This is a genomic window from Paenibacillus wulumuqiensis (assembly GCF_000971965.1).
Classification (GTDB): Bacteria; Bacillota; Bacilli; order Paenibacillales; family Paenibacillaceae; genus Saccharibacillus; species Saccharibacillus wulumuqiensis.
Genome location: NZ_KQ040793.1, coordinates 336,320 through 451,662, shown reverse-complemented (window position 1 = coordinate 451,662; position 115,343 = coordinate 336,320). Strand labels below are relative to the sequence as shown.

The following is a 115,343-nucleotide window of genomic DNA, read 5'->3' as shown; positions in this document are numbered from 1 at the left end:
CATTACAGGCATCGTGGGCAGCATCGAGCATTCCTCGGATGAGATTCAGAAAATATCTGCCGCTTCCGAGCAGCAGTCGGCTTCCATGCTGGAATTGTCTTCCAGCGCAGCTGCCCTGTCGGAAATGGCGGAAGAGATGAATCGTATCGTCGACCGGTTCAAACTGTAACTAAATAAAGTCATAACCAAAAAGCCTGGATAGCACACAGATTATCTCTGTATGCTGTCTCAGGCTTTTGGTCATGTACTAAATATGGAAATCATCATTCTATTATTTTGGAAATAACTATAGCTGCACTTGTTACAGTTCATTACCAGCCGACTCGTACGATCAGACCTTTCGGATCACCGACTTCCAGATAGGCAGCCTGCTGATTGTAATCATCATACGCAAATCCGTAAGCGAGGCGGTCGATGCTGTGATCATGCCAGAACTTGGCATAATAGTTAGCAGGTGCAGCCTGGTAATACGCGGCTACATTGTTCCAGTTGGACTGGTTCTCATACACATGGCGGTTGATGGCGGAGCAGATTCCCGGCGATTCCTGCAGTCTGCCATTGCACAGCAGAATCTCCTGGGTGCTATAACCGCCGCCATAGCTGCCAAAGTAGTTGGCGTTAGCGCCGCCGGCCTTGAACGAACCGTGTATCGGTGCGACGATCCGGTAAGGAGACTGTATATCCGCCAGAGAGCGGAAGGCAGCCGGCACTTCGCTGCGGTACTTGCTGAAGATGCTGGCGCGAGTCTCGGACTCCAGTTCGCCGACCGTACGATCGTAGTTGCCGGTACGGTTAACGAGGCGATGCTGCAGCGGGAAGCCGAAGCCATCGACACGGGTTGTATTACCGTGATAACCGGTGTTATCTACCGTAAATTCCACAAAATCAAAATACACATCCAGATTCGGATCGGTTGGGTTGTTAATGTCCGGTCCGGCAAATCCATCATTGTAGGTTTTGATGTAGCATGGCGAGCCGACACAGATGAACATGCGTCCGGAATCCATTTTCGGCAGGCTTACCCATTCCGCCTGACTTATTGTACTGTAGATGTTGGCATAGTTGACGCCATTCTTGGTCAGATGTCCGGGAGCATCATTCAGCGCCGCAGAGATCGGCTGCAGCTGTCCGGAGCTGGTCAGATAACTCCACTGCTTGGTCTCCGGGTTAATGCCCAGGATGCCCCAGTAGACGCGGTTATCCGGGTAGGCACCGTTGGTAGCATTCATTACCTTGAAAGTCATTACACCCTTACCGGAGGGGGCAGGGATGGAGGAGGCCGGAATCGAACCGACCGAAGGTGCAGCAGCAGAGACCGAAGACGTGGACAGTGGAGACCATGCGCTTACCATAATCAGAACAGCGAGCAGTACATACTTGAAGACCGAATTCTTCATAAACTACCTCCTTATATTGTGTACGCTTTCAATTGCAGTATTAATTATTACAATATATGGAATTTATTTCAATCGAAAACTATGTGCATTCTTCAGGAAAGCATGTGCATTTTTCAGACGTCGGCCTGATTCGGCTTTTGCAGCATAGGACGAACTGAGAAAATTGAACAAACAGGTGAGCAAGATCATACAGTAAACCACTCCCCTAATTTATGTCCAAAAAAATCTTTATTTTTATATAAGTTTCATTTGCTTTTTCATGTTGAAAGCATTAGAATTTTAAACTTGAGTGTCCAACGTGATTGCTGTCTGGCTTCATTTCATAATCTGGAAATGATAGTAAAGACGGCTTGAAAAACACACTAGATATAGTGTGTCAAGTGAATTATTTTTTTGAGTATTTTTCCCCGGGCTGTGAGTGTGCGAATAAGCCGGATTATACGGAGAATTTAACGGATAACCGCTTTTTTTGGCTGATTCGGATGCTGCTTTCTCACTGTGTAGTCCTATTGACAACACTATATATAGCGTATAATCTTAATCTCACGTTCTATATATTGCGTTACGGCTTGTTTTAAGATGCGGTATATGGGTAATGCTTGTTAAGAGAAACCGAGCTGATGCAGCAGGGCTTTGAGAAGCCTTGCTGCTCCAAGGCTGGCGCAAGTTCATCACCGTTCTTTAGTTATAAAGAACGGTGATGAACACTATATATTGAGTGAGAAGGAGATGTCATCCCACATGCTGATTGCATATGATTCCAAGACAGGCAATGTCAAACGGTTTATCGGAAAATTGAAAAATTCATCGGTGCAGGCTGTACAGATTGATGAGGCGCTGCAGCTGAATGAACCATTCGTACTGGTCACCTACACAACCGGCTTCGGCCAGGTCCCCGAGAAAGTGACTCATTTTCTGGAAAACAACCATGGCCGTCTGCTTGGCGTAGCAGCCAGCGGCAACCGCAACTGGGGCGAGAACTTCGGCAAGAGTGCAGATTTGATATCGGAGCGCTACGGTGTTCCGGTCGTATATAAATTTGAACTATCCGGCACTACAGGAGACGCACAACGATTCGTACAGGAGGTAGAGAAAATTGCGGCATATTGAATTGAACAACCTATTGATGCAGCGTGACGAGAACGGATTTTTCCGTCTGGATAAAGATAAAGAAGCAGTACAGGAATACATGAAGGAAGTGGATCAAAAGAGTATCCATTTCGCGGACACTACGTCCAAAGTACGTTATATGATCGACAATGATTACTACGAAGATATGTACCAGCATTACACTGCACAGGATGTGGAAGAAGTATACGCGATTACACACAGCTATAACTTCCAGTTCCCTTCCTATATGGCAGCTTCCAAGTTCTACAAGGACTACGCGGTCAAAACGAATGACCGTGCGAAGTATCTGGAGCACTATCCGGACCGTGTAGCCGTTGTAGCACTGCATCTCGGACGCGGTAATGCCGAAAATGCCAAGACGCTGGCACGTTCCATGATGGAGCAGCGTCTGCAGCCGGCTACACCGACATTCCTGAATGCCGGCAAGAGTCGCCGTGGAGAGATGGTATCCTGTTTCCTGCTGGAAATGGATGATTCCCTGAACTCGATCAACTATGTACTGAATACCTGTATGCAGCTGTCCAAAATCGGCGGCGGTGTAGCGGTTAACCTGTCCAAGCTTCGCGGACGCGGCGAGCCGATCAAAGGTGTCGAAGGCGCAGCCAAAGGCATCATGCCGGTACTGAAACTGATGGAAGATGCATTCTCCTATGCCGACCAGATGGGTCAGCGCAAAGGCTCCGGCGCAGCATACTACAACATCTTCGGCTGGGATATCCTGGAGTTCCTGGACAGCAAGAAGATCAACGCCGATGAGCGTACCCGTCTGAAAACATTGTCGATCGGTCTGATCGTGCCGAACCGCTTCTACAAGCTGGCAGCCGATAACGAGCTGCTGCACGTATTCGCACCATACAGCGTCTACAAAGCATACGGCAAGCACCTCGACGATATGAACATCGACGAGATGTACGATACCCTGATGGCTGATGATCGTGTCAAAAAGAAACCAATCATGAGCGCACGCGATATGCTGACCAAGATTGCCAGCACCCAACTGGAATCCGGCTATCCTTATATTATGAACAAAAGTAATGCCAACAAGTTCCATGCTCTGAACAACATTGGATCGGTAAAAATGTCCAACCTGTGCACCGAGATCTTCCAGCTGCAGGAGACAACCGAAATTATGGACTATGGCGTGGATGACATTATCCGCCGCGATATCAGCTGTAACCTGGGTTCCCTGAACATCGTGAACGTCATGGAACTGGGCAAAATTCGTGAATCCGTGCATGAAGGCATCATGGGCCTGACTTCCGTCAGCGACATGACCAACATCGCCAACGCACCGGGCGTAGCCAAAGCCAACCGTGAAATGCACTCTGTCGGTCTGGGCGTCATGAACCTGCACGGCTACCTGTCCAAAAACAAAATCGCCTACGAGAGCGACGAAGCGATCGATTTTGTACGTACATTCTTCATGATGATGAACTTCTACTCGCTGGAGAAGAGTATGGAGATTGCACGTGAGACACGCACGACCTTTATGGACTTTGAGAAATCGGACTATGCGAGCGGTGTGTACTTTGACCGTTATCTGGCGACAGACTACCGTCCAACCAAGCCGCGTGTACAGGAGCTGTTCGGCAGCATGTACATCCCGACGCCTGCAGACTGGCAGAACCTCAAAGCCGATGTTATGAAAAATGGTCTCTACCATGCATACCGTCTGGCAATTGCGCCGACAGCAAGCATTTCCTATATCCAGAACGCCACATCCAGCGTAATGCCGATTGTAGAACAGATCGAGACACGTACCTATGCGAACTCGACGACGTACTATCCAATGCCGTACATGCAGCAGGATAACTACTTCTACTACAAATCCGCCTACACCATGGATCAGTTCAAAGTACTGGATCTGATCGCCGAGATTCAGCAGCATGTGGATCAGGGCATCTCGACCGTCCTGCACGTGAGCAGTGACGTAACGACTCGCCAGCTGGCCCGCTACTACCTGTATGCGGCGCACAAAGGCCTGAAGTCCCTGTACTACACGCGTACCAAGCGTCTGACTGTCGAAGAGTGCATCAGCTGTTCCGTATAATATTGTTCTCATCATGGTCTTATCTGCTCATTTCAATGAGTAATCGAATATATGAATACGATGAAATGATATCTGTACCATCTAACCCGCCACTGGCGTAAATATAAATATTGGATCTTTACCTTACAGTATGCAGCAGAGCGCACTACCTCCTCTTCTTGCATACTGTAGTCTTGTTATGACGTAAACAATCGCTGTTTCACTACATAACACAAGGTAAGAGAAAGGGGCACAACACATGAGTGAGCCAATTAAAGCAGTCAACTGGAACCGCCCGGATGACGATTATTCCCTGATGTTCTGGAACCAGAACATTATGCAGTTCTGGACCGATGACGAGATTCCATTGTCCGATGACAAAATGTCCTGGATTCAGCTGAGCGACCTGGAACGCGAGACATATATGAAAGTCCTCGGTGGTCTGACTCTGCTGGATACGATTCAGGGCGGCGTCGGCATGCCGCAAATTCTGGAGCATGTAGACGGCCTGCAGCGCAAAGCTGTCCTGGGCTTCATGGCAATGATGGAGCAGATCCATGCCAAGTCCTACAGCAGCATCTTCACCACGCTGTCTTCCACCGAAGAGATCGACGAGATCTTCAAATGGGTCGAAGAGCATCCGCGCCTGCAGACCAAAGCGGAGACGATTCGCCAGTATTACACCAACATCAATTCACCAAAAGAACTGTTCCTCGCCATGGCAGCTTCCGTTCTGCTGGAGAGCTATCTGTTCTACAGCGGGTTCTTCTATCCCCTGTACCTCGCGGGTCAGGGCAAAATGACCTGCAGCGGCGAGATCATCGACCTGATCCTGCGTGACGAGAGTATCCACGGCGTATACGTGGGCGTACTGGCACAGGAGATCTACAACGAGCTGGATGAATACGAGCAAAAAGATGCCTACGAGACGCTGGAAGGGCTGTTCCGTTATCTGCATGAGAACGAAGAAGGCTACACTGCAGAGATCTACGATCCGATCGGCCTGACGGACGAAGTGAACATCTTCCTGCGTTACAATGCCAACAAAGCCTTTATGAACCTGGGCTTTGATCCGCTGTTCCCGGATGAAGAAGTGAATCCAATCGTCTTCAACGGTATCAGCACACACACCAAGCAGCATGACTTTTTCTCCAAAAAAGGAAACGGTTATGTGCGTGCCATGAACGTCGAGCGTCTGACAGACGACGATTTCAAATTCGATTTCTAAAATTTTTGAATAAAAGAAGCATCTGCAGAGATCAGATGCTCTATACAGAAAGTGTTTGGGACATGAAAAGGGTTATATAGAGAAAAGAAGTAACCCTACAGGTATACCGTTCACATAGAGAAGCACGGATGCCGGTAACGGATGGATTTAAAAGGGGATAAGAGAAGGCTGTCTGGCTGCGTATTATGCAGTGCAGGCAGCCTTCTTACGTTATATTCGGTATGTGCGTATCCATATAGCCTAAGGTCAATGGTGGGCAAACGTATCCTAATCGTTATGACTAAACAGTCATAATGCGCGGTACAGCCCCCATTTACATTAGCTTGGATGTTTTGTAATCGGTCCCGGAAGCGTATACAATGAGTAATACTACCATTACCAATAAGGGAGCGATGAACATGGGAATGACAGGCATCTATTATGTGGAAAAAGACAATTTACAGACGATCCTGACAGGCACGACGAATCAGCCGGATCTGGATATCGATAAAACATGGAGTCTGATCGCGGACATGTTTCCGGATATTCCTTTTGTACCGGTACAGAACCAGTATGCTATCGACAGCCAGCTGACAGAGTTCGGCACGTTCTATCTGCCACCCCATCAGGTCGCCCAGATGGCCGAGTCCATTCCGGTCGTACGACAGCGGGAAGCGCTGGAGCAGCGTATTGACTTTGACCGCTGGAAAGCGAGCAGCCAGCCAGATACGAAGTCTGAAGAGGACGATGCAATGATGATGTTCTTTTTCCCGATGACCGAGGAAGATACGTACGAGGATCTGGTCGAAGGTTATCTGCTGCCGCATCTGGACCAGGTATTCGATCTGTATCTGAGAGCAGCGAGTGAAGGACAGGGTATTATTTTCGCCATTATCTAAAAGGCATGGACCGTCTGGAGAGGAGCCAAGCAATTCATGAAGTCATTAACCACACTGGAGCAGGTGCACGAGCAGATTGCCAGTCACCGTCTGCAGCTGCTTATGCTGAAGACCCATCATTGTAGCGTCTGCGAATCCGTCCAGCCCCAGGCCGCTCGCCTGCTGGAAGACTATCCGCAGATTGCCGGTGCCTATGTGTATATGGAAGACGCGCCGGAGCTGGCCTCCGAGCATCTTATCTTCACCTCTCCGGTGCTGATATTGTTCTACGAAGGCAAGGAAGTATACCGGGCTGCCCGATTTATCCGGTTTACGGAGCTGGAGCAGCAGCTGCAGCGTTATGCATCGCTGTTGGAAGAAGAATGAAAAGAATCGAAGGAGACGGGGAAGAAGCGTTCCATAATCACATACTGTTTATCTCCACGGATAAATGATTCCTCAGTGGGTGCAAGGCCGAATTTGCTGTAAAATCCGGTCTTTTCTGCACGGGCATTACAGTAGATGCGTCTGATGCCGGCTTGTTCGACTTCCTGCAGCACATAGGAGAGCAGGTAACTTCCATATCCCTTTCCCTGCCGGTCCGTAAGCGTAGCAAATTTACGGAACTGGGCTTCATTGTGATCGATAAAAAGAGAAATGACGGATATCAACTGGCCGCCCACCAACAAGCCGTAATGTCTGCCCTGATCATCATCTTTTAATTTTACATAATCCAGCTCACGATCCGGCCACATTACCTGATGGCGGAGCTGCCAGACTTGTTCCAGAGTAACAGGCTGAATCAGCATAGAGTGTCCTCCATAAGTTATATTCCTATTTTGAAAAGGTTGATTGTATCATAAGGCAAATAGAGCATGACTGTAAATTTTAGGATTAAAAATGTGGTATGATGTGAACCGATAAATGCTGTTAAAGTTTGAAAATTGCTTTAGATTATTAATCTGCTATCTACTGTGCCTGCATAAGATCATACGTATCAGTTATAGCCTGCATCTCTCAAAGAGCTGCAGGCTTTTTCGTATGGGTAAGACGAAAACGATCATTTTCATATTACTCTGAATTAATTTCCAGTAAATGATTGACAGACTGTACCAACTGTATTAATAATAGTAGTACAGTTAATACAGTGAAAGGGGGAAGCCCATGTTTGAACTGGATGTACGCAGTCGCAAGCCCATATACGAGCAGCTGATGGACAAAATCAAGGAAATGATCCTGTATGGCATTCTCAAGCCAGATGAGCAGCTGCCTTCGGTACGCACGCTGTCGGGGCAGCTGACGGTCAATCCCAATACGATCCAGAAAGCGTATCGTGAGCTGGAGCGGGAAGGATATATTTATTCCCAGGCAGGCAAAGGAAGCTTTGTCGCGCCATCCCAGCAGCAGCCGGGTGCCGCGCAGCTGGCAGAGATGAAGGAACGGCTGCTCAAGCTGTTTGCCGAAGCGATCTATCTCGGCTTTACCAAATCAGACATTGAAAAGCTGTATCAACAGACCATGGAAGAACAGGAGAGGGGGAAGAGCAGTGATTGAGATTAAGCAGCTAACCAAGATTTTCGAAGACGAACGGGCAGTGGAAGATGTATCCCTAACCGTACATAAAGGCTCCATCTTTGGATTGCTCGGCTCCAACGGTGCGGGCAAAACGACACTACTCAAGACGATGGCCGGAGTGTACCGGGCCGACAAGGGTGAAGTACTGCTGGAAGGGCAGCCCGTATATGAGAACCCGCAGAGCAAGCAGCGGATGATTTTTCTGGCGGATCAGCCTTACTTTTTTGCACAGACCTCGATTCAGCAGATGGCGGTATTTTACCGGGCTATCTATCCACATTGGGATGAACAGCGTTTCCAGCAGATGGCGCAGGCTTTTGCCAGTATTCCGCTCAAGCGCAAGCTGCATCGTCTGTCCAAAGGCATGCAGCGTCAAGCATCCCTGTGGCTGGCACTCAGCTGCAAGCCGGACATCCTCATTCTGGATGAGCCGATTGACGGACTCGATCCGGTCATGCGTAGACAGGTGAAAAACCTGCTGTTCCAGGAAGTGGCCGACCGGGAAATGACGGTTGTCATCTCTTCGCATAACCTGCGGGAGATTGAGGATATGTGTGACCATGTAGGCATCATGCACCAGGGACGTCTATTGATTGAAAAAGAACTGGACGATCTCAAGGCCGCCAGCCATAAAATCCAGATTGCTTTCCGCGATCCGAGACATGAGCAGGCAATCTCCGGGCTGTTGGATATCCTGCACAAGGAAGAGCGCGGCAGCGTAGGGACCTATATTATCAAAGGCACGGTCGAGCGGATTACCGAGGTTGTACAGACGTATCAGCCTTATGTGTTTGACGTACTACCTATGACGCTGGAAGAGATATTTATATACGAAATGGGGGATGCCGGTTATGACGTTCAACCACTACTTCTTTAACCGGGGACTATGGATGCACGCCTGGCGGCAGGGAGGATGGATCGGGGTTATTTACTTGCTGCTGATGATCTTCGCCGGACCGATGCAGCTGTTAATATCGAATTCAGCTTATGAATATCAGAATGATCCTAGAGTTCTGGATTATATGTTCAAGGAAGACGGGGAGATAGCAATTCTATTTGCTTTTATTATGTGCATATTGATGGCTGTTTTCTTGATGAGGTATATACAGTCCAAGCGAGCGGCCGAGATGTTCCATAGCCTGCCTGTACGCAGAGAACAGCTGTTTACAGTATCGCTGGTCTCCGGACTTACGATGCTGATTATTCCGATATGGATTACTGCTCTTATCAGTGGATTAATGGTAGGCAATCTGAATCATGTTGTTTTTACTGTTGATCAGGTAATCGATTGGGCGGTATCTCTGACAGTCATTAGTTTATTCATCTTTACATTTACGCTATTTGTAGGAATGTGTATTGGTCAGTCTATTCTGCAAATCATTGTTACAGTTATATTATTTCTGCTCCCTAGCGGATTGAATTTTCTTTATATCCGGTATTTTTCCAGATATCTTTATGGGTATTACGATGAAGACAGCTCTTCGCAATTTATAACGGGTTGGTCTCCTATTGAAAAATTATTGGATGTATCTGCAAATGGATTTAGTCAGCGAGATGGCTGGATATACTTCATTGTTTCTCTCGTACTGATTGGTCTGAGCTACTTGCTGTATAAGCTGCGTCCAACAGAAAAATCCACCCAGCCGATCGTATTCCGTTACTTTAACCCGTTATTCCGTGTTGGGGTTACACTGTGCAGTGCATTGTTGATCGGGTTATATGGAATAACCTTTTTTGGGAAATGGGATATTGTGTGGTGCATAATCGGCGGAGTAATCGGTTATTTGGCAGCTGAAATGGTGCTGCGCAAAACCCGGCATGTGTTTGATCGCAAATTGTGGATCGGAATGGTCTTTTACGGAGTGATAGTTGCATTGCTTATCTATATCCCGATGTCTCCACTGACTGGATATGAAACAAAAGTGCCTGTACCGAGCGAGGTGACATCTGTTTATATAGGTAACGATATCAGAAATGATCTTCCTGCTTACACTACACATGGAATGGACATCGAGAAACTCAATCCTGATATGCTCTCTTCTGATCCTGATTATATTCAAAGTATTGTTCGTTTACATTCCCAAGTAGTAAAGGATCAACCTGACCCTGGAAATAGAAATGATCGTAACTATTATAATGTGAACGAACAGGTGCAAATAGCCTATGTGTTGAAGGATGGAAGTCGGCTTTTCAGATCCTATATGATACCAAAGAGTGACGAATACCGATCCTATCTTCAGGAAATTCAGCAGTCCGGGGAATACAAAATGGCATTTTATAATCTGAAAGCATTGGGAAAATCCGATAGTGCAATAAAAATCAGAAATCCGGATATTCCAAAACGTCACATATATATTACTCAGCCATCCGAAATCAAGCAGTTGAACCAGTTGATTATAAAAGAAAAACTGGCAGTGAAAAATCCTAAAAATAATCTTATATACGGCAATACGCTAGCTATGGTAATACAAATTTATAAAGGTCCTTATTACAGTAATGAGCATTATTACAGCTGGGACCCTCAATTCAAGCCGACGGAGCAGTGGCTGAAGGAAAAAGGGTACTGGGACCTGCTAGTTACCAAGGTGGAAGACATTTCTGCTATCGTTATTGTTCCAGATGAGCGAACTCAAGAAGAGTTTGCAGTAGTTGACTATGCTGATTTATTCAAAAAATACCGTGGAACTCCACAACAGGTCATAATCAGCAACAAAAACCAGATCAATGAATTGCTGAATCGAAGCGAGACTGAAGGTGAGAATGCGGATCAGAGCTATATACTTAAGCTCAGATTCAAAGATGGAACAGGGGCATATCGTGTTCTGAATAAAGAAAGTATTACCCCCGATATTTACAAGATTCTTCCCAAGTAATATGTACCACTAAATGCATGTGCAATTTAGCAAAACTATAATTTATGAAATAAACACTCCTTAACAGCCTTGCCAATCAATAAAATAAAGTCCAGCACAGCAAAGAAGAGGATGGCATTTACAGCCAGCCTCTTCTTTTGTTTGCGTTGCTTTTGGTATAGCAGTTTGTTTTGTTGCGCTCTTTTCTTGTATCGCGATTATCTCGCCGTCTAACCGTATCCTTATAACCTCCATAAACATGCGGAATAACCGTATCGGTTCTCTCTGATTATTGAACAAACAAAGCGGTTTCTTGCATACCCGGCCTGTATCGTAATGATTATCATATCTATGTAAGCGCTATTATAAAATAGGAAAGAAGGGATGCAATTGAATAAAAAAGTCTACATCCGGCGAATGATGCCACTCTTGCTGCTCGGTCTGATCACCTGTCTGGGAACACTGTTTGGCGCTGTGGGAGCTTCGGCTGCACCGACAACGAATACGATCCAGGACTCCACCCATGGTGTAACGAACAGCTTCGCCACATCAGCTGTCACCCAGGATGTCTATGCACATCGTCCCACCATCTACCTGGCAGGCGATTCCACGGTGCAGAGCTACCGGGAGTCCCAGCGTCCACAGGCAGGCTGGGGACAGATGATTGGCCGATATTTGGATGACTCCATTGTCGTCAGCAATCACGCGATCGGCGGCAGAAGTTCGCGTTCCTTTATCGAGCAGGGGCGGCTGGATACGATTATCGGTCAGCTGCAGCCGGGAGATTATCTGATGATCCAGTTTGGACATAATGATGCCGATCGCAAGCCTGAGCGTTATACGCCTGTAGGAGATTACCGCAATTATCTCAAAGTCTATATTCACGGTGCCCGCAGCAAGGGGGCGACCCCGATTCTGGTCACTCCGGTATCGAGAAGAGACTACAATCCGAATGGCCAGTTCAATGCCAGTTTCCCTGAATATGTGGAAGCGATGAAGCAGGTAGCTGCCGAGACGCAGACACCACTGCTGGATCTGAGCGCTCGCAGCGTTGCCTACTACAATGCGGTAGGCATAGCAGGCACCACGTCCATCTTCCTGCATGTGCAGCCGGGGGTATATCCCTATTTTCCAAATGGGGTCGTGGACAATACCCATTTCCAGGAGTATGGAGCTGTGCAGATTGCCGGATTGGTGGCAGCCGGTCTGCGTGAATTGAACCTGCCGCTGTCCGGGCATTTGCTGGAGACTGCCCGACAGTAAGCACACTGTGATGCCCGAAAAATACAGGATTATTCAAAGGGGACAGACCTGCGGGGCTGTCCTTTTTGCCATGTCTAAAAAGGGATATTGGATGGATAAGGTTGATTCTATAGAAGTCGTTTTAATGGTGCCCTTTTTTTATATCCAACTGCCAAGAAATGAATTGTCACTGCGCTGGGAGATACGCTAGAATATAACTATAATTCGTAATAACAACGAACCTGACCTTATTGATGATCCTATTCGCTTCTGACATGCATTTAACTCCGCTTCTTGAGCTTCTGCTTCGATTTTCTGCCGGTAATTACGATATTCTCCTTCTCTCTCTGTCGTCTATCTATATGGAATTCATTGTCCATGTTAAATGTGTAGTTCTATGTCAGTGTTCCCGGCTGCGGTTTTCCTATATTCCGACGTGCAGGAGCCTGATGCCCATAGTGTATATTATATTGTAAAAGAGGGAAGCCTTTGCGTACAATTCACTGGAATTCCGTTAACCGCCGTCTTGGTCCTGCTGCACTGCTGGGCATTATGATTGTCAGTCTGTGGTTTATGGTAGGGGCTTCGTCCGGGACCAGTGCCGGTCACCAGCAGCCGGTCGTATATCTGGCGGGTGATTCCACGGTGCAGACATATACGGATGCCCAGCGTCCACAGGCAGGCTGGGGGCAGATGATTGGCCGCTATTTTGATCAGGGAGTTACGTTCAGCAATCATGCGATCAGCGGCAGGAGTACGCGCACCTTCATCGAGCAGGGAAGGCTGGATGATATTCTAAGCGAGATTCAGCCGGGGGATTACCTGCTGATCCAGTTCGGTCATAATGATGCCAATCAGGCCAAGCCCGACCGCTATACGCCGGTGGGTGATTACAAGCGTTATCTGCATAAATACGTTCAGGGAGCGCGGGATCATGGCGCTGCGCCGGTACTGATTACACCGATGGGTACACGCACGATAGACAAGACTAGCGGACGTTTCCAACTGAGCTTTCCCGAATATGTGCAGGCGATGAAGCAGGTGGCGGCAGAGACCGGTACACCGCTGCTGGATCTGAGTGCAAGCAGTGTGGCTTATTACAATTCCATCGGAGCCGAAGCGACCAAGCAGCTGTTTTTGTACACAGCTCCCGGACAATACGCTGCCTTTGCGGCAGGGTCGGCGGATGATGTTCATTTTCAGGAATACGGTGCCGACCGGATAGCCCGGCTGGTCGCCGATGGGATAGGAGCGCTGAATCTGCCCTTGTCTGCGCATGTAGTGCAGTAAATGGGGTGAGAGGACTCTATTGACTGTACGGCGCGATATAGTTCCATTGTCCTCATTATGTATGATGGATCTGCCGGTGAGAGTACATTCCATGTACTCTATGCCCGAATTTTATCCATGTATACTGCCAGCCGATGAGGTTGGCAGTTTTTGTTCTGCTTATTAACTGGGATTCATCTAACTACGGGCAGTTCATCTTTCCCCTCATAAATTGTCATATTTTGATTTCGGCTAAATAACTATATTTTGATATTCCAGAAAATATACATAAAAAAATAGGCCATTTTACCGATAATAGTACATATCAATCATATGAAGCGATACAGGATGCCAAAGCAGCAACCATTAGTAAAGGCCTAACTAATAACAGCTGCTGCATGATATCGCCGGTTTGTCATGTATGTTATTTTTTGCGTTTCTCAAAGTGGAGTTGCTGCCTGGTCTCCAATCGAACACTTAACTTGTATTTCAGTCAACCATGCCGGGAGGATGTATATTGAAAATGTTTAAAATGAACAACTGGAGTCTGAGTACCAAGATGCTGTTACCCGTCCTTATTCTCGTTATCGCCCTGATCGTGTTATCTATACTGGCGATCCGGAATATCGATAAAATGGGGGATAAGTTGATTACTTCCCTTTATGAAGAAGCCTACCAGATCAATTATCTGATCCTGAATGCAGACCGTGATTATTATCAGGCGATGATTGCCGAGTTTACATTGACCGGTATTGAGAATCCTGCGGAAATCAAGGTGCAGCAGGACAATTACAATGAAAATGTAAAGCAAACCCACGACCGGGTACAGGAAGCCAAAGCCATCATGGAGCAAAATCGCTCTGTATTCGAGAAATATGCCGATCCCGAGACCAAGAAGAATGTATTCCAGCTGATCGAAGAATTTGATACCAACTACGAAGCATGGAAAAGTGAATTCAACTACGAAGAACGCCGCTATGTGAATTCGACCGATTCGGGAGTGAAGTTTGCAGCTTCCCGTCACAATCTGGATCAGATCGAGAGCATTATGGACCAGTACAGTAAGGATGCGATTGAGGAAAGTGCTGCACTGAGCGGACAGATGAGACTGATTACCATTATTGAGCTGGTATCCATCCTCTTGATTGCCATGCTGCTGATCTTCTTCATTATACGTAATGTGCGCAACCGTACCAAAGATACACTGACCATGATCCACAAAACAGCGAATTTCGATCTGGTCTACGATGACAGCTTTACCCGTTATCTGTCCGAAAAAGATGAATTTGCGGTTATTATCCAGGCACTCGGCGAAGCGAGAAAAGAATTCAGAACAACGTTCAGCCGTGTTATCCAGGAGAGCCGCAGTCTGCAGGATACGATTCAGATGGTGGATGAAGAGATGAACAAGCTGGAAGGCGGCGTACAGGATATCTCTGCGACTACCGAGCAGCTGTCTGCCGGTATGGAAGAGACCGCAGCCTCCACACAGGAGATGAACGCCACTTCGACAGAGATCGAATCGGCCGTCAATTCCGTTGCGAACAAAGCCCAGGAAGGTGCACGTGCAGCCGAAGGATTAACCGTGCGCGCCGCTGATCTGAGCAAGCAGTTCAAGCAGTCGTACAGCACGAGTACAGAAACTTACAATCAGGTGCGGGACAGTCTCGTACAGGCTTTGGAAGAATCCAAGTCCGTACAGCAGATCAACAGTCTGGTCTCCTCCATTATCGATATTGCTTCACAAACGAACCTTTTGTCCCTGAATGCGAGTATTGAAGCAGCCCGGGCAGGAGATGCCGGCCGCGGATTCGCAGTCGTCGCCAGTGAGATCAGCAAACTGGCTGAAGATTCCAAAAAAGCTGCCGATCAGATCAATGAGATTACCCAGGTGGTCGTTGGCTCCGTGAGCAATCTGTCCTCCAACTCCAATGATTTGCTGAACCTGTTCAGCACCAACGTTCGTACCGATTACGAGATGATGCTGTCTTCGGCTGATCAGTATGCTTCCAGCGCACAGGAAATTGATGATATCGCCAATGATCTGAGCGCGACTTCCGAAGAGCTGCTGGCTTCCATTGAGAATGTCGTCAAAGCGATCCAGGAGATCTCGGTAGCCGCCAATGAAGGTGCCGAGGGTACCAGCATGATCGCCGAGAAGACCGATGATATCGTACAGCAGACGGCACGTGTAGCCGAGCAGATGAAGCAGTCCAAGCAGGGTGTCAATGAGCTGGCTGAATCGGTAGCCAAGTTCAAACTGTAATCCCGGCTGTAAACGAAACACCTGATACCGAGTATCAGTCCGGGTTATAAGCGGCACAGTAGAAATCCAGCAAGCTCACCAGCAGATGGATATCCCGTTAAGCTTGCTGCCAGGACCTTTTAACAGAATAAAATGCAGAAAAGGATGTCCCTCTACATAGGGGCATCCTTTTTTCTCAATCTTTTCTCAATAAATATTGAAAATCTACTTGATAATAATAATCATTGTTGATAGAATATAAAAAGAAAGAAGGAACTCGGCAAAGTCCCTTCTTACGATTTGAATATGTGGTTTAAGTATTATTTCTTTTCAAAAGTCTGACAGTCTGTTTCTTGAACTTCAGCAGTTTGTTCTTTGGCAGCTGCGTGACTAACAACAAAAATAGTATCAGCGGTACATTTGTTTTGTTCCGCCCAGTGAGTGCATGCACTTACTTCACACATTACGTCTTGAGCCATGATGATTCACCTCCTGTGCTCATAATATACAACATTTAACAGTCTCTTCGGCAAAAGAGGCTATTTGTGTTTGCTACTTCTATTAGTAGCATTCCCAGTATACAGGATGTACGCTGAGTTTGGCAAATGCTTTTCTTCTTTATATTCCCCGATAAATGGACAAATGAAGCGGATTCGCTTCGTTTTTATAAGAAAATCCCCTGTTTCTCCATAAGAGAGAGCAGGGGATTTTGTTTTGCTGTGATTGCTGCCGGTACTGTCCTTATTTGCGCAGCAGGCTGAGATCAAATTCGGGAACCAGTCCTTCACGGGCAGCGCGGCCAAGTAGCGCTTCGATCGCGCCATAGCCGTCTTCACCGAGATTACGGGTGAACTCGTTTACATACAGATTGATATGTGAATCGGCTACACTGGCATCCATCTCCTGGGCATGCTCCATTACATAGCCGCGGGATGCTTCCGGATGTTCCCAAGCGTATTCGACGGATGAGCGTGCCCATTGGGTAATCTGGGCAATATCCAGCGAACGACGGGCAATAATCGCTCCGAGCGGAATCGGTAGTCCGGTATCTTCTTCCCACCAGCTGCCCATATCCTGCAGCAGGGTCAGGCCGTAATTCTGGTAAGTGAAGCGGGCTTCATGGATGACCAGTCCGGCGTCGATCTGTCCGTCACGTACAGCAGGCATGATCTGGTCAAATGGCATTACAACCACTTCACCGATACCGCCCGGTACGTTCTGTGCGGCCCACAGGCGGAACAGCAGATAAGCGGTAGAGCGTTCGCTCGGTACGGCTACCTTTTTGCCGGTCAGGGCTGCTGCATCGGTCGCTTCCGGATTGGCAGTGAGCACGAGCGGACCACAGCCGCGTCCAAGTGCACCCCCGCAAGGGATGAGTGCGTAATCTTCCAGCACCCAGGGAAGAGCGGCGTAGGAGATTTTGAGTACTTCCGGGCCTTTGCCTTCGGCAGCCCAGTTATTTGTAATATCGATATCGGCATACGTTACATCCAGCTCCGGTGCGCCGGCAATCAGGCCGTGCACCCAGGCATGGAAGACGAATGTATCATTGGGACATGGGGAAAAAGCAATATTCATATTAAAGCACCTCCGGTAATAGGGAACTTGCCAGCGATAGAGACTGCAATGCTTCGGGGATACGCCAGCTGCCGCGGTCACGCGGACCGACCTTGTTGGAGATCGCCCGGATCTCCAGTACCGGTACACCGAGCAGCCGGGCAGCCTCAGCTACGCCGTAGCCTTCCATACCTTCTGCCGCTGCATCGGGGATGCGCTGCAACAGTGAGGCTGTCGTCTCGGCCGATCCGGTTGTTGTCGATACGGTGAGTACAGGTCCGGTATGTACCGTTAGACCTGCATGGCGCATGGCAGCTGTCAGATGTTCATTATACGAACGGTCTGCTGTGATAACCGACGAACCAAAACCCAGTTCATCGACAGAAATGAATCCGTGTTCCGGTGTTCCGGAACCGAGGTCGGCCGCGATTATTCGGCTCGACAGCACAATAGAGCCGGGAATCGCATGCGGTTCGAACCCGCCGCCAATCCCGGCGCTGACCACCAGATCGTACGAATCTCGGGCGAGCAGAAGTGCCGTACGCGCAGCCGCCGAAGCTGGGCCGACACCGGCGAGCTGGACATCAAACCGCTGTCCGGCTGCATCGCCGATTCCTCGCAGTACCGCTTCGCGCTCTGCTTCGACTGCAGTCATGATTAGTATTCTGGTGGATGATGTATTGTTAAGGCGTGAAGCCTCCATATCAGCGTACCTCCTTCAACCCATGCGAACTCTTACGAGCAAGCTTATCTTCTAACGTTACTCCTGTTACGGAATATTGTAAAGTAAGTGAATTTAACAGAAAGCTGGCGCAATTCGAAACAGGAAGATGAGCTGTGATTTCTGTAAAAGATGCACAGCTATGGTGGGTTTGAAAAGTAAACAATTGTTCTTGAATATTTTCCATGCAGGATAAAGATGGATCGTGAACGGTCGACAACTCCGAAGCGGCAAGTCATATAAATAAAGTAACATATATACCGATTGACGATGTACGTGCATACTTTCACCGGAAACGGGTAATAGGTTTCAAAATATCCAATTACACAGATAGAGGTGAAGTGGCATCATGAAGATGGATGGTCAGGAGAATATTGTGATTCATGTGGATGGACAATCGGTCGTGGCACAGCCGGGTATGACCATTGTTCAGGCAGTCAATACGGCACCCGATCTATATATCCCGCAGATCTGCTACAATGAGCAGCTCGGACCGATCAATACCTGTGATACATGCATGGTGGAAGTGAATGGAGAGCTGGTGCGCTCCTGCAGCACAGTGATTACGCCAGGAATGAACATATCCACCCAGACCCCGCTCGTCAAGGAAGCCCAGCAGGAATCCATGTCCCGAATACTCCGCAATCATGAACTCTACTGCACGGTCTGCGATAACAATAACGGTAATTGCGTGGTACATAACACCACGGAAAAGCTGGGCATTGAGCATCAGACCTATCCTTTCCGCAACAAACCCTATGAGATCGACAACACCAACCCGTTCTATCGCTATGACCCGGACCAGTGCATTCTGTGCGGCCGCTGCGTAGAGGCCTGTCAGGATCTGCAGGTCAATGAGACGCTGTCGATTGACTGGAGCCGTGAGCAGCCGCGCGTCGTCTGGGATGATGATGTGCCGATTGATCAATCCTCCTGTGTCTCCTGCGGGCACTGTGTAACCGTCTGTCCGTGCAATGCATTGATGGAATCATCCATGCTCGGGGAAGCCGGATTCATGACCAATATCGACAGCAAGCTGATGGAGCCGCTGATCGATCTGACCAAGGCGGTGGAGCCGGGCTACTCCGGCATTTTCCAGATTTCCGAGATCGAGGCGTCCATGCGCAATTCACGTATCGAGAAGACCAAGACGGTATGTACGTACTGCGGGGTCGGATGCAGCTTTGAAGTGTGGACCAAGGACCGTCATATTCTCAAAATCGAACCATCCATCGATGCGCCGGTCAACGGCGTCTCCACCTGTATCAAGGGTAAATGGGGCTGGGACTTTGTCAATAGTGAGGAGCGTCTGACCCGTCCGTTGATCCGCCAGGGTGACCGATTCGTGGAATCGACGTGGGATGAGGCGCTGGCATTGATCGCCGAGAAACTGGGCGGCATCAAGGCACAGCATGGTTCCGACTCGATCGCCTATATCGCGTCTTCCAAATGCTCCAATGAAGAAAATTATATTTTTCAGAAATTTGCCCGTTCGATCATGGGCACTAATAACGTCGATAACTGCTCCCGCTACTGTCAGTCGCCAGCCACTTCCGGGCTGATGCGTACGGTCGGCATGGGCGGAGACAGCGGAACAATGGTAGATATCCAGCAGTCCGAGCTGGTGATCATCGTCGGCGCGAATCCGGCGGAATCCCATCCGGTACTGGCAACCCGGGTCAAGCGTGCGCACAAGCTGCACGGCCAGAAATTGATCGTGTCCGATATTCGCAAAAATGAAATGGCAGAGCGTGCAGACCTGCATCTGCATCCAAAGCCGGGATCGGATCTGGTATGGCTGTCGGCAGTGACCAAATACATTATCGACCAGGGCTGGGAAGCAAGCAGCTTCCTCGATACCCGGGTAGAAGGATACGAAGAATACCGTGAATCGCTGGCACCGTACACGCTCGATTATGCGGAGCAGGTATCCGGTCTGACCCGTGAACAGCTGATCCGGACAGCCGAGATGATCCATGAGTCCGGTTCGGTCTGCATCCTGTGGGCGATGGGTGTGACCCAGCATCGCGGCGGTACGGATACATCGACAGCGATCTGCAATCTGCTGCTGGCTACCGGCAACTTTGGTCGTCCGGGTACGGGCGCTTATCCGCTGCGCGGTCATAACAATGTGCAGGGAGCCTGCGATTTTGGTACAATGCCAAGCTATTTCCCTGGTTATGAAAAGGTGACGGATGAAGCGGTCCGCAGCCGCTATGAACAGGCATGGGGGGTACAGCTGCCGGCAGAGCCCGGGCTGGATAACCATGAGATGGTGGATGCGATCGAAGAGGGTGCGCTCAAAGCCATGTATCTGTTTGGAGAGGAAATGGCATTTGTCGATTCCAACTCCAACTTTGTGGAAGAGATGTTCGGCAAACTGGAATTTTTCGTGGTACAGGATATTTTCTTCTCCCGCACAGCCCAGTTTGCGGATGTGGTCCTGCCGGCTTCGCCGAGTCTGGAGAAGGATGGAACCTTTACCAATACCGAACGCCGCATCCAGCGCTTCCATCAGGTATTCGAGCCGATGGGAGAATCCAGACCGGACTGGAGAATTATCCAGGATGTGGCCAATGCACTGGGAGCGAACTGGAACTACACTCATCCAGGCGAGATTATGGAGGAAGCGGCCAGTCTGGCGCCGCTGTTTGCCGGTGTCCGTTATGATCGTCTCGAAGGCTGGAACAGTCAGGTATGGCCGGTACAGCCGGACGGCAGCAGTACCGAACTGCTGTACACGGAAGAATTTGCTTTCCCAAGCGGCAAGGCGCGCCTGTTCCCTGTCAGCTGGACCCTGCCGTATGAACCGGAAGCCGAATACGATCTGCATCTGAACAACGGCCGTCTGCTGGAGCATTTCCATGAAGGCAATATGACGTACCAGTCTCAAAATATTCGTCACAAGGTACCATCCACCTGGCTGGAAGTATCGCCGGAGCTGGCTGCCGAGCGCGGCATCGAGACCGGAGCCAAAGTGCGGCTCGTCTCCCCGTATGGGCAGGCCAAGCTGTCGGTCGTCGTAACGGATCGGGTCAAAGGCAAAGAGCTGTACCTGCCGATGAATACCCAGCATGCCGGCGAAGCGATCAACCGGCTGACCAGCAGCCATACCGACAAGATCACCCATACGCCAAGCTACAAGGAAATCAGCGTACGGATGGAAGTGCTGGAAGACCGCGGCGTATCACCGCTGCCGCAGGTGAATCACCGGTTCGCCCAGCGTCGTCCGCAGATCAGCGTCCGGGTCGAGGACAAGTGGAAGCGTCAGGATTACGAGCCGATTGCGGATACTATTCGGAAGGAGCGTGCCCAGTATGGCCAGAGCCATTAACCGGATTGAACGCCATGAACCGACAGAAGCAGAAGTACAGGCAGAGTCGCTGACCCAGATTATCAAGGCGCTCAGCGACAACAAGGAAGCGATCCTCAAAACGCTCGATATTATCAAGGAGCTGGATCAGGCGGGAATGCTCGATATTGCCGGTGCGTTACTTAAAAACCGGACAGAGGTAGGCGTACACGGAGTGAATCTGATCAACTCGCTGAATATTCCGCCGCTGATCCGCAATGCCTTTACCCTGAGTCAGATGGTCGGCAAAATCGACCCGCTGGAGATGGATCGACTGCTGAATGCACTCGGTAACGGATTAAGCCATCTTGGTGAAATGGACCCTGCCCATCAGAAATACGGCGATCACCGGGATAACGAACCGCCGGGCATGCTGCATCTGCTCAAAACGATGCGTGATCCGGATGTACGCACGACGATGGCCTTTGGTCTGCAGTTTCTCAAATCGATGGGCGGCGAGCTGAACAAGCCAAAGCCTGATCCGTCCGAAGTCTTCTCCGATCCAAAGCGCAAAGAGAGCGAGACGCATAAGGAAGTATAAGAGGACGGATGGAAGAGGGTAAAGCGGATAAAATAAATTGAAGTAGATAAAACGTATAAAGTGGATAAACTGGATTGAAGTAGATAAAACAGGTACAGCGGCATGAAGCATGAAGATTTAAAAAGCTGTAGTTGTCAGCCGATGCTGAGAGCTGCAGCTTTTTGCGGTTTTTCATTTGCCGTTTTTAGACTATGATGTTTTAAGCTTGCTGTTTTAAGATTTAAAGCGGATGGTTTTGTTTTGGATCTTTGTTTTTTTTCTCTATGTAATTTTGAGATTTATGGTATTCATGCATTCTCATTTTATGATTTTTGGCAGGATGGCCATAGTGGATATAAACTTTCAATTTCCCGAACGAACCAGGAGGTTATGCGAATAAGAGCGCAACATTTTAAACATCCAGCCATGGTATAACTAAGTCAGAAGCAATCATATGCGCAGGACGAGGAGGATATGAATATGCAGCATGCAGACAATCCGGTGATATACTACACCCGGCTTGATGATAAAAAATGGAATCTCCCGGTTGCCGCAACAGCAGACGGATTATGCTATGTCGGTTCACCGGGACAGCCGCTGGAAGATCTGGTATTGTGGGCGAACAGTCGGTTTCCCGGGTATTTGCTGGTGGAAGACGAGCAGCAGATGGAAGCATACACGGTGTCATTGATGGATTATTTGCGTGGAGAGCGTGCAGGATTTGAAAAAATCAAACATGACCTGCGTGGAACACCATTTCAGATGGCGGTATGGGAAGCATTAAGCCGTATTCCGTATGGTCAGACGCTATCGTATTCGGCAGTTGCGGAAATGGCTGGCAGACCTGCAGCTATCCGGGCAGTAGGAGCCGCGATTGGGGCTAACCCGGTGTTGATCACCATTCCCTGTCACCGGGTCATAGGCAAAAATGGCGCCCTGACCGGCTACCGCGGAGGCATGGAGATGAAGCAGGCACTGCTGCAGCTGGAGCAGTCTCTGGGAGAACAGGCAGCTGCGCATCACACTGTCTCTGCAGATAAATCATTATTATCTCTGGAAGCCCAAAAGACTTCTCTGTAATTGCGATTTGTATATGTTATTTTCACCATGAGAATAACATGTGGCAAGGTGCGCAGGAAGATGAATGACTGAAATAAAGGAAATAGTCGAAATAAAAACCCATGCAGATGATATGCATGGGTTTGGTTGTTCTTAACCGGTAGTTAAATGAAGTGTGGTTATTCTCTTAATATACTTTGCTTGCATGATACTGGGCAGCATCCTTGGCAAATGGTACCGGCTTGCTGCTTTGTTGAAGTGAAGCGTCTACGGTTGCGTCAACAGTGACCCATTTACCGTTCAGATAGACTTCATTCCAGGCATGGTATTCCTTGACGGCAGATGTAGTGCCCATTACCAGCTTGGCAGGGATGCCCTGGCTGCGCAGCATCGCTGCATTCAGGGAAGCGTAGTCGTAGCAGATTCCTTTGCGGGAAGACAATGTCTGCTGTGGATTGGGTACATAGGTAGTTGGCAATGCGCCAGCGAGCTGATAATCATATTTGATATTGGCGGTGATGTAGTTGTAGATAGCCTGAGCCTTTTGCTGATCGGTTGCGGCATTCTGGGTCAGCTTGGCTGCAAGTGATGTCACCGCAGGGCTGTTTTTCCAATCGATGTTCTGAGTGGAAGCGAGATAGACGCTGTTCTCATTGCTCAGCTTCACCTGCAGGGAGTCCGAAAATACTTTTTTGTAATTGTTACCGGCAGTATTCTCCAACACGCTTACTTGATACGTACCGCTGCCCAGCTGCAGTGGCAGGGAAGTATCTGCACGCGAAGAACTCAGATTATACGTATAGCTGGTATCGTTTTTGGTAATCATAACTTTGGTGCGTGTGTTGGACGGAGTTTCATAATGAACAGCGACATAGCCCTGATCTGCGTTGGAAGCGTCCAGCCAGCTGGAATTCTCGGCTGCAAATACAGACACCGGAGCTGTTGCAAGCAGCGATAGAGTTGTCAAGCAAGTTAGCAAAAGTTTCTTCATAACGACAAATCCTTTCAGAGGCTATTAGCCAATCCGAACAAGGGTTGCAATAACACCTTGTTATCCGTCGTTTGACTAAACCATTATATTCTATAAAGTGTAATATTTTACAATTAAATGATACAAAAAGAGCTTTTCCGTTCGGTAGCTGGCTGCCAACCCCTGTGGGTAAGGCCCTATAGCTTTGCGTCCCTGTCTTTAAACAGGTTTGCCGTTATCGTGTAAAAGCTCTAAAATAAGCAAGTTACATATTAACAAATATTCAATTGATGAATAATCATGTATTTTATGGGTAAACTTAAATGTTACTTGTTAGTTATAATACTATAGTATCACAATGATAATTCGACGAAAAGCGTCAAACTACAATGTACGCGAAATGAATAAATTGCCATTAATTTGCATTATTGTCGACGCGTATCGCATGTACAATCAAGCGATGTGTCGGGTTAATGAGCGGATCGCAGGTTACCAGCGTCAGTTCCTGAGAATGATGATCGCTTTCCAGCACTGAGACTTCGGTAGGTTCCACAATACGAATCCGGTCTACCTGGTAGTTGTACTGCTGACCGGAAGACTCGATCTGCATCTGGTCTCCGACTTTAACTTCATTCAGACGGTTAAACAGGCGGCCGACTTTATGGGCACGATGAGCAGCAACAGCAAAGTTTCCTTTTTGCCCCAGCTGATCGGTCTCGGAGATATGGACAGCGGCGCTGCGCATATTTTCACGAGTGGCCCCTTCCACAACCGGCAGTTCCACGTCGATTACCGGGATACGTATGACCCCCAGAATCTGTCCATTTACCGGTGTTTCTGACTTGCTATTTATATTATCGGCAGCAGCACCCTCATTTAGTAGAGCATTTACCTCAGAATAGCCGATTTTTAAATTTTTTGTCGTATCCTGATGAGAAACGGCAGCCTGCTGCTCTGCCTGACTGAGCAGACGTTCCTGCTGCCAGTCGTCATACCACTCATTGGCCTGTGGATACACGATCACCAGAATGCCTAGAATAATCAGTGCATACGCCCACTTTTTCATATAGATGTTAATCCTCCTGCAGCTTGGATTTGTCGAAATTACTCTTTGTATCCCAAGGATAACATTCTATATCAGATATAAAAAGGATAAATTCCCTCTACTTATTAATAACCATATATTGTAATTTGATAAGCTAAAATCAGGAATTATTTGGAATTTTATTTTGTTGAATATATTGCATTTTGGAATTTGTAATGGATGCCTTGAAACCGGCATTAGAGAGACTCACTACTGCAGGAAGATGATATAATACCATAAGACATAACATTATGATGTTTGATGAAAAAGGCATATGCAATTGAAATCAGCCCAATCGCAGCCGATCATTGGACGGACAGACAATCAGGTACATCGATTCAGTCAACACAGATACAAGACCAATCTAAACACGCTGCAGGCGGAATGGAGATGGATGTATGAAGACTGGGAATAATGATGACAGTGCAAAGCAGATGCCAGAACAGTGGAAATGGTTCACGGACAGTCGGTTCGGGATGTTTATTCATTTTGGACCATATGCGCAGTATGGGCGCGGAGAGCAGGTGCTTTTTCGCGAGCATCTGGACCATCAGGAATATGCAAAGCGCGCGTGTGCCTGGAACCCGGAGCATTTTAATGCCCGATTATGGGCGCAGACGGCGCGCCGGGCCGGGATGAAATATGCCTGTATGACTACCCGGCATCATGACGGGTTCTGTCTGTGGGATTCAAAGTATACGGACTACTCGGCAGCTGCCCAGGCATGCGGACGGGATCTGGTGCGTGAATTTGTGGAAGCGTTCCGGGCGGAGGGACTGCGTGTCGGACTGTATTATTCGTGGATGGACTGGCGGATTCCGGCGTTCTTTGACGGGCCGGGTCTTGATCCTGAGGGCTGGCAGGATATGAAGAAATATATGCATAATCAGGTGGAAGAACTGCTGACCCGGTATGGTCAGATCGATCACTTTTTCTTTGACGGGGTGTGGCCGCGGACGGCGGAAGAGCTGGGCAGTGTGGAGCTGGTACGACGGATGAAGGAGCTGCAGCCGGCGATTCGGAAGTGCTCGGTGACTTTGGCACACCGGAGCACCAGATTGTAGCCGATCCGAACAGGCTGTGGGAATCGAATCAGGTAACAACCTGGCGGCTGTGGGGCTACGCATCCGGAGAGCGCTGGCGCCCGGCGGATGTACTGCTGGATATGCTGTGCGAATGCGCGGAGAAAGGTGGGAGCCGCGGCGGTAATCTGCTGCTCAATGTTGGTCCCCAGCCGGATGGCCAGCTGCCGCCGGAATTTGTGCAGCGTGCTCTGGCCATTGGGCAGTGGTTGGAGGTGCATGGAGAGGCGATATACGGATCGGATGGAGGCAATATGACCGAGTTCATCACCCGGGGAAGACAGACGACGAGCGGGAACAATCTGTATCTGATCATTCGCTTCTGGGATGGCGAACCGGTACTGCGGCTGGCTGATCTGGTATCACGGGTAAACCGGGTAACCCTGCTGACGACCGGACAAGAGCTGGAATTTGAACAGCAGGAGGGCGTGCTGTGGATCAAAGGACTGCCCAAAGAGCGGCCGACTGCCCTTTTCCCGGTTATACGGGTGGAATGTGATGGGGTGCCGGAGAGTAATGTGTGGGGCAAGCAGCGATTATGGGAAGGCGCCCCGTCGCGGATCGCCGACTGGGCGAGGACGAGAGGTACGTCGGTGTATACGAATGAGAAATAGATTGAAAAATTAAAATCGTATCATAGAAAATGATTACTATGGATAGTAATCGTAATATTGAGTCAGCTTCTGTATAAAGAATAATATTCATCATTGATATGACGTATATACATCATTTACATTGATAAATAATCCAAAAAGTATTCAAAACTCATTCCTGTTGATGTATACTGGAATTAGAAATAAGCAAGGAGCCGTGCTGGTAACACGACTCCTTGGTACAATCACTGCGTAAAGAGCAGTCGGCTTTCATGTAGGATTAACGAATAGACCGTATCCCTAGCGCGGGCGGTCTATTTCTTTTTCATGTAGGTAAGAAGCGCCAGAATGAACATGCCAAACAACAGCATCAAACTGAGAGTGTCCTTGACCTCCATGGGCTTCACCTCCCTTCAGGAGGAGATTAGCCGACCGCCCTTATTGCCATAAATTGTACTCTGATAGTATAGCATGAAACGATTTAAAATACGTAAAAAAGTTATGCGTGTTATAATTTGGGAACAAACCTATAAAAAGCGGATAAGATAGTTACCAGCCCTGTACGGGTAACTATCTTATCCGCTTTTTATATATCCAGTTTACGTTTGATTCCCAATCAATAGTTGATCTACCCATTAGCGCAAGAACAAAGAATGACTAAAAGTTGAAAATGGGTTCGAGTGAAGTAACCTAAAAGGCAGACTGCTGGAATTATCGCAGCTTTCTGCCTTTTAGAATCTTAAAACAATTAAAACTTATATGAATCGGTACGGAGTCTGCAATAATCTATCCATCTGAAGGAGGCTCCATATTATACGATGGAAGCAATATACAAATACTTGATGAATATTAATCTGAAAGCCTACACCTTCGCCTTAAACCCCTGGATAAATTCGACAGCCTGGCGGATATCCTGCTCCGGCTGATTGCCAACCTCGCGTTCGATCGTCAGATAGCCGGTGTAACCGATATCCTGCAGCGCAGCGAAATATGCTTTGAAATCGACGCTGCCTTCACCGAGCGCAACTTCCTGGAACCCGATACTGCCATCTTCAAAGGCGGCGATCTGCTCATGATTCAGATTGCCATATACATCATGTGGATTGACTTCGCGGGTGCGGATACCGTCTTTGACATGGGTATGCACGATATAGTCGCGCAGCGTATACACGCCCTGCACTGGATCATCACCGGTGACCATTACCATATTGGCCGGGTCAAAATTCACAGCGACGCCCTTGCTGTCGAGAGAATCGAGGAACTGCTTGAGCCTAGCAGCCGGTTCCGGGCCGGTCTCGATCGCAAAGTAGCCGCCTAATTCCGAAGCGAATGCTGCCAGTTCATTGCAGGCTTTTTGCATGATGGCATATTCCGGGGCAGAGGTATCCTCGGGCACGATGCCGATATGAGTCGTTACAATCGGGGTTCCGAGTTCCAGCGCCAGGGTGAGAATCTTTTTGGATTTTTCGATTTTCCAGATGTTATCCTGCTCGCTCTGGAAGCCGTTGCCGCCAAAGTCTGCACATAACGCAGATACTTCCAGTCCAAGTCCAGCCAGATATTCCTTGAGATCGAGGCGGCGATCAATACCGAGATTATCCGGGTCCATAACGCCTTCGGTTGCCCAGATCTGTACGCCATCTGCACCGACTTCTTTGGCTTTGAGCAGATTCTCACGTAGTTCAAGTTTGAATGCATCGGCGATGACACCGATTTTGCCAAGTTCTGTTGCCATGGAATCACTTCCTTTACAGTTTTGGTAGAAGAAAAATAAGGCTGCCAATAGACAGACCCAAAGGCATGCTGTGCCGTACTAGGCGATCCCTCTCTTTTCGTCACTTATACCTCGTCCCAGATCCGCTGTACATTTTCCATTCCGATGCGGGCGCCGGTCATGCCATCTTCCATACCTTCAAATTCAACCGAAATATAGCCGTCGTAACCGGACGCCTTGATAATATGCAGGATCTTCCACATATCGAGATCGCCCTGTCCGATAATGGCACCGCGCAGATAGACGCCGCTTGTACTGGTGAACCAGCCAGCCCCCGGATTGCGGTGGGAGGGACGCAGGTAAAAGTCCTTGATGTGCACCATGGAGGCATACGGCAGATTTTTCTGCACTGCAGCTACCGGATTCTCGTCCGCACATACAAAATTACCCACATCCAGCGTCGTGCGATAGTTGGGACGGTCAACCGCCTGAATCAGTGCCTGCACCCGGTCAGCGTGCTGGATCAGAAATCCGTGATTCTCGACGCTGGTAGTAATCTCATATTTGGCGGCATAGTCGGCGATCCGGCGGCAGGCATCTGCGAGCCGGTCCAGATGGCGGTTAAAGTTGGCGATGGACACATCCGGTGAAGAGGCCACATCATGGCGCATCAGCTTCACACCGAGCCGGGCCGCGATGTCGACTTCGCTCATGACCCGTTCGATTTCCTTTTCATAGGCACCCTGGTCATCGGTCAGAAAATTGGCACCGATTGCATAATTGGACAGCTCAATCCCCTGTTGGCGGGCACGTTCGGCGATTTGCAGTGTCAGCTCCGGATGGTCGGACAGACTGTAGCTGAGTGGCACAATCTCCACATGCTGGCCGCCCAGTTCAGCCGTATAATCGATCACATCGAGCACGGTCATTGCCCCGGAGCTGAGCGCTCCATGCAGGCTGTACGTACTGAGTCCCAGCTTCACAGGATCACCTCCCGGCGCAGACGGGCCGATTCATAAATGGCTGTCAGCATGCGCATCATCTGTACGCCGTCTTCGACCGGACTGATCGGCTGGCTGCCGGTACGCACACACTCGACGAAATGACGAATCTCATTCTCGAATGCTCCTTCAAAATAAAAGCCGGGATGGTCGGTCTGCGGCTGGATATTGAGCACGGTGTTGTACTTTTCCGTCGTAATGGAGACGGCAGGATCGACCTCGAATCCGCCCTTGCTGCCGTACAGGCGGATCATGCCTTCATTTTCCTTGGCATGGAGACTGAAGCTGACATCCACCATCAGGGAAGCGCCGTTTTTGAAGCGGATCATGACGTTGGCCATATCTTCTACATCGTTCTTGGTCGCGTCGTAGTCGGCTGCTTTGTAGTGGGACAGATGCTGGATATGGGCGCGGTTGCCGAGCTTGTAATACGTATTGCCGCTGACCGATACGGGTTCGGGACGTCCCATCAGATACCAGCACAGATCAATGACATGTACGCCGATATCGATCACCGGGCCGCCGCCGGAGCGTTCGATATCGCTGAACCAGCCGCCGGGATTACCGAAGCGACGGATATAGGAAGCCTTGGCATAATAGATATCTCCAAAGTCACCCTGATCGCTGAAATGCTTGAGCATCTGGGCATTATCGTCATAGCGGCGAACGAATCCGACCATGAGCAGCTTGCCGGATTCCCGTACAGCGGCTTCGATCTGATGTGCTTCTTCCATGGTGCGGCAGAGCGGTTTCTCGACGAGTACATGCTTGCCGGCCTTGAGGGCGGCGATACTGATCTCGGCATGTGTATTGTTCCAGGTGCAGATGCTGACGGCATCGATCTCCGGATTGGCGAGCAGTTCATTATAGTCACTGTAGGCACGGGCGCCTGCATAATGGGCAGCGACCGTTTTGGCTCGTTCTTCATTTTTATCGCAGACGCCGAGAATGCTCACGCCCTCATGATTTGCATAAGGCTTCAGATGATACTCCGAGATGCTTCCGGTTCCAATGACACCAATACCAATTGTCGTTTTCATGTGCAGTATCTCTCCTGTTCAGCGGAAGTTATGTAGATTGAACCGATTATATAATCCGGCTGCAGGAGAGGTCATGAATGGATTTGCGGTTTATTTGGACAATTGTGCTATCCATGATCTTTACGGTATAGTTAAAATTGGAAAAGAAGCCTACATATACTGTTATTTCAATGGAAATCATTCGACGACGTATGGAGAACTGGCGTATCATCTGCTGTCAGACTCGTACGGTATCAAAGGAGGATGGCCCGTGAACTGGCCGGTGGATCTGCAGGAACCGATGAGTATGCCCGACCCCTATTTTCCGATCAAGCTGAACTTCTGCAAGTCTTATGAGTACGGGCAGGTGATGTTTCCGCATCACTGGCATCGTCATATGGAATTTCTGTATTTTGAGAGCGGCGAAGCGATCATTGAGTGCAATGCCGAGCCGGTGCATGTACGGGCCGGTGATCTGATTGTGCTGAACAGCAATGATCTGCATCAGGGGACGAGTCTGTCCAATCATCTGATCTATTATGCGCTGATCGCCGATCTGAATTCGCTGCAGAGTCCTTCGCAGGATGCGGTGGAGACCCGGTTCATCACGCCGATGAGCCAGAACCGGCTGCTGTTCCGCAGTCATATTAGCGGGGATGAGCGGCTGCAGCGGTGCATGTCGGAGATTGTGGAGGAATTCCGCAGCCGGGAGATTGGACATGAATTATCGGTAAAATCGTACATGTATCAGCTGCTGTCTCTGCTGGTACGCGGTTATGTCGCGGATATCTCGGACTGGAAGCATACCGAGCACCGGATGAAGAATCTGGAGCGATTCACTCCGATTCTGCAGTATATTGAAGAGCATTACGCTGAAGAGATTACGATCGATCGGCTCGCCGGATTGGCAGGGCTCAGCCGGTTTCATTTCAGCCGTCTATTCCATGAGCTGACGAACCGGACGGTGACCGAATATATTAACCGGGTGCGGATCAATCGGGCGGAGTATCTGCTGCTCAATACGAGCATGACTGTCTCGGAAGTGGCGATGGCTGCGGGGTATAACGATATTTCCTATTTTAGTCGTACATTCAAAAAATACCGTGATTTTGCACCATCCGAGACACGTATGCTGCTCTCCTGATCGCCATCCAGTGCGCGAGTCTCGCAGTAGAACCAGGAGCAACATGGAACAGAATAGTGACTGGTTTGAAGAATTGTGCTAATTTCACGGCAACTCGGGAATAAGGGAGATTGGAAAGCATGTTAAGTATGTTGTTATGGGGCGGTATGATTTTGCTGGCGCTCGCGGTATTGTTGAGCAGCCAGATCATGGGCGGAGGATATGCCCGTTGGTCGATGGATGAAGAAGCCGCAGAGACCTACCGGAACCGCAAAAAAGTACGTATGCGCTGGGCGCTTCGCTGTATACTGGTGGCGATAATTTTATTTGCTGCAGCACTGGTTGTGTATAATCTGTAAATGAAGCGGCGCTGATAAAAGGACTGGAGATTGCGCCGTTCCATATTCTGGCGCACAGCAGCGGCTCATTGATGGATCGATCGCATGAATGGCATATGCAGCATGCGGCTGAACTGGCGGAATATTGTCCGCTGTTTATGCCGACCGAATACCGGGTCATGGATATTGAAAACGATCCGGACAGCGAGCAGGAACTGATTCGCTGGTGGACAGAGATGACCGAGGATGGGCATGAAGGAATCGTGCTCAAACCGGAATATATGACGATGTATGATGGAGACCGGCTCATCCAGCCGGCGATCAAGGTCAGAGGTCGCAAGTATCTGCATATGATCTATGGTATGGATTATCTGCAGCCGGAGCATTTGAAAAGATTAAAGCAGCGCAAAACGCGTAAAAAAGAACGCCATGCATTGATGGAATTTGCGCTTAGTCTGGAGTCGGTTGAACGCTTCGTGCGCCGTGAGCCGCTGGAGCGTATGCATGAATGTGTGCTCGCTGCACTGAGTCTGGAATCGGACGCTATCGATCCGCGACTGTAGATATACCAGCAAACGAACATTTATACAAAGGAGTGTGAACAACATGGCATTTCAAGTGATAGAAGGTGTACGCATCTGGGGTGAACCTGATCCTGGAGCATTGAGCCAGGCGGTGACCTGCTCGCGGACCGGTAATGTGGTGCAGACGCTGCTGATGGCGGATCATCACAAAGGCTACAGCCAGCCGATCGGCGGTGTAGTTGCTTACAGCGGTCAGATCTCGCCGTCAGGCGTTGGCTATGATATCGGCTGCGGCAACAAGGCGGTGCGCACCAATCTGATGGCAGCGGATATTCGTCCGCAGATCAAGGCGGTGATGGATCGGATCGCAGCCAGCATTTCTTTTGGCGTCGGCCGGGTGAATCAGCAGCGGGTCGATCATGAACTGTTCGACGATCCGGACTGGGATGTGTATCTGTCCGCAGCAGGCCGCGAAGGGCATGACAAAATGAAACGGCTGGCCCGTGAGCAGCTCGGTACGGTCGGCAGCGGTAATCATTATGTCGATCTGTTTGAAGAGCAGGAGACCGGCAGACTGTGGATCGGGAACCACTTTGGCAGCCGGGGGTTCGGTCACAAGACAGCCAGCGGATTCCTCAATCTGGCGGCAGGTCGGGAATTCCTCGGCAAGGCACCGGGAGAACATATGGATCAGCCGCCGGTACTGCTGGATCTGAACGATGAGCTGGGGGATATGTATTACCGGGCGATGAAGCTGGCCGGGCGGTATGCGTATGCCGGCCGGGATTATGTGATTGACGAAGTGCTGAGACTGCTCGGTGCCGAGGCGGATTTTGAAGTGCATAATCATCATAATTTTGCCTGGAAAGAGCAGCATAACGGGCAGGAGACGATTGTGGTACGCAAGGGCGCCACACCATCTGCACCGGGACAGCTTGGCTTTATCGGCGGCAGCATGGGTGATATTTCAGTGATTGTGCAGGGCAAGGACAGTGCAGAGAATGCGGAAGCCTTTTACAGTACGGTGCATGGCGCCGGCCGGGTCATGAGCCGTACCCAGGCTGCCGGTAAAATGAACTGGAAAACCCGTACACGCTCCGGCGGACAGATTACACGCGAACAGATGAAGCGGGCCGTATCCAGCTTTGGTGTGGAGCTGCGCGGGGCGGATACGGACGAGAGCCCATTTGTATACCGCAAGCTGCAGACCGTCCTGGATGCGCACAGCGAGACACTCGATGTACTGCATGTACTCAAGCCGATTGGCGTATGTATGGCGGGTGCCGATGAATTTGATCCTTATAAAGACTGAATACACTTTACAATAGTAATAAATGGAACAGATAAATATATTATTTTGGATATGGAAAGAGCAGAGCGTTATCTCGCTGTGCTCTTTTCTGTCTATCTGGAGGAAGCAGAAGAGCGGAATAGCAGCATTTCGAGTTATTAATATCTTAAATAAGCTTAATATTTTATTTTTAATCGTAATTACGTTATTTTTATATGGATAAAACCAGATTAATCCATTAATATAATATTCAGGTTTAGGGGATAGAAGTCTATTTTTTTATTTTTTGCCTAGTCAATCGGCTGTACACATGCGATACTTAAAATTGACAAAAGTAAAAAGGAAATCATATACTATTTCTAATTCTAAATTATGGATATAATTACTATTAGAACAATTTAATGCCATACATATTTAGCAAGTCTATTGTATATCCATACCTCCTAGCCTGTTTCAATATATTGATTGAATTTGAATTTAAAGCGCTTCAATTTTTAGAATCCATACCATATCCATGTATTTAGAAGATCAAGGATTAGCAAAGAAAGGGATGGGGTTTTTGATTAGAAAATCGTTTTATATGTTATGGGGGACACAGACCGTATCGAATATCGCGGATATTGTGTATACACTCAGTCTGGTGACACTGGTATTTACAGAGAGCGGTTCGCTGCTGACGACGATCTTTATTCCATTGTTCCGGATGCTCTCCAAAATGATCAGCGGGCTGATCGCTCCGCTGGTCATGTCTAGGAGCCGACTCACTTCCATTCTGATCGGGTCACAGCTGGGGCAGTTTTTGATCTTCACAGGGCTAATCTTTTATTTGTGGACGAGTGTTGAACCGTCGTATCCGATTATTTTCATGGCGGTGTTTGGGATGTCCTTTCTGGATGGATGGACCGATCCTGCGCGTAATGCATTGATCCCGAGGCTGGCGACCGGTGACGGTCTGATGCGGGCCAATGGACTGATGTCGGTAAGCGACCAGATCGTCAAGTGCTCCGGCTGGGCACTCAGCGGTGTAATCGTTGCTGTGATCGGGGCGATTCCGACGATGTGGATTGCGTCGGTCAGTTACTTTCTGGCGATGTTTTTTACAGCATTTATCCGTGATCCGTATGCGGCCGGGTTAAAGCAGGCTCACTCCGCAGCTTCTACAGCATCCGGGGCAGAGGGGGAAACACGCAAGCCAACTTATGGGCAGCAGCTCGCCGAAGGATGGAAAATCCTGGCTACCAACCGGCGTATCCGTACGCTGGCGATTGTCGATAATATCGATACGCTGGGCGGAGCAGCCTGGCTGGGTGCATTTATTCTCGCCTTTGTCGTGCAGGTGCTGCATCAGGATGCAAGCTGGTGGGGCTTTATGAACACGGTGTTCTTTATCGGATCGATTGCCGGCGGTGTATTTATTGTAGCCCGCGTCAAAAAACTGCAAAAGAATGCCTATCTGCTCATGCTGCTCAGTCTGCTTGCCTATGTGATCATTACGTTCTTCTTTGCCTTTAATACAATTCCGATGCTGGCGCTGATTCTGTTCGCGGTATCAGGGTTACCTGTACAGATTGCAGGCATTATCCGCCGCACACTGATCCAGCAAAATCTGACGCCGGAAGAGACGCCGAGCGCCATGTCTGCCCTGAGTGTGCTGAGTAACTTCACATTCGCGATTGCGATGCTGCTGCTGGGCTGGATTGCCGATCGTTTTGGGATGCGGGATATGTATGTAGTGGCGGGACTGATGACCACTGCGGCTGTTGTGCTGGGATTTGCCTATCGTGCGGTGTTCCGGGAGGAAGTGGCAGGGGGCTATGCGGCGGAAGAGAATGTTGTGGTGAACAAAGCCTGAGATGTGCCAATGTAAATGTACTGATTGAGCAGTATTTACTTTCATAACTAAAGGTATAAAAAAAGAACATACACTAAAAAGAACATAGACCAAAAAGAAGCAGCGGCTTTCGCCGACCTGCTTCTTTTTGGCATAGTCTTCTATAGTTATCTTCTACCGTCATCTTATACGAATGAGCCGTGTATTCCACCACTTGCTTCTATACACCGGAGTAGGCCATAAAGCCGCCGTCCACAGGTACGACAATACCGGTAACGAATCCGGAAGTATGCGGGTCGGCCAGCCAGAGCAGGGTGCCGAGCAGGTCCTGCGGTACGCCGAATCGCCGCATGGGGGTGTGGGCAAGAATTTTCTCCGAACGGGCAGTCAGTGAGCCGTCGTCGTTTTTAAGCAGCTTTTCATTTTGTGCGGTCAAGAAGAAACCGGGGGCGATCGCGTTGACCCGGATGCCGGCATCGGCAAAGTGAACAGCCAGCCACTGGGTGAAATTGTTGATCGCTGCTTTGGCTGCGCTGTAGGCCGGTACTTTGGTCATTGGAGCGAAAGCGCTCATGGATGAAATATTGATCACTGTTGCACCCGGGCGGTCGATCATGTTGCGCGAGAATACCTGGGTGGGGATCAGGGTGCCGGTCATATTCAGATCGAGTACCTGCCGGAACCCGTCAATCTTGATATCGTAAAAGGTCTTTTTCAGCTCGTCGTCCAGATCGGCTTCCCGGAATCTCTCCTCGGAAGTGTTGGCATCCGGGTGGTTGCCGCCTGCTCCATTGATCAGAATATCGCATGGTCCGAGCTGGGTAGTTACCGTGGTCTCAGCGAGAATGACACTGTCTTCGCGGGTCACATCGCAGCCGACCGCTATTGCCTGTACGCCAAGGCTGCGAATCTCCTCGGCCAGCTGTTCCCCTTTCTCCACGGTACGATTCAGGATGGCAATATGGCAGCCCTGATGGGCAAGTTCCAGTGCCATCGCCCGGCAGAGCACGCCAGCACCGCCGGTAATGACGGCGACTTTTCCATGCAGGCCTTCATGCAGCGGCAGAGGCTGGGTACTCGACTCGGCAGGCGGCTCATGCTCCTTGGCTTCTACCGTACGGATCACTTCGCGCAGTGTCTTGTCTACCAGCGAGTTGCCGGTGGAGGGAGCTGCCGGAGCAGCTGGCGGCTGGGGAACATCGGAAAAAGACTGCAATCGCGTATTATCCGCAGACCTGGCAGCCTCAGAAACCGGAATGCGGGAAGCCGCCTCTGTAGAGGCAGACTCCCTGACGTTATCCGAAGCGGCAGAGGGATCGGCTGTGGCCATTTTATCATGATGCTCATTCATCGCTGATCCCTTCCTTTCGGTTCGCCGCTGCAGCCAGAGGGCGATTCTGGCGATACTGGAGGGAATCCCATAATCCCCACAAATACATAATTCCAAGCGCACGGTCATACAGGCCATAGCCGGGACGGCACTGCTCTCCCCAGAGATGACGTCCATGATCCGGACGGCAGTACCCGGTAAATCCTTCTTCATGATAAGCCTGCACGATCCCGGCGATATCGACCGTGCCATCTATAGTACGGTGCGATGTCTCCTGGAAGTCGCCGTTTTCTTCCACTTTGACATTACGGATATGTGTAAATGGAATCCGGTCTGCAAACTCATGGATCATGGAGATGATATCATTGTCCGGATTCGCGCCGAGTGATCCGCTGCACAGCGTAACGCCGTGCGCCTTGCTGTCATACATGCCCAGGAAGCGGCGGATATTGTCCTGACTGCGGATAATGCGCGGCAGGCCGAAGATCGACCATGGTGGATCATCCGGGTGAATCGCCATCTGGATACCATTGGCCTCGGCCACAGGAATAATCTCGTCCAGAAAATACTGCACATTCCTCCACAGATCCTCTTCCGTAAATCCCTGATACGCCTCAAACAGCTCGGTCAGATGGGAGAGGCGCTCCGGCTCCCAGCCGGGCATAGTCAGCGCGGAATTGGACTGAATCTGCATCACCAGCTCAAACGGGTCCATATTCTCAATCCGGCTGTTTTCATAAAATAGGGAGTTGGAGCCATCCGGCAGCGGATGGTGCAGATCCGTGCGCAGCCAGTCAAAAATCGGCATAAAGTTATAGCAGATCACTTTGACACCGGCTTCACCCAGATGTTCAATCGTCTGCTTGTAGTTGGCGATATAGCGGTCACGGCTGGGAAGTCCCAGCTTGATGTCCTCATGGATGTTGACGCTCTCCACGACTTCGATATGTAAGCCGTAACGCTCGCTGAGTGCCTTCATCTCCTGCACCCGTTCCCGTGGCCAGACTTCGCCCACGGGAAGATCATGCAGTGCCCAGACGATACCTTCCACGCCTGGAATCTGACGTATCTGGTCCAATGTAACGGTGTCATTATTCTCACCGAACCAGCGAAATACCATTCTCATACGGTTCACACTCCATCTATATGATATGATGCTGCGCATGGATGCCTTGGCCGGTTGTGTGCTTTATTTATACACCTGCCTCCAGCGGTTGACGCATCTGGAGATGAGTTTTGCGGTAATGACTCGGAGAAATGCCCGACCAGCGCTTGAACTGGCGGCTGAAATGGGCGATATCCCGGTAGCCAAGCGTAGTCGCGATATCCTGAATGGACATTTGCGGATCGGCCAGCAGCAGCTTGGACTTGTGCAGTACCAGATTCGACAGATAGCTGCGCGGCGAGATGGCAAACACCTGATGGAAAATACGATTGCAGTGCGAAGGGCTGATGCCCAGCTCGGCTGCAATATCGTCGATGCCATAATGCGAATCCGGACGCTCGGCGATCTGGCTTGGGTTGCGGTTCACAATGCCCTGCAGCCGGGCGGCAATCTGATGCGCCAGCTCCATATGAGCATAGGTGGACGGCGACACCTGTGCCGCTTCATTTAATAAAATCTCCCACAACACGCTGAACAGCTCAAACGAAGCGGCCTGCAGACGAATCCGACGGGTAATCATATGCTGGCTCTCATGCTCGGCAGCCTGCACGAGCTTCATGATGCACGGCTGCACCTGCTGCGCCGCCATGCTGTCCTTGCGGAAGACAAGCTGGTGCAGACGTTCCAGCAGCGACAGGAACACCCGATCATTCATCTCGAAATGAATGCATACATAGACCAGCGACTGATCGCCGACACTGCGGCTCGTATGCGGAATCCCCGGCGGCAGAATAACGACATCGCCGGCCTGCTGGGTATAGCTGTGTGTACCCGCTTTCATTTGCTGGGTCCCCTGCAGAACATAATTGATCTCATACTGGTCATGCTTATGGCTCGGGCATTCCCAGTCCCGGCTAACCTCCCGCAGATGGATACCCAGCAGATTGACCGTCGTCTGTACGTCCGGGCAGATGGTCTCAGACAGGCTGATTCCCCATTCCGGTGATATAAAGGAAGTAGACATCGATAACCTCCAATCTCACATTTTATGCTTGATAGAGTTCTGTTGTAAAAGGCCTGGATAGTTGTACAGTATCGTAATAAATAGATATGGGTAATTTTGCTAGTCTTATTATTCCCAGCATACATGGATATCGTTAAAAATGAAAGGGTTTTCATTAATAACGTTAAAATGAATATGCGTGAATCTCCGATCGGTTGGAAGCTCTTTGCGATACTCTCTAAAGAGTTATCGCAAAACCTCTGGTATAATGGGTATAATTACGATAAATATCTACAAGTATCTACAGAAAGGCTGTCTGGCATGGCAAAATACCCGCAATGGTCCTACTCACAGTCCAGGGCCAATATGTTTGATGAATGTCTTCGTAAATATTACTTTCACTATTACGGTTCCCATAACGGCTGGAATGAAAAGCTCGGTTCGGAAGAGCAGGTGCAGGCCTACCGGCTGAAGCAGCTGCGCAATTTCTATCTGCTGTTTGGCGATCTGGCGCACCGGATGTGCGAATCGGCGCTGCGGCAGTGGGACGAATCCAAAAGTTCGCCGCGGCCCGAGTTCCTGGATACTACGATGCGCAAGCTGCTCAACGACGCGTATATACAGTCACGCGACCTGGAAGGCTGGATGCGCAATCCCAAGCATCATATGATGCTGTCCGAAATCTATTATGGCGACGATACCCTTAACAGCCGCATTGCTACCATCAAGCAGCGGCAGGAAGAGTGCGTGCGTCACCTTTATCATAACAAGACCTGGCAGGAGATTACCGGCAGCCGGGTGAATATTCTGGAAATCGAGAAATGGGATACGATGATTCTGTTCGACACCAAAGTGTATGTCAAAATGGACTTATTGTATCGCAAAGAAGATGGCACAGTTGTCATTGTGGACTGGAAAACCGGCCGCGAAGATGACTTCTCCGACCAGCTGTACCTGTACGCTTCGTATGTTCAGGAAAAATACAATATGCCCCTGGAAAATATCCAGATCCGGGTGGAATATCTGGTTACGGGAGAGCATCAGGAATACAGCGTTACCCGTGAAGATATCGTCAAAGTCGAACAAAACATCGGCAGGTACATCGAGGAGATGCGCTCCTGTCTGGATGATGATTATTATAACCGGCCCAAGCCGGAGTCTTATTTCACCGCAATGCCATCTCCGCGCAAATGCAAGGAGTGCAACTTCCGTGAAATCTGCAAAGACCGGGCAGTCTGAATATTTGACTGTTAGTCTGCCGAAGCAAGCTGACGGGTTTATCAGCCTATCGCAGCAGCTGACAGGGTCTGCAATGACAAGCAGCTGACCGTGCACTACGTTCAGGACATATTAATCAAAGGAGGATTGGTTCGTGGATATCTCATCTGCACCAGGCATGTCCTTACTAGCGCATGTATACAAGCATACCCCGCAAGGGATTGCAGTCTTCTCGCCTCAGGGTGAATGTCTGCAGGTCAATCCCGCTTTTTGCCGGTTACTGGATTATGAAGAGGACGAGCTGAAGCAGTTTTTGAATATACAGAAGCTGGCGGACAGCTGGCTGTATCAGCAGCAGAACGACATATTGGAGCGGCGTCTGATGCGGCGCGACCAGAATACGATCTGGTTATCCCTGCAAGTGTCGCGCTATCCGGATGTACCGGAGCAGGATATGGAGTATCTGGTGCTCTATGCCAGTGAAATTGCCGATCGGGAAGAGGAAGACCTGTATACGATGGTCGCTCGCAATTCATCCAGTATGATATCGGTCAGCTTGCCGGACGGTACGATCAACTACGTATCGCCTTCGATCAAAAAAGTGCTCGGCTACGAGCCGTATGAAGTTATGAATTCCAAGCGGATGGAGTATTACCATGAGCAGGACGCCCAGGATATGCTCAAGCCGGGCCATATGTATAATGACAGCAAAACATTTATTCGCCGGGCCAGACATAAAGAAGGGCATTATCTGTGGATCGAGGTCTTTACCCAGACGATGCATAATGCAAGCGGCGAAGTGGAGCGAATTCTCAGTATTGCGCAGGATGTAACCAAGCGCAAAGCCCAGGAAGATATTATCTCCCGTGCCCACAAACTGGCCCAGATCGGTGCCTGGGATTGGGATATGGTCAATAATCGGATTCATTTCTCCAGAGACATCCGGCGGATCTTTGGCAATGTAATGAAACCGGTGGAGCTGAATACCGATTCGTATATGTCCACCATTCATCCGGACGATGCCGAACGGGTCATGAAATGTATTCTGGATGCGGTTCGTGACGGTACCAGTGGAGAAGCCCTTTACCGGATTGTACTGCCCGGTGATATACAAAAAGTCGTGCAGGCTTACTGGGAAGTGATTACCGACAAAGTCAGCGGCCAGCCGCTGCAAATTATCGGCATCGTGCAGGACGTAACCGCCGGCCATCAGATGAGTGAGCAGCTCCGGCAGAGTGAGCATAATTACCGTCTGATCACGGAAAATTCACTCGATATGATTTCCCGGCATTATGATGATCAGGAATTCACGTTCCGTTATGTATCACCGGCCAGCATGATTATTCTCGGTTATGAACCCGAAGAGCTGATCGGTCGTTCATGCTATGAACTCCTGCACCCGGAAGATGTCGACAAGGCACGCTGCTTCCTCGAAGAAATCAAAGGCAAAGGCAGCCAGCATGATACGATCATCTTCCGCTATCGGCACAAAAAGGGCCATTATATCTGGTTCGAGACGGTCAGCCGGTACGCCTATAACGAGCAGGAAGGCAGCTACGGTTACACCTCTGTCTCCCGTGATATTACGGAGCGCAAATATCTGGAAATGGTGCTGCGTGACAGTGAATATCGCTACCGTTCCTTATTTGAGAACAATCCATCGGGCGTATGTGCAATGGATCTCAAAGGACATTTCCTGTCGGTCAACAGTAGTCTGGAGGAGATTACCGGCTTCTCCCGTCATGAATTGATCGGACGCCGGATTTTCAGCTTCTTCTCGGCGGAGGACCTGGACAAAATCACTCATCACGCCCGGATGGCGGCGCGCGGTGTTCCGCAGACGTACGAGATTTCGGTGCCGCGCAAAGACGGTTCCTTTTTCCCGGCGGACGTTATCAATGTGCCGATTATGGCGGATACCGAGGTTATCGGATTGTACGGTATTATTACCGAGACAACCAAGCTCAAGCAGTATATCAGCCAGATCGAGAAGCTGGGCAATGAACGTGCGCTCATCCTCGATTCGGTCTCGGAAGGCATATTCAGTGTGGATGCGGAAGGTCACGGCATTTTCATCAACCGGGCCGGTGCGGAAATGCTGGGGCTGACGATGCATCAGCAGGAAGGGCAGGGTCTTTATAATGCTCATGGCTGGAATCAGGCGCTCTATGATGTGGACATCCTGAATGAACAATCGGCGATTATCCAGGCGATCAAGCAGGGGTCCCCTCATCAGGCACAGGAGACAATTTTTTGGAAAAACGACGGTTCGAGCTTCCTTGCCACTTATCGGGTGACACCGGTGTACGAGCAGGGCGAATATCGCGGGACGGTTATCGTCTTCCGGGATATTACGGATGAGAAGGAGATTCTGCGTGCCAAGGAATCCGCCGAAAAGGCAGACCGGGCCAAATCGGAATTCCTGTCCGTGATGAGCCATGAGCTGCGTACACCGATGAACGGTATTATGGGCATGACCGGTCTGTTGGCCGATACGGAGCTGGATGAGCAGCAGCGCAGCTATCTGGAAATTGTAATGAACAGCAGTGAAACGCTGCTGCAGCTGCTCAATGAAATACTGGACTTCAGCAAGGCCGAAGCCGGCATGCTGACACTGGAACCAGAACCGTTCGAGGCATCGAGAGTACTCGATTCTGTTGCAGATCTGTTCCTGATGAGAGCTTCCGAGAAGGGGACCGAACTCACTGTCGAGATTGCTCCCGAAGTACCGGAAGTGCTGGTCGGCGATTCCGGACGAATTCGCCAGATTCTGATCAATCTGGTAGGGAATGCAGTGAAATTCACCGAGCAGGGACAGATCAAGGTATCGGTTCGTGCGCTGGAGCGCTCTGAGGGACAAAGTGATAATCCCGAGGAAATCTGGCTTGAATTTGCTGTACAGGATACCGGTATTGGCATTGCTCTTCATCAGCAGCATCTGCTGTTCCAGCCGTTCTCCCAGCTGCATCCGGTCTGGAACCGCAAGTATGGCGGCACCGGGCTTGGATTATCCATTTGCAAAAAGCTGGTGGAGCTGATGGATGGCAGCATCGGCGTCATCAGCGAGGAGAACCAGGGTGCGATGTTCCGATTCGTACTCAAGCTGGGCAGCGTCACCGCCGATCAGCAGGAGAAATCGGATGAACAGCAGTCGGTGAGTATTCATGCCGGCGGTCAGACTGCCAGGGCAGCTGTCGCCAGTATGGCGGCGGATATGCCGGAGCTGCGCATATTGATTGCCGAAGATCATCCGTCCAATCAGCGGGTTCTGCTATCCATGCTGCAGCGGGAAGGCTATACGGCAGATCTGGTCATGAACGGGGAAGAGGCGGTACAGGCCTGCATGACTAGGACGTATGATCTGATCTTTATGGATGTACAGATGCCGGGCATGAACGGACTGGAAGCTTCCGAAGTAATCCGGAATCATTTTACGGATGAACAGACCCCTCTGATTATTGGAGTAACAGCATTTGCCCGTCATGAAGACAGAGAGCGCTGCCTGGCTGCAGGCATGCATAATTTTGTCAGCAAACCGATTATGGGTTCCGAGCTGCAGCGGGTGCTGCAGGAGAGTGCGGCCATTATCCGCTTGCGGCGCCCGGTCAGTGATCCGCAGCTGTAAGGATCAGAGACGGAATCTAATGTGGCAGCAAACGGATGGATAAGAGATAAAAAGAGGAGCACCCCGCGATCATTCGGGTGCTCCTCTTTTTGTATGTCTTTTTTGGCGTTATAACGTTACGAAGTTATACCGGATCGACCTGTACCATGGATTGTTTGCCGCTGACCTGAATGCCGGTCTGTGGTTTGCCGACTTCCTTGAGATCGCGGAGCAGGTCTTCGATAATCGATTTGGCTTTGGCGGCTTCCTTGCTGCCCTGGGTTTTGACGACGAGCAGGACAGCATTGCCGGATTGCAGGATGCGCAGTGCCTGATTTTTCTTGGTTTCATAATCATGATCTTCGATATTGGCAGTAAGACGAATTTCTTTGACCTTGGCCGGGCGGTCGCTTTTGGCAGCCTGCTGTTTGTTCTGTTTGGCGGCTCCGGCAGCGATCAGCTGACAGGGCGGCGGGCTGCTGAATAGCGAATTGCATACCAAATCGACCTTTAGCTGCTTAGCCATCTGCAGCGCTTCGTTCGTCGGCATAATCCCGAGATCTTCACCGTTCAGGCCGGTCAGATGCACTTCGGATGCTTTGATCTTTTCATTTTTTATCATGGATGATTCCTCCAGCTTGTCTATTGATCTTGCCTTATTATCAGCTGCACCAGCTATCAGGCTGTATTGTACCATATTCGCTCTCCCGCAAGGCACAGCAAGCAGTACGGATAGCTAAATATTATACATCCATATTTACATAAAATTACAGTGTTATTTTACAAATGGTTGGCAAGCTGGGATAATGGAAAGGAATTCCGAATACGAAAGGGGATTAATCATGAAAAGGAAATTATGGATTACGCTTCCACTGGTACTGTTGTTAATCGTACTGTCCGGTTGTCAGGCGGTTGGGAATCTGGATATCAAAAATGCCATGATCCGCAATCTGGATGTCAAATCAATGGAATCCAGTCAGACGCTGTCGGTTCAGTTGACACCTTCCAGTACAGCCAGTGCAGATGACATCAAGATGGCTACCATCCTGAATTCGCTGCAGCTGAATATTGACAGTGCCAAACTTCAGGCAGACGGCAAGATCTCCGTAAAAGGTGCCGTACAATACAGCGGACAACAACTGCCATATCACCTCTATCTGGATGACAAAGGAATGACCATCGATCTGCAGGGCGCCAAACAGCCAATATACATATCTTTTGCCCTTAATGATTCGATGACCGGCTTGTCCGGGCTGAGCGGCAGCTTTGCCACCACTTCCCTCCAGGGAGAAGAACAGGAATTTGCCAAACAGATTATCTCTTTCCTGTACACTCATCTGCCGAACCCATCCGATATCTCGGTGAGTTCCGTACAGCAGGAGGTATATGGTGAGAATCTTGATCTGACCCAGCTGCATGTAGAGCTGACAGGACAGGAATTAATCACACTCGTTAAACCGTTTCTGAGCAGCATCTCGCAGGATGAGCAGGGAATGCGTCAGCTGATCGGTACCTTCTATGACTTTATGGCCTCTACTCTCAAAAAAGCCGGTGACCAATCATCGCTGGATTCGATGGGCAGCAGAGAGAAATTTGTAAATAACGGATACAAGGAAATCAGCAAAATGCTCACACTCGCTCTCAAAGAATATGACAGCCAGCTGGCTGAGCTGCAGGAATCGCCTGAATTCAATACCGTATTCGGTCCGAATACCCGTGTCAGCACCGATGTGTATTTTGACAAGGACATGTATATCCGCAAGCAGTCCATGGAGTTGACGATTGCACTGCCGGATACGGAATATACACCATTTAGCTCGATCCGTATTACGACAGCAAGTGAATCGTGGAATATCAACGGTAACGTTACTGCCGATCCGGTAGATACTGCAGGCGGCGTACTGCAGGTGTCCGAGAAGACTACGCCAGGTACGTTCCTGCGTAACTTTGAAGAGACATCTCCACTGTACATGCTGCTGAACAACATGAATGGCATTACCGAGAAAACGGCTTATTTCGGAGACTATGGCGACCATGACGATATTATTACCCGCAACCGTGTAACCCTGGTTCCGGCCAAGGATCTGGCTGAAGCGCTGGATGCCAAAATGGAATGGAATGCCTCCGCCAAGCAGCTCACCCTGACCGACGATATTACTGGCGCGGTAACTGTACTGAAGCTGAACTCCAACCAGGCGGTAGTGGATGGACAGACCCAGACACTGTCTTCCAAAGTGATTAATGTCAAAGGCAAGGTCTATGTACCCCTGCGTTCGGTAGCTGGAATCCTGGGTGCAACCGTGACTTCCGAAGGAAATGGCTTTACTGTACACCGTAAATAAGTTCACATTTATGCAAAACCATATAATAATAAAGAAAAGGACCATATCCCTGGGCGGATTGGTCCTTTTTCTTATATGAATTTTTACATAAAAATGCATATTACATGTCGAAAAAAGTCATATGAAAAGCATCGTAAAGAAAATAAGGAGGAAATAGCGAATAAAAACACCTGATATTCGGCCATATTCCGTCATTTAAAGGCAAAAAACGTAAAAAAAGATAAATGAGCAATTCGCATCATCTCAATTTGAGTAGATGGATGTAGAATTTATCCATAAATACTTTTTATTAGAAATATATAGGGATCGCAGTAAGAATTGTCCTCTATTGATGGGCAGAGACTTCTACATAGTTCTCTCCAGTGCACCTAACAACTGTGAAACCCGTATTTTCTGGAAACTTTGCATGGAAGGAGGAGACTGCCCTGCTTGAAGGCGAAAAAGCAGGGATTCAAAAAAAGTAAAAATAAATTGGAAAATTATAAAATAATATGTAATCAAGTGAGTCAACAATCTAAAATATGGTTATTTAACCGTCAGGGAAATATTCATTCATTTTTTGGGGAGAAATGGATGTAGACAGTATCATCAATCTTCAGACTCAGACGGTTCTATGGGAGTGGAACTGTAATTGGTACTCGATGATGTATTGCTCTTCTACAGAAAGCTATCCCATCCGCTTTACCACAAATATAAAGAACGATTGAATTCAAAAGGAGAGATTTAAAATGGGATTGCTTACTTTTAAAAATGGAATGGTACTGGCTGGCGCATTGTTTCTGGGGACTGTCTTTCAAGGTGGAACAGTGCATGCATTGCAATACGGTGGGGATATCGTACCAACACTAAGCAGCAGTGTTGGCAGCAATGGTACAGCCAAAGCCAGTGTAGAAGAAACAGGCTATGAAGCCTGGAGAGCTTTTGACAATAACGAAACCGACGACAGCTACTGGAGAGCACCGGCAGGCGGCATGTCCAGCCTGTCTTACGAACTGACCCAGAAGCAGGTTGTCAATAAATATACAGTACAGGCAGATACGTATGATGCAGCAGACGCACCGAAAAAATGGCAGTTCGCCGGCAAAATCGGCAGCAACTGGCTCGTGATCGATGAGCAGTCCAATCAAAGCGGCTGGGCACCAGGTGAGAAACGTACCTTTGAAGTGGATAATGATGTTGCTTACTCCGGTTATGCACTGTTCATCACCGGCAACAACGGCAGCAAATGGGTAGGAATCAATGACCTGGAACTGGCACAGTTTGATGGAAATACCAATATAATCCCGGCAATGAGTGCTCCATCACCGACGCCCGGTAACACAACTATGGCAGCCGGCGATACAGCTACGGCATCGGTCAATGCAGAGTCCGCCTGGAAAGCGTTTGATCATACGCTGAGCAGTGACAGTGTCTGGACATCCGATTCACAGCGTTATGTGGATGCATCCCTGACCTATACGTTCTCCAGCCCAAAAGTGATCAAAGGTTATGCAATAGCGGTAACCAGCAAACCGACGGCTCCGGTATCCTGGATGCTCGTAGGCTCCAATGATGGCAAAGAGTGGGAAGAAGTCATTCATGAAGTGAAATCCTCCATGCGTTGGGAGCCAGGCCAAAAGAAAATCTACGCTGTAGACAACGATAGTGCTTACAAAGCATACAAACTGATCATTAACCGCAATTCCGGTCCTACTCAGGTTGTGGTAAATGAATTTGAATTGTATCAATAAAAAGTGAAGGTAGAGGTAGAGAACTGTGGCAGTCAGTGTGCCGTTCCCTCTATAATATAAAGTGCGAAAATGGAAATACGGAATATGAGATGCTACAAGTACGTTTGTAAGAAGGAGCAGCCTATGCAGAGGCTGCTCCTTTTTTGGTTGCGCACCAGTCGGTGACTTGTCGGGGAGTGGTATGGGTTTATTTTAGAAGGAGACGCCCTGTCTGCCAGTTTTATGGGTAATGATACGATAGCTTGTGCTCACCGATGGAATTATGAGAATATAGGATGGAATAAGAGCGCTATCATAGACAGGAGGAAATACAATGACCAAGATTATGCCACTGGCCCAGCGCGGAATTTCAAATAGCCGTCTGGCCCTGGGATGTATGCCTTTTGGAGGCGGCTGGGATCGGACGCCATTTACCGATGAGCATGTTAAGGAAGCGGAAGCTGCGGTGGATGCTGCACTGTCGATCGGCATTACCATGTTCGATCATGCGGATATTTATACAAAAGGTAAGGCCGAGCAGGTATTCGGCCGTGTGCTGCATAACCGTCCGGAACTGCGTGAACAGATCGTTATCCAGTCCAAATGCGGGATTCAGCTGCAGGACGATGAACTGCCTGGCCGCTTTAATTTCTCGCGGGAACATATTCTGAATTCGGTCGATGGCAGTCTGGAGCGCCTGGGCACCGAGTATCTGGATGTACTGCTGCTGCATCGCCCGGATCCGCTGGTGGAACCGGAAGAGGTCGCTGAAGCTTTTGCTGCGCTCAAGGCTTCCGGTAAAGTACGCTATTTTGGCGTATCCAATATGAGTGCTGCACAGATCGCTTTCCTGCAGCAGGCGATACCGGATTCCTTTGCAGTGAATCAGCTGGAGATGAGTCTGGGACATCTGCACTTTGTCGATCAGGTTGTACATGTGAATCAGGCGGCCGGCACGTCAGTCAACTTTGCAGAGGGACTGATGGAGTACTGCCGCACACAGCATATTCAGCTTCAGGCGTGGGGGCCGCTCGCACAGGGCAAATTCTCCGGTCGCAATGTGGACAAAGAACCCGAGCATATCCAGGCGACTGCCCGGCTCGTACAGCAGCTGGCGGATGAGAAGGAGACAACTCCCGAAGCGATTGTGCTCGGCTGGCTGATGCGCCATCCGGCGATGATTCAGCCGATTATCGGTACGGCCAATCCGCAGCGGATTCAAGCCTGTCAGGATGCCGAACGCCAATCCGAGCTGATGACCCGGGAAGAATGGTATAGTCTGTATGTAAGCGCAAGAGGAGAAGTCCTGCCTTAAAAATCAAAATTCAGGTTTCGAGAGCAGGCCATAACTACGGCCTGTTCTTTTTTATGACAAGAATACTTAAAAAAGTAAATGGATGTCCCGTTTGAAGATGTGGATATGGAAGTAGAAAAAAATGAGATTAAAGGCAAAGCTTACATAAGAAGTGAGCAAAATGCAAAAGAATAAGGAAAGCCTGGTCAGATAGCCAAATTTTGAAATATTTTAATTAGGTATATAAATAGAACATACGATCTTATGTTGGAATAAATAGCATAAATTATTACAATAAAATATCTTTTGTAACAAAATTGTAATAAAATAAAACGCTTACTATTTTCCTACTACCAAAGTTTATGAAAATAAAAAAGGAACAATAGACCATGATTATAAGTTAGCAAATACCCTTATGTTATAAGGGTTTAGATAATTACTTTTACTTAAAATACCATAAATGTAAGATGAGAATCTAAGCTGTACTAGGACTTTCGGCATTTATGCATTTAACGAAAAAAATAATTTATCTTAGTAATTGGAAAATTTATCATGTAAATTATTCGATTAGAGTATATAATATGTTACAAATCAATAAAGTTATTCAAAACGAATAACAATTGGGTAAAGGTAACAATGAGCAAATTTGCTTGTCGATCAATTACCGGCCCTGCTACTTGTTCAATAACCGATTCATCCAATGGTTGTTGTATGAAGAGATGGATATACGTTTTCCCGTAAACGGTTCAGGTCTGACAGCGGATGTAAATGTTCGCAGCGGATAGAGAGTGGACAGGAGGAGAAAACAAATGGTAACTGCGGATGGCAAAACTAAGTTAGTGAATAAACGGTTAATTCGTGCGCAGCAATCGGATGGTTCCCCAACCCTTACTGCCGGAGAGCCGGATCACACGATTAATACTGCTGCATGCAGGTATCCATCCTGTGCATTATCGGAGACAGAGGCATATCAGGTTATCTCTTTCATTGAGCATCATCAACTGCGTCTGCTCCATTACAGAGAGCAGCGTGATCAGCTCAAGCAGTACAGCGAACAGCTGCTGCGCGAAATACCGACAGCTTCTTGTCTGCATTAAGGCATCAGCGGACATCATATATATACAGCCTGATAACAGAGCTGTTCATTAATAAATAATAGATGATTTATAAATACACAGATATCGAAATAACTAATCACCAAAGGGGGTGCAGGCATGAGTGCAACAGCTGGAATCTGGGACATGGCCGGACGGCATAACAGCGAGGAGCTGCAGCAGCAGGGCAATCGTATGATGCAGAGTATGGAGAAATATCCTGCTGATGCTTCGGTAGTATGGCAGGGAGAACATCTTTTCCTCGGCTGCCATGACCAGTGGGTGACACCGGAAGCGGTGAATCAGCAGGTGCCCTATTATGATGCGGTTCGGCGGATGGCGATCACGGGCGATGTCATTATCGACAATCGTGAAGAGCTGTTCGGCCAGCTGGGATTGAATGCTTCCATGATCGATATGCCGGATATTATGCTGCTGCTGCATGCCTACGATAAATGGGGCGAGCAGATGCCGCGTTATCTGAACGGTGACTTCGCTTTTGCGATCTGGGACGAATCCAGACAGCAGCTGTTTCTGGCCAGAGACTGGTCAGGTAACCGGACGCTCTACTATTACCAGACCGCAGAAAAATTCATGTTTGCCAGCACGATGGAAGCCCTGTTCCAGACCGGTGATGTGAGCAAGAAATTGTCCACTCCGTGGATGGCGGAATTCCTGACTACAGTCGCCATGGAAGAATCAACCGATATCCAGGCGACCGTGTACGAGCAGATCAAGCAGCTGCCTCCGGCACATGCGATGGTGCTGTCTGCGGACAAATCATCCATTTACCAGTACGGAACCCTGCTGCCGGATGAACTGCTGCGGCTCAAGTCGGATGGCGAGTATGTGGAAGCATTCCGCGACGTATTTGAACGGGTTATTCGGGCCAAGGTTCGTACCCGTCACGGCATAGCAGCTACACTGAGCGGTGGACTCGATTCCGGCAGCGTCGTCAGCTATGCAGCGAAAATTCTGTCCGGTCAGAACAAGCCGATTCATACATACAGCTTTGTGCCCATTCCCGGCTTCAAAGACTGGACCTCCTCACGGCTCATGGCCAATGAACGGCCATATATCGAAGAGACCGTGAGACATGTCAGCAAAATCCATCCTGTGCATGATACGTACATGAATTTTGCCGACCGCAGTCCGCTCAGTGAAGTGGAACACTGGCTTTCCCTAATGGAGATGCCTTACAAGTACTTTGAGAATTCCTTCTGGATTCGCGGTATTTTCGAACAGGCGCAGAAGCAGGGAGCGGGTGTACTGCTCACCGGAGCACGTGGGAACTTTACAATCTCCTGGGGGCCGGCGATTGAATACTATGGCGAGATGCTCAAGAAATTCCAGTGGATTCGCCTGTATCAGGAAATGAAGCTGTACAGCCAGAATGCCGGCATACGGCGCAAGAAGATCATTCAGCAGATTCAGCAGTCCGCTTTTCCCAAGCTGAGCCGCAGTACCCGTGATCTGGGACGGCCGGATGCGCTGAAATGGATTAATCCGGAGCTGGCTGAGCGAACCGGGATGGCGGAGCGAGTACGACGAGCCGAGCTCGATCTGGTTGGCAGCGATACGATGAGCGACCAGGATATCCGTCTTGGCAAGTTCTCCAACCTGGCGACAGCCAACAAGGATGGTGCAGTTACCTCCAAGATCTCAATGGGCTACGGCGTCTGGGAACGCGACCCAACCAACGATCCGCGGATTATCAAGTTCTGTCTGTCGGTTCCATATAACCAGTATGTACAAAATGGAATGGACCGCGCGCTCATCCGGCGTGCAACAGCCGGAGACCTGCCGGACAAGATCAGGCTCAACCAGAAAGTACGCGGTCTGCAGCCTGCCGACTGGGTACAGCGTATGCTGCCGATGTGGCCTGCCTTTACGAGCGAGATCCGCGAGATCTGCCAGGACCCGGCAGCTGCGCAGTGGATGAACACCGGCAATATTATGGAAGCTCTGAAGGAAGTGGGAGATTCACCAACCGCTGAAGCGGCATTTAATCCGGCTACACGCTTGCTGATGCGCAGTCTCATTATGGGACGCTTTATCCGCAGCTTAGCATAGCAAGGTATACCCTATAAAGGAGGTGAATAATGAACATGACAAAAATGGAATGGCAAGCTCCGGAAATGCAGGTCCTGGATGTGAATGAGACTGCAGCTGGTAAAGGCTGGAGAGTCATTGACTGGGTTACTTACGATGATGCTGATCTGTACAACCCGGGCAGCTAATTGTCGCATGTTAAAGGGGTAAGTTGCACGACCAATCTATCCAAAACATTTGAGGAGGAAATACTCATGAACCAAGAAAAAATGCAATGGCAAGCTCCAATGTTGGAAGTTTTGGATGTCAATGAAACAGCAGCTGGTAAAGGCTGGAAAGTCATTGACTGGGTTACTTACGATGATGCTGACCTGTACAACCCAGGTAGCTAATCCATTTCCATTAAAGTGACAGGCTCACCCCTGAATCCAAAACATTTGAGGAGGAAATAATAATGAACCAGGAAAAAATGCAATGGCAAGCACCATCCTTGGAAGTTTTGGACGTGCATCAAACAGCAGCTGGTAAAGGTTGGAGAGTCATCGACTGGGTTACTTACGACGATGCGGACCTGTACAACCCGAGCTGATTTCCATATCTTATCCATAGCAAATTATTCTATTTAACGAGTAAGGAGGAACACAGGATGAACAACGAAAAAATGCAATGGCAAGCTCCAGCGCTGGAAGTTTTGGAAATGAACGAAACTGCGGCAGGTAAAGGCTGGAAAGCAATTGACTGGGTCACTTATGATGACGCAGACCTGTACAATCCAGGCAGCTAATTGATTTAGTGCCAGGTAAAGGCTGAAAGGTCATCGACGGAGTCGAATATAAATGATGCAGATTTGCGTAAGTCTTGCTGATTGTTTTTGGTAAGCAACCTGTGTTGCTTCGTAAGACCAGCAATAATGTAATTCTCAAAGTGACCCTTATACCTCAAAAATGTATAAGGGTCCATTTTCTTCAACAGGATTTTGACATGACGGAATCACCGGTGTGCATTAAGTTCCTGAAGCGATACGCGAAGGAACCTATCGGGAGGTTATTACTATTAACACGATCCAACAAACCGTATACCAAGCCTTTGGTCTGCGAATTAAAAGCGAAATTTCCTTGCCTGAGCTACAGCAAGTTAATAATACAAATAGATCAGCTGATGTGACCGTCCGCTTTGCGGATTTATCCCAATGGGCGGAAGCAATCTCTACCCGTGAAACGAACTTTACGATGCAGCCTCCAGGCTTTATGTTTCAGATGCCGGATACCGGCATATTCTGTATTCATGAAGGCAGCAGTATCGTGATCGATCCATCTCCTCAGGTCAGTGAAGCCAAGCTGCGCCTGTTCGTACTGGGCACCTGCATGGGCATTCTGCTGATGCAGCGTGACATTTTCCCGCTGCATGGCAGTGCGCTGCTGATCGAAGGTCAAGCGTATGCTTTTGTCGGTCATTCGGGAGCGGGCAAGTCGACGCTTGCGGCTACATTTATGCAGGCCGGCTATCCGCTGATCACCGATGATGTGATTGCCGTGAATTATGAGAATGGAGTACCGCATGTGTATCCGGCCTACCCGCAACAGAAGCTGTGGCAGGAGAGTTTGAATCATTTCGGAATGTCATCGGATCAGTATTCGACCCTGCATGATGAATACGATAAATTCGCGATCCCGGTCGGCGACCGCTTTTACAATCAACCAGTGCCGCTCGCTGGCGTATTTGAACTGGTGAAGACCGATGCACCGGAAGCGAGCATTACGGAACTGAACCGGCTGGAACGGCTTCATATTATGCTGGCCCATACGTTCCGCGGTGCGATCGTGCCGCGCCTGGGGCTGAAGCAGCGTCATTTCTCCCAGATCGCCGCACTGGCAGGGGAACTGGACGCGTACCAGATCCAGCGCTCCACGACTGCTTTTACCGCACCGGCTATTATGGACAAGGTATTGGACATTATCCGTTCCAAAAATCACGCCGCATCCCGCTCCGGCAGCAATGGCTGAAGGCAGAGAGAGGAATGGGCCAAGGAGATAAAAAGCCTACCCTATATCGAGATACCCATGTCTGACCATATACCAGCTTACGAGCGAAAGGGGAACCATTAATGTCTAAAAACCTGATCAATGCCGAACAGAAAATTACCCAGAATTCCAACTATATCGCCAGCGATATGAATGGAGAAAAAGTCATGCTGGATATCGAATCCGGCAAATATTACAATCTGGGCGCTATTGGAGGCCGAATCTGGGATATCAGCGAAAATCCTGTTACCGTCGATGAGATTGTAGCTGTACTGGTGCAGGAATACGAAGTTGAACCGGAAGTATGCAAGCAGCAGGTGAGCACATTTGTAGAAAAAATGCTGCAGGAAGGGCTGGTTGAGGTCAATGGCGCAGCCGTTCGCTAAATTGTCCAAAGTAGCCAAACTGCGCAGCTATCCGGCTTCGATGCGCAAGCTGATGCTGGAAGCCCTGTTCTACCTGGCCTGGGGGCGTATCATGAAGATGCGTCCTTTTGCCAAGGTATCGCCTTCTCTCGGTGATTACATGCAGGAGACCTCGTATGAGTCGGACCGGGATGCCCATCGTGAGGCGGTACAGATCTCCAAAGCGCTGCATCTGGTTAGTCCGCATGTATTCTGGGAAACGGAATGTCTCGTTATGGCCTTTGCCGCGATGAAAATGCTTGAACGCCGCAAGCTGCCGAGCACGCTCTATCTGGGCATGCGTCGTGACGCCAAAGGCAGCAATGCCGCCCATGCGTGGCTGAGAAGCGGGCGCTTTTACTTAACCGGCGCCAAGGAAATCGAGCAGTATACGGTTGTCGGACGATTTGCCAAGCAATTTAACTGATTATTACGAATACGGAATAAAGGAGTAAGCCATGAATAAGGAATGGGGCCTTGATCTACGGAACTTCCCTGTCGAATTGAAACTGATGTTGGGTTCAATGAAGGATAAGCCTGCTGACCTGTTACTGGCTGGCATGGGGCCAGCGCTGGACTGGCAGGAGTTCAGTTCGCTGTCCATGCATCACCGGGTCTATCCGACCATCCATGCGCATCTGTCCCGGCAGAGCGAGCTGCTGCCCAAGGAAACGATGCAGTGGCTGAATCACAGATATCATCATAATACATTTACCATGCTGCAGCTGAGCGGCCAGATGCAAAAGGTCAGCCAGAAGCTCTCGGATGAGAAGATCCCGGCTCTGCAGCTCAAAGGACCGGTACTGGCCCAGCTGCTGTATGGTGATCTGTCCCGCCGCACGTCCAAGGATCTGGATGTGCTCGTACCTATGGACCGGATCGAAGAGGCGGAGCAGGCGCTGCTGGAGCTTGGTTATACGAAGACCCAGGCAGTGGACCGTGCGCTGGATAAGTGGAAATGGCGCTATAATCATGAATCATACACCCATGAACGCACCGGGGTGGAGATTGAGCTGCACTGGCGGCTGAACGGGGATGCCGGCGCCGAGCAGAGCTTCGATGATCTGTGGGCACGCAGACAGACGCTGACGTTTGGCGGAACGGCGGTGCATATGCTTGGCAAGGAAGATCTGCTGATCTACCTCGCTGTTCATGGAGCACGTCATGCCTGGTTCCGGCTGCGCTGGCTGGCCGATATGGACAAGCTGGTCCAGATGGATATCGATTGGGAGCTGCTGAGCCGTCTTGTTCGCCAGTACAAATGCAGTCATATTATCGGACAGGCCTTCCTGCTGTCGGCTTCCCTGCTGGAGACACCGGTGACGCCACAGATGGAAGCGCTGATGAATCGGCCGCGGGCGAAGGATCTTGCCCAGCGGGTCATCGTCTTCATCCGGGAGAAGGTAAGCCTATGCCCGGAACCCGAGACCGAGCAGCTTGCCCAGAAATACCGTTCCTACCAGTATGCACTGCGTACGAACGGACAGAAAGCACTGTTCTGGTGGCGCAAGATGACACCGGATGCCTGGGATATGCAGACACTGCCGCTGCCTAAGCCGCTGCATTTCATGTATTATCCGCTGCACCCGTTTCTGCTGCTATACCGTCGTAACCAGCGCCGCAGTGCCCTGCAGCGGGAGGTGGGACAGTGAATGAGCTTCGCAGTTATGTAAATGAACTCCGTCAATATGGCGGCAAACGGATCTATTTCTATATCGGGCTTATGCTGGTCATCAGTCTGCTCGATATGGTCACTCTGTATATGCTGGTACCGCTGCTTAGCCTGATTGGTGTATTCGGCGGTGGTGGCAGCAGTACGCTGCCGATGGCCGGACTGTTCGAACCGCTCAAGCAAATGCCGGTCACCACGACGCTAATTATCATTTTGTCCGTCTACAGTCTGCTGACGATTATGCAGGGACTGATGCAGCGCAAGCAGGCCATTATGGGCGCCGAGATCCAGCAGGGATTTATCAAAAACCTGCGTCTGCGTGTGTATCGCTCGATTATGCGCTCCAACTGGTCATTTTTCCTGCGCAAGCGCAAAGCGGATCTCAGCCATATGCTGACTACCGAACTGGCCCGGGTCAGCCAGGGTACCAATCTGGTGCTGATGCTGTCCACTTCGCTGCTGTTTACCGTGATTCAGATCGGATTCGCCATGGTACTGTCATTCAAAATGACGCTGCTGGTGATGATCGGCGGCGGATTGCTGGCGCTGTATTCGCGCAAATTTGTTCGCAGATCCAAATCCTACGGGGACAAAATGACCCAGCTGTCGCAGGACTATTTCTCCGGGATTCAGGAGAACCTGAATGGCATCAAAGATATCAAAAGCAATATGCTGGAAGCATCGCATTTTGACTGGTTCCGCAAAATGGCCAACAAGCTGGAGTATAACCTGATTCAGCAGATTCGCCTGAATTCGGCAACACAGCTCATCTACAAGCTGATCTCTGTCGTATTTATCGTGGGCTTTATCGTATTGTCTGCGCAGGTATTCAAGCTGCAGCCGGAGCGTTCGGTGCTGATCGTGCTGATCTTTGCCCGGTTATGGCCGAGATTCAGCGGGATTCAGTCGTATCTGGAATACATAGGTGCACTGCTGCCTGCATTCCGCGCATTGTCCAAGCTGCAGGCCGAATGTGAACAGGCCGAGGAATCGTATCGTCCGGTCGGCTACGGTCAGGGACCGGTCCAGCCGCTGCAGCAGGGAATCCGCTGTGAGCAGGTATCGTTCCGCTACAGCGAAGAGCATGGCAATGCCCTTCAAAATATTAATTTGTTCATTCCGGCAGGTCAGATGACCGCTGTCGCCGGCCGTTCGGGAGCAGGCAAGAGTACGCTGATCGATATGCTGATGGGACTGATGGAGCCGCAGGAAGGCCAGGTTACGGTAGATGGAGAGGTGCTGACCGGAGAACGTCTATTGTCCTGGCGCAATTCGATCGGTTATGTCGCTCAGGAGCCGTTTCTGTTCCACAGCAGTATCCGCGAGAATCTGCTGCTCGTGAAGCCGGATGCGAGCGAGGACGAGCTGTGGGAAGCATTGTCCTTTGCCGCCTGCGAGGAGTTTGTTCGGCAGCTCCCGGGTGGGCTGGATACGGTCATTGGGGACCGGGGAGTCCGCCTGTCCGGAGGAGAGCGTCAGCGTATCGTGCTGGCCCGTGCCATTCTGCGCAAGCCGGAAGTGCTCATTTTGGATGAAGCGACCAGCTCGCTGGATACCGAGAATGAAGCCAAGGTGCAGCTCGCTCTCGAGAAGCTCAAAGGCAAGATCACACTGATCGTTATCGCTCACCGTCTGTCCACGATCCGCAACGCCGATCAGGTCATCGTCATGGATCACGGTCAGATCGTACAGCAGGGTGGATTCAACCAGCTGTCCAACGAGACCAAAGGCACGTTCCACCAGCTGCTGGCGTATCAGACGGCTGCCCAGTAATACCGCCTGGAAGTGCAGGTGCAGCATGGGCTATAGTCATAGTTGAATACCCATCGTAATAGCAAAAAGGAACAGATGACTGCCTATGCAGTGTAATCTGTTCCTTTTTTTTGACTGCATATAAACATGTACATGCATATAACCATGTAAATTAAAAATGATATAGAAGCGATCGCTTGGCTTTTCCTTGCGATATCCGGTATAACCCGTCTACGCTTTTCATCCTTATTTCAGATCCAGCCAGTCTACTTCTTCACGGGACAGGGTAATGCGGGCTCCTTCATCACAGGACAGCAGCTCCTCACGATTCTGTGCGCCGATCAATGCACATGTCGGAAATGGCTGATTGAGCACATAGGCGAGCGCGATCTGGATGGGAGTCGTCTGCTTCTGTCCGGCCAGCTGCTCCGCCCGGTGTAGGCGCTCCCAGTTGTCATCGCTGTAGAACACACGTACCAGATCTTCATTGTCCCGTACTTCCGGGGTGAAGCGTCCGGTAAAGAAGCCCCTGGCCTGGGAAGACCAGGACAGCAGCGGCAGCTGCGTCTGTTCATGCCAGTCCAGCATCTGACGATCAGCGGAGACGCAGCCTGGCCAGAATGGTTCATTGGCTTTGGCCAGACTAAGGTTCGGACTGCTGAAGCTGAAGCCGGTGAGTCCATGGGAAGCTGCGTAATCATTCGCTTCCTGCAGACGCTGCCAGGTCCAGTTGGAAGCTCCAATCGCTCTGACCCGCCCGGCTTCCAAATGTTCGTTAAGCGCTTCCAGAATAGTGCCTACAGCAATGGATGGATCATCACGATGCAGGGCATACAGCTCCACAGAGTCGGTCTGCAGCCGTTCCAGGCTGGTCAGCAGATCGCTGCGAATTGCTTCGGCATTCACACGAGGTCCATTCTGGTCATGATGCGCACCCTTAGTCAGTATCACGATGGATTCCCGGTTGCCGCGCTCCTGCATGTATTTGCCCAGCACTTCCTCACTCTCACCACCGCAGTAAATATGGGCAGTATCGATCGTGCTGCCGCCAATCGACAGAAAAGCATCCAGATTGCCTGCCGCTTTCTCGTACGTATCATGTCTGAAGTAGTCGGTACCTTTGATCAGCCGGGAGACCGGTTTGCGGGCGCCTTCAATTTGGATATATTCCACTTGGTATCGCTTCCTTTCGCAGAGCAGATTTCTTTACTTGTATATTGTGATTATAATGAATTCAAAAACGCTTGGAAATGATAATATATTGAATAAGGTTAACACAATATTGTCATTAGGGAAGGTGGGCAAGATGAGACAGACCGTACTGCTTACCCTGCAGGAACAGCCGTATTTTTGTCTGCCGGAGTCGATCGGGCACTACCAGCAGCAGCCGGAACATACCGTCCTGAGGGAAGAGGGAGCGCTGAATAACTTCAATATTCATTATGTAGCTGCAGGGAAAGGATATGTGGAGGTTGAAGGAACGGTACATGAGCTGCGCAGCGGCCAGGCGGTGCTGTATTTTCCGCATCAGCGTCAGCGATATTACAGCAGTGAAGATGATCCGTGGGATGTGCGCTGGGTTCATTTCTATGGGGAACGTCTGCATGACTATATGATCGAGCGGGGATTTCACCGGCATCTGCTGTGGACGCTGCGTCAACGGGAGGCATGGGAGATGGCGCATCTGGCTCTGTTGGAAGAGGCAGAGCAGCACCGGATGCTGCACCCGGCACTGTTATCCACCCTGACTTATGCCGTACTGGCGGAATTTGTCCATCAGGCAGTGCCGCTGAAGAACCGACGGGCCGGCCAGGCGGAGAACCGGATATTAAGCCTGCTGCCGCAGATGCAGCAGGAAGCCTGTGAACCTTTTCTGCTGCAGGACTGGGCGGACCGGGCAGGTGTGAGTGTGCATTATTTCTGCCGTCTGTTCAAAAGTGTAGTCGAGATGACGCCGCTGGAATTCGTCACCCGTTCACGATTGCAGATGGCCAAGCAGTGGCTGCTGGAGCGACCGGACCGCCATATCGGCCAGATCGCTGAGGATGCGGGCTATCCGAGTGTAAGCTATTTTAACCGGCAGTTCCTGACCCGGGAAAAGATGACCCCGACCGAGTACCGCAGACTGTACTGGAGCTGAAGCTGCTTCTGGTCGATCAGCCATCATCGATCCTTTTATATGGCTGTGAATGGGAGCAGCTTCAGCAGTCATTGGATTAGCGCGATACATCCATGCTTGGCATGCCTGCCAGTTCCAGCGTCTCCATGATCAGCATGACGGATTCCTCGACAGACAGGAACTCGGTGTTAATAACCAGCTCCGGCTGCTCCGGTACCTCATAGGGAGCACTGACCCCGGTAAATTCGGGAATCTCGCCGCTGCGGGCCCGGCGATAGAGTCCCTTGGGATCACGCTGTTCACACACTTCCAGTGAGCAGTTGACATAGATCTCGCAAAAGTCCTGCGGCTGGAACATCTCCCGGACCATTTGCCGGTCGGGCGCATGAGGAGAGATCAGGGCGGCGATAACGATCTGTCCGCTATCAAGCAGCAGACGGGCGACTTCTCCGATCCGGCGCAGATTCTCCCGGCGATCCTGCGGAGCAAAGCCAAGGTCTCGATTCAGCCCCTGGCGCATTCGGTCTCCGTCCAGTACATAACCGAGCTGTCCACGCAGGAACAACTCCTGCTCCAGTGCAAAAGCGAGTGTCGACTTGCCTGATCCGGGCAATCCGGTCAGCCACAATACCCGTCCTCTTTGTCGATAATGCCGTTCGCGATCGGCACGTGTAACAGAAGGATAGCCTGCTGTTACATGACGCTGTGATTCTGTCATAATTATGCTCCTTTATTCACCAGATGGATTTACTTTATCATAACAGCAATGCTTCCTGATTGTCTCTAGGCGATGTCTGCGGATACAGGGAGGAATGATGATGCCAACAAATAAAATCACCCCATCCACAGCGAATGTTCTTTCGCTGTGGATGGGGTGATGGGTTGATCTATGCTGATTGCTGTATTCTGGGAGCCATTACAGCGGCTTAGCGTCTGTCATTCCAGAAGTTCAGGGGACGTACCTGCTTGTCCAGTATTTTGAACTGGTAGCCTTCTGCCTTGAGCTCCTTGAGTACGGATGGCAGTACTTTGAGGGTGGCCGGCTGATCATGCATCAGTATAACCGGGTCCATGCCGCGGCGTTCAGCGGATTTCACTTCGCTCATGACGTTGTTGTAGACCTTCTGGTGGTCTTTTTTGTATTTCCAGTCGAGGGAATCCACATTCCAGTCCCACAGATGGAAACCGCCAGTGCTCAGCATAATATCCCGGTAGGATTTTTTGAGATACGGTTTGCTGCCATAAGGAGTACGGACGAGGCTGGTGTACTTGCCGGTTACCTTGTGCAGGCTCTCATTTGCACCTTTCATTTCCTTGTAGGCGCTGTATGGAGAGCTGTAGAACTTGCTCACCACATGAGTGACACCATGCAGTCCAAGGCCGTTGCCTTCTTTGACAATTCGCTTGGTCGCTGCAGGAAAACGTTCCATATGCGGTCCAAGCATAAAGAAAGTCGCTTTGGCATTGTACTGATCGAGAATATCAAGCAGCTGCATCGTATGTGCGGTCGGTCCATCGTCAAAGGTCAGATAGATCACTTTGGACGAATGCGATTTGTTCTTGCTGATGCCTTCCGACTTGGCAGCAGTTGCTGTCTGGGGAATCAGCAGTACGGCGATGAGTAGAACGAGTAACCATTTTTGCTTATGTAACATGAATAAGACGCTCCTTACCTGCAATTTTCTGTATCCATCATAACAAGACTGGAAGCTATGAATCTTCCGTAAATGGATACTATTGCATAACATTTTTGTTACATTAATCGCCAGGAAACTACAAAAACGTCAAATTGCGAATATTGAAAATTAAAGAACCAGGACTAAAGACAGAGAGATAAGCAGCTGGTCGTATATGCCCTGGTATACTATACAGACGATTGTAATATATAGACGCTTACATAAAATAAACCGAAGAAGCCTGGAAGAGATAGACTCTTTTCCAGGCTTCTTCGGTCATAGATAGTATTCTTACTGCTGCATGAGTGCAGACCAGCCGGCATAATCATGCACGGCAATTCCGGCAAACGATTCATGCGTGCCAGCCTGCTTGATCACTGTGGCAAGCTGGTTGTTCAGATAGGCAGCGCCTTCTTCGTGGAAAGTAATATTATCACCTTCCGCCGAAGGATTGGTCTCTACCCCTACATAGACAGGTGTGCCGACAGCATCACCTTCGGCGAGCTGGGCTTCGGCGACATCCAGAATTCCGGAGGCGGTATCACGGTAAGCCATGATTGTAATGGAATCGTACTGCTGCATCATCCAGCTGCTGAGCGTCGCAGATTCGTCTGCGGTCAGCAGGGTATGCAGCCAGAACGGGATATCGGCAGAAGCGGGGATATGCAGTGCGCGTGCAGCCTGTACGACCTGCTGCACACTTTGCTGCCAGCCGGCGATAACACTGGTCTGGTCACTGCGCCATTCGGGCAGCAGATAAGGCTCGATATCGATGTGGATACCGCTAAACTTCTTATCTGCAGAGGCAGTATTCTGATACGTGGCAATCCAGTCAAGCGTGGCCTGAAGTTCATGACGCCGGGAATCCAGCGCCCAGGAGGGAGCTCCATCCAGTGCCTGCACGGCAATTCCCTGGGCGGAAGCGGCAGAGATAAAGCGGTGATAGTAATCAGCATCCAGATCGGCATTGACCTGCAGGTAGATCAGATTCACGTTCTGGGCTGCTGCAAAAGATAAAATACTGGCGGTAGAATCCACAATCAGCTGTGTATTCCACAGCCAGGTCGCTTTCTGGGCCGATTGGGCATGAGCGGATGTCATCGGGAATCCTCCTAGCAAGAGTAATAGCACTATAGAGAGGATACCCATTTTGTGTCGGAAATATACAGTGTTTCTCATGGTGAATCGGACTCCTTCGAGTCATACCGCATCAGGTATTCATCGGCAACCGGCTGTCATAGCGCGATCCTGCCCATCACACCTTAGACCCTTGGCTTTGCGTCTTCACCTTTCGGTGAGTTTGCCCTGATTAAATATGATAAGCAATATAGTCACATGCATTCTCCGGGAGATTGCATAGCATATATATCGTCGCATTAGCTAAGTTTCTAAATAGAATATTCATAATTTATACGACAAAAATTGACATTTTTATTGATTGAGTGAACAGCCGTAACGGTGTATGCAGAAGAATAGAAACGATACGGCGTATAAGTACCAGTTGGTAAGAATCCTACCATTTGCAGAAGCAGTAAATGGCAGGAGGCTGTACAGTAGATAGAAATGAATGCAGCAAAAAACCGGCGCCATGGAAAGCGCCGGTTCGGTGTGCTGTCTTATTTTGTTTTCTCGGGTTCCGGATAGTCCACACCTTTGGTGTCTACCGTTACTTTTTTCATTACAGGAGGAGTCTCCGGTTTGTCATTCGCGCCTCTTGGCAGATTGACGATTTTGTTGACTTCATCCATGCCGCTAATCACTTTACCAAATGCTGCATACTCACCATCCAGATGCGGAGCGTCCGCTACCATCAGGAAGAACTGGGAGCCGGCAGAGTTCGGATCGCCTGCACGTGCCATCGACAGTACGCCTGCCGTATGCTTCAGATCATTTTGCACGCCATTGGACTTGAATTCGCCCGGAATACTGTAACCCGGATCACCGGAGCCATCGCCTTTGGGATCGCCGCCCTGGATCATGAAGCCCGGGATGACGCGGTGGAAAGTGAGGCCGTCATAGAATCCTTTTTTGACGAGAGAAATAAAGTTGTTGACGCTGTTCGGTGCAGCTTTGGGATACAGCTCGATCTCGATCTTCTGGCCGTCGTCCATTTCAACGGTAACGATTGGATCATTGGCCTGCTTGAAGTCGGCGGAATTGTCGTTTGCGGATTCGGTCTGTGCCGTATCTGTCGCCGCAGAGCCGGTCTCGCTGGAGCTTTCCGTAGAACCGGTGCTGCCGCTGGAGCCGTTTGTCTCCGTGCCTGTGGAAGTTCCGGTCTGGCCGGAAGTGGAACTGCCTGTTCCATTGTTGTTGCCGCAGCCTGCGATGATCAGGAACAGCGCTGCAAATACGAGTACAAATACAACATTTTTACGCGATTGGCGTAGCATAGATGTGCTCACTCCTTATGGGTTATAAGTTCCTCAGCACGCCGTCTGCCGTTACGCGAAATGGCCGGTATTTCACCGGGATATGACGCATAACAGACAGGCCGTACTGCAGGACATATACTATGACTTTAAACCAAGGCAGGGGGATGAAGCAAATATGGACGTAAACGGATATTTTATTTACTGTAGATGTCCGGACAGGGCAATAACCGCCGTAATTGTAAATACATTGACAATCGTGGAGATTAGTACCGTCTGGGCGGCAAAGTCCGGTTCGTTCCGGTACTCTTCCGCGAGTATCGAGGTGTTGACGCCTGTCGGCATGGCAGAAGCGATGAGCAGCGCCTGAGCCGGAATACCGTGCATATCGAGCAGCAGAATCAGCGTCAGCCCGATCAGCGGGCCGCCGAACAGCCGCAGTACCATGCTGATATAGATATCACTGCGATAGAGCCGCAGCGGATACTTGACGATCTGCGCGCCAAGCGTGATCAGCGCGATTGCTACCATGGACTGCTGGGCATAGGTGAGCGGCTGGGCGAGTACGGTCGGCAGCGGAAGCGCCAGCGCATGCATGATTAGACCGAGTGCGAGCGCATAGGGAACCGGCATTTTCAGGAATCCGATAAGGACGCTGCGATAATTGCCCTGCAGCCGGGAACCCTGGATGGAGATAACTCCATATGTAAAGGTCAGCAGGCTCTGCAGCGACATGATCAGCGCCTGCATGGAGGCCGCCAGCGGCTCTCCGCTGAAGACAAGCTGATTGACCGGCAGACCGTAATTGCCGGAGTTGTCTAGCATGATGCTATTATTAAAAGCCGCCTTTTTCCCGGCTTTGTAGCCCATGATTTTGGAGGTGAGGGAGCCGAGAATGTACAGAATCAGCACATACAGCGCATAAAAAAGGATAACACTGCCGAGCAGCTCGGGATTCATATTGGAATGATACAGACTCATAAAGACCGTCGCCGGCGTAATGCAGTAAAAGTTGATTTTGGATAACGTGTACAGATCCAGCTGGAAAATCCGCTGCAGCACCGAACCGACAATGATCAGCACGATGATCGGCAGAACCACACTGTACAGAATGGTTAAAAACAAGGGATTCACTTCTTTCTATGTGTGTTCTCGCTATAGCTGTTGCCATGAAGCACTCCTGTGCCGGTGTCTCTCTGTCCCGGCAGTCTGGTAAAAAGTATAACATAGTCTTCCATGCGAAAAAGGCCATCATGGGATTTGACAGAAGTTACTCTTCCAAATAAAACGGGGCTGTAGTTATGTATATATGGTTATGTATATAAAAAGGAACAGCAGCTTCTCGATCATTCCGTATGCGGATATGCAGGTCATCTCGCTGCACAGCAAAAAGACAGAAATCCATGTACCCGATTTCTGCCTGATCCAGGCGGATTGAACTGTCCGTCTACTTCCTTGTCTATATCCATACCAGTGTGTCCTTACTGTATCCAATCGGCCAGTGGCCTGCTTCATACAGCCGGATTATCGTCTGCCAGCGTACCTTCTGCTGCAGCTTCATCCATTCCGGCAGTACCGGCTCTATGAAGGCCTCCCGCACATCCGGCAGCTGCATATTATAAAGAAAAGGCGAAGCCGGGTAGGAGATCAGCGTTGTCAGTTCTTCGGTTGGCGTCTGACCGAGGGAAGCGAAAAAGGCTATCCGGGCGATCCGCTCCCGCTCATGATCCAGATCCATCATACGGAAGTGTTTTTCTGAAGCGGCAGATACAGATGAACGCCTTCACTGCGCAGGCGCTCGGTCCATTCTTCTTCCTTTTCCTGCAGTTTGTCCTTCATTCGTTCATACGGATTCTCCAGCGGCTTCAGCACTTCCAGTACATTCACCTCAAATTGGTCCTTGCCCAGCCGTGTCCAGTCCGCCTGCAGCTCCCGATGAATAAAGCTCCCCAGCTCCAGCGAAAACAAAGACCCATTAATGGTGCGAAGATTAGGCGTACTGGTCACCCATACCTTTTGCTCTGGAATATTACGAACTTCATAAATGCCAGCCTGTATCGGCATCTCCTTGTACTGCTCCTGCAGTTCTTTTCTGCGATCCATTCTGTTCAACTCCTGTAATAGACTTTTAATAGATGTATACCAATATAATATAGATAATAATTATAAATGTCTAGTTAATAATTAGATGAGATAGCAGAAATGCAGAAGAAAGGTCAAGCTGTTGGCAAATGGGTAATAATAAGCGTTTGGCACCTAAAACGCGGGGTACAATGAAAAGCGATTTTTGCGGAGCAAAATATCGTACTACTTAAGCGTTTGGCACTTGAAACGCGGGGTACAATGAAAAGCGATTTTTGCGGAGCAAAATATCGAACTGCTTAAGCGTTTGGCACCTAAAACGCGGAGCAATTGTATTGCACGATAGCGAACGTTAAAATAAAGGAAACCACTATTTGCCGCCTATCCTCAGGTGCGCTGAACATATATGGAAACAGACCCAACATGCACAGGGAAGCATGTCCTTCCTTTTTTCCACAAATAGAATGAAAAAGCATATAAGGATGTGGAGTATTGAATAAATGGCTTAAATTGATATTGCTGCTCGTCGGATCAGCTGTTCTTACGAGGCTGATTCCGTTTTCCTCGCTGTTCCGCAATCTGGATACAATGATCCATGAGTTCTGCCATGCGATCGTGACACTGATGACCTCCGGGCGTGTCAACCGGATTGAGCTCAATGCCGATCACAGCGGCGTCACCTATTCGATGATTACGTCAGCCTGGAGCGGACTGCCGATCGGGCTGGCTGGGTATATGGGTTCTTCGTTATTCGTCATCTGGCTGTTCTATCTGTACCACAAGCGGCAGCAGCGGATCGGTATTATCGTTACTGCCGGTATAGCGCTCATTATGCTGCTGCTGTATGTACATCAGGGATTCGGGGTCATCTGGCTGATCGGATTCGTGATTGTGAGCATTCTGATGCTGATCAGTCCGGAGTGGCTGCGCAACGGCTATTATTTGCTGGTTATGTTTTTGACACTGGAAGAGTCGGTACTGTCTTCTCTGACCATTCTGATTATGGCGGTCACCCAGCCGGGGGCGGCAGGGGATGCGACCGGATTGGCACGTCAGTTCATGCTGCCTGCTGTAGTGTGGGGCATTGTATTCGCCGGGTTCTCGCTGTGGTGTGCCAAAATCTCTGCCCAGCTCTTCCTGCGCCAGCGTAAACCGCTGCGTATTGGCAGCTCTTCAAAATTAGGAGGAGGAGCCAGATGAATGATTCGATCTATCGCAGCCGCCCATGGGCGATGCGAGGCGCAAGTATCCAGATTGATCCGTTATTCCCTTATTATGCGGACCGTTCCCCGGACAGTATCGCGGATGAGCTGATGCTCGCCGGTTACCGGACCGTGCACTATTTTGTCGTCAATGAGCAAAAGGTCGACCAGTGGCTCGTCGAAGCCCTCCAGAAAAGGGAAATCGCGGTCTGGGCACTGGTGCTCGGCAACGGAACGTTCAGCGTAGAGCATGCACCGCCATCCTGGGCTTCCTGGAAAATGGAGCTGCTGCGTCCGATTAATGATGGATTCGAACGGTTTTCCCATTTCTCGGCAGATTATATCCAATGGAAAAAGGAAGTACTCTCCTACCTGCTGGAAAATGTGCCGTTCGACGGGGTGGAAGTCGCCGAGCCGTATTTCCCGGAATGGAACGGCATTGCGCGCGGAGTATACGGCGATGTGGGACCGCTGGCCAGACAGGCTTTTCGTGAACGATATGGGGAGAACATTCCCGAATTTGTAGATGAGTCGGCCTCCAATTATTACAAGCGTGTTCCCGATATTTACAAAGCATGGACCGATCTGCGTGTCGATGCTGTCAATCATCTGATCGATGAGCTGATCAACGGGGAGCGAGGAGCCCGTCAGGTGCGTCCCGATATCAGGGTAGCGACCTGGTCGCTGGCTGTTCGGGAAGCGGATGCCGTGGCCAAGTTGCGCGAGTGGCAGGGACTGGACCCTTTGTCCATGATCGAGCGGGTACGTCCGGATATGCATGTACTGCAGACACACTGGCCGGATTGGATGAAAAGGGGGCTTGGTGTCGACTATATCCGTGAATACGAGTCGGTCGCTGCACCGATCCGGGAGCGTCATCCCGATCTGCCGCTCGGCATACAGGCGGATATCGGCTCCAAAGCGAGTATGATCAAAGGACGCCGCTGGGTGGATGACTTTGAACATCAGGCGTATGCGCTTGGTTATCAGACATGGACCGCGTATGAATACCATATTGGCGGCTATATGTATGCCGAGCCGCCTTTGCCGTCTTCCGGGCTGCTGCTCGATGAAGATGAAGTGATGATCACCTACAATAAGCGGATTGACCCCGATTCGGTCGGCAGTGTGCTGCTGTACCCGTCCACCGGTCTGAGCAAACCGCGTGAATGCAAAGTCAGCCACTCGGCCGTGGACGGCAACCGGCTGTTCCTGCGTTTTACCCGGCCGCTGCCGGCGGCACCTTTCCAGCTGGAAATCCGTGATATCCGCGACACCCCGGACCTGTGGCTGCTCAAAGGCCGCAAGGCCAACCGTACCCCGCGCAAAACACGGGTGACGGTCATTCGTCAAAGCTAACCTGTATGCTATGCAGAGAGTAATAGAAAAGAGGAAACAACATGATCGTGTCCGGTGTCGAATGGTTGATGCTTGCTGTGGTCCTGATCGCCATTATCGTCTTTATTATCAAGCGTCCGTCGCGTGTCATCCGTTTTGATGATTCCCCGCTGTATAAATGGAGCCGGGTCGATCTGAGCGGCCGGGCGGTATCGGGAGATGGTTCGTCTTACTATCTGCTGACCAAGCGGGGGCGCAGCAACAACCTGATCGTTTATTTTTCCGGCGGAGGGATCAGCTGGAACCGCAATACGGCGACCAAGCCGTTTGGACTGCGCACATTGCTGCATAACCATGAGCTGGGGTATTATTTTGCCAATATCCCTTTCTACAAACCGGATCTGCTCGGCGGGATACTGGATAATCAGCGCAAGGACAATCCGTTCCATGACTGGAATATTATCTATATCCCGTATGCGACAGGTGATTTCCATATCGGGGATCATCAGGTGAAATACAAAGACCGCGGCAAATTGAGCTTTACCGCCCATTACAGCGGCCGGGCCAATACGCTCAAGGGACTTGATTGGATGTTCAAGCATGTGCCTGCACCGGACAAGCTGTTTATCGCTGGAGCGAGTGCCGGCGGATTCGGTTCGGCATTCTGGGCACCATATATAGCGGAGCATTATCCTGAGGCCAAGCTGTACCATTATGCGGATGGCGCCTATCTGTCGTCCCATCAGTGGCCGCATATTATTGATGAAGTATGGAAAGCCGACTTTCTCCGGCGGTACGGGTACGAGATTGAGGACGATATTATCGCTGCCGCTTTCCGGGCCAATCACCGGATGCTGCCGGAAGGAACGGTGCTGCTGCAGTCGAATACCGTATACGACAAAGTGCTGCCTTCCTATGAAGCCCTGCTTAATCAGCGGACGGAGGGGCTGGTCAGCGATGATCTGGAGATTACCAACGAATGGTCGCTTGGCATGCTGAACTCGGCACGCCGGCTGCAGGAAGAACTGCCGGAATATTACTTTTTTATCACGGATTATGGGGTAGGCAGCGGCAAGAAAAGACGCGGTACACCGCATACGCTGTCCCCTTACAAAGTGTTCTATTCCGCTCAGGAAAGCGGCGTCAAGCTAAGTCGCTGGCTGGGTGATATCGTCAATGAAGACAAGCGCTACTCGGTCGGCAAGGAATTCGTGGAATTCCCGGGACGCGAGTAGACAAGGGCTCCCCCGGGCCTGCATCAGACAGGGATACCGGGGGGACAAGCCCAAACGATTACCATTAACAGAAATGAGGAAAATCCATATGCTGCATGCTCTTGTCGCTATCGAAGCTTATCGTCATGCCGGTCCGCCGCTGCCGTTCAGTGCGCCGTGGCTGAACCATCTGATCTCGGCCGAGGAACGAATCGTAAATCTGGAGCGGGTTAATACACTCCAGGAACTGAATGAGGCGAATCCGGTACTGGATTATGTGGAGCGTACGCTGCGCATCCTGGATCAGCTGCGAGTGTCCTACTGGCTGCGTGATATTGTGGAAGAGACACTGATGTGGTCCGAGACGGCCAAGGGTGGTTCGGTACGCGACCGGATACGCTGGCAGGAACAGGGAATTAATCTGTTTGTACATAATGAAGGGTCGGCAGAGCTGTATATCCGTGCTGCTGCAGAGCCAAGCGATGACCGGACCCGGCTGGTCGCTGCGCTGATTCGCACGCACGGGCTGCTCGGACAGTATCTGCGCGGAGAGGTGCCTTTCCATGAGAATCAGGCGCTGACCGGGATGGTCGCCGAAGGTATACTGTCACCGGAAGAAATGAAAAGCACGCTGCTCGTGCTGAACCGCTGCGTCATTGAAGCGGTATCGACCGAGCTGTGGCAGCGTGTACGGGATGAACTGGTGCAGCTGATCCATGCGATTGCCTATGGAGAGCAGCCGGAAGGGGTGACGGTACAGGATCGTATTTTGCGCCTGCGCACCGGCAGCGCGGCCTACGGGGAGAATACGCTGGAACAGCTGGAGCAGCTGCGCCGCAAGGTGGATATCGATCAGGCATTTGCACAGCTCGCCGACCGTACATTCTGGTATGTGGAGGCCGCGCTGAAGGACTTTTCGATGGAAGAATTCTGTAAAATCTTCCTGCTGATCGGCAGCCAGACCGGAGAACAGGTACGTCATATCAGCTTTGAGCGCATGATGCACAGCATGTATTACGACTATCGGGGCACCAAGAAGATCAATCTGTACAAGAAGCGCATTATCGAGAAATATCTGGCCGATTGGGACTGGGATGCGCTGCGTTCCGGCCGACTGAATCTGTCCAGTCCGCATCTGGAATATGAGTTGGTGATGGAGCCGAATATTGCGGATACGGTGTTCTTTAACTTTGTCTTTTCTCCGGCAGCGGAGAAGCTGATCGAGTTCTGCATGGAGGCAGAGAAGTCGCCGCTGTATGAAAAGGCCGTGCTGTTGCTGTTCGACCTGTTCGATCTGCGCCGGGATGCCTATGACCGTTTCCACAATGAAGACAGCTATCTGGAGACGATGAACCAGACGATTGATTACAAAAAGCTGCTGCTGCGCGATGTGGTCGGCAAAACTGTACTCGATATCGGTCCGGGCGGCGGCGTCATGCTGGATCTGCTCGAAGCGGAAATGCCGGAAATACGTGCGATCGGCATCGACATTTCCGAGAATGTGATCGAGTCGCTGAACCGCAAAAAGCAGCGGGAAGGTCATCGCTGGGAAGTGGTCAAGGGCGATGCACTGGCGCTGCAGGAATATGTTACTCCAGGCAGTGTGGATACGATTCTGTTCTCTTCAATTCTGCATGAGCTGTATTCATATGTTCCGTTCAACGGCCGCAAATTCAATCTGGAGACGGTGGCGGCGGCACTGCGCAGCGCCTTTGAGGTGCTGTCGATCGGCGGCCGGATCATTATCCGGGATGGCATTATGACCGAGCCGACTGTACAGCAGCGCAAGATTACTTTCCTGGAAGAAGGAGGAATGGCGGCACTGGAGCGGTATGCCGCAGACTTCGAGGGCCGGGAGATCCGATATGAGATCATCGGGGAGCAGCAGGTGATGATGCCGGTCAATGATGCGATGGAATTCCTGTACACGTATACGTGGGGAGAGGAAGCATATGTGCATGAAGTGCAGGAGCAGTTTGGCTATATGACGCCTACGCAGTATCGTACGCTGATCCATGAGACACTTGGGGAACAGGCCAATATAGTGCATATGGAAGCTTTTCTGCAGGAAGGGTATACCGAAGCACTGCGCCACCGGATACGGCTGCAAGATGAGTGGGATGAAGAGGTACGCCTGCCGGACAGCACCTGTATTATTGTGATCGAGAAGATGCAGGTATAGGATAGGGCCGGAGACAGCGGGGGGTAACAGCCATGCGCAGTATGCTATTCAGAAGTACAGAAGTATAGCAGGCAGGATGGTTGCATAAAGTCAGGATTGCAGCAGAGACGGGAAGATACAGTATATTCGAGTTGCAGTTGATTAGGCTCCATATCTCTCATACAAGCATCACGGTGAAAAGTAAATGCATCACAAAACGCGTTACGGATGTCTCATATCATAAGATGTATCATAGGACGCATCACATCATAAGACATATGACAAGACGCATCACAAAAAAAGCGATCCGCACAGTTTCGGCTGTGTGGATCGCTTTTCATTTTATATCCGCTCATGCGGGCATATCATGTACCCGGGTCGCTTGAAGAGCACCATGTTATCATCGGCATTCATGTACAAACCAAACGAACGGATGAACAGCCATTCAGCCTTTGGTATCTTCGCTGGCCGCATCGTCCTCATTCTTCGGAAGCTCGTTATCCCTCGGGAGCTCATTCTCGATCAGGCGCTTCTGCACTTCGTCCGCACCTGCATCCGGATAGGAATCTTCACGGAACAGGCCAAACTTGGCATCCGTGTCCCGTTCGGTCACCAGATTGTCTTCACTGTGGTCCTGCTTGTATTCGGTCATCAGGAATTCCTCCTTTTTTAGCGGTCGCGGCGTTCAAAACGGTCCGGATCATCTTCACCGGTGGAACCGTTGCGCAGATCGGTACCGTGTGCATCCTGGTCGTACGAAGAAGGCACGGACGGGTCTTCCGGCGTCTCGCCGCCATTCAGCTCATCTGCATCCGGGATATCCGGCAGTGGGCCATCGTCGACCATCGAATCATTTTGCGCATTATCCATAATGCCCTGATCCACGACATTGGTGCCGGTGTCCAGCTCTTCGGCATTTGTATCAAGATCAATCGTATGACGGTGCAGGTCGATATCTTCCGAAGACAGGCGAGGGTCCAGATCCTTTACGGCAGTATGTTCACTGACTACCGGCTGAATGCCTTCTTCATCCCGTACCGTCGGATTGATCAGATCCAGATCATCCGCCGGGATGCTTTGCAGCTCTTCTTCGTCCCGCGCAGTTACCGGGTCGATTGTGCGATAGCGGTTGTATTCCTGTGCGGCAGCGTCCCTGTTATTATCAAATTCATTACTCATATGAATCATCTCCTTGGTCGGTATGGACGGTTATAGCGGTGGTCCATTTATTTTAAAAGTCGTATGTGTAGTAGGTCTTACTCGTTCTTACCCTAAATTGTACGGGATGACATCTTTCTTGCTAAATTCAAGCTGAAGGCAGGGTTGGTTGGATGGGAGACCTCTGCGAAAAGGGATTGTCCTTCCTGCCTCCGGTTAAGATCGGATATTTGGAATCACCGCTGTTCGCGGTAAATATTCGATCTTAAATGTCGGCCTGCAGAACAATTCCCTTTTCTCCGCTCTGTGCAATCAACGGAAGCGGCTGCGTCGATCCTCATTCTTAACAGTTCTCGCAGGTAACTTTCCATTTTCTTTAAAAGGTATAACACAAAAATCCCTTCAAGGCACCAGAGAAACAGTCAGCACGGAGCGGAGGGAAGGGAATTATCCTGCAAACCGACATTTAAGCACCGGATATGTACCGCGGCAGCGGTGATTCAGACATATCCGGTGCTTAACCGGAGGTCAGCAGGATAATCCCTTCCCGCAGCGCTGTTCCTCAGCGAGCATGGCGAACAGAATGAACATGGGCGAACATGGCCATCCCCCCAAGCTCATTTGGACTTTCCCTCCATCCAGAGTAAAATGAACGATATAGTCGCGTTTATAGTGCCAAACGCTGATATGATCGCGTTTATAATGCCAAACGCTGATATGATCGCGTTTATAATGCCAAACGCTGTAACGAAAGGATGTGTCTGCCTGGATGGAGTTTCCATGGAAAAGAAATCTCATTGTACTATGGCTCGGCGTATTTTTTTGCAGTACGGCGTATTCCATCTCGATTCCGTTCCTGCCGATTTTTCTGGAGACGGAGCTGGGCGTCACGAATCATCTGGAAATCTGGTCGGGAGTTGCGTTTGGGATTACCTTTCTGGCGAGCGCACTAATCTCGCCGTTCTGGGGATCGCTATCGGACAAGTATGGACGAAAACCGATGCTGATCCGCTCGGGCTTCAGTCTGGCGGTGCTGTATCTGGTCAGTTACTTTGTGACCGATCCTTATGTGTTCCTCGCCGTGCGTCTGTGCCAGGGATTGCTCGCAGGATTTGTACCGGCATCGATTGCACTTGTCGGAACAAATACACCGGAGCACAAGACCGGCTATGCGCTGGGCGTGATGGCGACGTCCGGAGCGACAGGGACGATTATCGGGCCGCTGATCGGCGGGGTGGTCAGTTATTATTTTGGCAACCGCAATGCCTTTTTGTTCTCGGCGCTGATTGTACTGATCGCGGCGCTGATTGCGACGATCTGGGCCAAGGAACATAACTTTAACCGGTCGGCCCAGCGGTCGCATGTGCTGGATGATATCAAGCAGGCCGCGTCCAACCGGCTGTTCATGTCACTGCTGCTGCTGACCGGTGTAGCCAACTTCTCGGTCATGATTCTGGAACCGCTGATTACGATCTATGTCAAAAGTATGGGCGTGTCGACAGGTAACGCCTCACTCAGTGCCGGTATCGTCTTCTCGGCCGTCGGCATCGCTACGCTGATCATGGCGCCGCGCTGGGGACGAATCGGCAGCCGGATCGGATTTGGCAAAGTACTGCTGATCGGTCTGCTCGGCAGTGGGGTCGGCAATATGCTGCAGTTTTTCTTTACCGATATCTGGGGATTCGGTGCGCTGCGGTTCGGATACGGGTTGTTTTTTGCGGCGGTGCTGCCGTCGATTAATGCGATGATCGTCCGGGTAACACCGGCAGATTTCCGCGGTCGGGCATTTGGGCTGAATCAGTCGGCTTCCCAGATTGCCACGATGGCAGGTCCGATCATGGGCGGACTGCTGGGCGCATGGCTCGATATCCGGTTTGTCTTCATTATTAACGGACTGCTGCTGCTCGTATGCGCTTTTATGGTAACGCGGCGCAGCTGGGAGCTGCCTGCTCATCCGGCGGCCGAACCGGTTGCCAAAGTACGTACCGACCAGCCATAATGGAGGGTACATAAAACGTACATGCATTTGTACAAGGACAGCCTGTACAGGGGCTGAAGCAATGGAGGCATACAAAAGATATGGCAAAGTCAAAATATTATGTAGTATGGGAAGGCCACAAGCCGGGTGTATATACCTCATGGTCGGAATGCCAGAAGCAGACGAGCGGATACAAGGATGCCAAATACAAATCTTATGAATCCCGCACCGACGCGGACAAGGCCTACAGTGAAGGCTGGAAAAAGCACTGGGGACAGGGTAAATCCGGCGGTACAGGCGGCTCGTCATCCGGCAGCTCCAAGGCAGGACGCTATGGTGGGCGTACAGCGGCTGCGACCAATATCCCGATGGACCAGATTGATTACGACAGCATCTCGGTTGATGTCGGCACACGGGGGAACCCGGGACCGGTTGAATATAAAGGGGTGGATACACGCACCGGGCAGGTGCTTTTCACCTGCGGTCCGATCGCCAAGGGAACCAACAATATGGGAGAATTCCTGGCGATTGTGCATGCGCTCGCCTACCTGAAGCGCCAGGGCAGCAGCAAAACGGTCTACAGCGATTCCGAGAATGCCCTCAAATGGGTCCGGCAGAAAAAGGCAGCCTCGACACTCGTACGCGATGCTTCCACCGCCGAGATCTGGGAACTGGTGGACCGTGCAGAACAGTGGCTGCGTACCAACACGTACAGCAACAAACTGCTCAAATGGGAGACCCGCAGCTGGGGCGAGATCAAAGCCGACTACGGGCGGAAGTGATTCTTTTACGAAGCGAGCCGTTCATATTCGGTGTCGAACAATAAGCAGTACCGATAAGTCGCATCAAAAAGCCGTAAACGATGAGTATGCATTCATCGCTTACGGCTTTTATACATTTACAAAAGGATATTGCAGCAGAAGGATAATGCAAAAACATCCGGTCAGCGCTGTGCCGACCGGATGAATCTATATAGGGCCTGCTTATTTACCTTCATCCTGATCTTCCTCGCGGGCCAGTGCCGCATCGGACTGAATGTCCTCGGGATCAGCCTGGGGATGTTTGCCGGCATCTTCTTCATCGGCGATGCTCTCATATTCCCGCGGGTCCATCCGCTCCGGATGAATTACGGCAAGCTCTGCATCTCTGGGCAATTCCACTTCGGTCTCTTCCCCAGCCAGCTGTGAATCCTCATCATCGATCAGTGAATTTCTTGTTTTCCAGAATACATCATCATAGTGTTTGTTGTCCGTCATACTCATCATCTCCTTCGGAATAGTGTTCCAGAGGAAATCGGTCCCCTTATGGGAGCTTACCCTTGTTGCCGCCGGGCCAAACACCGCTAGCCGTGACCAGCTGTGTAGACAGCAGGGAGGGGAGGGCTGTTTTTGGCGAGAAGCAGCGGGTATTGGCGCAACTTACGCTGGCATACTTTTCATGATCCGTATGAATTTTACTGATTCTTCCGTAATTTATGTGTCTCAGAAATGCGTGAACAAGTATAATAGTAGTTATGAGATTCCGCTATATAAGGTACAATAGGGAAATATACATATTTATCATAATTAAGTTCGTTCTGCTAACAATGAAGTATATTGGTATGACCAGGAAAGTATATGAATAATGAGGTGCACTATGAAGATCATGCCCAAAGCCTTAATTCTATTCCTACTCTTCATTATCATGGCGATGCTAGGGCTGTCTTTGTCTGCGAATGCCAGACAAGACCAGAAGTTCCAGCGTATCGATTATTGGCAGGTTCGCTGGCAGGCACAGAACAGCTTTACCTCCAAGCCCTGGAATGATGACCAGAACAGCTACTGGACATCTTCTCAGCTGATGAAGGACGGCAAGCCGGTGAACAGCTCTTCCGCATGGATACGGATTCCACTGCCGGAGCTGAACTGGAACACCTCCGGTCTGCTGATCCGGGAGCTGCAGGGCAAGCATGTCATCGTCTATCTCGATGATAACAAAATCTATGAATCACGGCGTGGATACGCCTATGAACAGAACCAGCTGCTGCTGCCCCTGAACCGGCAGGATTCCTACAAGATGATCTATATCTGGGTCGAGTCGGCGCGCGAGAAGATTGGCCTGACCAACGGCATCCTGATCGGGGATTACCAGGAGATTCTGACCACCTATGTCAGTTCGGATCTGGTAGATGTGGTTATTGGATTTTCATTTATTTTTGTGGCGTTTATTATGGCGTTTTGTTCGGTCTTTCTGGCGGGACGTTCCCGCAGGATGTGGGTCAGTCTCTGCATTGTGATTCTGGCTCTGGGCAGCGTGATTGTGACATACTCGCCGTTTTTGTTTACCTTTTATCCGGCCGGGGACAGACTGTATGCGCTTGGATTTGATATCAGCCTGTTCGTGCTGGTACCGGCATTTTATGAATTTTTCGAAAGTGTATTCGGCAGGGGCTACCGGGGGATGATTCACAAGCTGAAGCGGATGCAGTATTTCTATTCCGGATTCTGCGTGCTGGCTCTGATCGCCAATGTGCTGACCCATGATCGGTATTTCAAAATCTACTATGTCATCTCGGTGCTTGTTCTCGGGTTGTTCATACTGGTAGGGTTGATCCTGTTCATGATCCTGGCGATCCGCTATGCGCTGCAGAAGAACCGGGCAGCGATTATTTTTGCAGCCGGGTTTACGACTTTTGCCCTGATTACCGCCAGCGAACTGATCTGGTTCTATCTGGAAGACGGGGATTACAAGCTGATGCTGTGGAAATGGGGCGTGATCTTCTTCGTCATCTCACTCATCGCCATTATGGGCAGGGTGTTCGCGGAGAACCAGCGGCAGGTGCTGCAGTATTCCCAGCAGCTGGAGCTGTTCAATAATGAACTGCAGCGCTCCGAGAAGATGGACATGATCAGCGAACTGGCTGCTTCGGTAGCGCATGAAGTGCGTAATCCGCTGCAGGTGACTCGCGGCTTCCTGCAGCTGACTCAGATGAATACGGACGACAAGGGCCGGGAACATCTGAAAATGGCGCTGGATGAACTGGATCGCGCCGCCAACATCATTACGGACTTTCTCACCTTTGCCAAACCGCAGTTCGAGAAGACCGAGACGCTTAATCTATATGAGGAATTCCAGCATATCGAGAATATTATGCGTCCGCTGGCCAGTCTGCAGGGCAGTGTACTGCAGATCCAGGTGCCGCAGCATCTGCTGATCCGGGGCAATTCTTCCAAGTTCAAGCAGGCTTGCATCAATATTATCAAGAACAGTATTGAAGCGGTACAAAAGGACGGCTACGTCAGGGTATGGACGCTTGAGCATGAGAATCATATTGAGCTGCATATCAAGGATAACGGCTCCGGTATGGATGAAGAAGAGCTGGCACGGCTGGGGGAACCGTATTTCTCCAACAAGACCAAGGGAACCGGGCTTGGCCTGATGGTCACCTTCCGCATTATTGAAGCGATGGATGGCACTCTCGAATTTTGCAGTACAAAAGGTGAAGGCACTGAAGCCATTCTGACCTTTCCGATCGCGGCACGCAGCTGATGCGTGCCGTCGTCGGGAAAGTCAGGGTGGCTTTTTTGCATATTTGCTGGCAGAACGGTTCAAACACAGCAGAATATTGAAAGGGTATAGCAGAATAGTGAAATAAAAAATATAAAGAAAACGCTTACAATAAAAGGGTAAACCATGCAGCTGCCTGCTGGCCCATTTTACACCTGACTCCATGAGCCAGAGCACAAAGGAGGAATCATTCATTGGATACCGCAAAATCAATCCCTGCCGTGCGTGTCAAGCGTTCCCGGCGCAAGCAGTTTCACAATAGCCGTGTACTCTTGCTGATGTGCTGTCCGGCCGTTATTTTTTTCTGTATATTTGCATATTTACCAATGCCCGGCCTGTATCTGGCATTCGTCAAATACAACTATACAGACGGTATTTTCGGCAGTCCCTTTGTCGGGTGGGATAACTTCAAGTTCCTCATTATGACCGGTGACCTGTGGCGGCTGACCTTTAACACGATTGCGTATAATCTGGCGTTTATCCTGCTTGGCAATATCGCGCAGATTACGGTGGCGATCCTGCTGAATGAAATTCGCAAGAAATGGTTCAAAAAAGTATCACAGACCCTCATGTTTCTCCCTTATTTTATCTCGGCCGTACTGGTTGGATTGCTGGCCTATAATATCCTCAGCTATGACTACGGTCTGCTGAACGGTATCCTCGGAGCGCTCGGCATGGACCCGGTCAAAGCCTACTCGGAGCCGCATCTGTGGCCATTTATCATTATTATTACCTACCTCTGGCAGACGACAGGGTACGGTTCGATCATCTACTTTGCCGCTATTATGGGGCTGGATACGGAGATTGTGGAAGCGGCGGAGATTGACGGGGCCAACGCATTTCAGCGGATTATCCATATCGTTATTCCGTGGCTCAAGCCCACTTTCATTATTCTGCTGCTGTTCTCGCTCGGCGGCATCCTCAAAGGCAATTTTGGATTATTCTTTAACCTGGTCGGTGCCAATAACACGGCATTGTACGCCAGCACGGACATTATCGAGACTTATGTATTCCGCTCGCTGATGACCAACTTTAACTTCTCGATGGGCAGCGCGGTCAGTCTGTATCAGTCGATCTTCGGCTTTATCGTTGTCCTGACAGCCAACTGGATCGTCAAAAAAGTTTCCCCGGAAAACTCATTATTCTAGGAGGTGCACAGCGATGGATATCAACAGCAAAATGGATCTGATCGGCAGTAATCCTCCGCGGCCTGCACGCATCCGCCAGGATAAGAGTGAAATTATTGTCCGCTGGGTTGGTTATATCGTCATCAGCCTGTTTGCCGTCTCCTGTCTGCTGCCCTTTCTGCTTATTCTGGGCACGTCCTTTACGAGCGAGAGTGCGGTCAAGCAGCATGGATTTAATATCTGGCCGCATGAATTCAGTACTTTTGCCTATCAGATTGTGTTCGAGAATCCCAAGCTGATTATCGGTTCGTATCTGGTCACGATGGGCATCACGATTGTCGGTACGATTGTGGGATTATTTATCGTAGCAATGACCGGGTATGCGCTGCAGCGCCCGGATTTCTCCTACCGGAACGGAATTTCGTTTTTTATTTACTTTACGACCCTGTTCTCTGGTGGGCTGGTACCGTTCTATCTGCTGATTACCCAGTATCTGGATCTCAAGGACAACTATCTGGCGGTGCTGCTGCCGGGATTGCTGACCCCATTTCTGATTATTATGATGAAAAGCTTTGTCCGTTCCATTCCGCATGCGATTACCGAATCGGCCAAAATCGACGGAGCAGGTGATTTTACGATCTTCCTGCGCCTGATCCTGCCAATGTCCACACCTGCGCTGGCGACGATCGGTCTGTTTATCGCACTCGGCTACTGGAACGAATGGTATCATGCGATGCTGTTTCTGTCGCCGGATATGGATTATCGTCCGCTGCAGCTGTTCCTGTACAATGTCGTCACCAGCGCCGACTTTATCCGCAATTCGGCGGCTTCCTCCAATGTGGCGATGAGCGATGTACCGCTGGAGACGATGAAGATGGCAACCGCAGTAGTCGCGACCGGCCCGGTCATTTTGTTTTACCCGTTTGTACAACGTTACTTTATCAAAGGAATCACGGTTGGTGCGGTCAAGGGTTGAATGGATGCTCATCATCTCATTTTGGTAACGATTCTAAAGGGGGCCAATATATGTGGAAATTTCGTAAGTTGATCTCGGCACTGCTGGTGGCTGTTATCGTATTATCGCTGACTGCCTGCGGCGGCAGCAAATCCGGCGCCGGAGACGACAAATCGCAGTTCGTAACCGTCACCTTCGTCGCACTGGGTGACAAGCCCAAAAACGGACAGTTTGAAAAAGTAATGGAAAAGGTCAATGCGATTATGAAACAGAAGATCAACGCCGAAGTGAAGTGGAAATGGGTGGAGTGGGCCGACTGGCAGACCAAGTACAATCTGCTGCTCGCTTCCGGCGAGCCGGTTGATCTGATTACGATCGGTACGGACTGGCTGGATACCTGGTCCAATGCGCAGCGCGGCGCTTTTATGCCGCTGGATGATCTGCTGCCCAAATATGCACCGGAAACATGGAAGTCGATCCCGGCCGAAGATTGGGATCAGAGCAAATATAATGGCAAAATCGTCCTCATTCCCGAAAATGATTACACCCAGTGGATCAACCACGGCTTCTTCTATCGCGGTGACTGGGCCAAGCAGGCAGGCATCACCGAGCCGATCAAAGATTGGGATACAATCGGCAAATACCTGCAGTGGATCAAGGACAACAAACCTGGCGTGATTCCATGGGATGCACAGTCCAGCACCAGCATTTTTGGCGGCTGGGTACAGGCGCATACTCCATATCTGGAACTGCCGATCTCGACCGGTTATCTGCCGGTATTCAATACCAAATCGTATGATGATCGCTATACCGTGGTCAGTCCGGTCTTCGAGGATACGTTCCTTGACTTTGCCACCACGATGAAGCAGTGGGCGGATAAAGGCTACTGGCGCGAAGATGTACTGAACAACAAAAATGATACCCGTGTTGCGCTGCAGGCCGGTCAGACCGGTATGGATCAGCATCATACCCAGACGTTCTCCGGTCTGCGTGTACAGATGGACAAAAAACAGCCGGGATCGGAGCTGCAAATGTTCCCGTTCTCCCGCCAGAGCGGCAATCTGGTGGAAATGCCGATTACCCACGGCGGCGTATCCCTGGGCGCCCACAGCAAAAATCCGGAGCGTGCCCTGATGGCTTATGATCTGATGCGTAACGACAAGGAAATCTACCAGCTGATCAACTACGGCATGGAAGGGGTACAATACGAGATCAAGGATGGCAAGCGTGTGCTGCCAGCGAATTATAACGAGACCAATGATGCGTTCTATTCGGACTTCTGGGCCGGTCGGATGGACAAATTCGAGATTCCGAGCGATACCACATGGGACAAAATCGATACTCTGTACAGCGAATACGACAAAATCAAAAAGCCGTATCCATATGGACAATTCGTATTTGACAAAACCGCAGTCGAATCCGAGCTAACCGCCATTTCCCAGGTGACCGCAGAGATGGGGCCGGCGATCACCTACGGCAAAGCCGGTGATCCGGCGCAGGCAGTGCAGGATTTCCGCGACAAGCTGAAAGTGGCCGGTTATGACAAGGTTATGGCCGAACTGCAGCGCCAGCTGGATGCCTACAAAACGCAGATTGAAGCTGCGGGTACGAAATGATCTTTGACCGGGTCTGGAACTACATTTCGATTAAAGATGCAAAGTGACAGTCAGCAAGCCTGTTCAACAGTGTTACCATGTTGTCATTCAGTCTGAAAAGCAGTAAATACAATTTTTCGGAGAAAGACAGGGATCTGTATACAAAAAAAACAAAAACCTGAACCGGACGGCAAGTACATTGCTGTTCGGTTCAGGTTTTTTTGCGATGCATCCGGCTATGGAAATAACCTATCCCTCCATGGCCATTATCTATCAGTCAACAGACAGCATGAACATGCGTAAGCCTCAAATAACAGAGTTTACGCGTGCAGCACCGAAGAGGAAGAGGCATGATGCGCGGAGTCACGCAGCAGCGGCCGGGTCTGCACATGCACCACCTGATACGGCTGATCGGGATAACGAATCCGGGTGAGCAGCATCTCTGCGGCCTTGATTCCCATTTCACTGCTGTAAATATGCACGGTCGTCAGATGCGGTTCGACGATTCTCGATTCGGTAGCGTTATCAAAACCGGTCACGCCAATCTCTTCGGGAATGGACAGTCCTTTGGATTTGAGCGCTTTCATTAGACGGACGGCGATAAAATCATTGGCACATACAAAGGCATCCGGCAGTTCATCCAGCTGCTCCAGCCGCTTTTCCATCCAGTCCGTCTCGAACAGGAAAAAGCGGTCTTCGTCGAGGATCGAGAGAGAGGGGGATACCGGAATGCCATTTTCCAGCAGGGCACGGTTATAACCCATCCACCGCTCGCCAAAGCTTTTGCAATGTCTGTAATCGCCGACAAAGCCAATCCGATGGTACCCGTTATCCAGCAAATTTCGGGTCAGGTGGTAGATACTGTGCTCATTTTCCATCAGCAGAATATCTGCCTGGAAGCTGGAAAAGTCGATATCAAATGCGCAATCTACAAAGATCACCGGGATCTTCAAGCTGGTCAGCAGCTCGCTGTATTCCCGGTCAAACAGCTCAATACATACAATGCCATCCACCGCAGCCGCGTCAAAGTTATTCGGCAGCCGCCTGGCAGCACGTTCATCTTCCCGCACGATATGGATGGACAGATTATAGCCTTCCGCACTGATCCGCTTCTCCAGTCCGCTGATGACCGGCGAACCAAAGTGCGAGCTATCCGGCATATTGGTCGTCAGCAGGGCGATATTGCCGGTCTTGCGCGGAATCAGACCCTCGCTCTCCATATAGGCAAACTGTTTGTATTTGAGTTCAATGGCTTTGCGGATGACTTTACTGCGAGTCTCATCCGGGATGCCTTCATTTCCGTTCAGTGCTTTGGAAGCGGTATTGCGCGAGATACCGAGAGCATCGGCAATATGCTGAATCGTTACTTTTTCCTTGGTCATGGATGCAATCCACCTTTATGCTGTCGGATTTGCAGTCCTGTCGGACAGGACAGGTGCAGGGCAGCCTGATAATGCTGCATATACCTAAAATATAAAGGAGATGAGACGTAAAAGCAATCGCAAGTGTGCAAATGTAATATTATATTTGTGCAAAAACAAACATTGTTCTAAATAAATGCACTATTTTTGTTTACAAAATATATTGACATATGAACAAACAGTCGTTTAAATTGTAAAGGAACAGGCTTACAAATGAAAATGTAAGCACTTACTTTTTACGCGGTCAACCAGCTGACCGGTACAACCGGCAAGCAAAAGCAGGGAAATAGCGAAACGGAGGGACGATTATGGAAGGTTCAGCCAAAGCCGGCAGACGCAGTGCCCATTCTGCAGATATGCAGAAGCAGCGGATCAGCCGTACACGCTGGGGGCAGATCAAGAAAAACAGCTTTTTGTATATCCTGCTGGCCCCGGCGCTGATCTTGACGCTGCTGTTCAAGTATGTGCCGATGTATGGGGCGATTATCGCCTTTAAGGATTTTAGCCCGATCCGGGGCATCATGAACAGTGACTGGGTGGGGTTCAAGCATTTCGAGAAATTTCTGACTTCACCCAATTTTGAAGTGATTTTTATGAATACGCTCAAATTGAGCGCGTTCGGTCTGATATGTGGATTTCCGATCCCGATTCTGCTGGCACTTATGCTGAATCAGGTCCGCCGTAAAGGAATCAAGAAAAATATCCAGCTGTTCCTGTATGCGCCCAATTTTGTATCGGTCATTGTTATCGCCGGAATGCTGTTTATTTTCCTGTCACCTACCGGGCCGATCAATCAGATTGTCAGCTGGATCAGTGGTCAGCCGCTGATGTTTATGACCGATCCGGAATATTTTCGCTGGGTGTATATTTTGTCGGATATCTGGGCAACCGCCGGCTGGGCTTCGATTATCTACGTAGCGGCCCTCGCCAATGTGGACCCGGAGCTGCATAATGCAGCCAGTCTGGATGGAGCGAGCCTGCTGCGGCGAATCTGGCATATCGATCTGCCGACGATCAAGCCGATTATGGCGATTGTATTCATCCTGGCGGCGGGAGGTATTATGTCGATCGGTTTTGAAAAGGCTTACCTGCTGCAGACCTCGATGAATTTGCCTTCGTCGGAGATCATTGCCACCTATGTATACAAAATTGGTCTGCAGTCCGGGGATTATGCGTATTCGGCTGCTGTCGGACTGTTCAACTCACTTATTAATGTCATTTTGCTGCTTGGTGTGAATTTTATCGTCAAGAAACTTAATGACAATCAGGGATTGTACTAAACAGCGCGTGGTGCAAAGCAAGCAGCGCATGATGTAAAGAAAGGACTGAACTGCATGGTTGTCAAAAACTCTCCGTTTGACCGTTTCCTGCTGGTGCTGAACGGGCTGTTTCTCGGTCTGGGTGTACTGATCGTTGTGATTCCGTTTGGCTATATTATCGTGGCTTCATTTATGGACCCGACCGTTCTGCTGAACCGCGGGCTTTCTTTCCAGCCGGCGGACTGGAGCCTGGAAGGTTACCGCAAAATAATGGGCAATGAAGCGATGATTCGCGGCTTTTTCAACTCCGTACTGTATGCGACTGGCTTCTCGATTATTACGGTGCTCGTATCGATCTGTGCCGGATATGCACTGGCAGAAGATTCGCTTGTCGGACGGAAATGGTTTATGACCCTGTTTATTGTGACACTGTTTTTCGGCGGCGGTCTGATTCCGACGTATCTGCTCGTACGGCAGCTGGATATGCTGAATACGCCGTGGGCGCTTATTATTCCGGGTGCGATCAATGTATGGAATATTATTCTGGCCCGTACGTTTTTCAAAGGTATCTCCAGGGAACTGAAGGAAGCTGCCAATGTGGACGGAGCGACGGAATGGACCATTTTCACCCGGATTGTCGTTCCGTTATCCAAGCCGATCATGTTTGTGCTGGCGCTGTATGCTTTTGTCGGGCAGTGGAATTCCTACTTTGATGCGATGATCTATCTGGATGATCCCAAGCTGTTCCCGCTGCAGCTCGTACTGCGCTCCATCCTGATCCAGAATCAGGCGGCCCCGGGCATGATTGGCGACCAGCAGGCGATGGCCGAACTGAAGCGTCTATCCGAGATGATCAAATATTCCTCTATCGTCATCTCCAGTCTGCCGCTGATCGTGATGTATCCGTTCTTCCAGAAATATTTTGAAAAAGGCGTCATGGTCGGTTCACTCAAATAAATTCAGGCTGACTCTGCTGTTCCGTATTTCGGTCCATATCCGATTTTAATAACAGCGGTTCTCCAATCCGGCAGAAGATCGCTCGCTGATCAAGCCGGAACATATGATTCGGGAGGGAATATAATGCGTAAAATCATCGGTCATTCAAAGGTACGCAAGGCGGCGGCCGCGTCTGCTTTATCCATCATGCTGCTGGCAACAACAGGCTGCGGAGACGGGGGCAATGAACCGCAAAAAACAGCAGATGGCAAGCCCATTTTGCATATTATGACATCCAGTTCACCGCTGGCCCCGGCAGATCCCAATGACAAGCTGATCCTGCAAAGGCTGGAACAGAAAACCGGCGTTCATGTGGAATGGAAAAGTTACACCACAGATGTATTCGCGGAGAAGCGCAATCTGGCGGTCGCGAGTGGCGATCTGCCCGATGCAATCTTCGCGGCGGAATACAGCGATTATGATCTGCTCCAGCTGGCCAAAGATGGAGCGATCGTGCCGCTCGAAGACATGATCGATCAGTATATGCCCAATTTCAAAAAAGTGCTGACCGAACGGCCGGAATACAAGGCGATGATCACTGCGCCGGACGGACATATTTATTCCTTTCCATGGATCGAAGAGCTGGGCACGGACAAGGAACGCATTCAATCCGTCGATGATATGCCCTGGATCAATGTAAAATGGCTCAAAAAGCTGGGTCTGTCCATGCCGACAACGACCGATGAACTCAAGCAGGTACTGACGGCGTTCAAGACGCAGGACCCGAACGGCAACGGCAAGGCTGATGAGATACCATTGTCCTTTATCGACAAGCCGGGCGGAGAGAATCTGACCTTTCTGTTCGCTTCCTTTGGCCTCGGGGACAATCCCGATCATACGGTCGTGACCAATGACGGCAAAGTACTGTTCACCGGCAATCAGGAGGGCTACCGGGAAGCGGTCAAGTATGTGCATGATCTGTACAGCAGCGGACTGATTGATATTGAATCGTTCCAGCAGGACTGGAACACCTATCTTGCCAAAGGCAAGGATCAGCGCTACGGGCTGTATTTTACCTGGGACAAAGCGAATATTACCGGTATGAACGAGGATTATGAGCTGATGCCGCCGCTGGCCGGACCGGACGGAGAGGTCAATGTCACCCGCAACAATGCACTCGGTTTTATGCGGGGCAGCATGGTTGTCATGAGCAGCAACCAGCAGCTGGAACAGACCGCCAAATGGGTCGACCAGATGTATGACCCGCTGCAGTCTGTTCAGAATAACTGGGGAACCTACGGTGATACGAACCAGCAGAATATTTTCAAATACGATGAATCCAAAAAGATGCTGAAGCATCTGCCCCTGGAAGGTTCGGCGCCGGTAGAGGTGCGCCAGAAGACGAGCGTGGGCGGTCCGCTGGCCGTGCTGAGTGATTACTTTGGCAAATATACAACGATGCCGGATGATGCCAAGTGGCGGATGGATCTGATGAAAAAGGTACTCGTACCGCATATGAAGGCAGAGCACACGTATCCGAATGTATTTTTCAGCATCGAGGAATTGGATCGGCTGTCGACGATTGAAGCGGATCTGTTCCCGTACATGCTGCGCAAGCGGACCGAATGGTACCAGAATGGACAGGCAGATCAGGAATGGACAGCTTATCTGCAGGAGCTGGATCGGCTCGGTCTGCAGGAATGGCTGAAGATCAGGCAGGACGGTTACGACCGCAGTAAGCAGCAGATGGCTGAACAGACGACAGGAGGCTAATCCAATGTCATTACAATTAAAACCCGATTACCGGGGAGCCTACCATTTCTCCCCATCACGCTGCTGGATGAACGATCCGAACGGAATGGTATATCTGGATGGGGAATATCATTTATTTTTCCAGCATCATCCGTTTGGCGAGACCTGGGGACCGATGCACTGGGGACATGCGATCACCCGCGATCTGGTGCACTGGGAGGAGCTTCCGATTGCGCTGGAACCGGATGAGCATGGGACGATTTTCTCGGGCAGTGCGGTCGTGGACTGGCACAATACGACCGGGTTTTTCCCGGGAGAACCAGGGCTAGTCGCCATCTTCACCCATCATGACGAACAGCCGGATCATCCGGCACGGCAGAGTCAGAGTCTGGCTTACAGTCATGATCGCGGCAGAACCTGGCACAAGTATGAAGGCAATCCGGTGCTGAAAGGGGGAGAACAGCCTGATTTCCGCGATCCCAAAGTATTCTGGCATGAAGCGTGCAGCCGGTGGGTAATGGTGCTCGCCTGTGGTCAGACGATTGCCCTGTATCATTCTCCTGATCTGAAGAACTGGACGGAAAGCAGTATATTTGGAGCAGACATTGGCTGTCATGATGGAGTATGGGAATGTCCGGATCTGTTCGAACTGCCTGTACAGGATGCACCGGGACTTAGCCGCTGGGTGATGCTGGTCAGCATCGGCGATGACGGCAAAGGGCGGGAAGGATCGCGTACCCAGTATTTTACCGGGCATTTTGACGGAAATGTCTTCCTGCCGGACGAAGCTTCACGGCAGGTACGCTGGCTGGATCATGGACGTGATAATTATGCCGGAGTGAGCTGGTCGGATATTCCGCAGCAGGATGGACGCAGATTGTACCTCGGCTGGATGAGCAACTGGCGGTACGCCAATGTGACGCCGACCGGCAGCTGGAGAGGAGCGATGACGATCGCCCGCGAGCTGCTGCTGGAGATGACGAATACAGGAACGCAGCTGCGGCAGCTTCCGGTCACTGAACTGCAATCCGCGCGCCGGCCGGTACTGATCCTGGAACAGGCACCGCTGGAGCAGGTGCAGCAGGCGATGCAGGCACTGCGGCTGGACAGTTATGAATTGCTGGTTCAGGCAGATCGGGACGTATCGTTTGAGCTGCAGGTACGTATCGGTGCATCATGCTGTACACGCATCGGTGTGGATGCGAGAACGGATGAGCTGTATATAGACCGGACCGCCTCCGGGCAAAGTGCCTTTCACGAGCATTTTGCGGATCGGCATCACGCGCCGCTTTACCCGATTCAGGGCAAGCGGGAGCTGCGGATTTTGGTGGATCGTGCATCGGTCGAGGTATTTGCCGATCAGGGGCGTACGGTAATGACAGATCTTATTTTCCCGGAACCGGATGCCGACCGGCTGATGCTGACTGCAGCGGATGGAGATACCGAGCTGTACACTATAGAAGTATATGATTTGTCCGGCAGGGAAGAGTAAATGTATCTCAAATCCGTTCATCAGGAGGAATGAAGATGCCATCCCGATTATCCAGATTTACGGCGGTCACGCTTGTACTGCTGTTGGCAGGAGACGCATATACTCCTGCCCGCAGTATGGAGGCCGCCGGGCAAGCTGCCAGTAGACCACCTGTAGAGGAGAACAACATGAAGGAAAAGGACACCGATGACAACAGCGCAGACACAACAACCGGCACACCGATCGTCTGGAACAGCAATCTGACCGGCGAGCGTACCCATGGCACCGCGGTCTGGGCAATGGACCAACGCGGCATCCGCGGGACTGCCGATGGGACAGCATCCGGCATACGGACCTATACGGTCCCCGGCGAACAGGGGGATGCCGTGATCATGACCGATCTGATGCCGGTAGAGGAACAGACAGAGGCCGGGATGTTTTTCCATGGTACGGCTGACGGTCAGCAGGGATATATCGCGCTGCTGATCCGGCAGGATAACCGGGTCCGGGTCAGGCTGCAGCAGGTTGACGGTGCGGTGCTGGCGACTTCGGCAGCCGATTATTACAGTGAAGATGGAGTGAGGCACCGGCTGGAGATTCATACGAAGGGCAGCCATATTCGCCTGTTCCTGGATGGCTATGCAGAGCCGGCGCTGGAGAGCGATGAAGTCGGCAGATATGGTAATGCAGCAGGAATCGCAATCCTGCAGGGAGCGGCTTCCTTTCAGGATACGTATGTACTGGCTGCCGGAGAGTTCTATGGCGAGCCGCATCGTCCGGACTATCATTATTCTGCCCTGCGCGGATGGGCCAGTGATCCGAATGGGCTGATCTATTACAAAGGCGAATATCATCTGTTCCACCAGGACGGCGGGCGCTGGGCCCATGCGGTCAGCGACGATCTGCTGCACTGGAAGAACCTGCCTTTTGCCCTGGAATGGAATGAACTCGGTCATGTCTGGTCCGGCTCTGCGATTGCCGATGAGGATAATGTGTCCGGTTTCTTTGATGACTCGGCGGAGGGAGGCGGGCTGATCGCCTACTACACTTCCTACAACCCCGATCGTCCGAACGGCAACCAGAAGATCGGGATTGCCTACAGTATGGATCGGGGCCGTACCTGGCATTACCCGGAGGATCGTCCTGTCGTCATCCCGAATCCGGGTCAGACGCCGGATGATCCCGGCAGCTGGGACTTCCGTGACCCCAAGATTGTCCGCGATGAAGCGCGGAATCGCTGGGTAATGGTCGTATCCGGCGGAGATCATGTACGATTGTTCACCTCGACCAATCTGCTCGATTGGAAGCTGACAGATAATTTTGGTTATGGCGATTATATTCGCGGCGGAGTATGGGAATGTCCCGATCTGTTCCAGCTGTCGGTAGAGGGCACCGAGGAGAGCAAATGGGTGCTGATGATCAGCACGGGTGCGCACCCGGATACCGGCGGTTCGGATGCCGAGTATTTTATCGGACAGCTGAGTGACGAAGGGCGATTCATTAATGATAATCCGCCGGGGGAGGTGCTCAAGACCGATTGGGGCAAGGAATTTTATGCTTCCATGTCGTTTGCCGGACTTCCGGATGAGCGCCGGATCGTGATGGCCTGGATGACCAACTGGGACTATGCCTTTGATCTTCCGACCGTTGATTGGAAAGGAATACTGAGCACTCCGAGAGAACTCTCACTGATCGATACGGCAGCAGGTACCCGTCTCGTACAGACGCCGGCCAGGGAACTGGATACACTGCGCACCGGTTTGCGCAGCATCCGTTCAGCCGTAGTGGACGAATCTTCAGCCAATGTACTGGCCGGTCTTGCTTCCGGCAGCTATGAGATTGAAGTCGAGGTGGAGCTGCCCGCGCATCAGCCTGCGACCGAATTTGGCTTCCGGCTGCGGACGAACGAGAGCGGCAGCCAATTCACCGAGGTCGGTTACCACGTGTCTTCCGGACAGCTGTTCATGGATCGCACCGCTTCCGGGATAACCGATTTCTCCGACAAATTCAGTACCCGGCATGCGACCGATCTGCAGCCGAACCATCGTCGGGTCAAGCTGCGGATTCTGGTGGATGAGTCTACAGTCGAGATTTTCGCAGCTGGCGGCCAGAAAGTGTTCTCCAATGTGATCTTCCCGGATGCCGGGAGTGAGGGTATGTCTTTTTATGTAAATGGCGGCCAGGTGAAACTATTGTCGATGGATGTATACCAGCTGTCCAGTGTATGGAAATAGCCCGCTGTCAGTCGACAGCTGCTTCGCACCGATGTCCATCTGGAGTCGTCGGCACTCAGGAATAACTGCAGGGCTTTGGCTCATAAAAGCTGCTGCGGTACAGGGAGGGACTAACGCCGAAGTGGCGGGTGAATTTGCAGGTGAAATAGGTCTGCGAATTGAAGCCGACTTCATAGGCGATCTCACCGATATAACGGGTCGTAAAACAGAGCAGATGCTTGGCCTGCTCCAGTCTTAGCCGCAGTACGGTATCCATAATCGTCTCGCCCGTCTGCTCCTTGTACAAATGGGACAGATGCGATGGCGAGAGGCATACATGCTGGGCCAGATGTTCGATACGAATATCGCTCGTATAGTGGGTATACAGATACTGCAGCACTTCATCGATACGCGGATCGGCAGGGTACAGACCGGGACGTGCACCGGCAGCGAGCAGCAGCAGCAGTTCACTTAGCAAATGGTAGGACAGCTTGCGATAATACGTGTTATGCGGCTGGGCACCGTATTCTTGCATCCGCTCCAGAATATACTCGATCTGCCGGCATAATGCTGTATCTTCCAGCCGAAGGGGTCGATCCGGCTGTCCGGTCTGCAGCTTGTGCAGCAAAAGCGTCCACTGGGAATGCGCGGTGAACTGGCAGCAAACCTCTGTCAGCGGAAGTAAATGTAAATATAACGAGATTTTTCCGGGAGGCAGAAGGTAAATCTGGGCTGTCGTATCATGGATAGCTCCAGCACTTATGGCCGCATACAGCAGCGTCCATTTGTGGGGATGCAGATTGGAATGGGTAGGGAAGCTGAGATCAATATCATGTTCAATCATGAATTCAGCATTCATCGAAGGCCTCCTTTTCATCAGACAAATACGACAGGCGATCCAACAGGATATTAATGTAAGCGCTTTATAAATAGAATAATCAAATGCCCTCCCGCCGACAAGGGAGAAAAGACGCAGTCGCATATAAAAAAAGCGCAATCCCTTTGTGTGGAGGATTGCGCTTTTTCCTGTGTTCTAAGTACACCTTATTAATAAAATCGACGCCTGAGTTCGTTACCAGGCTGCTTTGACATTAATCTTGGCTGAGGCAACCATTTCGGAAGGCTTGGGCGGAATGACCAGATAAATCTCCTCGGCAGTCTCCTGAATCGTCTTCAGCTGCACATTCTCCGGAAGTGTAATTCCCATCACTTCATACAGTGCTTTTTTGGGATCGCTTTTCAGCAATTCCATGAAATTCGGATCTTCCCACGCTTTTTGAATGACCTGCGAGTGTATAAGGGCTTGGCTGGACATGACCATCAATCCTTTCGCAAAATGGTTATATTTTCCTATTAGTCTAGCACGGTATAATGGAAAAATCTATAACAAATTAGGGTTGTTGACGTAGTAAAAAAGACTTCCCTGCTGAAGCAGCAGATTGCGACTTGCTTCTATGGTATCGGCGAGCTGGTCGAGCTGCTGCACCAGATCATCGCAAAATTGCAGCAGGTCGATACTGTCTTCCGGATCATCCGGCCGGGCAGCTCGCTGGGCGTGGGCGAGACTGGCATAGTACCGCAAAATATTCTTATCGTAGATATAATGCCGTATCATCTGTTCATCAAGTATGTAAAAGGCTCCAGGTGCTATGGGGACGGCAGGATGGGCTTCATGGTGGATCAGGGACAGCAGACAGTTGTAGTTGTGCAGCTGCAGGTCTTCCGGCCAGTCAGCGGCATCATCATTCATCTGCAGCAGCAGCAGGGCCAGATCCAGCTGCTGCAGAATCCCGGGCAGCCGCGCGGGAAGACCGGCTTCCAGCAGCATGACGACAGCGGACAACCGCAGAGGACTGGCTCTGCCTGTAATCAGCGGAATATTGTCGAGGAAGTGACCGGGATGCTGTTCATGATAGACCGATCGTGCCCAGTCATGCGTATACTGGCGGCGGTACAGCCAGTATTCCGGCCGGTGACCGGCGATGCGGGAGAGAATACCGGTATATTCCGCATACAGCAGCTCACTCAGCGGAAGCAGTCGCCGCAAGCTCTGCATCAGTGCGGCTCCATGATCTTCAGCTGCTGTAGAGGATGCATCCATCAGATCATCCTGGATAAAATAATGCAGCATGCCCATAATATTGGCTGTGGCGATCTGCCGCGCCGTTTGCAGCACATGCTCATGCATATCTGGCTGCAGATGGGGTCTGCTCATTCTCTCCAGCCAGAAAGGCAGCAGGTAGCAGATATAGTTATGGATGCCGCTTTGCAGCCGGATATCGAATCCGGTCAGATACTCCATACCCTCCTTGTTCAGTGGAGCCGGAAATTGACGAATTCGCTGTGCCGCTTCCTCGAATGCTGCATGTATATGCCGGTCAAAATCATTCAGCCAGTGCATATGCTCACGCCCCCTCAAGATTTTACCTCCATTATAACTATCCATTTATTGGATGACTAATAAAAATAATGGATTTATCCGGCGAGTACGGTATATCCGGCCCGAGCAGCTGTTCCGGCTGGTTTTTTGACCGATTATACCCGATGATAAACAAGATTCATCTGCACGTTATTAATATTTTTTTACCGAATGTGATATAAAAATTCAAACAGGCGCGTCTTTCTTATAGCTGCAGCGGAAAGGAGCATGCAATACATGAACAACCCGGAACCGGAACAGTTCAAACAAATATTTTATGAGCATTACCCGACCGTTAAACGAAAATTAAATGCGCTTTTGCGTGATCAGGCGATAGCAGATGATCTGGCCCAGGAGGTGTTTCTCCGGCTGTATCGCAATCCCCCGGATAATCCGGAAGCAATCGGTGCCTGGCTGCACCGTGTACTGACACGAATCGCTTATGACTATATGGATAAAAAAGCGCGTGAGCGCCGATTGCAGGACAAGCAGGAGCAGTACTACGATCTGGAAGGTCATTCCCCGCCAACGGGAGAGGAGATTATGATCCAGCAGCTGGAGCAGGATGAAGTGCACAAGCTGCTGGAACAGCTGCCTCAGCGCGACCGGCAGGCGCTGCTGATGAGATACTCGGGATACAGTTACGCAGAGATCGCCGAGCAGCTTCAACTCAGGCCGCCGCTGGTAGGTACGCTTCTGCACCGGGCAACCAACAAATTAAGGAAAAAGATGCTGAAATCCACCTGAATCGCCGCAAAGGCAAAACAGGTCATACACAGCCATGCAGCATCAGCCGGAGAATGGAACAGTTTCAAGCAAAAGGAGGATATTATACGTGACCCGACATCCGCTGGATCCCACCGACACAAGGGAACACCCACAGGAAATGAATACATCAGCAGCCCCGAATAGAGAAGACAGTCTTCAGTCGACAGATAGCGCCTGGCAGAAAATGCAATCGCTGCTGGAACAGGAAACACCACATCCCAACTGGGAAAAATGGTCTGATCCTGCATTTCAATCCAAGACAAATCAAGCGCCTCATTCAATATCCAATCTGAAAGGAATGAATACAACCATGAATTCAAATCCATCCAATCATCATCAAGAGCCAAACCGTCAGGAAATCCCTGCTGCAAAGTCTGCCAAAAACCGCAAGAAAATGAACCCTGCACGCCGCAGATGGGTAACCGGTATCGCTGCCTGCGCCATTGCCGGTGTCGTGATCACCACACCATTTGGCAATAATGCACTGGCTTCCCTGCTGAACCAGTTCCGTATGCAGGAAGTGACTGCCGTTAATGACAAGGACCTCGATCAGATGTTCAGTCATTACAAGGAGAGTGGCGTCACCGAAGGAGATATGAACCGTTTTGGATCATTTACTGATTCGGCCGGCAAGATTGAAGGAACGTATTCGGCGAAGAAAGCGACAGACATGCTGGGATACAGCTATATCGCCGCAGCTGTAGAAGACAAAGATTCCAAAGTAACTATTGATTCTTCCAAAACCCAGACGCTGCGCATGAATGTACATGAAGTCAATAAAGCGATTGAGCAGCTGGGTGGAGATACATTGCTGCCGGAATCGATGAATCAGAAGCCGATTACCCTCACGATGCCAGAGACAATAATGTATCCGCTTGGTAAGGATGATAATGGTGGTATGCTGTATCAGTCCGGCCTGCCTGAAATCAAATTTGATTCTTCCATCAATACGGAGGAAGCTTTCAAGGCAATCGTCAACCTGCCGTTCCTGCCAAACAATGTGAAGGGTATGCTGCAAAAAGAGAAAGTGCTCACAGGCGAGCTTCCTTTACCGGTAGTCTCCAACTATCCGACTGAGCGCGTTACCATTGACGGAGTACCGGTCATTATTGAAGCCCGGACCTATACGACCCAGGATGGAACAGAGCTGACAGAACAGCCGGAATACACGGCTTACTGGACCAAGGACAATCAGCTGTTTACCATGGAAGGCCAGATGTTTGATACCCGTGAGAAAATGATTGATCAAGTGGAAGAGCTGATTCAGTCATGACAACTGCGGCAATCGATATTCAGAACCTAACCAAGGAATACAGTAATGGTAAAGGTTGCCGGAATGTAACGATTACAATTGGAGAAGGGGAAGCCTTTGGCTTCCTCGGCCCCAATGGTGCCGGCAAAAGTACACTTGTCAAAATGCTGGTTGGATTGATTATGCCAACCAATGGTGAGGCCCGACTGTTCGGTGATCCGATCGGTTCGGTAGCGGCAAGAAAGCATATCGGTTATTTGCCGGAGCTGTACCGTTACCAGGAATGGCTGACAGGTAAAGAAGTTATAGAACTCCATGGCCGGTTATGCGGCATGGCAAAGGAAGAAGCCCATGCTCGAATTCCGATGCTGCTGGACCGTGTAGGTCTGGGAAGTCGTGGCAAGGACAGAGTCAAACATTATTCCAAAGGCATGCAGCAGCGGCTTGGTCTTGCCTGTGCGCTGGTCAATGATCCGCCCATACTATTTCTGGATGAACCCTCCTCGGCACTCGATCCGGTAGGCCGGATGGACGTACGCCGTCTATTGCAGGAGCTCAAGCAGGAAGGCAAGACGATATTTCTCAACTCCCATCTGCTGGAGGAAGTGGAGACGATCTGCGATCGAATCGCGCTGCTCAACAATGGTGTTATTTTGCGGCACGGACAGGTTCATGAAGTGCTCTATGCGCAGACACGCTGGCGCTTCAAGATTGGCGGCTTTACGCCCGAGATTCTTCCATGGCTGGTGGAGACGAGCGGTATCCCGCTTCAGCTGTCCATCCCTGACGCTGCCCATACAGACACTGAATCCTATAGTGCAGAGCCTTCACTGGATACGGTCTGGTTGGAAGCGATTATCGACAATGAAGAGCAGGTGGGCTTCATCACTACACTGATTGTGAATCAGGGCATGACCCTGTATCAGGTACAGCCTGTCCGGGAACGCCTGGAAGAATGGTTTATGGAAGCTGTATCCGGGCTCAGTCACAGGGGGGAACACGAATGACAGCTGTAATCGGAATGACCTGGAAAGAACTGCTGCGCAAAAAAGTACTGCTGATGACGGTGCTCATGACCGTTCTATTTTTGATCGTATTCTGGTTTATCGCCCGCACGATTGGGGCTTCAGAGATGATGAACAGTTCGCCTTCGGCCCAGCTGGTCGAACAGTTTGCCCAGGGAGCCGCTCTGCTGACACTCGGATTTTTCTTTGGCAGCTTTATTCTGGCGTTTCTGGTTATTTTCAGTTCGTTCTCGGCTATTTCAGGTGAGGCGGAGACCGGGATTATGCAATCGATGCTGACCCGTCCGATTCCCCGCTGGAAATGGTATCTGGGCAGATGGCTGGGTTATGCGCTGTTTGGTATCCTTTATGCATTAATCCTGTATATTTCGATTGTGGTCATTGCGGATATCCACGCGAATGTACCAAAAGATATTTGGGTACATATCCAGTCGTATCTGCTGTTTGCCTTGACCGTGCCTGTACTGGTCACGCTCAGTCTGCTTGGCTCGACCAGCTTCTCGGCCATCGGTAACGGTGTATTTATGACCATGCTGTACGGTGCAGGCTGGCTGGGCGGTATGGTGGAAAAGGTGACGTCCTCCATGCAGATGGACCCTGAAGTGCTGAAGACACTGTACAATATTACTGGATTGATCTCGCTCATTATGCCGGTCGATGCGATCCAGCGCAAAATGCTGGCACTGCTGCTCGGACTGCAGGATTTGGCAGGCATGCTGGACATGAGCGGATCGATAACTGCAGGCTTCGGACTGGGGCAGATTCCTTCCGCTTCATTTATTGTCTATGCTGTGATCTACACGCTGATCCTGCTGGCCTGGGGAACACGCCGCTTTTACAAAAAAGACTTTTAATCCAAAAAACGCTGCAATGTTACAGATGTCTATCTGTAGTGCAGTGTTTTTTGCTGTCCGGGGCAATGCTTGCGGGCAGGCGGCAAAAGCGGCAGGAATATGATAAACTAGCGTTGATTGTGATTGTACTGCAAGGAGTGATCTTCATGATTCATGAATTTATACTGGATGCCGACTGGAAAGGCGGGCGCAACAGCGAAGGTACCATTTCCACCGGCAATCTGAATACCGTTATCTCGATCCCGCAGCCGATGGGCGGTCCCGGCACAGGCACCAATCCCGATGAGATGCTGCTCGGTGCGGCAGCGACCTGTTATATCATCACACTGGCAGCCATGCTGGAACGCTCGAATATTGCCGTAGACCGGCTGACGATGCGTTCCGAGGGGCATGTGGATGTAACGAACAATATTTTCACCTACCAGCAGATTATTCACCGGCCGCAGATCGTACTGGCTGCAAGTGCCGGGGAACGCGAACGGGAAAAGGCACTAATGCTGGCCCACAAAGCCGAGCAGTCCTGCATGATCTCGCGCGCAGTTGCTGGTAATGTGCAGCTGTCCACCGAACCGGATATCCAGGTTGCCGAAGCACACTGATCCGCTTATTTTCATCAGCATTCCTCCCATTGTTCACTATTACAGAAAGAAGGTATTTGACCATGACCACCAAATTACCCGTATCCCCTATCGTAGCTGCGCTTGGACTGAAGCCTCATGAAGAAGGCGGCTGGTACAAGGAAATGTGGAAAGCTTCCTTTGAGATTCCACAGTCCATTTTGCCGCCGCAGTATTCCGGTCCGCGCTTCTCGGCGACATCGATTTACTTTTTGCTGCATGCCGATGAGATCTCGGACTGGCATGTTGTTCATTCGGACGAACTGTGGCTGATCCATTCCGGCAGTCCGCTGGAACTGACACTCGGCGGCAGTGGTGACAAGCCGGAAGAAGGCGAGAAATTCATCCTCGGTCTGGATCTGGAAGCCGGCCAGCTGCCACAGGTGCTGATTCCTGCCGGTGTATGGCAGATGGCCCGTCCGCTGGGCGATGAGCCTGTATTCGTATCGTGTGTAGTCGCTCCAGGCTTCCATTATGATGATTTCAAGCTGATCGAACGTTAAAGTTCATGCCGTTGCCAGCGTTTCTGCCGGACGGCTGCAGAGTGAGGTGAGACGATGAACTGGTACACGCTTGGACAGATGCTATCTGCTATCCGGCTCGGTCAGAAAGCTCGTACGATGGATAGTATGCGCACCGTGATCCGGACAACGGACGGGCTGCTATGGGCCGAAGGACGCCAGAGCGGACAGCGTGTGAGCCTGCAGGATTATCTGTTCACCGACCTGTGGACGATCTATGAAGACGAGGATACAGCAATATGGCTGCCGCAGCGGGATTCCCATGAACAGCGTGAACGTGAGATGCTGGAGAACCAGTATATGGAGTGGCGCGCCCAGCGCAGATTTCCATAAAGTTATATCATCATCCGGCAAATGAACGGGTTGTCCGGTGACCGATGATGGCAGTTCAGTTCTGTCTGATAGTCGAATATGACCCGATGTAAACGAGAGACCCTGATGCGCCGTGAGGCAGAATCAGGGTCTTTCTTGAATGGATTTATTTTAGCAGCTTTAGTACAATAAATATTAGGTAACTTTTCCATAAATTAATAGGAATGTTTATACATTTATTATGGATTTTTTTAGGGAAATCCGATGTGGTTCTATAGAGTTCATGGTATGATACAGAGAATACAATCGAACTTTGTCGATAAATTAAATGCAGCAACAATGAACAGATGACAAGTGAAGCCAGAAGAGGTATTATTGCTAAGGCTAATCCGGCCGACAGATCAAATAGCACGGAAAAATGAGGTAACTATTGCAGCTTATTCTTTGAAATAGCGCTGATATAGATGGGGGTAAATTTGCTAATATGAAACAACGCAAGAGCCTGTTGCCCAAACCGTTCCCGGTAACTGTATATATACTGGCTGTAATGGCTATCGTGCTGATTATCGTAAATACAACGTATTACGTATCCACACGCCGCGCCCTTATCTCTGTCCAGGAGCAGAATATGCGTGTTATTGCAGATCAGGTCCGCTCCTCGATCAAGTTGTCTCAAAGTGGTGAGACTTTTGTAGAGAATCTGACCGGAGAAAATCTGAGAATGGCTGCACAGGCGGTCAAATCGTCGCTGGGACCAGCACTCAGCGAGATTACGAATAAACAATTGTCCGATATGAAGACCCGGGTAGGCGTCGACCATATTACGCTTCTCCGGGCAGACAGCGACCATCTTGTACCGATAAAATCTTCCGATCCGGCAGAACTGACCAGCAATGAATCATGGCGCCCGGAATGGCTCAAAGCGATCCGGCAGCTGCTGCGCGGACAGCGACCGGATGTGGAGGTCGGTCAGGCACTGCCCAATTTCTGGGGAGCACCCATGATCGGGAGCGATAATATCAACACACCCGGCAGCGAGAAGTGGGGCTTTTATTATGATGGAACCACCGACTATATTATCGGTGTGTATACCAACGATGAAGCCGTACGTGCCTATCGTGAAGATACAGGTGTGGAAGCGGTCATCCGCGAGATTCTGAACGGAGAGACCAACCGTCAGACACTGGGGATAGCGATCTTTAACCCACCGATTTTCCTGGATCAGGCCAACCAGTACAATTCACGCGGCGTGATCTGGTACGATGAGACCCAGACGCTGAACAATGACTATTCCTACAAAAATGAGACCGACCGCGATAATATCCGGCAGGCCGGACGGACAGGGCGCATGATCTCGCTGACCGAAGAATACAAGGAAATGCCGGTACTCAAGACATTTATACCGGTGCAGCTCAGTTATCCGGCGGTTATCCTGATCGTATCGGATCTGACGGGTGTGCAGCAGACGCTCAATGATCAGCTTGTTCGTCTGACCCTGACCATTTTTGCCTGCTCACTGGTTATTATCGGTCTGGTCCTCGGCATGATTGCTCTGTGGAACCGTCGTACTGAAGCGGTAGCGCAGAGTGTACAGAATGTCTATCTGGAGAATATCGATGCGCTGTTCAACTCGATCAAGGAGCAGCGGCATGACTTTAACAACCATGTCAATACGATTCAGCTGCTCGTCAAGATGAAGAAATATGATGATCTGTCGGAATACACTGCCGAGCTGGTGGGTGAATCAATTGCGATGAACCAGATTATCAATATCAATCTGCCGGCCATGTCGGCACTGATCCAGGCCAAGACCACACAGGCTTATGACCGCAAAATCAAATTCGAATATGAGATTGCCAACCTCAAATCCGTGCAGTTCGGAACCGTAAAATCCACCGAGCTGGTCAAGATCGTCAGCAATCTGATCGATAATGCGTTCGATGCGGTGATGGAGACGGATAATCCGGAGAAAATTGTCCGGGTAACCGGCCAGATTCGCGGCGAACAGCTGACCTTTACGGTTGGCAACAATGGCAACCCGATTCCCGAGAAGCTGAAGCAGCAGATTTTTGAAGCCGGATTCAGCACCAAGCCGCTGAACCGCAAAAATTCAGGGCTGGGCCTTGCGATCGTCACGAAGATTCTGAAAAAGCACCGCGGGATCATCCTGGTAGAGAGCGACGAGCACTGGACCGAATTCTCGGTTCGTCTGCCGCTGTAAGGATGCCGGATGCTGCGGTACGAACTACAAGTAAACCAAAAACCGTCCATTCCTGTATTTCAGGAACAGACGGTTTTTTTGTGGTCGATTTATAAAATCATGCAAAGATGCTCACGACGTATCCATACAGTTAGCGAAGCGGTGTATCCGGTACTACCGTGTTGCCCGGAGGGGCAGTGCGTTTGCGTGATTTCTTGCCTGCTGATCCGGTCAGCCACTGTCCGCCCGGTAGTCGGGAGATCAGGCTGGTCAGCAGAATGGCCGCCGGAGCGACAAAGGCAAAGCTCAGCAGGGTGACCGGCAAATGCATGCCTGTCAGTACAAGCGGCCGCGTCAGTGAAGCGACACCGGCCAGAATCAGCGCATGGGACAGGTAACCGCCGAACGAATAGCGCCCGCACCATTTCAGGAAACGGACAAGCACATGATTCTGCCGGGAAAGCAGCAGCGCCAGTCCGTAAATGAGCAGCATATGCGATACAACGATCACAAACGTCGTCGGCTTCAGATAGGTAGACACATTGAGATTCACCGCTTCCGTTGAATGTCGCAGCAGATCATAGCCGAGCCAGATATACATCATTAGAAATACGATGGTACTCCAGGGCAGCAGCCGGATCACCATTTCGCGCCAGCGCTGAATGGCGGAACCGCATATCCCGCCCAGCACAAAGTAAAAGAAATAAAACGGGAACTCGCTCGTCCGGTGTTCCAGCAGCGCCTGCCAGGCTCCCTGCAGGCTCCAGCCGGGGAGCACATTGTAGCACATCCACATCAGCCAGCCGTACATGATAGCGAGCAGAAGCAGCATTCCGATCACAATTCGCTGCTGCCGGCCCTCTGTCCGGCCATCCAGCCAGCGGCTGCTGAACTGCCGGAACAACCAGCGGAACAGCGGGAACAGCAGATAGAACTGAAAGATCATAATCACAAACCACAGATGATAGCCGTTGGTTGGTGCGAACAGCTGGGTCAGTATACTTTGCCAGGTTCCCGGTCCGAATAGCGGATGATGATCCGCCAGCTGGACGACCACCCAGTAAATGAGTGTCCACAGCACAAACGGTACATAAATATCGCCAATCCGGCGTACCAGTGCTGAACGGTATGAACGCCCGTCACCATACTGGTAAAACAGGATTGCCCCTGCCAGAAAGACAAACGTCAATGTACCGAAACGGGTGAAATGATATACCATTCCCAGCATAATCGAATCCGCCGCCATAATATCGCTCCGGTAAATGTATTCTCCAATGCAGTGCTGCATAACTACCGCGAGAAAGCATAATCCCCGCAGCAGTGCCCACTCATCAATCCGTTCTCTTGTCATGTATTCACCTCTGCCTTCAATAACGAAGAATGGTAGCCAGTGAAACATTATATCAGAGTAATGTGAAGAGAATATGAAAACCCGGCAATTGGCTGCTTTTTTTTGCTGTTCGCTTCGCTATCCGTTAGGCAATCGGTTACTGAACATTCACGTTCCAGTTGGAAATATTGATCTGGCCTTCACCGCCAAAGATTTCCGTACCGAATTCCACACTGCTGACATACTTGGTATTGGCCATCCAGTACTTGGTGTAGACGAGGTGATCGGTAAAATTTTTGATATTCAGAGAAGCGCTGGACGTATTGGATGTGCGGACATAGGAGAAGACATTCCATCCTTTGCCTTCGCCGGCGTTGAGCCAGCCTTTGTACAGATTCCAGCTGCTGCCGTTAAGATAGACGGTCTCCACATAGTCGCCAATCGGGCCGGCATGGGTATTGTTCAGCCAGATCATAATTTCATCCGTAGGTGTGGAATTCCAGGTCGCTCTGCCCGTGTCATGAATCCAGACGTCATAGGCAGCATTATAGGTGCCATTGGCCTGAATGGAGTAAGAGACATTGGTATTGATATTTTTGTTCTCATACAGCCGGGTAGGGAAGCCGCTGCCCGGTGTATAACCTTCCGTCCAGTGCCAACCGCTTACGAGGGACGGATAGCCTTTGACAGTCGACGTATTGCTTGGCCAGTTCCACACCCAGCCCAGGTCGCGGTCATGATTCAAATAGGTCGATTGCCACCATCCCTTTACCGAATCTTGTCCCCATACATTGTTGAACAGGTAGTACTTGTTATTGGCAAAATTGGTTTTGGCATACGGCTCGGATGTCGTGCCTGCCGAAGCCGTCAGCGGTGCCAGGACCAGTGACAGCATCAGTACGGTCAGCAGCAATCGAACAAGTGTAATCTTTTTGGTAAATAAATGTAGCATAATTCTCCTCCAATATCATTTTAATAGGGTCAGTGCCCCTGTAGAATTATACCGATTAATGTATAAAAGTGAATATTTTTGTGGAATATTCATATGATGTATAGCTATCCTGAAATGAATTTAATAAATATGTTATAAAAGGTTGAAAATACCTTGTTCACACAAATAAAAGGTTAATGCTCTTAATTGGTATACCTGCCAACGCTACTCTTATGGAAGTGTAAAGATGGATATTCATACATAAAACAGTCATTTATTACAAAGTCATTCATTCAATTCATCCGTACAGCTCGAATGCTACTACGAAGGTACAATGCTCCTCACAACCGATGGTGCAACCCAAGACTAAAGTCCTGTTTTTCCCAGTCATATTTGACAATTGGAAATTCATGTAGTTATCATTAAGTCATATTAACAAGAAGGGAGGTTGGAAATTATGACCCTGGGCAGCGATAGAATGGACAATCAGCAGATCACATACACAATTATTGATAACCAGCGCCAACAGACAGGCTTTTTGACAATTCCATATGCTTGCTCCATATTTTCCAGCCTCTTACGGACGACATAATCTTCAGTCAAAAGAATCGTACAGCACATTCAGGCCGCTTTGTAACCTGTGCTGCTGACAGGAAAAGGGATCAGGTGCTTACGTACCTGGTCCCTTTTATGGATCGTATAACTGGCCGCCGCCATTATCACTGAATCTGCATCCTTATTACAGGTACAGCGTTGGCGGCAGAGCCTCTACAATATGAACAACCTCATATTCAGCCGGTGTACGGTTCGCGATTCTTTTTTCCGGAGATCATGTCCATATACCGCAGCTGCAGGAATAACCGGATTAAAGTGTCCAGAAGATTTAGCTGGGCATAAAGATGCTCAAGGGATTTAGCCTGGCACTAAGATGCCCAGAAAGTTCAGCTGACGCATCAGAATGCCCAGAAATTCAGCTTGTGCATCATCCCGGTTATTCTCCATCAACCAGCCGCAGACCGTAATTCAGGGTCTGCGGCTTTTCTGTATTTTCGCGCGGACTAACGATAAACCATTGATGGGATAAAAATATACCGTATCGATAGCGTCAACGATAGGCTGCTGGACCCAATAAAGCGGCAGCTAAATATACCAGACTAAGACAAAGGAGTGATACCCATGCAAGTCAGCCAGGCATGGGGATTTCCTTCCCGGGACAGCGACTATGATGTGCGGTTTATCTATGTGCATCCGCCGGAATGGTATCTGTCCATCTTCGACCGAAGAGATGTAATCGAATATCCGATCAGCGACCAGCTGGATATTAACGGCTGGGATTCTCGTCTGCTATTGGATCGAGCAAAAAGGCACCATGCCACCAATGGAATTCCAGCAGCTGGTCGCCGAGCTGCTGCCGGATGGTCAGCTGCGCGAGGATATCCTTCATCTGCTGGAACGTAAAATGGCAGGAGACGAATTGAATCTGGAATCACCGATTCCATCTATCCATCACTATCTGGAACATTCCATTGCCGATCTGGAAGCTAAAGCATCATTGCATCCGGCTTCGGCACAGAATCTGGTTGAGACACTGGACCAGCTGTTCCGCGATACACTGCGGCAGGTGTGGTCATAATGATAACGGTCAGCCAGCCAAGCTATCCGGGTCTGAGCTGCCTGCAAGCCTGTGATGATGATACAAACAGGCTTGCCGTATCCAATAAACCAAGCAGCAGCTCCAATAAATAACCTGAATAAATTAACAACTAAAAGTATGATTTTTAGATGAAAGAGGTTTAATCACTTTATGATACAGAACACCAATCCTTATATACACCAGGTCAAACTGCCAGCGGGGGATGTACATGTATACGCCAATCCCGAGCTGTTTGCCGGCCTGGATTACAAAGTATTCGCCATGGCCAATAACAATCTGCAGATTCCCGGCATTCGCTATATGGGCTACACGCCAGATGTGCATGTCGGCGTCGGTACCTGCATCGGTACGACTGCCGTATGGGGCGGCGAAGACGGATATGTATCACCTTCCATCGTCGGCAGCGATATCGGCTGCGGCATGCGGGTGCATCTGACCAATCTGCACCGCGACGATCTCAAAGAGGTCAAACTGCGCCGCAAACTGGTCAAAACGATCGAGAAATACCTGCCGATGGAGTCCCAGCAGCGCGGTCATTTCTCCGACCTGCGGCTTGAAAATGTCGTCAGTAAAGGACTGCACGGGCTGCAGGGTAAATATGTCCCGGACAGCTATACTCCGAAAAAGTCGACTTCTCTGACCCATGTGGAAGAGAGCTGGTTCAAGTTTGATGAAAATGTACTGAACAATGTGAGCGACCGGGCCTGGCATCGGGGTCATCGGCAGCTCGGCACGCTGGGTGGGGGTAATCATTTTGCCGAGATTCAGGCGCTGGAGATTGCGGAGGAGAATCGCGATATTGCCGAAAGCTGGGGCATGTACGACGGACAGATTGCCGTCATGATCCATTCCGGTTCCCGTTCCTGGGGCGGCGGCATCAGCCAGGAAAGCAATCCGGCGATGATCGCGGCGATGCACCGGCTCGGACTCGGCACGGCAGATCCCAAGCTTGCTTTCCTGCCGCTGTCTCATCCGGAATCCCGGCATTACGTGAATCTAATGTACTCGGCGCTGAACTATGCCACGGTGAACCGGCATCTGATCGCCTATGCGATCCGGGAAGCGCTGCGCGATGTATTTGGCAGCCAGTGTGAGCTGCGTACACTGTATGATCTGATGCATAATTATGCCTGGTCCGAATACCGGGGAGAAGATACTGTGTTCGTTCACCGCAAGGGAGCTACCCGTGCCCTGCCGGCCGGACATCCCGGCAATCCCGAGCCATACATGAAGACCGGTCATCCGGCGCTGATCCCCGGCTCAATGGGGACGTCCTCATATATCATGGTCGGACTGCCCGGTGGAGAAGACAACTATTACTCGATCTGCCATGGAGCCGGACGGGCCCGCTCCCGTTCTGCGACGAAACGGCTGGTCAAAGTCGATGAATTTGCCAGCTCCATGAAAGTCGGCACAGATGACGAAATTGTCGTGAACCAGCGCTCGCTGGAGAGTATACTGGATGAGTCGCCGCAGGCCTACAAGGATGTGGATCAGATTATCGAGAGTGTCACCGGCGCCGGACTGGCTGCCGTCGTAGCCAAATGTCAGCCACTGGCTGCGATCAAAGGAACAAATTAAACATTTGTCTCGTTAAAGAGTAGAATGGAATAGAAGGAAGAAAAAAGGAAGACCTGTTTCCGGTGAAACGGGTCCGGGTCTTCCGTTTCGATAACCTATCAAAAATGAACAACGAACCGATAACAGAGGGGGATAACGGATTGGATTCTATCTACCGTACCAAAGATGATTCAATACAGGCAGCATCTGTTCAGAAACCTGCCATTATTGTATATAACAAAGAAGAAAAAGGAATGCCTTCCCAGTATGCGGATTATGCACGTGTCATCCAGGGGATCGCGGCCAAGCTGCAGGAACGTTATGGCGTCGAATATCGACTGTATGCCAGTGACGATCCGAATATTGAATACTGGGATCTGCTGGAGGATGACCTGCGTTCCGGCAAATCCGCTGTTGAGCATGTAGCCAGCATCTATGACCGGCTGGAAGAATGGACATTTGTCTACGACGGTGACAAGCCGGAACCGGATTACGGAGTACACCGTTCCATGAAAAATAATGTATTTGCCTATCCGGAAGCCGGTGTAGCCATGGCGCGCATGCCTGTTTTCCGTGATCACGGAATTAGCAATGATGATCTGGTATTCGCGGTCAGCGATGAAGCACTGCTAACTTTTCTGGGTGAAGTGCGTATCCGCCAGCGGGAACAAAGCCTGCTCCGGGTAACGGTATTTACGGATGGCAGACATGGCATCAACCGTCAGCTGGAGCCGGTCAGCCGAGCGGTCTCCCGCGAGGATGTTATTATGCCGAGTGAGATCAAGCAGGATATTTACCGCTCGCTGGATCGCTTTTTTGCCGAAGACCGCAGCTTTTACCAGAAATATGATGTGCCTTACAAGCGGGGCATTCTGCTCTACGGCCATCCCGGTAATGGTAAAACGACGCTCGTCAAATCGATTGCCGGCAGTGTGCCTGGACCGGTCGCTTACTGGCAGATTACCGAGTATACGAACAGCGAATCGATCGAGGAAGTGTTCGAAGCAGCCGGACGCATGGCGCCGATGGTGCTGGTGATCGAGGATATTGATTCCATGCCAGCGGAATCGCGTTCCTTTTTCCTGAATACGCTGGATGGTGCGACGTCCAAAGAGGGAATTTTCCTGATCGGTACGACCAACTATCCGGAGAAGATTGATCCGGGTCTGATGAACCGTGCCGGACGATTCGACCGTGCCTACGAGATTAACCTGCCTAATGAAGATCTGCGCCTGGAATATTTCCATCGCAAGCGGCTGCACGAATTTGCCGGGGAAGAAGTGGTCGTGGAAGCGGCGCGCCTGACCGAAGGATTTACCTTTGCCCAGCTGGGTGAACTGTATGTCTCGGCGGCGCTGCGCTGGCACGAAGAAGGCAGTCTGGATATGCGTGAAGTCATTCAGGGTCTGCGTGGCGAGCTGGACAAGAGCCGCAAGGGTGTGTGGCTGCATAACAGCGACGGACGTGTCGGATTTCATTTCTGATAAGATCAGGTTGCCGGTTTAGACAGGACTGGGAGAAATCCGCTGCCGCTGGTATAATAAACGGAAATGGATAAAAAAGGAGTTCGATCAAGCCCATGTTGATGCCTATTTTGCAAGTGAACAGTGAAGATATTCCGGAATACGCCATTGTCTGCGGCGATCCGAAACGGGCAGCAGGAATCGCTGCCCAGCTGGACAATCCGCGGGAACTGGCATTCAGCCGGGAATACCGCAGCTTCGTTGGTACCAGAGATGGTGTGGAAATCGCTGTCGTCAGTCATGGCGTTGGTTCGCCGGGAGCTGCTGTATGCTTTGAGGAACTGATTCGTGCAGGGGTGAAGACGCTGATCCGCGTAGGTACCGCCGGTTCGTATTCGGCAGATCATCCGGCAGGCAGCCTGATCGTCAGTACGGCAGCAGTACGTACGGACGGACTGACCCGTCAGCTTGTACCGGAAGGATTCCCTGCTGTAGCGGACAGCGAGATTGTCGAAGCACTGTACGAAGCCGCTCGTCAGAGCGAAGGCATTGTGCAAAAAGGCATCACCGTGACGCTGGATGTATTCTTTAACGGCGTCGAAGAATTCCCGCACAAAAAGTTCAAGCAGGCCGGAGCGCTCGCCGTGGAGATGGAGATCTCGGCACTGTACATTATCGCAGCCCTGCGCGGTGTACGTGCCGGAGCAATCGTCGCTCTCGATGGTTATGCGGACGCCGATCTGGCTGCCGAGTATGACCCGAACACCAACGTGGTCGCCGATGCGGTGCAGCGTGAGATCGAAGCTGCGATTACGGCAGTGGTCACACTGGCCAAGCGTCATGGCTGAGGTGAATAGCCGGTTGCTTTGACTTTGATATAATCCTGCTTGTGCATCCATATACGTTAATGGTGCCTGAAAAGCCGAACCTTATTGGAAGCAGATTGCTGCATTCGCGATTCGGTCAGGCAGCATTTATAATGGAAGTCTGTTCCGTGCAAATGGAGCAGGCTTTTGTTATATTGGATAATATTTTAGCTTTATAAACCGGTTTGTTGTACAGCCATAATGCAGGAAATGACGATTTATGTTGACAAAAGACGAACTCCTACCTATTCTAATGAATGAATATGATAATCATTATCATCAATAGAGAAAAGGGGTTATATCATTTATGTCATATCACCGTCAAAGGTCTTCTATTCCGGTATTGGCGACAATACTGGCTGTACTGCTTCTGCTTGCGGGTTGCAGTAATACAGGCAGCGATACTGCATCTTCCAATGCTTCCGATGCTTCCGATGCGGCAGCTTCTGCCAAATCCATTACCATGTCATGGCCTCGTGATATCGGGACGATGAATCCTCATACATACAATCCATCGCAGCTGTTCGCCCAGTCGATGATTTATGAGCCGCTGGTCAGCTATGAAAAAGATGGCAAGCTGGCACCAGGACTGGCACAATCGTGGAAAATCTCCGACGATGGCAAAGTCTATACGTTCAACCTTCGCCAGAATGTAAAATTCTCGGACGGCAGTGACTTTAACGCCGAAATTGTCAAAAAGAACTTTGACGCGGTAATGAAGCACAAAGATACCCACAGCTGGCTGGGCATTGTCAGTGTGATCGACAAAACCGAAGTGGTGGATGATCATACGTTCCGCCTGACACTGACCAAGTCGTATTATCCAGTACTGCAGGATCTGTCTGTTGTTCGTCCATTCCGCTTCCTTGGTGCAGCCGGGTTCCCGGATAACGGCGATACCTCCGAAGGCGTCAAAAAGTCGGTCGGTACCGGCCCTTGGATGCTGTCTGATTACAAGCAGGACGAATACGCCGTATTCAAGCGCAATCCGAACTATTGGGGCAAAGCTCCGGCGATCGATCAGGTCACCGTCAAGATTATTCCTGATGCGGAGACCCGTGTTGCTGCTTTTGAGAAAGGTGAACTCGATCTGATCTATGGAGAAGGCGTGATCAGTCTGGATGCCTTTACCCAACTTCAGGCCAACGATGAATATGTCACCAAACTGTCCGATCCTGTAGGAACACGCAGCCTGCTGCTCAATTCCTCCAATCCCAAACTGGCAGATGTCAGAGTGCGCATGGCGCTGCATGAAGGATTCAACAAGCAGGCGATGGTGCAGGGCATTACGTCCGGCCTCGAACAGCCTGCGGATTCCGTACTGTCCAAAAACTATCCGTACACCAATATTGATCTGAAGCCAATTCCGTATAATGTGCAGCAGTCGATGACACTGCTGGATGAAGCGGGCTGGAAATTGCCTGCTGGTGGAACGGTGCGCGAGAAGGATGGCCAGCCACTTGAATTTGATATGATTTTCGACAAAACCGATCCGATCCAGAAAGCGATGGCAGAGACGATTCAGGCAGAGTGGAGTGCACTCGGTGTGAAAGTAAATCTGACCGGTCTGGAACTGACTGTGCAGATCAAGCGCCTGAAAGCGAACGATTTTGACCTGTATTTCTGGTACAACTATGGTGCACCGTATGATCCGCATTCGTTCATCAATGTCGTGGCAAGCCCGGGCTTTGGCATCTCGGAGACACTGAGTGCAATCCCGACGAAAAAACAGCTGGATGAGCAGGTACGTCAGGCTCTGTCCTCCACCGATGAGACCAAGCGTCAGGAGCTGTATCGCTCCATTCTGACAACACTGCAGGAGCAATCGGCGATTATCCCGATTTCCTATATCAAGAAAACGGCAGTGTACCAGAAGAAAATTACCAACTTTGAATTCCCGGCGAGCCGTGATGACAATCCGTTCGCAGGTATTCAGGTGACTGCACCCTAGATCTAATTCCGCTTTATAACGCATGTTCAGGAGGAGAAGATTAATGATTGGCTATATCGGTAAACGGATGATTGCCATCATTCCGATCGTCTTCATCGCTACACTGGTTACTTTTGGACTGATTCATCTGTCTCCGGTCGATCCGGCGGAAGCGTATTTGACAGCTGCCCATATTTATCCGACCCCGGAAGTGCTGGAGCAGAAGCGCCATGAGTTCGGGCTGGATCAGCCGCTGTGGACGCAGTATATGCATACTCTGCAAAAAATCGCCCGGCTGGACTTTGGTACATCGTATCTGACCAATCAGCCGGTCTGGAATGAAGTCGTATCGAGAATGCCGGCGACCGCTGAATTGGCGCTGTGGAGCATGCTGTTCTCGGTGATCGTCAGTGTTCCACTGGGCATTCTGGCGGCGGTATATCGCAACAGCTGGATCGATATGGTGAGCCGGGCGATCTCCTATCTGGGAGCTTCGATTCCGCAATTCTGGCTCGGCTATCTGCTGATTTTCTTCTTCTCGGTCAAACTGGATCTGCTGCCGGTTGAAGGCCGCGGAAGCTGGCAGAATCTGGTGCTGCCGACAGTAGCGCTCTCATTGGTGCTGATCGCCGTCTACACCCGGCTGCTGCGGTCCAGTATGCTGGAGCAGATGCAGGAGACGTATGTGCAGTATGCCCGTATGCGCGGTCTGCGCGAACGGACGATTATGCTCAAGCATGTGCTGAAGCTGGCGATTACCCCGCTGATTACCGGTATGGGCATCAATCTGGGTAAGCTGCTGACAGGCACGATTATCGTGGAGCAGGTATTTTCATGGCCCGGCTTTGGACGATATTTTGTGGATGCGATATTTAACCGGGATATTCCCGTGATCCAGTGTTATGTCTTTCTGGCGGCGTGTTTGTTTATCCTGTGTAATTTGCTCGTTGATCTGGTACAGCTGTACATGGATCCGCGGATCTCATCGAAAGGACGGGCAGAGCATTGAATATGAAATGGCATGCAGCCTTTAAAGGACAGCGGATGATCCTGATCTGTTCGCTGGCAGTGCTGGTGTTCTTCGGTGTTGCACTACTGGCGCCGTGGATCGCTCCTCATAATCCGGTAAAGGTCGATCTGCTGCAAAAGCTCAAAGGCCCGTCAATGGATCACTGGCTGGGTACGGATCATCTCGGCCGGGACCAGCTGTCCAGGCTTATTTATGGAGCGAGAATATCGCTTGGCTTCGCGGCGATGATCTTTGTCTCCTCGCTGCTGATCGGTATTGTGGTCGGAGCGGTCGCCGGTTATGTGGGCGGCTGGGTCGACAGCATATTGATGCGGCTGTGTGAAGGCATTATGGCCTTTCCAAATCTGGTGCTGGTGCTGGGCATTGTCGGCATTTTCGGACCGGGTCTGATGCAGGTGCTGCTGGCACTCATGATGGTGCAGTGGGTATATTATGCGCGGATATGCCGGAATATGGTGGTTAGTCTCAAGGAACGGAATTTTATTGCCGCAGCGCGGATTAGCGGTTCCTCCACCTGGAGTATTATCCGGCGGCATATTATCCCCAATGTACAGCGTCCGATTGTCGTGATCGGGACGCTCGAGATGGGATGGGCGATTATGGATATCTCGGCGCTTTCCTTTCTCGGTCTGGGCATTCAGCCGCCCAATGCGGAATGGGGCGCAATGATTCACGAAGGCACCAGCTATATCCGCAGTCATCCGGAACTGATGATTTATCCCGGTCTGCTGATTCTGATCGTAGTAATGGTATTCAATATTCTCGGCGAAGCACTGTCCGACAAATACGGCATTGCCAAACGTTAGTAGCAGCAAAGCAAAGCGGAATGGATAGGAGGGGTTAAGCATGACAGTTGAACTGCCAAATGTACTGGAAGTCCGGGATCTGCATATCCGGCTGAGAACGGACAACGAACCGATGACACTGCTGGAACCGGTCAATCTGACGCTGGCACCGGGCCGTGTACTCGGTATTGTCGGGGAAAGCGGCAGCGGCAAGTCGCTGACATGCAGCGCCATCCTGCAGATGCTGAACCCTCGCAGAATGGATGTGTCCGGTACGGTCCGGCTGCAGGGACGTGAATTGAACGCGATGTCCGCCGGGGAAATGCAGCGCATCCGGGGCAGGGAAATCGGCTGTATTATGCAGAATCCGATGAATGCTTTTACACCGGTCTATACGATCGGTGCCCAGTTCGTGGAGACGCTGCGTACCCATACCGGTCTGTCCAGGCGCCAGGCCAAAGAGCAGGCTATCGCTGCGCTAACCCGCATGAATTTGCCGGAGCCGGCCAGTCTGATGCGCAAGTATCCTTTTCAACTGAGCGGCGGTATGCTGCAGCGGGTGATGATTGCGATCTCGATGTGTCTGCGTCCGGCGCTGCTCATTGCGGATGAGCCGACGACAGCGCTGGACGTGGTCAATCAGCTGCAGGTACTGCGGGAGCTGGATCGGCTACGTACGGAATGTGGAACGTCCATTTTATTGATTTCCCATGATCTGGGAGTCATTTCCCAGTTGGCGGACGAAGTGGCTGTTATGCAAAAGGGACGTATCGTGGAACAGGCGGATGTGTACCAGCTGTTTGATCAGCCTGTGCATGAGTATACACGCCTGCTGCTGCAGACCCGTCCGCATCCGCTGCGACAAAAGGAGGATCACTGTGCTGCAGGTGAATAATGTAAGTCATAGCTACGGCAGGCGCAGCTGGCTATCCCGCTCCGGAACATCTCCCCGGGTGCTGACAGACATCTCGCTGGAAATCGGTGAAGGCTGTTGTCTGGGACTGCTCGGTACGAGCGGAGCGGGCAAGAGCACACTGGGCAAAATCATACTCGGACTGGAGCGTCCGGCCCGGGGACAGGTGATTTTCCAGGGGCATGATCTGTACAACACAGATCGTACCACGCTCCGCAAGTTGAGACGTGATCTGCAGGTGGTCTTTCAGGACTGCTATTCGGCGGTCAATCCGCTGATGACCGCTGCCCAGATCATCGGAGAGCCTCTGGGCAATTACGAACGATTATCACCGGCTGAGCAGCAGCACCGGATCGGCGAGCTGCTGGAACAGGTGGGACTCACGGCAGAAGATGGCAGCAAGCATCCGCATCAGTTCAGCGGTGGGCAGCTGCAGCGCGTCAATATCGCAAGAGCGATTGCGCTGAAGCCCCGAATGATTGTGCTCGATGAATCAGTCAGCAGCCTGGATATGGTGAACCAGAGTCATATTCTCAATCTGCTGGCCGAGCTGCAATCGGTGCATCAGCTGTCCTATCTGTTTATCACGCATGATATCCGGGCAGCCCTGACACTGTGTGATCGCATGGTCGTGATGGATCAGGGAAAGATCGTGCATGAAGCCGATACGGGAGAGTCCATCCTGGAATCGGAACATCCTGCGGTCAGACAGCTGGCTGCTGCGGTACTGCCGGAACACCCATCCCGGCGGATCGCATGGGATCGATTGGATGAAACAGAGCAACAATCTGCGGACGAATACTCATCATTCGGACGCAAATAATTCAGACGTAAATATCAAAATTGATCAGAGCAGATAGTCTGTTCTTTCATATTGATTCAGCGAGCAGAAGCTCTGTTCTGCAAAGCTGATCAAACAAGCGGCGATCTTTTCCGGCATCCAGCGGGAAGAGGTCGCCGCTTTTTCGCTTGAAGTCATTATGCTCTCTTTCATTTGAATCAATTATGCCTTTATAGATGGAGTGTGATACCCTGCTTGCAATTAAAGCGTTTTCTTGGCAAAGGATTTGCGTTATATTAAATGATGTTCACTATATCATTACTATTTAGAAACAGGATCTGAAGGGAAGGCCG

Annotated in this window: 103 protein-coding genes, 1 pseudogene and 2 riboswitches (1 of these 106 cut by a window edge); of the genes and pseudogenes, 71 read left to right on the top strand and 33 right to left on the bottom strand. The window is 50.5% G+C overall.

Annotated elements, in window-relative coordinates; translation table 11 throughout:
- Positions 1 to 169: the 3' end of a methyl-accepting chemotaxis protein gene (locus WH45_RS04940; protein ID WP_046213273.1), read on the top strand. The gene continues 1,529 nt to the left of window position 1, outside the view; 169 of the gene's 1,698 nt are visible here — the last part of the coding sequence; its start codon lies off the left edge, out of view; it ends in the stop codon at positions 167 to 169.
- A 142-nt stretch (positions 170 to 311) separates the two neighbouring features.
- Here WH45_RS04940 and WH45_RS04935 read toward each other — a convergent pair whose 3' ends face one another.
- Positions 312 to 1,397 (bottom strand): glycoside hydrolase family 64 protein, encoded by a 1,086-nt coding sequence (locus WH45_RS04935; RefSeq protein WP_046213272.1) that lies wholly within the window; start codon positions 1,395 to 1,397, stop codon positions 312 to 314.
- A 741-nt stretch (positions 1,398 to 2,138) separates the two neighbouring features.
- Between WH45_RS04935 and nrdI the strand changes: the two genes are divergently transcribed.
- The 5 genes from nrdI (at position 2,139) to WH45_RS04910 (ending at position 7,029) form a co-directional block, all read left to right on the top strand.
- Positions 2,139 to 2,507 (top strand): class Ib ribonucleoside-diphosphate reductase assembly flavoprotein NrdI, encoded by a 369-nt coding sequence (gene nrdI, locus WH45_RS04930; protein WP_046213271.1) that lies wholly within the window; start codon positions 2,139 to 2,141, stop codon positions 2,505 to 2,507.
- Positions 2,494 to 4,578 carry a class 1b ribonucleoside-diphosphate reductase subunit alpha gene (gene nrdE / locus WH45_RS04925; RefSeq protein WP_046213270.1) on the top strand — a complete coding sequence of 695 codons (2,085 nt, stop codon included), beginning with the start codon at positions 2,494 to 2,496 and terminating at the stop codon, positions 4,576 to 4,578. The genes nrdI and nrdE overlap by 14 nt, the downstream gene beginning before the upstream one ends.
- Positions 4,579 to 4,816: 238 nt before the next feature.
- Positions 4,817 to 5,785, top strand: coding sequence for a class 1b ribonucleoside-diphosphate reductase subunit beta (gene nrdF / locus WH45_RS04920; protein ID WP_046213269.1), 969 nt, complete (start codon positions 4,817 to 4,819; stop codon positions 5,783 to 5,785).
- A 359-nt stretch (positions 5,786 to 6,144) separates the two neighbouring features.
- Positions 6,145 to 6,663 (top strand): hypothetical protein, encoded by a 519-nt coding sequence (locus tag WH45_RS04915; protein WP_152663481.1) that lies wholly within the window; start codon positions 6,145 to 6,147, stop codon positions 6,661 to 6,663.
- Between the two features lie 36 nt (positions 6,664 to 6,699).
- Positions 6,700 to 7,029: a thioredoxin family protein gene (locus WH45_RS04910; RefSeq protein ID WP_046213267.1), complete on the top strand. Its 330-nt coding sequence runs from the start codon at positions 6,700 to 6,702 to the stop codon at positions 7,027 to 7,029.
- On the opposite strand, the gene WH45_RS04905 is transcribed toward WH45_RS04910, so the two are convergent.
- The gene (locus tag WH45_RS04905) at positions 7,002 to 7,451 is read right to left on the bottom strand and encodes a GNAT family N-acetyltransferase (protein WP_200897660.1); all 450 of its coding nucleotides are present in this window, start codon (positions 7,449 to 7,451) and stop codon (positions 7,002 to 7,004) included. The genes WH45_RS04910 and WH45_RS04905 overlap by 28 nt on opposite strands.
- 355 nt (positions 7,452 to 7,806) lie before the next feature.
- On the opposite strand from WH45_RS04905, the gene WH45_RS04900 reads away from it, so the two are divergent.
- From WH45_RS04900 to WH45_RS04870, 6 genes are all read left to right on the top strand, one after another.
- Entirely contained in the window at positions 7,807 to 8,196 is a 390-nt protein-coding gene (locus tag WH45_RS04900) for a GntR family transcriptional regulator (RefSeq protein ID WP_046213266.1), read from the top strand.
- Complete coding sequence (locus WH45_RS04895) at positions 8,189 to 9,094, top strand: ABC transporter ATP-binding protein (protein WP_046213265.1); 906 nt, start codon at positions 8,189 to 8,191, stop codon at positions 9,092 to 9,094. The genes WH45_RS04900 and WH45_RS04895 overlap by 8 nt, the downstream gene beginning before the upstream one ends.
- Positions 9,069 to 11,090, top strand: coding sequence for an ABC transporter permease (locus WH45_RS04890; protein WP_046213264.1), 2,022 nt, complete (start codon positions 9,069 to 9,071; stop codon positions 11,088 to 11,090). The genes WH45_RS04895 and WH45_RS04890 overlap by 26 nt, the downstream gene beginning before the upstream one ends.
- Before the next feature lie 363 nt (positions 11,091 to 11,453).
- Complete coding sequence (locus tag WH45_RS04885) at positions 11,454 to 12,332, top strand: rhamnogalacturonan acetylesterase (RefSeq protein WP_052723622.1); 879 nt, start codon at positions 11,454 to 11,456, stop codon at positions 12,330 to 12,332.
- Positions 12,333 to 12,800: 468 nt separating this feature from the next.
- Positions 12,801 to 13,601, top strand: a complete 801-nt coding sequence (locus WH45_RS04875) for a rhamnogalacturonan acetylesterase (protein ID WP_052723621.1) — start codon at positions 12,801 to 12,803, stop codon at positions 13,599 to 13,601.
- A 502-nt stretch (positions 13,602 to 14,103) separates the two neighbouring features.
- Positions 14,104 to 15,846, top strand: a complete 1,743-nt coding sequence (locus WH45_RS04870) for a methyl-accepting chemotaxis protein (protein ID WP_235338294.1) — start codon at positions 14,104 to 14,106, stop codon at positions 15,844 to 15,846.
- A gap of 299 nt (positions 15,847 to 16,145) precedes the next feature.
- On the opposite strand, the gene WH45_RS23090 is transcribed toward WH45_RS04870, so the two are convergent.
- The 3 genes from WH45_RS23090 to WH45_RS04860 form a co-directional block, all read right to left on the bottom strand.
- Complete coding sequence (locus tag WH45_RS23090; protein ID WP_082096546.1) at positions 16,146 to 16,304, bottom strand: DUF1540 domain-containing protein; 159 nt, start codon at positions 16,302 to 16,304, stop codon at positions 16,146 to 16,148.
- A gap of 262 nt (positions 16,305 to 16,566) precedes the next feature.
- Positions 16,567 to 17,403: a 1,4-dihydroxy-6-naphthoate synthase gene (locus WH45_RS04865; protein WP_046213261.1), complete on the bottom strand. Its 837-nt coding sequence runs from the start codon at positions 17,401 to 17,403 to the stop codon at positions 16,567 to 16,569.
- 1 nt (position 17,404) lies between these two features.
- On the bottom strand, positions 17,405 to 18,085 hold the full coding sequence (locus WH45_RS04860; RefSeq protein WP_046213260.1) for a futalosine hydrolase: 681 nt from the start codon (positions 18,083 to 18,085) through the stop codon (positions 17,405 to 17,407).
- A gap of 367 nt (positions 18,086 to 18,452) precedes the next feature.
- On the opposite strand from WH45_RS04860, the gene fdhF reads away from it, so the two are divergent.
- The 3 genes from fdhF (at position 18,453) to WH45_RS04845 (ending at position 23,055) form a co-directional block, all read left to right on the top strand.
- On the top strand, positions 18,453 to 21,437 hold the full coding sequence (gene fdhF, locus WH45_RS04855; protein ID WP_046213259.1) for a formate dehydrogenase subunit alpha: 2,985 nt from the start codon (positions 18,453 to 18,455) through the stop codon (positions 21,435 to 21,437).
- Positions 21,421 to 21,996 (top strand): helical membrane plugin domain-containing protein, encoded by a 576-nt coding sequence (locus WH45_RS04850; RefSeq protein WP_046213258.1) that lies wholly within the window; start codon positions 21,421 to 21,423, stop codon positions 21,994 to 21,996. The genes fdhF and WH45_RS04850 overlap by 17 nt, the downstream gene beginning before the upstream one ends.
- 459 nt (positions 21,997 to 22,455) lie before the next feature.
- Complete coding sequence (locus tag WH45_RS04845) at positions 22,456 to 23,055, top strand: methylated-DNA--[protein]-cysteine S-methyltransferase (RefSeq protein ID WP_082096544.1); 600 nt, start codon at positions 22,456 to 22,458, stop codon at positions 23,053 to 23,055.
- A gap of 166 nt (positions 23,056 to 23,221) precedes the next feature.
- Here WH45_RS04845 and WH45_RS04840 read toward each other — a convergent pair whose 3' ends face one another.
- Entirely contained in the window at positions 23,222 to 24,025 is an 804-nt protein-coding gene (locus tag WH45_RS04840) for a transglutaminase-like domain-containing protein (RefSeq protein WP_046213257.1), read from the bottom strand.
- A gap of 140 nt (positions 24,026 to 24,165) precedes the next feature.
- Positions 24,166 to 24,248, bottom strand: a riboswitch (cyclic di-GMP riboswitch).
- Between the two features lie 171 nt (positions 24,249 to 24,419).
- A complete protein-coding gene (locus WH45_RS04835; protein ID WP_046213256.1) occupies positions 24,420 to 25,070 on the bottom strand; it encodes a class D sortase in 651 nt (216 codons plus the stop codon).
- Positions 25,071 to 25,486: 416 nt separating this feature from the next.
- Here WH45_RS04835 and WH45_RS24200 point away from each other — a divergent pair.
- Positions 25,487 to 26,784 (top strand): annotated as a pseudogene (locus tag WH45_RS24200) (alpha-L-fucosidase).
- Positions 26,785 to 27,077: 293 nt separating this feature from the next.
- On the opposite strand, the gene WH45_RS23855 reads toward WH45_RS24200, so the two are convergent.
- The 4 genes from WH45_RS23855 to WH45_RS04815 all read right to left on the bottom strand — a co-directional run bounded on the left by WH45_RS23855 (position 27,078) and on the right by WH45_RS04815 (position 30,518).
- Positions 27,078 to 27,161, bottom strand: coding sequence for a putative holin-like toxin (locus WH45_RS23855; protein WP_152663487.1), 84 nt, complete (start codon positions 27,159 to 27,161; stop codon positions 27,078 to 27,080).
- Positions 27,162 to 27,625: 464 nt separating this feature from the next.
- Positions 27,626 to 28,498 (bottom strand): sugar phosphate isomerase/epimerase family protein, encoded by an 873-nt coding sequence (locus tag WH45_RS04825; RefSeq protein WP_046213255.1) that lies wholly within the window; start codon positions 28,496 to 28,498, stop codon positions 27,626 to 27,628.
- Positions 28,499 to 28,602: 104 nt separating this feature from the next.
- A complete protein-coding gene (locus WH45_RS04820) occupies positions 28,603 to 29,460 on the bottom strand; it encodes a sugar phosphate isomerase/epimerase family protein (RefSeq protein WP_046213254.1) in 858 nt (285 codons plus the stop codon).
- A complete protein-coding gene (locus WH45_RS04815; RefSeq protein ID WP_046213253.1) occupies positions 29,457 to 30,518 on the bottom strand; it encodes a Gfo/Idh/MocA family protein in 1,062 nt (353 codons plus the stop codon). The genes WH45_RS04820 and WH45_RS04815 overlap by 4 nt, the downstream gene beginning before the upstream one ends.
- Positions 30,519 to 30,768: 250 nt before the next feature.
- On the opposite strand from WH45_RS04815, the gene WH45_RS04810 reads away from it, so the two are divergent.
- The 5 genes from WH45_RS04810 (at position 30,769) to WH45_RS04790 (ending at position 35,625) form a co-directional block, all read left to right on the top strand.
- Positions 30,769 to 31,641: an AraC family transcriptional regulator gene (locus WH45_RS04810; protein ID WP_200897659.1), complete on the top strand. Its 873-nt coding sequence runs from the start codon at positions 30,769 to 30,771 to the stop codon at positions 31,639 to 31,641.
- Positions 31,642 to 31,760: 119 nt separating this feature from the next.
- A complete protein-coding gene (locus WH45_RS04805) occupies positions 31,761 to 31,979 on the top strand; it encodes a hypothetical protein (RefSeq protein ID WP_046213252.1) in 219 nt (72 codons plus the stop codon).
- A gap of 11 nt (positions 31,980 to 31,990) precedes the next feature.
- The gene (locus tag WH45_RS04800; RefSeq protein ID WP_324292917.1) at positions 31,991 to 32,521 is read left to right on the top strand and encodes a hypothetical protein; all 531 of its coding nucleotides are present in this window, start codon (positions 31,991 to 31,993) and stop codon (positions 32,519 to 32,521) included.
- 43 nt (positions 32,522 to 32,564) lie between these two features.
- Positions 32,565 to 33,794 carry an RtcB family protein gene (locus WH45_RS04795; RefSeq protein WP_046213251.1) on the top strand — a complete coding sequence of 410 codons (1,230 nt, stop codon included), beginning with the start codon at positions 32,565 to 32,567 and terminating at the stop codon, positions 33,792 to 33,794.
- Between the two features lie 538 nt (positions 33,795 to 34,332).
- Positions 34,333 to 35,625, top strand: a complete 1,293-nt coding sequence (locus WH45_RS04790) for an MFS transporter (protein ID WP_046213250.1) — start codon at positions 34,333 to 34,335, stop codon at positions 35,623 to 35,625.
- A gap of 199 nt (positions 35,626 to 35,824) precedes the next feature.
- On the opposite strand, the gene WH45_RS04785 is transcribed toward WH45_RS04790, so the two are convergent.
- The 3 genes from WH45_RS04785 to WH45_RS04775 all read right to left on the bottom strand — a co-directional run bounded on the left by WH45_RS04785 (position 35,825) and on the right by WH45_RS04775 (position 39,063).
- A complete protein-coding gene (locus WH45_RS04785) occupies positions 35,825 to 36,670 on the bottom strand; it encodes an SDR family oxidoreductase (protein WP_052723626.1) in 846 nt (281 codons plus the stop codon).
- A 277-nt stretch (positions 36,671 to 36,947) separates the two neighbouring features.
- The gene (uxuA, locus tag WH45_RS04780; protein ID WP_046213249.1) at positions 36,948 to 38,060 is read right to left on the bottom strand and encodes a mannonate dehydratase; all 1,113 of its coding nucleotides are present in this window, start codon (positions 38,058 to 38,060) and stop codon (positions 36,948 to 36,950) included.
- A gap of 67 nt (positions 38,061 to 38,127) precedes the next feature.
- The gene (locus WH45_RS04775; RefSeq protein ID WP_046213248.1) at positions 38,128 to 39,063 is read right to left on the bottom strand and encodes an AraC family transcriptional regulator; all 936 of its coding nucleotides are present in this window, start codon (positions 39,061 to 39,063) and stop codon (positions 38,128 to 38,130) included.
- Between the two features lie 300 nt (positions 39,064 to 39,363).
- Here WH45_RS04775 and WH45_RS04770 point away from each other — a divergent pair, with 300 nt between their 5' ends.
- Entirely contained in the window at positions 39,364 to 40,281 is a 918-nt protein-coding gene (locus tag WH45_RS04770; protein ID WP_046213247.1) for a PD-(D/E)XK nuclease family protein, read from the top strand.
- Positions 40,282 to 40,414: 133 nt separating this feature from the next.
- Positions 40,415 to 43,885 carry a PAS domain S-box protein gene (locus tag WH45_RS04765; protein ID WP_046213246.1) on the top strand — a complete coding sequence of 1,157 codons (3,471 nt, stop codon included), beginning with the start codon at positions 40,415 to 40,417 and terminating at the stop codon, positions 43,883 to 43,885.
- Between the two features lie 124 nt (positions 43,886 to 44,009).
- On the opposite strand, the gene infC is transcribed toward WH45_RS04765, so the two are convergent.
- The gene (gene infC / locus WH45_RS04760) at positions 44,010 to 44,486 is read right to left on the bottom strand and encodes a translation initiation factor IF-3 (RefSeq protein WP_046213245.1); all 477 of its coding nucleotides are present in this window, start codon (positions 44,484 to 44,486) and stop codon (positions 44,010 to 44,012) included.
- A gap of 220 nt (positions 44,487 to 44,706) precedes the next feature.
- On the opposite strand from infC, the gene WH45_RS04755 reads away from it, so the two are divergent.
- The 14 genes from WH45_RS04755 to WH45_RS04710 all read left to right on the top strand — a co-directional run bounded on the left by WH45_RS04755 (position 44,707) and on the right by WH45_RS04710 (position 58,225).
- A complete protein-coding gene (locus tag WH45_RS04755; protein WP_046213244.1) occupies positions 44,707 to 46,206 on the top strand; it encodes a copper amine oxidase N-terminal domain-containing protein in 1,500 nt (499 codons plus the stop codon).
- Positions 46,207 to 46,934: 728 nt separating this feature from the next.
- Positions 46,935 to 47,936, top strand: coding sequence for a hypothetical protein (locus WH45_RS04750; RefSeq protein WP_046213243.1), 1,002 nt, complete (start codon positions 46,935 to 46,937; stop codon positions 47,934 to 47,936).
- A gap of 313 nt (positions 47,937 to 48,249) precedes the next feature.
- Positions 48,250 to 49,230, top strand: coding sequence for an aldo/keto reductase (locus tag WH45_RS04745; RefSeq protein ID WP_046213242.1), 981 nt, complete (start codon positions 48,250 to 48,252; stop codon positions 49,228 to 49,230).
- A 788-nt stretch (positions 49,231 to 50,018) separates the two neighbouring features.
- Positions 50,019 to 50,306, top strand: a complete 288-nt coding sequence (locus WH45_RS04740; protein ID WP_046213241.1) for a hypothetical protein — start codon at positions 50,019 to 50,021, stop codon at positions 50,304 to 50,306.
- Between the two features lie 117 nt (positions 50,307 to 50,423).
- Positions 50,424 to 52,376, top strand: a complete 1,953-nt coding sequence (locus WH45_RS04735; protein WP_046213240.1) for an asparagine synthase-related protein — start codon at positions 50,424 to 50,426, stop codon at positions 52,374 to 52,376.
- A gap of 29 nt (positions 52,377 to 52,405) precedes the next feature.
- Entirely contained in the window at positions 52,406 to 52,543 is a 138-nt protein-coding gene (locus tag WH45_RS23350) for a paeninodin family lasso peptide (RefSeq protein ID WP_200897658.1), read from the top strand.
- A gap of 66 nt (positions 52,544 to 52,609) precedes the next feature.
- Positions 52,610 to 52,747, top strand: coding sequence for a paeninodin family lasso peptide (locus tag WH45_RS23345; RefSeq protein ID WP_152663480.1), 138 nt, complete (start codon positions 52,610 to 52,612; stop codon positions 52,745 to 52,747).
- A gap of 62 nt (positions 52,748 to 52,809) precedes the next feature.
- Positions 52,810 to 52,944 (top strand): paeninodin family lasso peptide, encoded by a 135-nt coding sequence (locus WH45_RS23340; protein WP_145953903.1) that lies wholly within the window; start codon positions 52,810 to 52,812, stop codon positions 52,942 to 52,944.
- Positions 52,945 to 53,001: 57 nt separating this feature from the next.
- Positions 53,002 to 53,139: a paeninodin family lasso peptide gene (locus tag WH45_RS23335; protein WP_152663479.1), complete on the top strand. Its 138-nt coding sequence runs from the start codon at positions 53,002 to 53,004 to the stop codon at positions 53,137 to 53,139.
- 331 nt (positions 53,140 to 53,470) lie between these two features.
- Complete coding sequence (locus WH45_RS04730) at positions 53,471 to 54,358, top strand: phosphoenolpyruvate carboxykinase (ATP) (protein ID WP_235338280.1); 888 nt, start codon at positions 53,471 to 53,473, stop codon at positions 54,356 to 54,358.
- A gap of 101 nt (positions 54,359 to 54,459) precedes the next feature.
- Positions 54,460 to 54,762, top strand: coding sequence for a lasso peptide biosynthesis PqqD family chaperone (locus tag WH45_RS04725; protein ID WP_046213238.1), 303 nt, complete (start codon positions 54,460 to 54,462; stop codon positions 54,760 to 54,762).
- Positions 54,743 to 55,207 (top strand): lasso peptide biosynthesis B2 protein, encoded by a 465-nt coding sequence (locus WH45_RS04720; RefSeq protein ID WP_407668013.1) that lies wholly within the window; start codon positions 54,743 to 54,745, stop codon positions 55,205 to 55,207. The genes WH45_RS04725 and WH45_RS04720 overlap by 20 nt, the downstream gene beginning before the upstream one ends.
- 31 nt (positions 55,208 to 55,238) lie before the next feature.
- A complete protein-coding gene (locus WH45_RS04715) occupies positions 55,239 to 56,432 on the top strand; it encodes a nucleotidyltransferase domain-containing protein (protein WP_046213237.1) in 1,194 nt (397 codons plus the stop codon).
- Complete coding sequence (locus tag WH45_RS04710) at positions 56,429 to 58,225, top strand: ABC transporter ATP-binding protein (protein WP_046213236.1); 1,797 nt, start codon at positions 56,429 to 56,431, stop codon at positions 58,223 to 58,225. Before WH45_RS04715 ends, WH45_RS04710 begins: the two co-directional genes overlap by 4 nt.
- Before the next feature lie 225 nt (positions 58,226 to 58,450).
- On the opposite strand, the gene WH45_RS04705 is transcribed toward WH45_RS04710, so the two are convergent.
- Entirely contained in the window at positions 58,451 to 59,377 is a 927-nt protein-coding gene (locus WH45_RS04705) for an aldo/keto reductase (RefSeq protein WP_046213235.1), read from the bottom strand.
- A gap of 133 nt (positions 59,378 to 59,510) precedes the next feature.
- On the opposite strand from WH45_RS04705, the gene WH45_RS04700 reads away from it, so the two are divergent.
- Positions 59,511 to 60,344, top strand: a complete 834-nt coding sequence (locus WH45_RS04700) for an AraC family transcriptional regulator (protein ID WP_046213234.1) — start codon at positions 59,511 to 59,513, stop codon at positions 60,342 to 60,344.
- Positions 60,345 to 60,420: 76 nt separating this feature from the next.
- On the opposite strand, the gene cysC is transcribed toward WH45_RS04700, so the two are convergent.
- The 7 genes from cysC to WH45_RS04665 all read right to left on the bottom strand — a co-directional run bounded on the left by cysC (position 60,421) and on the right by WH45_RS04665 (position 66,474).
- Complete coding sequence (gene cysC, locus WH45_RS04695) at positions 60,421 to 61,041, bottom strand: adenylyl-sulfate kinase (RefSeq protein ID WP_046213233.1); 621 nt, start codon at positions 61,039 to 61,041, stop codon at positions 60,421 to 60,423.
- 208 nt (positions 61,042 to 61,249) lie between these two features.
- On the bottom strand, positions 61,250 to 61,978 hold the full coding sequence (locus WH45_RS04690; RefSeq protein WP_046213232.1) for a polysaccharide deacetylase family protein: 729 nt from the start codon (positions 61,976 to 61,978) through the stop codon (positions 61,250 to 61,252).
- 312 nt (positions 61,979 to 62,290) lie between these two features.
- Positions 62,291 to 63,100 (bottom strand): hypothetical protein, encoded by an 810-nt coding sequence (locus WH45_RS04685; RefSeq protein ID WP_052723617.1) that lies wholly within the window; start codon positions 63,098 to 63,100, stop codon positions 62,291 to 62,293.
- Positions 63,101 to 63,219: 119 nt separating this feature from the next.
- A riboswitch (cyclic di-GMP riboswitch) is annotated at positions 63,220 to 63,314 on the bottom strand.
- Positions 63,315 to 63,615: 301 nt separating this feature from the next.
- Positions 63,616 to 64,392, bottom strand: a complete 777-nt coding sequence (locus tag WH45_RS04680) for a peptidylprolyl isomerase (protein ID WP_046213231.1) — start codon at positions 64,390 to 64,392, stop codon at positions 63,616 to 63,618.
- Positions 64,393 to 64,572: 180 nt separating this feature from the next.
- A complete protein-coding gene (locus tag WH45_RS04675; protein ID WP_046213230.1) occupies positions 64,573 to 65,496 on the bottom strand; it encodes an AEC family transporter in 924 nt (307 codons plus the stop codon).
- A gap of 334 nt (positions 65,497 to 65,830) precedes the next feature.
- Complete coding sequence (locus tag WH45_RS04670; protein WP_046213229.1) at positions 65,831 to 66,112, bottom strand: hypothetical protein; 282 nt, start codon at positions 66,110 to 66,112, stop codon at positions 65,831 to 65,833.
- Complete coding sequence (locus WH45_RS04665; protein ID WP_046213228.1) at positions 66,109 to 66,474, bottom strand: GIY-YIG nuclease family protein; 366 nt, start codon at positions 66,472 to 66,474, stop codon at positions 66,109 to 66,111. Before WH45_RS04665 ends, WH45_RS04670 begins: the two co-directional genes overlap by 4 nt.
- A gap of 471 nt (positions 66,475 to 66,945) precedes the next feature.
- Here WH45_RS04665 and WH45_RS04660 point away from each other — a divergent pair, with 471 nt between their 5' ends.
- The 4 genes from WH45_RS04660 (at position 66,946) to WH45_RS04645 (ending at position 72,389) form a co-directional block, all read left to right on the top strand.
- Positions 66,946 to 67,653 (top strand): M50 family metallopeptidase, encoded by a 708-nt coding sequence (locus WH45_RS04660; protein ID WP_046213227.1) that lies wholly within the window; start codon positions 66,946 to 66,948, stop codon positions 67,651 to 67,653.
- Positions 67,650 to 69,014 (top strand): hypothetical protein, encoded by a 1,365-nt coding sequence (locus WH45_RS04655; protein WP_046213226.1) that lies wholly within the window; start codon positions 67,650 to 67,652, stop codon positions 69,012 to 69,014. Before WH45_RS04660 ends, WH45_RS04655 begins: the two co-directional genes overlap by 4 nt.
- A 41-nt stretch (positions 69,015 to 69,055) precedes the next feature.
- Positions 69,056 to 70,228 carry a pectin acetylesterase-family hydrolase gene (locus tag WH45_RS04650; RefSeq protein ID WP_046213225.1) on the top strand — a complete coding sequence of 391 codons (1,173 nt, stop codon included), beginning with the start codon at positions 69,056 to 69,058 and terminating at the stop codon, positions 70,226 to 70,228.
- Positions 70,229 to 70,316: 88 nt separating this feature from the next.
- Positions 70,317 to 72,389 carry a class I SAM-dependent methyltransferase gene (locus WH45_RS04645; RefSeq protein WP_046213224.1) on the top strand — a complete coding sequence of 691 codons (2,073 nt, stop codon included), beginning with the start codon at positions 70,317 to 70,319 and terminating at the stop codon, positions 72,387 to 72,389.
- Between the two features lie 424 nt (positions 72,390 to 72,813).
- On the opposite strand, the gene WH45_RS04640 is transcribed toward WH45_RS04645, so the two are convergent.
- Both WH45_RS04640 and WH45_RS04635 read right to left on the bottom strand, forming a co-directional pair.
- Positions 72,814 to 73,020, bottom strand: a complete 207-nt coding sequence (locus WH45_RS04640; protein WP_046213223.1) for a hypothetical protein — start codon at positions 73,018 to 73,020, stop codon at positions 72,814 to 72,816.
- A gap of 17 nt (positions 73,021 to 73,037) precedes the next feature.
- Positions 73,038 to 73,547, bottom strand: coding sequence for a hypothetical protein (locus WH45_RS04635; protein ID WP_046213222.1), 510 nt, complete (start codon positions 73,545 to 73,547; stop codon positions 73,038 to 73,040).
- A 748-nt stretch (positions 73,548 to 74,295) separates the two neighbouring features.
- Here WH45_RS04635 and WH45_RS04630 point away from each other — a divergent pair.
- A complete protein-coding gene (locus WH45_RS04630; protein WP_046213221.1) occupies positions 74,296 to 75,525 on the top strand; it encodes an MFS transporter in 1,230 nt (409 codons plus the stop codon).
- An 80-nt stretch (positions 75,526 to 75,605) separates the two neighbouring features.
- Entirely contained in the window at positions 75,606 to 76,286 is a 681-nt protein-coding gene (gene rnhA, locus WH45_RS04625; protein ID WP_046213220.1) for a ribonuclease H, read from the top strand.
- A gap of 201 nt (positions 76,287 to 76,487) precedes the next feature.
- Here rnhA and WH45_RS04620 read toward each other — a convergent pair whose 3' ends face one another.
- Positions 76,488 to 76,760, bottom strand: a complete 273-nt coding sequence (locus WH45_RS04620; RefSeq protein WP_046213219.1) for a hypothetical protein — start codon at positions 76,758 to 76,760, stop codon at positions 76,488 to 76,490.
- A 388-nt stretch (positions 76,761 to 77,148) separates the two neighbouring features.
- Between WH45_RS04620 and WH45_RS04615 the strand changes: the two genes are divergently transcribed.
- The 4 genes from WH45_RS04615 (at position 77,149) to WH45_RS04600 (ending at position 82,748) form a co-directional block, all read left to right on the top strand.
- Complete coding sequence (locus WH45_RS04615) at positions 77,149 to 79,032, top strand: sensor histidine kinase (protein WP_235338279.1); 1,884 nt, start codon at positions 77,149 to 77,151, stop codon at positions 79,030 to 79,032.
- A gap of 296 nt (positions 79,033 to 79,328) precedes the next feature.
- On the top strand, positions 79,329 to 80,198 hold the full coding sequence (locus WH45_RS04610) for an ABC transporter permease (protein ID WP_235338291.1): 870 nt from the start codon (positions 79,329 to 79,331) through the stop codon (positions 80,196 to 80,198).
- Between the two features lie 13 nt (positions 80,199 to 80,211).
- The gene (locus WH45_RS04605) at positions 80,212 to 81,153 is read left to right on the top strand and encodes a carbohydrate ABC transporter permease (RefSeq protein WP_052723616.1); all 942 of its coding nucleotides are present in this window, start codon (positions 80,212 to 80,214) and stop codon (positions 81,151 to 81,153) included.
- A gap of 50 nt (positions 81,154 to 81,203) precedes the next feature.
- Positions 81,204 to 82,748 carry an ABC transporter substrate-binding protein gene (locus WH45_RS04600; protein ID WP_046213216.1) on the top strand — a complete coding sequence of 515 codons (1,545 nt, stop codon included), beginning with the start codon at positions 81,204 to 81,206 and terminating at the stop codon, positions 82,746 to 82,748.
- 299 nt (positions 82,749 to 83,047) lie between these two features.
- Here WH45_RS04600 and WH45_RS04595 read toward each other — a convergent pair whose 3' ends face one another.
- The gene (locus WH45_RS04595) at positions 83,048 to 84,109 is read right to left on the bottom strand and encodes a LacI family DNA-binding transcriptional regulator (RefSeq protein ID WP_046213215.1); all 1,062 of its coding nucleotides are present in this window, start codon (positions 84,107 to 84,109) and stop codon (positions 83,048 to 83,050) included.
- Positions 84,110 to 84,456: 347 nt separating this feature from the next.
- Between WH45_RS04595 and WH45_RS04590 the strand changes: the two genes are divergently transcribed.
- From WH45_RS04590 to WH45_RS04570, 5 genes are all read left to right on the top strand, one after another.
- A complete protein-coding gene (locus WH45_RS04590) occupies positions 84,457 to 85,428 on the top strand; it encodes an ABC transporter permease (RefSeq protein WP_046213214.1) in 972 nt (323 codons plus the stop codon).
- Between the two features lie 54 nt (positions 85,429 to 85,482).
- Positions 85,483 to 86,364, top strand: a complete 882-nt coding sequence (locus WH45_RS04585; RefSeq protein WP_046213213.1) for a carbohydrate ABC transporter permease — start codon at positions 85,483 to 85,485, stop codon at positions 86,362 to 86,364.
- A 123-nt stretch (positions 86,365 to 86,487) separates the two neighbouring features.
- Positions 86,488 to 88,116 carry an ABC transporter substrate-binding protein gene (locus WH45_RS04580; protein WP_046213212.1) on the top strand — a complete coding sequence of 543 codons (1,629 nt, stop codon included), beginning with the start codon at positions 86,488 to 86,490 and terminating at the stop codon, positions 88,114 to 88,116.
- A gap of 4 nt (positions 88,117 to 88,120) precedes the next feature.
- A complete protein-coding gene (locus tag WH45_RS04575) occupies positions 88,121 to 89,587 on the top strand; it encodes a glycoside hydrolase family 32 protein (RefSeq protein WP_046213211.1) in 1,467 nt (488 codons plus the stop codon).
- A 35-nt stretch (positions 89,588 to 89,622) separates the two neighbouring features.
- The gene (locus WH45_RS04570) at positions 89,623 to 91,800 is read left to right on the top strand and encodes a glycoside hydrolase family 32 protein (protein ID WP_052723615.1); all 2,178 of its coding nucleotides are present in this window, start codon (positions 89,623 to 89,625) and stop codon (positions 91,798 to 91,800) included.
- 55 nt (positions 91,801 to 91,855) lie between these two features.
- Here the strand turns inward: WH45_RS04570 and WH45_RS22745 are convergent, their stop codons facing one another.
- From WH45_RS22745 to WH45_RS04555, 3 genes are all read right to left on the bottom strand, one after another.
- Complete coding sequence (locus tag WH45_RS22745) at positions 91,856 to 92,638, bottom strand: helix-turn-helix domain-containing protein (RefSeq protein WP_052723614.1); 783 nt, start codon at positions 92,636 to 92,638, stop codon at positions 91,856 to 91,858.
- 213 nt (positions 92,639 to 92,851) lie between these two features.
- The gene (locus tag WH45_RS04560) at positions 92,852 to 93,094 is read right to left on the bottom strand and encodes an NHLP leader peptide family RiPP precursor (RefSeq protein ID WP_046213210.1); all 243 of its coding nucleotides are present in this window, start codon (positions 93,092 to 93,094) and stop codon (positions 92,852 to 92,854) included.
- Positions 93,095 to 93,160: 66 nt separating this feature from the next.
- Positions 93,161 to 94,180 carry a hypothetical protein gene (locus tag WH45_RS04555; RefSeq protein ID WP_046213209.1) on the bottom strand — a complete coding sequence of 340 codons (1,020 nt, stop codon included), beginning with the start codon at positions 94,178 to 94,180 and terminating at the stop codon, positions 93,161 to 93,163.
- A 255-nt stretch (positions 94,181 to 94,435) separates the two neighbouring features.
- Here WH45_RS04555 and WH45_RS04550 point away from each other — a divergent pair, with 255 nt between their 5' ends.
- The 8 genes from WH45_RS04550 (at position 94,436) to WH45_RS04515 (ending at position 101,768) form a co-directional block, all read left to right on the top strand.
- Complete coding sequence (locus WH45_RS04550; RefSeq protein ID WP_046213208.1) at positions 94,436 to 94,945, top strand: sigma-70 family RNA polymerase sigma factor; 510 nt, start codon at positions 94,436 to 94,438, stop codon at positions 94,943 to 94,945.
- 88 nt (positions 94,946 to 95,033) lie between these two features.
- Entirely contained in the window at positions 95,034 to 96,239 is a 1,206-nt protein-coding gene (locus WH45_RS04545; protein WP_046213207.1) for a hypothetical protein, read from the top strand.
- Positions 96,236 to 97,225, top strand: a complete 990-nt coding sequence (locus tag WH45_RS04540; protein ID WP_046213206.1) for an ABC transporter ATP-binding protein — start codon at positions 96,236 to 96,238, stop codon at positions 97,223 to 97,225. The genes WH45_RS04545 and WH45_RS04540 overlap by 4 nt, the downstream gene beginning before the upstream one ends.
- On the top strand, positions 97,222 to 98,097 hold the full coding sequence (locus WH45_RS04535; protein ID WP_046213205.1) for an ABC transporter permease: 876 nt from the start codon (positions 97,222 to 97,224) through the stop codon (positions 98,095 to 98,097). The genes WH45_RS04540 and WH45_RS04535 overlap by 4 nt, the downstream gene beginning before the upstream one ends.
- A gap of 146 nt (positions 98,098 to 98,243) precedes the next feature.
- A complete protein-coding gene (locus WH45_RS04530) occupies positions 98,244 to 98,696 on the top strand; it encodes an OsmC family protein (RefSeq protein ID WP_046213204.1) in 453 nt (150 codons plus the stop codon).
- 62 nt (positions 98,697 to 98,758) lie between these two features.
- Positions 98,759 to 99,217, top strand: coding sequence for a cupin domain-containing protein (locus WH45_RS04525; protein WP_046213203.1), 459 nt, complete (start codon positions 98,759 to 98,761; stop codon positions 99,215 to 99,217).
- A gap of 54 nt (positions 99,218 to 99,271) precedes the next feature.
- A complete protein-coding gene (locus WH45_RS04520) occupies positions 99,272 to 99,568 on the top strand; it encodes a hypothetical protein (RefSeq protein WP_046213202.1) in 297 nt (98 codons plus the stop codon).
- Between the two features lie 463 nt (positions 99,569 to 100,031).
- On the top strand, positions 100,032 to 101,768 hold the full coding sequence (locus WH45_RS04515) for a sensor histidine kinase (protein ID WP_046213201.1): 1,737 nt from the start codon (positions 100,032 to 100,034) through the stop codon (positions 101,766 to 101,768).
- Between the two features lie 130 nt (positions 101,769 to 101,898).
- Here WH45_RS04515 and WH45_RS04510 read toward each other — a convergent pair whose 3' ends face one another.
- A complete protein-coding gene (locus tag WH45_RS04510) occupies positions 101,899 to 103,098 on the bottom strand; it encodes an acyltransferase (protein ID WP_046213200.1) in 1,200 nt (399 codons plus the stop codon).
- Between the two features lie 136 nt (positions 103,099 to 103,234).
- Entirely contained in the window at positions 103,235 to 104,029 is a 795-nt protein-coding gene (locus WH45_RS04505) for a GH12 family glycosyl hydrolase domain-containing protein (RefSeq protein ID WP_046213199.1), read from the bottom strand.
- A 1,155-nt stretch (positions 104,030 to 105,184) separates the two neighbouring features.
- On the opposite strand from WH45_RS04505, the gene WH45_RS23850 reads away from it, so the two are divergent.
- The 10 genes from WH45_RS23850 to nikE all read left to right on the top strand — a co-directional run bounded on the left by WH45_RS23850 (position 105,185) and on the right by nikE (position 115,032).
- The gene (locus WH45_RS23850) at positions 105,185 to 105,466 is read left to right on the top strand and encodes a DNA polymerase beta superfamily protein (protein WP_235338276.1); all 282 of its coding nucleotides are present in this window, start codon (positions 105,185 to 105,187) and stop codon (positions 105,464 to 105,466) included.
- Positions 105,378 to 105,641: a DNA polymerase beta superfamily protein gene (locus tag WH45_RS23845; RefSeq protein ID WP_046213198.1), complete on the top strand. Its 264-nt coding sequence runs from the start codon at positions 105,378 to 105,380 to the stop codon at positions 105,639 to 105,641. The genes WH45_RS23850 and WH45_RS23845 overlap by 89 nt, the downstream gene beginning before the upstream one ends.
- Positions 105,642 to 105,812: 171 nt before the next feature.
- On the top strand, positions 105,813 to 107,243 hold the full coding sequence (locus WH45_RS04495) for an RtcB family protein (RefSeq protein ID WP_046213197.1): 1,431 nt from the start codon (positions 105,813 to 105,815) through the stop codon (positions 107,241 to 107,243).
- A 233-nt stretch (positions 107,244 to 107,476) separates the two neighbouring features.
- Entirely contained in the window at positions 107,477 to 108,706 is a 1,230-nt protein-coding gene (locus tag WH45_RS04490; protein WP_046213317.1) for an AAA family ATPase, read from the top strand.
- Positions 108,707 to 108,801: 95 nt separating this feature from the next.
- Positions 108,802 to 109,533, top strand: coding sequence for a nucleoside phosphorylase (locus WH45_RS04485; RefSeq protein WP_046213196.1), 732 nt, complete (start codon positions 108,802 to 108,804; stop codon positions 109,531 to 109,533).
- 325 nt (positions 109,534 to 109,858) lie between these two features.
- The gene (gene nikA, locus WH45_RS04480; RefSeq protein ID WP_046213195.1) at positions 109,859 to 111,502 is read left to right on the top strand and encodes a nickel ABC transporter substrate-binding protein; all 1,644 of its coding nucleotides are present in this window, start codon (positions 109,859 to 109,861) and stop codon (positions 111,500 to 111,502) included.
- A 43-nt stretch (positions 111,503 to 111,545) separates the two neighbouring features.
- Complete coding sequence (nikB, locus tag WH45_RS04475; RefSeq protein WP_046213194.1) at positions 111,546 to 112,490, top strand: nickel ABC transporter permease subunit NikB; 945 nt, start codon at positions 111,546 to 111,548, stop codon at positions 112,488 to 112,490.
- 2 nt (positions 112,491 to 112,492) lie between these two features.
- Complete coding sequence (gene nikC / locus WH45_RS04470; protein WP_046213193.1) at positions 112,493 to 113,317, top strand: nickel ABC transporter permease subunit NikC; 825 nt, start codon at positions 112,493 to 112,495, stop codon at positions 113,315 to 113,317.
- A gap of 40 nt (positions 113,318 to 113,357) precedes the next feature.
- Positions 113,358 to 114,191, top strand: a complete 834-nt coding sequence (locus WH45_RS04465; protein WP_046213192.1) for an ABC transporter ATP-binding protein — start codon at positions 113,358 to 113,360, stop codon at positions 114,189 to 114,191.
- Complete coding sequence (gene nikE / locus WH45_RS04460) at positions 114,175 to 115,032, top strand: nickel import ATP-binding protein NikE (protein ID WP_052723613.1); 858 nt, start codon at positions 114,175 to 114,177, stop codon at positions 115,030 to 115,032. Before WH45_RS04465 ends, nikE begins: the two co-directional genes overlap by 17 nt.
- A gap of 24 nt (positions 115,033 to 115,056) precedes the next feature.
- Here nikE and WH45_RS24080 read toward each other — a convergent pair whose 3' ends face one another.
- Positions 115,057 to 115,188, bottom strand: a complete 132-nt coding sequence (locus WH45_RS24080; protein WP_268748564.1) for a hypothetical protein — start codon at positions 115,186 to 115,188, stop codon at positions 115,057 to 115,059.
- Between the last annotated feature and the right edge of the window lie 155 nt (positions 115,189 to 115,343).

What these genes read in the sequence shown, in the direction of transcription:
- fdhF (WP_046213259.1), top strand. Translation starts at nt 18,453, where the DNA reads ATGAAGATGGATGGTCAGGAGAATATTGTGATTCATGTGGATGGACAA.
- WH45_RS04840 (WP_046213257.1), bottom strand. Translation starts at nt 24,025, where the DNA reads ATGAAGAAACTTTTGCTAACTTGCTTGACAACTCTATCGCTGCTTGCA.
- WH45_RS04570 (WP_052723615.1), top strand. Translation starts at nt 89,623, where the DNA reads ATGCCATCCCGATTATCCAGATTTACGGCGGTCACGCTTGTACTGCTG.
- WH45_RS23345 (WP_152663480.1), top strand. Translation starts at nt 52,610, where the DNA reads ATGAACCAAGAAAAAATGCAATGGCAAGCTCCAATGTTGGAAGTTTTG.
- WH45_RS04865 (WP_046213261.1), bottom strand. Translation starts at nt 17,403, where the DNA reads ATGAATATTGCTTTTTCCCCATGTCCCAATGATACATTCGTCTTCCAT.
- WH45_RS04910 (WP_046213267.1), top strand. Translation starts at nt 6,700, where the DNA reads ATGAAGTCATTAACCACACTGGAGCAGGTGCACGAGCAGATTGCCAGT.
- WH45_RS04685 (WP_052723617.1), bottom strand. Translation starts at nt 63,100, where the DNA reads ATGACATCCGCTCATGCCCAATCGGCCCAGAAAGCGACCTGGCTGTGG.
- WH45_RS04740 (WP_046213241.1), top strand. Translation starts at nt 50,019, where the DNA reads ATGGTAACTGCGGATGGCAAAACTAAGTTAGTGAATAAACGGTTAATT.
- WH45_RS04805 (WP_046213252.1), top strand. Translation starts at nt 31,761, where the DNA reads ATGTTAAGTATGTTGTTATGGGGCGGTATGATTTTGCTGGCGCTCGCG.
- WH45_RS23335 (WP_152663479.1), top strand. Translation starts at nt 53,002, where the DNA reads ATGAACAACGAAAAAATGCAATGGCAAGCTCCAGCGCTGGAAGTTTTG.
- WH45_RS04750 (WP_046213243.1), top strand. Translation starts at nt 46,935, where the DNA reads ATGGGATTGCTTACTTTTAAAAATGGAATGGTACTGGCTGGCGCATTG.
- WH45_RS04585 (WP_046213213.1), top strand. Translation starts at nt 85,483, where the DNA reads ATGGTTGTCAAAAACTCTCCGTTTGACCGTTTCCTGCTGGTGCTGAAC.
- WH45_RS04510 (WP_046213200.1), bottom strand. Translation starts at nt 103,098, where the DNA reads ATGACAAGAGAACGGATTGATGAGTGGGCACTGCTGCGGGGATTATGC.
- WH45_RS04885 (WP_052723622.1), top strand. Translation starts at nt 11,454, where the DNA reads ATGCAATTGAATAAAAAAGTCTACATCCGGCGAATGATGCCACTCTTG.
- WH45_RS04690 (WP_046213232.1), bottom strand. Translation starts at nt 61,978, where the DNA reads ATGTTACATAAGCAAAAATGGTTACTCGTTCTACTCATCGCCGTACTG.
- WH45_RS04720 (WP_407668013.1), top strand. Translation starts at nt 54,743, where the DNA reads ATGGCGCAGCCGTTCGCTAAATTGTCCAAAGTAGCCAAACTGCGCAGC.
- WH45_RS04640 (WP_046213223.1), bottom strand. Translation starts at nt 73,020, where the DNA reads ATGACCGAATACAAGCAGGACCACAGTGAAGACAATCTGGTGACCGAA.
- WH45_RS04715 (WP_046213237.1), top strand. Translation starts at nt 55,239, where the DNA reads ATGAATAAGGAATGGGGCCTTGATCTACGGAACTTCCCTGTCGAATTG.
- WH45_RS23845 (WP_046213198.1), top strand. Translation starts at nt 105,378, where the DNA reads ATGCCACCAATGGAATTCCAGCAGCTGGTCGCCGAGCTGCTGCCGGAT.
- cysC (WP_046213233.1), bottom strand. Translation starts at nt 61,041, where the DNA reads ATGACAGAATCACAGCGTCATGTAACAGCAGGCTATCCTTCTGTTACA.
- WH45_RS04915 (WP_152663481.1), top strand. Translation starts at nt 6,145, where the DNA reads ATGAGTAATACTACCATTACCAATAAGGGAGCGATGAACATGGGAATG.
- WH45_RS04605 (WP_052723616.1), top strand. Translation starts at nt 80,212, where the DNA reads ATGGATATCAACAGCAAAATGGATCTGATCGGCAGTAATCCTCCGCGG.
- WH45_RS23090 (WP_082096546.1), bottom strand. Translation starts at nt 16,304, where the DNA reads ATGGCTCAAGACGTAATGTGTGAAGTAAGTGCATGCACTCACTGGGCG.
- WH45_RS04600 (WP_046213216.1), top strand. Translation starts at nt 81,204, where the DNA reads ATGTGGAAATTTCGTAAGTTGATCTCGGCACTGCTGGTGGCTGTTATC.
- WH45_RS04615 (WP_235338279.1), top strand. Translation starts at nt 77,149, where the DNA reads ATGCCCAAAGCCTTAATTCTATTCCTACTCTTCATTATCATGGCGATG.
- nikC (WP_046213193.1), top strand. Translation starts at nt 112,493, where the DNA reads ATGAAATGGCATGCAGCCTTTAAAGGACAGCGGATGATCCTGATCTGT.
- nikB (WP_046213194.1), top strand. Translation starts at nt 111,546, where the DNA reads ATGATTGGCTATATCGGTAAACGGATGATTGCCATCATTCCGATCGTC.
- WH45_RS23340 (WP_145953903.1), top strand. Translation starts at nt 52,810, where the DNA reads ATGAACCAGGAAAAAATGCAATGGCAAGCACCATCCTTGGAAGTTTTG.
- WH45_RS04610 (WP_235338291.1), top strand. Translation starts at nt 79,329, where the DNA reads ATGTGCTGTCCGGCCGTTATTTTTTTCTGTATATTTGCATATTTACCA.
- nikA (WP_046213195.1), top strand. Translation starts at nt 109,859, where the DNA reads ATGTCATATCACCGTCAAAGGTCTTCTATTCCGGTATTGGCGACAATA.
- WH45_RS04650 (WP_046213225.1), top strand. Translation starts at nt 69,056, where the DNA reads ATGATCGTGTCCGGTGTCGAATGGTTGATGCTTGCTGTGGTCCTGATC.
- infC (WP_046213245.1), bottom strand. Translation starts at nt 44,486, where the DNA reads ATGATAAAAAATGAAAAGATCAAAGCATCCGAAGTGCATCTGACCGGC.
- WH45_RS04900 (WP_046213266.1), top strand. Translation starts at nt 7,807, where the DNA reads ATGTTTGAACTGGATGTACGCAGTCGCAAGCCCATATACGAGCAGCTG.
- WH45_RS04630 (WP_046213221.1), top strand. Translation starts at nt 74,296, where the DNA reads ATGGAGTTTCCATGGAAAAGAAATCTCATTGTACTATGGCTCGGCGTA.
- WH45_RS04815 (WP_046213253.1), bottom strand. Translation starts at nt 30,518, where the DNA reads ATGAAAACGACAATTGGTATTGGTGTCATTGGAACCGGAAGCATCTCG.
- rnhA (WP_046213220.1), top strand. Translation starts at nt 75,606, where the DNA reads ATGGCAAAGTCAAAATATTATGTAGTATGGGAAGGCCACAAGCCGGGT.
- WH45_RS04655 (WP_046213226.1), top strand. Translation starts at nt 67,650, where the DNA reads ATGAATGATTCGATCTATCGCAGCCGCCCATGGGCGATGCGAGGCGCA.
- WH45_RS04485 (WP_046213196.1), top strand. Translation starts at nt 108,802, where the DNA reads ATGTTGATGCCTATTTTGCAAGTGAACAGTGAAGATATTCCGGAATAC.
- WH45_RS04935 (WP_046213272.1), bottom strand. Translation starts at nt 1,397, where the DNA reads ATGAAGAATTCGGTCTTCAAGTATGTACTGCTCGCTGTTCTGATTATG.
- WH45_RS04725 (WP_046213238.1), top strand. Translation starts at nt 54,460, where the DNA reads ATGTCTAAAAACCTGATCAATGCCGAACAGAAAATTACCCAGAATTCC.
- WH45_RS04505 (WP_046213199.1), bottom strand. Translation starts at nt 104,029, where the DNA reads ATGCTACATTTATTTACCAAAAAGATTACACTTGTTCGATTGCTGCTG.
- WH45_RS04620 (WP_046213219.1), bottom strand. Translation starts at nt 76,760, where the DNA reads ATGACGGACAACAAACACTATGATGATGTATTCTGGAAAACAAGAAAT.
- WH45_RS04490 (WP_046213317.1), top strand. Translation starts at nt 107,477, where the DNA reads ATGCCTTCCCAGTATGCGGATTATGCACGTGTCATCCAGGGGATCGCG.
- WH45_RS04825 (WP_046213255.1), bottom strand. Translation starts at nt 28,498, where the DNA reads ATGGCAACAGAACTTGGCAAAATCGGTGTCATCGCCGATGCATTCAAA.
- WH45_RS04495 (WP_046213197.1), top strand. Translation starts at nt 105,813, where the DNA reads ATGATACAGAACACCAATCCTTATATACACCAGGTCAAACTGCCAGCG.
- WH45_RS04890 (WP_046213264.1), top strand. Translation starts at nt 9,069, where the DNA reads ATGACGTTCAACCACTACTTCTTTAACCGGGGACTATGGATGCACGCC.
- WH45_RS04835 (WP_046213256.1), bottom strand. Translation starts at nt 25,070, where the DNA reads ATGAAAAAGTGGGCGTATGCACTGATTATTCTAGGCATTCTGGTGATC.
- WH45_RS04525 (WP_046213203.1), top strand. Translation starts at nt 98,759, where the DNA reads ATGACCACCAAATTACCCGTATCCCCTATCGTAGCTGCGCTTGGACTG.
- WH45_RS04670 (WP_046213229.1), bottom strand. Translation starts at nt 66,112, where the DNA reads ATGATGGATCTGGATCATGAGCGGGAGCGGATCGCCCGGATAGCCTTT.
- WH45_RS04590 (WP_046213214.1), top strand. Translation starts at nt 84,457, where the DNA reads ATGGAAGGTTCAGCCAAAGCCGGCAGACGCAGTGCCCATTCTGCAGAT.
- WH45_RS04870 (WP_235338294.1), top strand. Translation starts at nt 14,104, where the DNA reads ATGTTTAAAATGAACAACTGGAGTCTGAGTACCAAGATGCTGTTACCC.
- WH45_RS04845 (WP_082096544.1), top strand. Translation starts at nt 22,456, where the DNA reads ATGCAGCATGCAGACAATCCGGTGATATACTACACCCGGCTTGATGAT.
- WH45_RS04770 (WP_046213247.1), top strand. Translation starts at nt 39,364, where the DNA reads ATGGCAAAATACCCGCAATGGTCCTACTCACAGTCCAGGGCCAATATG.
- WH45_RS04700 (WP_046213234.1), top strand. Translation starts at nt 59,511, where the DNA reads ATGAGACAGACCGTACTGCTTACCCTGCAGGAACAGCCGTATTTTTGT.
- WH45_RS04535 (WP_046213205.1), top strand. Translation starts at nt 97,222, where the DNA reads ATGACAGCTGTAATCGGAATGACCTGGAAAGAACTGCTGCGCAAAAAA.
- WH45_RS04735 (WP_046213240.1), top strand. Translation starts at nt 50,424, where the DNA reads ATGAGTGCAACAGCTGGAATCTGGGACATGGCCGGACGGCATAACAGC.
- WH45_RS04850 (WP_046213258.1), top strand. Translation starts at nt 21,421, where the DNA reads ATGGCCAGAGCCATTAACCGGATTGAACGCCATGAACCGACAGAAGCA.
- WH45_RS23850 (WP_235338276.1), top strand. Translation starts at nt 105,185, where the DNA reads ATGCAAGTCAGCCAGGCATGGGGATTTCCTTCCCGGGACAGCGACTAT.
- WH45_RS04745 (WP_046213242.1), top strand. Translation starts at nt 48,250, where the DNA reads ATGACCAAGATTATGCCACTGGCCCAGCGCGGAATTTCAAATAGCCGT.
- WH45_RS04540 (WP_046213206.1), top strand. Translation starts at nt 96,236, where the DNA reads ATGACAACTGCGGCAATCGATATTCAGAACCTAACCAAGGAATACAGT.
- nrdI (WP_046213271.1), top strand. Translation starts at nt 2,139, where the DNA reads ATGCTGATTGCATATGATTCCAAGACAGGCAATGTCAAACGGTTTATC.
- WH45_RS04595 (WP_046213215.1), bottom strand. Translation starts at nt 84,109, where the DNA reads ATGACCAAGGAAAAAGTAACGATTCAGCATATTGCCGATGCTCTCGGT.
- WH45_RS04530 (WP_046213204.1), top strand. Translation starts at nt 98,244, where the DNA reads ATGATTCATGAATTTATACTGGATGCCGACTGGAAAGGCGGGCGCAAC.
- WH45_RS04580 (WP_046213212.1), top strand. Translation starts at nt 86,488, where the DNA reads ATGCGTAAAATCATCGGTCATTCAAAGGTACGCAAGGCGGCGGCCGCG.
- WH45_RS04560 (WP_046213210.1), bottom strand. Translation starts at nt 93,094, where the DNA reads ATGTCCAGCCAAGCCCTTATACACTCGCAGGTCATTCAAAAAGCGTGG.
- WH45_RS04635 (WP_046213222.1), bottom strand. Translation starts at nt 73,547, where the DNA reads ATGAGTAATGAATTTGATAATAACAGGGACGCTGCCGCACAGGAATAC.
- WH45_RS04905 (WP_200897660.1), bottom strand. Translation starts at nt 7,451, where the DNA reads ATGCTGATTCAGCCTGTTACTCTGGAACAAGTCTGGCAGCTCCGCCAT.
- WH45_RS04555 (WP_046213209.1), bottom strand. Translation starts at nt 94,180, where the DNA reads ATGCACTGGCTGAATGATTTTGACCGGCATATACATGCAGCATTCGAG.
- nrdF (WP_046213269.1), top strand. Translation starts at nt 4,817, where the DNA reads ATGAGTGAGCCAATTAAAGCAGTCAACTGGAACCGCCCGGATGACGAT.
- WH45_RS04860 (WP_046213260.1), bottom strand. Translation starts at nt 18,085, where the DNA reads ATGGAGGCTTCACGCCTTAACAATACATCATCCACCAGAATACTAATC.
- WH45_RS04665 (WP_046213228.1), bottom strand. Translation starts at nt 66,474, where the DNA reads ATGGATCGCAGAAAAGAACTGCAGGAGCAGTACAAGGAGATGCCGATA.
- WH45_RS04520 (WP_046213202.1), top strand. Translation starts at nt 99,272, where the DNA reads ATGAACTGGTACACGCTTGGACAGATGCTATCTGCTATCCGGCTCGGT.
- WH45_RS04680 (WP_046213231.1), bottom strand. Translation starts at nt 64,392, where the DNA reads ATGCTACGCCAATCGCGTAAAAATGTTGTATTTGTACTCGTATTTGCA.
- WH45_RS04550 (WP_046213208.1), top strand. Translation starts at nt 94,436, where the DNA reads ATGAACAACCCGGAACCGGAACAGTTCAAACAAATATTTTATGAGCAT.
- WH45_RS23855 (WP_152663487.1), bottom strand. Translation starts at nt 27,161, where the DNA reads ATGGAGGTCAAGGACACTCTCAGTTTGATGCTGTTGTTTGGCATGTTC.
- WH45_RS24080 (WP_268748564.1), bottom strand. Translation starts at nt 115,188, where the DNA reads ATGACTTCAAGCGAAAAAGCGGCGACCTCTTCCCGCTGGATGCCGGAA.
- WH45_RS04795 (WP_046213251.1), top strand. Translation starts at nt 32,565, where the DNA reads ATGGCATTTCAAGTGATAGAAGGTGTACGCATCTGGGGTGAACCTGAT.
- WH45_RS04755 (WP_046213244.1), top strand. Translation starts at nt 44,707, where the DNA reads ATGAAAAGGAAATTATGGATTACGCTTCCACTGGTACTGTTGTTAATC.
- uxuA (WP_046213249.1), bottom strand. Translation starts at nt 38,060, where the DNA reads ATGAGAATGGTATTTCGCTGGTTCGGTGAGAATAATGACACCGTTACA.
- WH45_RS04575 (WP_046213211.1), top strand. Translation starts at nt 88,121, where the DNA reads ATGTCATTACAATTAAAACCCGATTACCGGGGAGCCTACCATTTCTCC.
- WH45_RS04515 (WP_046213201.1), top strand. Translation starts at nt 100,032, where the DNA reads ATGAAACAACGCAAGAGCCTGTTGCCCAAACCGTTCCCGGTAACTGTA.
- WH45_RS22745 (WP_052723614.1), bottom strand. Translation starts at nt 92,638, where the DNA reads ATGAATGCTGAATTCATGATTGAACATGATATTGATCTCAGCTTCCCT.
- WH45_RS04645 (WP_046213224.1), top strand. Translation starts at nt 70,317, where the DNA reads ATGCTGCATGCTCTTGTCGCTATCGAAGCTTATCGTCATGCCGGTCCG.
- WH45_RS04775 (WP_046213248.1), bottom strand. Translation starts at nt 39,063, where the DNA reads ATGTCTACTTCCTTTATATCACCGGAATGGGGAATCAGCCTGTCTGAG.
- WH45_RS04465 (WP_046213192.1), top strand. Translation starts at nt 113,358, where the DNA reads ATGACAGTTGAACTGCCAAATGTACTGGAAGTCCGGGATCTGCATATC.
- WH45_RS23350 (WP_200897658.1), top strand. Translation starts at nt 52,406, where the DNA reads ATGAACATGACAAAAATGGAATGGCAAGCTCCGGAAATGCAGGTCCTG.